A 97,505-nucleotide genomic window follows, 5' to 3' on the forward strand; every position below is an offset into this window, starting at 1 on the left:
CGACAGGCAGTTATCGAGCACGCCGATCGCGGCGGCGACCCGCGCCGCCGGGGTCATGGAAGCCTCTCCGCCACCCGCCTCACCCGATCCGGTAGTTCGGGCTCTCGCGTGTGATCTGCACGTCGTGCACGTGGCTTTCCTTGAGGCCGGCGCCGGTGATCTTCACGAAGTTGCAGTTGCCGCGCATCGAGTCGACGGTCGGATGGCCGGTATAGCCCATCGCCGCGCGCAGGCCGCCGACCAACTGATGGATCACCGCTGCTGCCGTGCCCTTGTAGGGCACCTGCCCCTCGATGCCCTCGGGCACCAGCTTGTCGGAGGCCGCGTCCTTCTGGAAGTAGCGGTCGGCCGAGCCACGGGCCATGGCGCCGAGGCTGCCCATGCCACGATAGGATTTGAAGGTCCGGCCCTGGTAGAGGATCACCTCGCCCGGGCTTTCGTCGGTGCCCGCGATCATCGAGCCGACCATGGCGCAGGAGGCGCCCGCGGCGATCGCCTTGGCGAAATCGCCCGAGAACTTGATACCGCCATCGGCGATCACCGGCACGTCGCCGGCGGCCTGCGCGCAATCAATGATCGCAGTTAGCTGCGGCACGCCGACGCCGGCCACCATCCGCGTGGTGCAGATCGAACCCGGCCCGATGCCGACCTTGACCGCGTCCGCGCCAGCGCCGATCAGCGCGCGCGTCGCCTCGCCGGTCGCGACGTTGCCGGCGATCACCTGCACGTCGCCCGCCTCGCGCTTGAGCCGCTCGACCGCCTTGGCAACGCCTTCGGAATGGCCATGCGCGGTATCGATCACCACGATGTCGACGCCGGCATCGACCAGCGCCATGGAGCGCTCGAACCCGGCATCGCCCACGGTCGAGGCGGCGGCGACGCGCAGACGGCCGAGCCGGTCCTTGCAGGCCGAGGGGTTGAGCACCGCCTGCTCGCTGTCCTTGAGCGTCAGGAGACCGGTCAGGCGGCCCTCCTTGTCGGTGACGAGCAGCTTCTCGATCCGCCGCTCCTTCATCAGGTTGCGCGCCACGTCGAGATCGGCGGGCTCGGTCAGCATGGCGAGATTGTCGGCGGTCATCATCGCCTTGACCGGGGTCGCGTCATCGGCGGCGAAGCGCATGTCGCGGTTGGTGACGATGCCGACCACGCGGCCTTCGCCGTCGACCACCGGGAAGCCGGTGATGGAGTATTGCTCCATCAGCTTGCGCGCATCGGCCAGCGTCTGCTCGGGGCGCAGCGTGATCGGGTTGTAGACCGTGCCCGAGACGAAACGCTTGACCTGGCGGATCTGCTCGGCCTGCTCGTCGACGGTGAAGTTGCGGTGCACCACGCCGATGCCGCCCGACTGGGCCATGCAGATCGCCATGCGCGCCTCGGTCACGGTGTCCATCGCGCTCGACAGGAGCGGGATGTTCATCGCGATCTCGCGCGTCACCTTGGTGCGTGTGTCGGCCGTGGACGGCAGGACGCTCGATGCTGCGGGAACCAGCAGGACGTCATCGAAGGTCAGAGCCTCGCGAATCTCCATCGGGACCACTCCTTTGGGATGCTTCGTTTGGCACGTCCCTATCGCACCGATCTTCCCGGGGGGAAAGGGAGAAAGCGGCGCGTCGCTTTGGCGTCGCCACCTGCCGCCCGCGCACCCTTTCCCTCGGGGCGCAATCGCCTATGGTCCGCGCAAACGACCGCCGCCCTCGAAAGGCCCGCCATGACCCAGGACCCGCTCGTCATCTTCACCCCCTCGGGCAAGCGCGGCCGGGTGCCCGCCGGCACCACCGTGCTGACCGCCGCACGCCGCCTCGGCGTCGATCTCGACAGCGTCTGCGGCGGGCGCGGCATCTGCTCCAAGTGCCAAATCAGCCCCGGCAAGGGTCGGTTCGACAAGCATGGCGTGACCGTGGCCGAGGATGCGCTGAGCGGCATCAACGCCGTCGAAGAGCGCTATGACCGGATCCGCGGGCTCAAGCCTGGCCGCCGGCTCGGCTGCCAGGCGCAGATCTGCTCTGACGTGGTGCTCGACGTGCCGCCCGAGAGCCAAGTGCACCGGCAGGTCGTGCGCAAGAACGCCGATGCCCGCCCGATCGAGATGGACCCGGCGACGCGGCGCTATTTCGTCTCGGTGCCCGAGCCTGACATGCACGAGCCGCGCGGCGACTTGGAGCGCCTGATCGAGGCGCTGGCGGGGCAATGGCGGATCGAAGGCGCGACGGCCGCCCCTGCCGTGCTGGCCAAGCTGCAGCAGGCGCTCAGGAAGGGCGAATGGGAGGTGACGCTCGCCGTGCATCAGGGCGCGGAGACGGAGCCGCCGCGCATCGTCGACCTCTGGCCCGGCTTTCGCGACGCGCCGCTCTGGGGTCTCGCCATCGATCTCGGCTCGACCACCATCGCCGCGCATCTGACCTCGCTCGAGGATGGCCATGTCGAGGCCTCGGCCGGAATCATGAATCCGCAGATCCGGTTCGGCGAAGACCTGATGAGCCGGGTCAGCTACTCGATGATGAACGAGGGCGGCGCCGCCGAGATGACCACGGCAGTCCGCGCCGCCATTGACGATCTGGCGCGCGGGCTGGCCGAAGAGGCGGGCATCGAACCGCGCGACATCGTCGAGGCGGTATTCGTCTGCAACCCGGTGATGCACCACCTGCTGCTGGGGATCGACCCGGTCGAACTGGGCCAGGCGCCCTTCGCGCTGGCCACCTCAGACGCGGTCTCCCTGCCTGCCCGCGACCTCGACCTCGGGGCGATCAATGCAGGCGCGCAGGTCTACGCGCTGCCCTGCATCGCGGGCCATGTCGGCGCCGACGCGGCCGCGGTGGCGCTGTCGGAACGGCCGGACCAGTCGGACGATCTGGTGCTGATCGTCGATGTCGGCACCAATGCCGAGCTGTTGCTTGGCGACCGGGCCCGGGTGCTGGCCTGCTCCTCGCCCACCGGTCCGGCCTTCGAGGGCGCGCAGATCTCGAGCGGGCAGCGCGCCGCGCCGGGCGCGATCGAGGCGATCCGCATCGACCCCGAGACCAAGGCGCCGCGCTTCCGCGTGATCGGCTGCGACAAGTGGTCGGACGAGGACGGCTTCTGGGAGGCGGTCGGACCGGGCGGCGTCACCGGCATCTGCGGCTCGGGGATCATCGAGGCGGTGGCCGAGATGCGCATCGCGGGTCTCGTCGACGCGCGCGGCCTGATCGGCTCGGCCGAGCAGACCGGCACCAACCGGATGATCGCCGAAGGCCGGACCCATGCCTATCTGATCCATGACGGCGCGGAGGCCGGCGGGCCGCGCATCACCGTGACCCAAGGCGACATCCGCGCGATTCAGCTCGCCAAGTCGGCGCTTTATGCGGGCGCGCGGTTGCTGATGGACGAGCGCGGCGTCGAGGCAGTCGACCGGGTGGTGCTGGCCGGGGCCTTCGGCGCGCATATCAGCCCCAAGCACGCCCTCGTTCTGGGGATGATTCCCGACGTGCCGGTCGAGCGCGTGACCAGCGCGGGCAACGCCGCCGGGACCGGGGCGCGGATCGCGCTGTGCTCGCGCGCAGCGCGGCGCGAGGTCGAGGTGCTGGTCCGCGAGATCACCAAGGTCGAGACCGCGATCGAGCCGCGTTTCCAGGAGCATTTCGTCGCCGCCAATGCCATCCCGCATGCCACTGCGCCCTTTGCCGGGCTGCGGGCGACACAGCCCCTGCCGGAGCCTTCCTTCAACGCCAGTGGCGGCGGCGAGGGCGGTGGCGGGCGCCGGCGGCGGCGGGCGCGCGACTGAGCGATCGCCGCTTGACGAGGGCGGTCGGCGCGGCTACCTCGGGGCCAGAGCGCGCGGGTATGGTGAAAAGGTATCACGAAAGCTTCCCAAGCTTCAGTTACGGGTTCGATTCCCGTTACCCGCTCCATCCCCTCCCGCCTGCATATATCCGAGGGGAAACCAGACATGGCCGATATCAAGCGCATCGAATCCAACGCCCGCATGAGCGCGGCGGTTGTCCATAACGGCATCGCCTATCTTGCCGGTCAGATCGGCACGCCGGGCAACGACGCCCGCACCCAGACCCGCGAAATCCTGGCCGAGATCGACCGGCTGCTCGGCCTCGCCGGCACCGACAAGACCAAGCTGCTGACCGCGCAGATCTGGCTCTCCGACATGGCGTTCTTCGCCGACATGAACGCCGAGTGGGAGCCCTGGGTCGCCGAGGGCTGTGCCCCGGCCCGCTGGACCGGCGAAGCCAAGCTCGCCACGCCCGAGCACCTCGTCGAAATCATCGTCACCGCCGCGATCTGACACGTCGCCCGTCCCGCGCCCACCAGCCGGCGCGGGACGGGCTTGGACAGGGCGCTTCGCTTCTGAACGAGAAAGGGGGCGGCACGCTTTGGCGGCCGCCCCTTTTTCGTTGCCTCGCAGGGCGCTCAGGCGCCCTTCTGCGGTCAGGCGCCGTTGGCGCGCAGGAAGCCCACCAGCTGTGCGGTGGAGCCATCCTTGTCGTCGGCGCTCCGCTCGCCATCGACGATCGGCTGCAGCGCGGTCGCGAGCTCCTTGCCCAGCTCCACGCCCCACTGGTCGTAGGAGTTGATGCCAAGTACCACGCCTTCGACGAAGACCCGGTGCTCGTAGAGCGCGATGATCTTGCCCAGCGTCTCGGGATCGAGCTTCGGATAAGCCAGCGTGGTCGAGGGGCGGTTGCCCGGGAACACGCGATGCTTGGCCTGACGCTCCAGCTCGGCGCCTTCGAACTTGCCCGCGACCTTGCTACGCGCCTCGTCGAAATCGCGGCCCTTCATCAGCGCCTCGGACTGCGCGAGGCAGTTGGCGATCAGCAGACGATGCTGGTGCTCCAGCCCCTCCTCGTGCCCCTCGGCGGCGACGAGGAACTCGCAAGGCACGACCCGCGTGCCCTGGTGGATCAGCTGGTAGAAGGCGTGCTGGCCGTTGGTGCCGGGCTCGCCCCAGACCACCGGGCCGCTCTCAAAGCCGAGATCCTCGCCATCCATCGAGACCCGCTTGCCGTTGCTCTCCATCTCGAGTTGCTGGAGATAGGCGGGCAGACGCGCAAGGCGGTTGTCATAGGGCAGCACGGCGCGGGTCGCGTGGCCCAGCACCTGACTGTGCCAGATCCCGACCAGCGCCAGCATCGCCGGCATGTTTTCCTGCCAGGAAGCGGCACGGAAATGCGTGTCCATTGCCTGACCACCGCGCAGGAAGGCGCGGAATGCCTCCGGCCCGATGCCGATCATCAGCGACAGCCCGATCGGGCCCCACATCGAGTAGCGCCCGCCGACCCAGTCGGCAAAGCCGAAGACACGTTCCGGCGCGATGCCGAAATCGGCGGTCTTGTCGGCGGCGGTCGACAGCGCGGCGAATTGCGCGCCGGTATCGGAGACCACCTCGCCCATCCACGCCTTGGCGGTGCGGGCGTTGGTCATCGTCTCGATGGTGGTAAAGGTCTTGGAGGCGACGATCACCAGCGTGGTCGCCGGGTCGCAGGCCGAGAGCGTGTCGTGAATGTCGGCCGGGTCGACATTCGAGACGAAATGCAGCCGCGGCCCGTCGTGATAGGGCCTGAGCGCGATCGCGGCCATGGCCGGCCCGAGATCCGAGCCGCCGATGCCGATGTTGATCACGTCGGTGATCGCGCCGCCCTGCCCTTGGTACTCGCCCGAGCGCACGGCGCGGGCAAAGCCTTCCATGCGCTCCAGCGTGTCGAGCACCTCGGGCATCACGTCCTGCCCCTCCACCGTCACCGCCGCGCCGTCGAGGTTGCGCAGGGCCGTGTGCAGCACGGCGCGGCCTTCGGTCTCGTTGATTGGCGTGCCCGAGAACATCGCCTCGCGGCGGCCCGCCACGTCGCGCGCGTCCAAGAGCGCGATCAGTGCGTCGCGGGTCTCGGCGTCGATGTTGGTCTTGGCGTAGTCGAACAACATGCCCAGCGCGCTGACCGAGAAGTCGCGCGCGCGGTTCGGGTCCTCGAACAGCGTCTCGATCCGGCGCTCGGCAATGGCCGCGCCCCTGCTCTTCAGATCATCCCACATCTCAGCTCTCCGCCCAATGCACGGTCGCGCCCTTGAGGACGGCCGCCACCGGCGCCTCCTCGGGGCTCAGCCCCTGCGCTTTTTCCAACGCGGCGCGCTTCTCGGCGCCGATGATCACGATATGGCGGCGCATCGCGTCGTTCAGCACCTTGGCCGACAGCGTGATGCGCGGCTCGGGCGCGCCGGGTGCGCGCATCGCCACCAGCGTCGCGTCGCCGTTGAGCGCCGCGTCGAGCTGGTCGGCGCCGGGAAAGATCGAGGCGGTGTGCATGTCAGCACCCATGCCGAGCAGCACCACCGACAGCGGCAGATGCGGCGCCAGCGCCTCCTGCAGCGCGTCGAGCTTTTCCTCGGGACGCTCGGCCGGGGCGTAGAGCGGCAGGTAATGCGCGGCCGCGGCGGCGCCGGTGAACAGCCGCCGCTTGAGCAGGCCGGTGTTCGACCGCTCGCTGTCCTCGGGCACCCAACGCTCGTCGGTGAGCATCACGTGCACCTTGTCCCAATCGAGCCCGATCGCCGAGAGCGTGTCGAAGATCGGCCCCGGCGTGGTGCCGCCGGGCACCGCGAGGCTGGCACGTCCATCGGCGGCGATCGCCGCACGCAGCTCGCTCGCCAGCCGGTCGGCGAGGTCGATCATCATCATCTCGGAATCGGCGTATTCGACGAATTCCATCGCGGGTTCCTTTCGGTCTCTCGGGGCCTCAGCCCTTGATCTCGCGCCAGCGGCGGCCGTCGCGATGCATCAGCATCATCGCGTCCTCGGGCCCGGCGCTGCCGGCGTCATAGAGCTTGGGTACGTCGTTGCGCGCCTCCCAGCCCTCGATGATCGGGTCGGTCCAGGCCCAGGCGGCCTCGACCTCGTCGCCGCGCATGAACAGCGTCTGGTTGCCACGGATCACATCCATGATCAGCCGCTCATAGGCGTCGGGCGCGTCCTGGTCGGGGCCCAGCGCGTCGGCAAAGGTCATATCGAGCGGCACGTCGACGAGGCGCATGCCGCCCGGGCCCGGCTCCTTGATCGTCACCTGCAGGTCCATCCCCTCGTTCGGCTGCAGCCGGATCGACAGGATGTTGCGGTGCCGGGCGGTGTCGCCCTCGAAGATGGTATGGCCGAGATCCTTGAAGACCACGGCGATCTCGGAGGAGCGCGCTTTCATGCGCTTGCCGGTGCGGATGTAGAACGGCACCTTGGCCCAGCGCCAGTTGGCGATGTGGCACTTGAGCGCGAGGAAGCTCTCGGTGAAGCTGCGCGGGTTCTCGGCGTCCTCGCGGTAGGAGGGGCCCTCGGCGGACGCCTCGTATTGGCCGCGCACGATCTGGTGCGGCTCGACGGGCTGCAGCGCGCGGATCACCTTGAGCTTCTCGTCGCGGACGGTGTCGGCGTCGTAGATCGAGGGCGGCTCCATCGCGATCAGGCACAGCAGCTGCATCAGGTGGTTCTGCACCATGTCGCGCATCGCGCCCGACTTGTCGTAGTAGCTGCCGCGTCCGGTGACGCCCACGGTCTCGGCCACGGTGATCTGGATGTGGTCGATGTAATGCGAGTTCCAGAGCGGCTCGAACAGCACGTTGCCAAAGCGCACGGCCATCAGGTTCTGAACCGTTTCCTTGCCGAGATAATGGTCGATCCGGTAGATCTGGCTCTCGTCGAAATGCTCGGCCAGCGTCGCGTTGAGCGCCTTGGCGGAGGCGAGGTCGCGGCCGAAGGGCTTTTCGACCACGATCCGGCTCGAGGCGTCGGCGATGCCGTGCTGGTGCAGCCGCTCGGCCAGCGCGCCGAAGAGCGAGGGCGCGACCGAGAAGTAGAAGGCCCGGATCACGCCGTCGCGCATCAGATCGCGCAGCTGGTGCCAGCCGCCCTCGCCTGTGGCGTCGATCGCGACGTAGTGCAGCCGCTCGACGAAGGCGTCGATGCCCGCCGTGTCCTGCTTTTCCTCGGAGCCGAACTCGGCGATCGCCTCGCGGATCATCTGCCGGTAGCCCGCATCGTCCATCTCGGAACGCGCGGCGCCGATGATGCGCGCCTCGGCCGGCATCTGGCCGGAGCGGAAGCGGCGGAATAGGCCCGGCAGGATCTTGCGCCGGGCAAGGTCGCCGGTGCCGCCGAAAATGACGAGGTCGAAGCTGTCGACCGGGATGACGCGCGATACCATGGCTGTCTCCGTCTGGGCGGCCGCTGGGGCCGTGCAGTTAGCGCTAACGCCGCCCTCTTAACGGCGGCTTCGCGCGCAGTCTAGGCATCGGCGTCGACACCGCAACCCGATCGACCCTTCGGCGGGTTCAGGCTTCGAGTTCGGCATCCCAGTAGAGGTAGTCGACCCAGCTCGCATGGAGATGGTTCGGGGGGAAGCGGCGTCCGCTGTCGCGCAGCTCCTCCGCACCCGGGCGGCGCGGCGGCCGCTTGAGGCTCAGCCCCGACTGGCGCAGGCTCTTGGATCCCTTGCGCAAATTGCAGCGCGCGCAGGCGGCGACGACGTTTTCCCAACTCGTCACCCCGCCCCGCGCCCGCGGGATCACGTGGTCGAAGGTCAGGTCCCCGCGCGCGCCGCAGTACTGGCAGCAGAAACCGTCCCTCAAAAAAAGATTGAAGCGCGTGAATGCCACGCGCTTCTGGGGTTTGACGAAATCTCTGAGGACCACGACCGAGGGTATTCGGATCACCGTGGAGGGCGAATGCACCACCGCGTCGTATTCGGCGACGATATCGACCCGGTCGAGGAACACGGCCTTGATCGCTTCCTGCCAAGGCCACAACGACAGCGGGTAGTAGGAGAGCGGCCGGAAATCCGCGTTGAGCACCAGCGCCGGATGCTGCCGGAGTGCAACGGGATCGCGCACGAACTCGGTTCTGAAATCGCCTTGCATGATGAGTCCGTCCTCACTCTCGCAGCCCGTGCCGGACGACCAGAGCGGGAGCCCCGCTCCTGCCGTATCTCGACTATATATGGCGGCTCGAGTCTGACAAGTCTCAAGGTCGTGGTGCCGCCGCGATCAGCATGACCGCGCCGGGTGACAGCGATATGACGAAGACGGGGCGCGGACGCCCGGTTTTCAGGCGATGCCGAGACGTTCGCGCATGAAGGCCAGCGCCACTTCGAGCCCGTCAGGGGCGATTCCATGGGCCGTGCCCTTCATCACATGCGCGTATAGATCGGTCCAACCGGCTTCCTGCAGCGCCTGCGCGGCCTCGGGCAGCGATTGCGGCGGCACCACCTCGTCCATGTCGCCATGCACCAGTAGGATCGGCAGCCGATTCTGCACCTCGTCGGCCAGAAGCTCGGGCTCGAGCAGCCGCCCCGAGAAGGCCACCAGACCGGCGATCGGATCCTCGCGGCGCGGCAGCACGTGCAGCGCCATCATCGTGCCTTGGGAGAAGCCCACGACCATCACCTGTTCAGGCAGCAGGTCCTCGTCGACCATGACGCCATCGAGAAAGGCGTTGAGATCCTCGGCGGCGCGCTGGAGGCCCTGGCGGCTCTCCTCCTCGCTCGATCCGTCGATCCACGGGATCGGGAACCACTGGAAGCCCATCGGCGCGCCGATGCAGGCCTCAGGCGCATCGGGCGCGAGGAACAGCGTGTCCGGCATGTGCTCGGCCAGCGGCTCGGCCAGCCCCAGTAGGTCGGCACCGTTGGCGCCGTAACCATGCAGGAAAATCACCGCCGAGCGCATCTCGCCGCTGAGCGGCTCCACCCGGCCCGATTGCAATGCGCGCGTCATAGGATTCCTTCCCTGCCCTTAACGTGGTGGTAGTATTCCCACAGCCCCCGCGCCGCAACCGCGCGCCAGGGCGACCATTGCAGGGCGATCTCGCGCAGCGCACGCTCCTTGGGGCGCTCCTCTAGACCCAGCAGATGCCGCGCCCCCTCCTGCAGCGCCAGATCGCCCGGCGCGAAGACATCCGCCCTCCCCAGCGCGAACATGGCATAGATCTCGGCGGTCCAGACACCGACGCCGGTGACGGCGGTGAGGGTCGAGACAACCTCTTGCGTCGGCGCGCGCCGCAATCCGTCGAAATCGATTCCCGACGCCGCCAAGGCCCGCAGGTAGCGCATCTTCTGGCGGGACAGTCCGCAAGCTCGCAGCGCCTCGTCCTCGGCAGTGGCGATGGTTTCCGGCCGCATCAGGTCGGCCGCCTCCAGCCGCCCACGGATCGCGCGGGCCGAGGCGGTCGAAACCTGCTGGCTGACGATCGCCGAGGCGAGCTGCGAAAAGCCGTCGGGCGTGCGGCGCAGCGGCAGCGGCCCGGTGATCTCCAGAAGCCGCCCGAAATGATCGGTGTTGGCCGCGAGCCAGGCCGCGCCCTCGGCCACGTCCTCCTCATGCGTGATGATCCGTTCCGTCACAGCCCCTCCGCCCATTGCAATGCCGCCTCCACCGTCTCGACCACGCGCGCCCCTTCGGGCGGCGGCGGCCGGTCGAGCAGCACGACCTTCACGCCCAGCGCCCGCGCCGCGTCGAGCTTGGCGCGGCCGTCCTCGCCGCCCGAATCCTTGGTCGCCAGCACGTCCACCCCCATCAGCGACAGCAGCGCCGTCTCGTCCGCGAGGGTAAAGGGTGGGCGCGAGACCACCCATTGCCCCTGCTCGAAGGGGAACGGCCCCGGCGCCGGATCGATCCTGCGACACAGCACCCGCCGCCCATCGAGCCCGGCGAAGGCCGCGAGCCGTTGCGGTCCCGTGGCAAGAAAGACGGTTGCGCCGCGCGGCACATGCTGCGCCAGTTCCGCCTCGCGCGCGATCCGGGTCCAGTCGTCGCCGGGACCCGGCGTCCAGCCGGGCCGCAGCACGAGCAGATACGGCACGCCGTCCTCGCGGCAAATCCGGGCGGTGCGCGCCGTGATGTGCTCGGCGAAGGGATGCGTGGCATCGATCACGGCGGTGATGCCATGGTCGCGCAGCGCCGCGCGGAACCCCTCCTCACCGCCGAAGCCACCCGTCCGCACCGGCACGCCCGGATCGAGCGGCCGCCGCGTGCGGCCTGCCAGCGAGGCCAGGACCGGCAGGCGCCGCGCGGCGAGACCGGCCGCGATCTCGCGCCCTTCGCGCGTGCCGGCGAGCACGAGCAGCGTCACGAGGCGCGACCCAATATCGCGCCCGCCCGGTCGATCACCACTACGTCGAAGCGGATCCGGCTGCCGTCATGGGCCGTGCCGAACCGCTCGGTCACCCGCGCCAGCGCCGTCTCGGCGACGCGCTGGCCGAGCTCGGGCGCGAGTCGCGATGCCTCCAGCGCGGTGTTGGCCGCCGCGATGCCCGGCACCCCCGCCAGCTCGGCCAGCGCCGCGAAATCGACCTGACTGCGCGAAGAATGCAGGTCCACCGCGCCTTGCGCGAGCTTGGTGATCTTGCCGATCCCGCCGCCGACGGTGACGCGGGGCACCGGGTGCTTGGCCAGGTATTTCAGCATCCCCCCCGCGAAATCCCCCATGTCGAGCATCGCGTGATCGGGCAGGCCGTGCAGCGACTGGACGACCTTTTCGGAGGTCGCACCGGTGCAGCCCGCCACATGGCCGAGCCCCGCGGCCCGCGCGACATCGACGCCGCGCTGGATCGAAGCGATCCAGGCCGCGCAGGAAAATGGGCGGACGATGCCGGTGGTGCCGAGGATCGACAGCCCGCCGGTAATGCCCAGGCGCGGGTTCCATGTCCGCGCCGCCAGTTCCGCGCCGCCGGGCACGGAGATGGTGATCTCGATATCCGGCGCGCGGGCCTGTTCGGCGGCCAGCTCGGCCACGACCTCCTCCATCATCGCGCGCGGCACCGGATTGATCGCAGGCTCGCCCGGCGGGATCGGCAGGCCGGGCCTCGTTACCATTCCCACGCCCTCGCCCGCTTGGAAGGTCACGCCGCCCGGCGCGCCGCGCACCCGCGCGACGATCAGCGCGCCATGGGTCACGTCCGGGTCGTCCCCGGCATCCTTGACGATGCCCGCCTCGGCCCAGCCCTCGCCCTCGGCGCGATGGGTCACGGCGAAGACGGGGGTTTCGCCGCGTGGAAGCGTAATCGAGACCTGCTCCGGCCAATCGCCGCCCCATAGCCGGATCAGCGCCGCACGCGTGGCGGCGGCGGCGCAGGCACCGGTGGTCCAGCCGCGTCGAAGGGGGGCGGTCTCGCTCATGACGGCGACATTAGGCGGGCGCGATGGGGGTGGAAAGCGCATCCGGGGTTTCCACGCGCCCGGCGCGCGGCAATAACGATCCCATGACCGACTCGATCTCCCTCCCCGATCACCAGTGGCCCACTCTCGAACCAGGCTGGGTCTGGCTTTGCGGCGCGGGACCTGGCGATCCGGGCCTGCTGACCCTGCACGCGCTCAACGCGCTGCGTCAGGCCGACGCCATCGTCTATGACGCACTGGTGGATGAGCGCATCCTCGACTGGGCTCCCAAGGCCGAGAAGATCTATGCCGGCAAGCGCGGCGGCAAGCCGTCGGCCAAGCAGCGCGACATTTCGCTGCGCCTGGTCGAACTGGCCCAAGCCGGGCGCCGGGTGCTGCGGCTCAAGGGCGGCGATCCCTTCGTCTTCGGCCGCGGCGGCGAAGAGGCGCAGACGCTGGTGCAGCACGGGGTGCGGCTGCGGATCATCCCCGGCATCAGCGCCGGTATCGGCGGGCTCGCCTATGCCGGCATCCCGGTCACCCATCGCGACGTGAACCAGTCGGTCACCTTCGTCACCGGCCACGACCAGTCCGGCGCCACCCCTTCCTCGCTTGACTGGGCGGCGATCTCGCGCGGCAGCCAGGTGATTGTGATCTACATGGGAATGAAGCATGCCGGCGCGATCGCAGGCGCCCTGCTCGCCGCGGGTCGCGATCCGGAGGAGCCGGTGGCGGTGGTCGCCGGCGCCACGACACCCGCGCAGCAGGTCCTCGAGACCCGCCTCGACCGCATGGCCGCGGACATCGCCGACAGCCGGCTGGAGCCGCCTGCGATCATCTGCATCGGCCGCGCCGCCCTGATGCGGCAGGTGCTCGACTGGCAGGATCAGCTCGCGGGCGCGGCGCCGCGCGATCTCGACCCGCTGCGGCGCGGATGGCCCGCCGAGCAGGGCTGATGCCCGGCCTGCTGATCGCCGCGCCCAGTTCGGGCGCGGGCAAGACCACGGTGACGCTTGGCCTGCTGCGGGCGCTATCGCGGCGGGGTCTGGCGATCAGGGGAGCGAAATCCGGACCCGACTATATCGATCCGCGATTTCACGCCGCCGCCTGCGGGGCGGAATGCATCAACCTCGACGCCTGGGCGATGCACGAGGACCGGCTGCATGCGCTGGCTGCCGGGCCGGAGACGCTGGTGGTCGAAGGGGCGATGGGCCTGTTCGACGGCGCCCCGCCCGACGGGCGGGGCGCCTGTGCCGATCTCGCGCGGCTGCTGGGGCTGCCGGTGCTGCTCGTCGTGGATGCCGCGCGGATGGCGCAGTCGGTCGCGCCGCTTGTAGCAGGTTTCGCCCGGTTCGACCCGGAAGTTCGAATCGGCGGTGTGGTCCTGAACCGCGTGGGCTCGCCCCGGCACGAGACGATGCTGTGCCGGGCACTCGATGCGATCGGCATGCCGGTCCTCGGCGCCCTCCCGCGCGCCGAAGGCATCGCGCATCCCTCGCGGCATCTGGGGCTGGTGCAAGCCGAAGAGCGGCAGGATCTCGAGGCATTCCTCGACCGCGCTGCCGATCTGGTCTCGGCGCATATCGACCTCGATGCGGTTCTGGCCCTGGCCGACCGCGCAGCACCCCGCCCATCGGCCTCGGGCCCGCGCACACCGCCTCCGGCACAGCGCATTGCCCTCGCGCGCGATGCCGCCTTCGCCTTCGCCTATCCGCATCTGCTCAAGGATTGGCGAGCGCAGGGGGCGGAGATCACGACCTTCTCACCGCTTGCCGACGAGGCGGTCCCGGAGGCCGATCTGGTGCTTCTGCCGGGGGGGTACCCGGAGCTGCATACCGGACGGCTGGCAGCGGCGCAGATCTTCATGCAGAGCCTTCGAAAAGCATCCTATACATCTGATATATATGGAGAATGTGGGGGCTATATGACCCTCGGTGAAACCCTGACGGATGCCGATGGGCACGTGCACCGGATGGCCGGCCTGCTCGAACTCGCGACCTCGTTCGAGCGGCGGCGACTGCATCTGGGGTACCGCAGGGTGGAGACCAGCCACGGTCCTTTCGCCGGCCGCTGGGCGGCGCATGAGTTCCACTATGCCACCACCCTCTCAGCCAAGGGGACCCCGCTCTTCGAGGCGGTCGATGCCGAGGGCGCGGCTTTGCAGCCGATGGGGCTTCGTCGCGGCCGGGTCTGCGGCTCCTTCGCGCATCTGATCGACCGGGCGTGACAGCGGCGCGCCGGGAAGTTACCGGTATTACATGACATCAGCACCCATCACCGACGACCGTCGCGCCCGCCGCAACACCGCGATCCTCGCCGCCGCACAGGCGATCCTGGGGGCGCAGATGCCGATCCTGTTCGTGATCGGCGGGCTGGTCGGCGCCGAGCTGTCGCCCAACTCCTGCCTCGCCACCCTGCCGATCTCGCTCATCGTGTTCGGGTCGATGACCACGGCGCCCTGGCTCTCGCCCCTGATGCAGCGGCGGGGACGGCGCGCGGGCTTCGTCATCGGCGGGCTTGCAGGCGCGCTGGGCGCGGCGCTCGCCATGGCCGGGCTTCTCGCGGGCTCCTTCGCGCTGCTGCTGCTCGGCTCCTATGTCACCGGCATCTACATGTCGGCGCAGGGCTTCTACCGTTTCGCGGCCGCCGACAGCGCCTCGGACGCGTTCCGGCCCAAGGCGATCTCCTGGGTGATGGCTGGCGGTCTCGGCGCGGCGATCATCGGGCCGCAGCTCAACAAGGTCGTGCTCGACGCCCTCGCGCTGCCCTTCCTCGGCAGCTACCTCGCGGTGATGCTGCTCAATCTCGGCGGGCTGCTGCTGTTTCTCGGCCTCGATCTGCCGACGGGCAGCCCGACCGACCCACAGGTGGCGCCGACTCTGGCCCGCTCCCGCCGGACGCTGCTGCGCGAGCCCGAGATCCTGGTGGCCATGCTGTGCGGCATGGTCGCCTTTGGCATGATGAACCTCGTGATGACCTCGACCCCGCTCGCGGTGGTCGGCATGGGTCACGGCCGCGATCATGCCAACGACATCGTCTCGGCGCATGTGCTGGCGATGTATCTGCCATCCTTCTTCACCGGCCACCTGATCGCGCGGTTCGGCGCCTCGAACGTCGTCGCCGCCGGGTTGGCGCTGCTGGGCTTCGCGGCGCTCACCGGACTGACGGGAACCGGCCTGCCGATGTTCTACGGCGATCTCGTCCTGCTCGGACTGGGCTGGAACTTCGGCTTCATCGGCGCCACCGCGATGCTGACGGCCGCGCATCGGGCCGAGGAGCGCGGGCTGGTCCAGGGGCTCAACGACATGGCGGTATTCGGCTTCGTCACGCTCGCCTCGCTGTCCTCGGGCGGGCTGATGAACTGCTCGGGCGGGCTGCCTGCGCAGGGCTGGATCTCGGTCAACACGGCGGTCTTCCCGGCGCTGGCGCTGGCCGGCGGGGCGCTGTTCTGGCTGCGGCTGCGCCGTCGCCGGCTCGCTACCAACGCCCCGTAGCTGCCTTCAATGCCAGACCGGCACTGGCCGCCGCCGGTCCCGGGGCCAGCCGCCCCTCGGCCACGCGGCGCGGCTCGGCCACTGCGCGTTTCAGCACCGCCTCAGACTGCCAGGCAGCCCGCAGTGCGGGGATCGCCGTGCCGGTGATCCGGGTACCCCGCGCCTGCTTGAGCGCATCGAGGCCGCGCCGCGCGAAGTCGCGCACCGCCTCCGGCCGCCCGTCGACGAGAGGCCGCTTGTTGCGCTCCTCGAAGCCCGGGATCGCCATCAGCCACAGCGCCACGCCATGTCCGAATCCGATCTGCCTGATCGCGGCCTCCTCGGCGTCTTGCGCGCCGAGTGCCTTGGCCGAAAGCCACATCAGCCCGCCCGCCGTGGCATCGAGATGGGCATCGAGCGCAGCCTGATCCTCAAAGGGGTCGGCATAGATGTCCCAACGCCGCGCCGCGACCAGCGCGTCGAGTGCGGCCTCGGGCAGATCCGCTTCGCGTGCGACCTGCGCAAGCGGCGTCGCCACTTCGTGGGCCCGTACCGGCCCGCCGCCCGCGATCTGCTCGACCACGTCGCGCCACCATTGCAGCCGCATCTCGGCGATCATCGGCTCCTTGGTGACGAAGGGCGCGCGCGCCACCTCGAGGTTGAAGGCATAGAGCGGGAACAGCCTGGACCGCGCCGCCACGGGCGCGGCCATGGCGGCGCGAAAGCGATCCGGATCGCCGCGCTGAACCAGCCCGGCGCAGGCCTCGACGCTCATGCGCGCCCCTCCGTCATCATTGCGAAACCTCGCATGCCGCGCCTTAGCCCCGCGCGACCGGCTTGGCGCCATCGCGCACCAGCTTCCAGCGGATCGCGTCGACCAGCGCGTCGAAGCTCGCATCGACGATGTTGGCCGAGACCCCGACCGTCGACCACCTTTCGCCCTGCCCGTCCTCGCTGTCGATGATGACCCGGGTGACGGCCTCGGTGCCGCCATCGGTGATCCGCACCTTGAAGTCGACCAGATGCATGTCGTCGATGATCGATTGATACGGGCCGAGATCCTTGCCCAGCGCGCGGGACAGCGCGTTGACCGGGCCGCGGTCCGAGCCGTCCGGCCCGGCGCTCTCGGAGACGCTCATCACCTTTTCGCCGCCGATCTTCACCACGACGACCGCTTCGGAGAGCGAGACCATCTTGCCCCGCTTGTTGCGGCGGCGCTCGACCGTGACGCGGTAGCGTTTGACCTCGAAGAAGTCCGGCAGGCGGCCCAGCTCGTCGAGCGCCAGAAGCTCGAAGCTGGCTTGCGCCGTGTCATAGGAATAGCCGCGCGATTCCTGCTCCTTGATGCGATCGAGGATGCGGGTCAGCGCCGGATCGCCCTTTTCCACCTCGATTCCGGCGCGGGACAGGCGCTCGCGCAGGTTCGACTGCCCGGCCTGGTTCGACATCGGCACGATGCGGCTGTTGCCGACGAGGGCGGGCTCGATGTGCTCGTAGGTGGAGGGATTCTTGACGATGGCGGAGGCGTGCAGCCCGGCCTTGTGCGCGAAGGCCGAGGCGCCGACATAGGGCGCCTGCTTCATCGGCACGCGGTTGAGGATGTCATCCAGGAGACGCGAGGCACGGCGCAGCCCCTTGAGCGCATCGAGCGTCACGCCGGTTTCGTAGCGCGAGGCGAAAGGCTCCTTGAGCAGCAGCGTCGGGATGAGCGTGGTCAGATTGGCATTGCCGCAGCGCTCGCCAAGCCCGTTCAGCGTGCCCTGTATCTGGCGCGCCCCGGCCTCGACCGCGGCGAGCGAACACGCGACCGCCTGCCCGGTATCGTCGTGGCAATGGATGCCCAGATGATCGCCCGGGATGCCGGCGGCGATCACGTCGCGGGTGATGGCCGCGATCTCATCGGGCATGGAGCCGCCATTGGTGTCACACAGCACGACCCAGCGCGCGCCGGCGTCATAGGCGGCGCGAATGGCGGCGAGGGTGTAGTCCGGGTTGGCCTTCCAGCCGTCGAAGAAATGCTCGGCATCGAACAGCGCCTCGCGGCCCTGCGCCACGATATGCGCGATCGACTCGCGGATGTTGTCGAGGTTCTCCTCCAGCGTGATGCCCAGCGCCGTGGTGACGTGGAAATCATGTGTCTTGCCGACGATGCAGACCGAGGGCGTTCCCGCGTTCAGAACCGCTGCCAGCACCTCGTCATTGGCGGCCGAGCGCCCGGCGCGCTTGGTCATGCCGAAGGCGGTGATCGGGGCGCGGGTGTCGGGCACCACCTCGAAGAACTCGCTGTCGGTGGGATTGGCGCCCGGCCACCCCCCCTCGATCTGATCGATGCCGAGCGCGTCGAGCGCCTGCGCGATCTGGATCTTCTCGCGGGTCGAGAACTGCACGCCTTGCGTCTGCTGCCCGTCACGCAGGGTGGTGTCGTAGAGATAGAGCCGGTCGGTCATGCCGTGCCCTCCAGCTTGTCGGCATCGAAATCCGGCCCGGGCTGCCAGCTCGCCTGACCGCCCATGTCGGTCACCTGCACGCCGGCGGCGTTGAGAATGTCGCGGATCCGGTCGGCCTCGGCCCAGTCCTTGGCGGCGCGCGCCTCGGCGCGGCGGGTCAGCAAGGCGGTGACCTTGGCGTCGATCTCGGGTGCGATCTCGGGCGCGGCTTCGGCCCCGGCGAGATCGGCCAGCGCATCCCAATCCTCGATCAGCCCCATCAGTTCGAGCGCGGCAGCAAAGGGCACCAGCTTGGCCGGGGTGCGGGCCTGGGCCAGCACGTGCATCCGCGCGATCGCGCCGGGGGTGTTGAGGTCATTGGCCAGCACGCCGAGGAACTCGGCATCCATCGCCCAGTCACCCGCCGCCTTGAGGTCGGCCACCATCTTGGCGGTGAAGCCATGCGCATGCAGCACGCCATACCACTTGGCGAGCGTGGCCTCGGCCTCGAGACGCTTCTCCTCGGTCCAATCCATCGGCTTGCGATAATGGGTGCCGAGCATGACGAAGCGGATCACCTCGCCGGCGACGCCCCGGTCGAGCAGATCGCGCACGGTGAAGAAGTTGCCCAAGCTCTTGGACATCTTCTTGCCTTCGACCTGCAGCATCTCGTTATGCATCCAGATGCGGGCGAAATCGCCGCCCGGATGGGCGCAGGCCGATTGCGCGATCTCGTTCTCATGGTGCGGAAACTGCAGGTCGATGCCGCCGCCATGGATGTCGAAGCTCTCGCCGAAGAGCTGGTAGGCCATGGCCGAGCATTCGATGTGCCAGCCCGGACGGCCGCGCCCGACGCTCTTGCCGGCGATCACCGGGCCGTCCCAGCCGGGTTCGTCGCCGGACGAGGGCTTCCAGAGCACGAAATCCATCGGATCGCGCTTGTAGGGCGCGACCTCGACGCGGGCGCCGGCAATCATGTCCTCGACCGCGCGGCCCGACAGCGCGCCATAGGCCTCGTAGCTCGCCACCGAGAACATCACGTGCCCCTCGGCGGCATAGGCATGACCCGAAAGCGCGAGGCGCTCGATCATCGCGACCATCTGGCCCACGTAGTCGGTGGCCCGCGGCTCGTGATCGGGGCGCAGCGCGCCCAGGCTGTCCATGTCCTGATGATACCACAGGATCGTCTCGTCGGTGATCTCGCGGATCGGCCGCCCGGTGGCGGCCGCGCGGGCGTTGATCTTGTCATCGACGTCGGTGAAGTTGCGGGCATAGGTCACGCGCTCGCGCCCATGGACCTCGCGCAACAGCCGGTAGAGCAGATCGAAGACCAGAACCGGGCGCGCATTGCCCAGATGCGCCCGGTCATAGACCGTCGGCCCGCAGACATAGAGCCGGACATTCTCCGGTTCGATCGGCGTGAACTCCACCTTGCGGCGGGTTTTGGTGTCGTGCAGGCGGATCGTCGTCATGTGGGCCTCGCAGGCGGTGACGCCGGCGGGCTGATCCTGTGTTCCATGGGGAAACGTGAGAGCGGCCCGCGTGACGCAAGTCAGCAGGAAATGATGCAGCCGATGATGTTGCTCGTGCTCGTCATGGCCAGCGATCTAGCAGCCGCACCCCGCCCCGTCCAGCGTTTCGCGCGATTGACAGCGGCGCGGCCCTGCGGCCTGTTGCGCTGCATGACGCTTTCGCATCGCATCACCCGCATCACCGGCGGCGGCCCCGACGGCTGGGACCTGTTCCGCAAGGCCCGACGCATGATCGCCGAGGGCCGGCCCGTCGTCGAGCTGACCATCGGGGAACACGACATCCGCACCGACTCGCGCATCCTCGACGCGATGGATGCGGCGGCGCGGGACGGGCATACCGGCTACGCCGCGGTGCCCGGTATCCCCGAGCTGCGCGCCGAGATCGCCCACCGCGTCACTGCCCAGAGCGGCATCGCCACCGCACCCGAGGAGGTGCTGGTCGTTCCCGGCGGTCAGGCGGCGCTGTTCATGGCGCATCATGCAAGCTGCGATCCGGGCGACGGTGCGCTCTATATCGATCCCTATTACGCCACATATCCCGGCACGATCCGGGGCGCAGGCGCCGTGCCGCTCGCCGTCGAAGCGAGGGCACGGGACGGCTTCGTGCCCCGCGCCGAGGCGATCGAGGCCGTGATCGACGCCTTCGAGGGCCACGCGCGATCGCTGCTGATCAACACGCCCAACAACCCGACCGGTGCGGTCTACGGGCGCCCGGCGCTTGAGGAGATCGGCGCGCTGTGTGGGCGCCGCGATCTCTGGCTGATCTCGGACGAAGTCTATGAAAGCCAGGTCTGGGAAGGGGAACATCTCAGCCCGCGCGCCTTGCCCGGTCTGGCCGAACGCACGCTCGTGGTGGGATCTCTTTCCAAGGGTCATGCCATGACCGGCAGCCGAGTCGGCTGGATCGTCGGACCGCGTGCCGCGATCGCCGCGCTGGAGGATCTGGCGACCCACATGACCTACGGCATTCCGGGCTTCGTGCAAGACGCCGCGCTGCACGCGCTCCGCATGGGGCCGGCCTTCGAAGCCGAGGTGGCCGCGCCGTTCCGGCGGCGGCGCGACATCGTCGCGCGGCTCCTTGCGACGCAGGAAGTGGTGCGGGCGGTGCCGATGCAGGGCGCGATGTATGCCTTTCTCGACGTCCGGGCGACCGGTCTCGAGGGTGAGGCCTTCGCCCTCGCGCTGCTCAAAGAAGAGGCGATCGCGGTGATGCCGGGGGAAAGCTTCGGCCGTGCGGCGGCGGGGCATGTGCGCGTGGCCCTGACCGTGGCCGATGACCGCTTCGAGGACGCCTTGCGCCGTCTGCTCGGCTTCGCGGCGGAGCAGGCACGAAAAAGGGGGCCGTGACCGACCCCCTTGCGGGCCGCCATGGCGGCCCTTGTCCCGATCGAACCGGCCCGGCGGAAACGCCGGGCCGGTGTGCGATCAGAACTGGTAGGACACGCGCAGCGCGGCGGTGGTCGCGTCGAGATCGACGTCGCTGTCGCCTAGGTCCTCGAACTCGTGCTGCAGCACTTCGCCGCCCACGATGATGTTCTCGCTGACCTTGTAGTCGACACCGGCGCCGTAGACGTAGCCGTCGAACTGGTCGTCACCTTGGAATTCGTCAGCAGTGTAGGCGCTGGCGTAACCGGCGGTCACGTAGGGCAGGAAGGCGCCGGCGTCGTAGCCCGCGCGCAGCTTGGCGGTGGCCACGCCGTCGATCTCGGCGCCCGCATCCTCGTCACCGATCTCGGTGCCGACATAGGCGATCTCGCCGCCCATCACGAAACGGCCGAAGTCGTAGTTGTAGCCGAGCTGGGCACCGTAGGTAGCGCCTTCCTCGTCAAAATCACCATCATCGGTCCCGGCTTGGCCATAGCCGAGCTGGCCACCGACATAGAGGCCGGTCCAGTCGGCGCTGGGCGCCACGGCGACGGGGGCCACGGCGACCGGGGCCGCGGGGGCCACCGGGTCGGCGACCGGCATGGAGAGGCCGCCAGCAAAGGCGGGGGCGGCAACAACGCCGAGGGCGAGTGCAATGGAGGAGGTCGTGAACTTCATGGTAGCTCCTGTTCTTCAAAGCCCGGCCGCCGGAAAATTCAGGGAGGCGACGACCGGAACGGACGGACCGGCTGTTCCAGCCCGTCCGCGCCCACAACACATGACGCCAAATGAAGTTCAATGCAGTTCCGCAAAACCGCACAACCCTGTCGCGGCAGCGGGCAAGCCCCTGCCGTCAATAGGCTAAATCACGCCGAAGTAGCGTGGTTGCTATCCCGCAACACCTGCAGCACCGCCTCGGCCGGCACATCAGCGGTGACGAAGGCCTGCCCGATGCCGCGTGCCAGGACAAAGCGCAGGCGCCCGTCGCGGACCTTCTTGTCCTGCCCCATCAGACCCAGGAGCGCTTCGGCCGGCGGCAGCGTGCCGGGGATGTGGCTCAGATCCGAGCGCATGCCCATCGCCGAGAGATGCGCGCGCAGCCGCGAAGGGTCTTCCTGCGGACACAGGCCGAGCCGGGCCGACAGGTCGAAGGCCAGCGCGCAGCCGATCGCGACCCCCTCGCCGTGACGGAGCCGGTCGGAATAACCGGTGGCCGCCTCCAGCGCGTGGCAGAAGGTATGGCCGAGATTGAGCAGCGCGCGGTCGCCCTGTTCGGTCTCGTCGCGCATCACGATCTCGGCCTTCATCTCGCAGGATCTCCGGACCGCCTCGAGCCGGGCGGCGCGGTCGCCGTCGCGCAGCGCCGGGCCTTGGGCCTCAAGCCATTCGAAGAACGCCGCATCGCCCAGGAGCCCGTACTTCACCACCTCGCCATAGCCCGAGAGGAACTCGCGCGCAGGCAGCGTCTCCAGAAGCCCGATATCGGCCAGCACCATCACCGGCTGGTGGAACGCCCCGGCGAGATTCTTGCCCTGCGCGGTGTTGATCCCGGTCTTGCCGCCGACCGAGCTGTCGACCTGCGCCAGCAGCGTGGTCGGGATCTGCACGAAGCGGATGCCGCGCAGCGCGATGGCGGCGGCAAAGCCCGCCAGGTCGCCGATCACGCCGCCGCCGAACGCGATCACCAGATCACCACGCTCGACCCGGTTCTCGATCAGCCACTCGGTCGCGCGCGACAGGCCCTCCCAGGATTTCGTCGCCTCGCCCGGGGGCAGCGCCAGGCTGATCGAATCGATCCCCTCGACTGCCAGCCCGGCCTCGAGCGCGTCGAGATGGGCCGCGGCCACCGTCTCGTCGGTCAGGATCGCCACCCGGCGACGGCCCATCAGCGGCTTGAGCCACTGACCGGTGCGCGCCAGGATGCCCGTGCCGATATGGATGTCGTAGGCGCGGCCGGGCAGATCGACCCGGACCGTGGCGGGGGCGGTGGCGGTCATCTTCAGCTCTCCAGTATGTCGGGCCGCGTGGCGAGCAGCGCCAGCACCCGGTCGGTGGTGGTGTCGATCGAATCGCCGGGCCGCGCGATCAGCCGCAGCGGCGCCTGCGCATAGATCGGGCGACGCTCCTCGAGCAGCCGCGCCAGCGTGCCGCGCGGGTCGGGCGTCCGCAGCAAGGGGCGTGTCGACTTGTGCCGCACGCGCTCCCAGAGCAGGTCGAGATCGGCATCGAGCCACAACGCCACGCCGCGTTCGGCGATGGCTTCGCGGTTGCGGGGCGCGAGGAAGGCCCCGCCCCCGGTCGAGACGACGCGCGGCCCGGCGTCAAGCAGCCGCGACAGGACCTCGCTCTCGCGTGCGCGGAAGAATTTCTCGCCATCGCGGGCGAAGATCTCGGCGATCGAGCATTTCGCCGCCTCCTCGATGGCCGCGTCGCTGTCGACGAAACCGCAGCCGAGCCGGGCAGCGAGTGCCTTGCCGATGGCGGTCTTGCCCGACCCCATCATGCCAACCAGCACCACCGGCCGGCCGAGCCGCGCCGCTCGCGTCCGCCCCGTCCTGTGCGCCCTATCCGCCCCCATTGCTCCCCCGATCGCGACCCGACCGGCGGGCCCGTGCAAATTCATGCCCTGAATGACGTGATCTCGCTCGAAAGACCAGTTATGAATCGCTCGAAAGAGGCGGCGCGCGGCCGCCCGTGGAACCGGGGCAAGAGGACGAGCGGGATGTTGAGACGATTGATCTGGGCGCTGGTGAAAGCGGCGCTGATCCTCGTGGTGCTGGCGGCGCTGGGGCTTCTGGCCTACGCCTATGTGGGGCCGATGCTGTTCCCCGCGGATTTCGCTGCCCCCGCCACGGAGGTGGTGAAGCCCATCACCCTCGAGATCGGGCAGTGAGCCGGGCGGGGCTGGCCGTCGCGCTGCTGCTGCTGGGTCAGAGCGTCGCGGCGCAGGAACAGCCGGAGGACGGTGCGCCGCTCTCGGCGATCGACTGGCTGTCGCGCTCGGTGGCACCGCTGCCCGAGACGCCCGGCGCCGGCACGACCGAGCCGCCCGTCGCCGACAGCGCCGCCGCTCCGCAGGTTTCCGTGCAGCCGCTCGACGCCAACCCGCCCGACGCGGTGGGTCTGGTGGCGCCGCGAATCTCGGGGCTGCCGCGCGGGCTGTGGTCGCAGAGCGAGCAGGACCAGCTTGCCGCGCTGATCGCGGCGCAGAAGCTCGACTCGCTGCCCGCGGTCGAGCAGTTGCTACGGCTGCTGATGATCGCCGAGACCGACCCGCCACGCGACGCCGATGCCCGAGGCACGCTGTTTCTCGCCCGGATCGACCGGTTGCTGGAGATGGGGGCGCTGGAGCCTGCCGCCGAGATGCTGGCCGAGGCCGGCCCGGACGAACCCGAGCGATTCCGCCGCTGGTTCGACACCGCCCTGCTCACCGGCGAGGAGAACCGCGCCTGTCGCGCCATGCGCAACAAGCCGACGATCGCGCCGACCATGCTCGCGCGGATCTTCTGCCTCGCACGCGAGGGCGACTGGCAGGCGGCGGCGCTGACGCTGAACTCCGCCCGGGCGCTGGGTGAGATCACCGATCTCGAGGATGCGATGCTCTCGCGGTTCCTCGATCCCGACCTCTACGAGGGCGAGCCACCGCTCGAAGCTCCGGAGCGGGTCACGCCGCTGGTCTACCGGCTGCTCGAAGCGGTGGGCGAGGCGATGCCCGCCTCCGCCCTGCCCCGGGCCTTCAGCCAGGCCGACCTGCGTCCGACCAAGGCATGGCGGGCGCAGCTCGAGGCGGCCGAACGGCTGGCCCGCCACGGCGCGATCGAACCGGCGCGGCTGATCGGCATCTATACCGATCGCGTGCCGGCTGCCTCCGGCGGCGTCTGGGACCGGGCCAAGGCTGTCCAGGCGCTCGATACCGCGCTGCGCGACAATGCGGCCGACAAGGTGGCCGCCGCCCTGCCCGAGGCTTGGGAGGCGATGCGCGAGGCGCGGCTCGAGGTACCCTTCGCGCAGCATTACGGCACCGATCTCGCGGCGCTCGACCTCGAAGATGACGCCGCCGATCTGGTCTTCGAGATCGGCCTGCTCGGCCCGGATTACGAGGCGGCCGCCCAGGCGCGCACGCCGCGCGATCCGCGCGAAGAGCTGCTGGTGGCGCTGGCGCGCGGTGTGCCGGATGACGCCCGGCCCGAGACCGACCCCGAGGAGCCCATCGCCCTTGCGGTGCTGAGCGGCTTCACCGAGGCCGAGCCGTCTCAGCCCCTGCTCGACATGATCGACGAGGGTCGCGTCGGCGAGGTGATCCTGCGTGCGATCTCCTTGATCGACGAGGGCCAGGCCGGGGATACCGGCGCCCTGGCCGAGGGGCTCGCCACGCTGCGCATGGTCGGGCTAGAGGATCAGGCCCGGCGCATCGCGCTGCAATCGCTGCTGTTGGGGCGCCACGGGTGAGCGTCACGCGCCCCATGGGGCACTGGATCTCGGCCTTTCTCGAAGCGCAGGCGGCCGAGCTCGACGCGGCGCGCAACACGCTTCTGGCCTATGGGCGCGACCTCAACGATTTCGCAGGCTGGCTGGCGCGGCGCGAGGCACATTTTGCCACCGCCACTCAGGGCCAGGTCGAGGACTACCTGGTAGCCTGCGAGGCCGAGGGTCTGTCGAGCGCCACACGGGCCCGGCGGCTTTCTTCGATCCGGCAGCTCTACCGCTTTGCCTTCGAAGAAGGCTGGCGCGAGGACAATCCCGCGATCCGGCTCAAAGGGCCGGGCCGGACCCGGCGCCTGCCCGGTACGCTTACCCGCGAACAGGTCGAGGCACTGCTCGCCGCGGCCCGCAGCCATCCACGCGATCCGCTGCGCGCCACCTGCCTGATGGAACTGCTCTATGCCACCGGCCTGCGGGTGTCGGAACTGGTTAGCCTGCCGGTCGCATCGCTCAGGGGCGATCCGGAGATGCTTCTGGTGCGCGGCAAGGGCGGGCGCGAGCGGATGGTGCCGCTGTCGCGCCCGGCCCGCGCCGCCGTGGCGGCGTGGCTCGAGCGCCGCGACGCGCGCGAGGCCGAGGTGACGGCGTCGGGCCAGCCCGCGTCGCGCTTCCTGTTCCCGGCGCGCGGTCGCGACGGGCACCTGACCCGGCAGAGCTTCTTCGTGATGATCAAGGAGCTGGCCGCCGCCGCGGGCCTGTCCCCCGACCAGGTGACACCGCATGTGCTGCGCCATGCCTTTGCCAGCCATCTGCTTGCCGGTGGGGCCGATCTGCGGGCGATCCAGGCGCTCCTCGGGCATGCCGATCTCTCGACTACCGAGATCTATACCCATGTCCAGGGCGAGCGATTGAGCGCGCTGGTGCACGAACATCACCCCCTCGCACGGCCACTTCGGCGCGGCGAGGGTTGAACCTGCGGCCCCACGGTCCATAAATCAGGGGACCATCCAACCGCGAAGGACCCCATGGACACCGCCCTAGACGCCGCCTTCTGGATCACAGCAACCGCGATCCTTCTCCTGCTGGTGGCTTCGGCCTTCTTCTCGGGTTCCGAGACCGCACTCACCGCCGCCTCGCGCGGCAAGCTGCGCGCTGCCGCCGATCGCGGTCACCGCGGCGCGGCGCAGGCGCTGCACGTCACCGAGGACAACGAGCGGCTGATCGGCTCGGTGCTGCTCGGCAACAACGTCGTCAACATCCTCGCCACCTCGCTGGCCACCGCCCTGCTCACCCGCGTCTTCGGCGATAGCGGCGTGGCGGCGGCGACGCTGGTGATGACGCTTCTGGTGCTGATCTTCGCCGAGGTGCTGCCCAAGACCTATGCCATCACCAACGCCGAAACGATGGCCAGTCGGGTGGCGCGGCCCATCGGCTGGGTCATCCTGATCTTCGCGCCCGTCGTCTCGGCCGTGCAGGTGCTGGTGCGGGCCCTGCTGCGCATGTTCGGCGTGCGCACAGACCCCGATACCAACGTGCTCGCGGTGCGCGAGGAGATCGCCGGCGCGCTGAGCCTTGGCCACGAGGAAGGCGTGGTCGACCGCGAGGACCGCGACCGCATTCTCGGCGCGCTCGACCTCGGCGACCGCACGGTCGAAGAGGTGATGCTGCACCGCTCCAACATTGCGATGATCGATGCGAGCCTGCCCGCGACCGAGATCCTCAAGCTCTGCCTCGACAGCCCGCATACGCGACTGCCGCTCTATCGCGACGAGCCCGAGAACATCGTCGGCATCCTGCACGCCAAGGATCTGCTGCGCGCGATGCACAAGATGATGGGCGACGGCGCGGTCGAGACCGCGGAACTCGAGAATTTCGACATCATGGATGTCGCGATGACGCCCTATTTCATTCCCGAGACCACCACGCTCGACGACCAGATGCGCCAGTTCCTGCGGCGCCACACGCATTTCGCGCTGGTGGTGGACGAATACGGCGCGCTGCGTGGCCTGATCACGCTCGAGGACATCCTCGAAGAGATCGTCGGCGAGATCTCGGACGAGTTCGACGCCGAGCGCGAAGAGCCGATCGCGATGACCGAGGACGGCGCCTACATCATCGACGGCTCGATGACGATCCGCGACCTGAACCGGCGCCAGGACTGGAACCTGCCCGACGAGGAAGCCAACACCATCGCCGGCCTGGTGATCCACGAGGCGCAGATGATCCCCACCGAAGGTCAGGTGTTCAGCTTCCACGGCTTCCGCTTCGAAGTGGTCGCCAAGGAAGAGAACCGCCTCGCGACGCTGAAGATCAGGCCGCTCGATCCGAGCTGATCCGAGTACTGATCTGAACCGCCATGCAAAAAGCCGGTCCGCAATGCGGGCCGGCTTTTTCCCTGGGCTGGTTGGTTGCGAGGCGCCTATGCGGCGCCGAGCCGGGCTGCATTGCGATCGGGACGACGCAGGATCGCGACTTTTGACGCTGGATCCTGGATCGGCTCGCGCTCATGCGACAGCCGCAGCCAGCGGCCGTCATCGTCGAGATAGGTGGACGCGCAACGGGCGCGCAGCGGCGCCGAGCAGCAGTCGCGCCATGCGACGACACGGTAGCTGAGAAGCACGGTGTCGCCTTTTCGGGTCACGTTCTGATCGTACAATTCGATCGCCTCCCATTGGCGGGCGGGTTTGAGACCCTCCAGCGCATCGGCACGGTCCTGCAGCCCAGCGGGATATGGGATGACCATGGCAGCGCCCGGAGCCAATTCCCGCTCGTAGAAGGACGCGCCATCGAACCAGTGCTGTTTTTCCTGCGACCAGAGTTCCTCGGTCTTCGAATCCATGCTGTTCCTCCCCTGCATGATATTCTTCGCTCCCGTGGCACGAACGTTACACCAATGTTTCCGTTCCGTCAGCAACGTTAAACCGTGGGTTATGTCTAAAATCGTACACTCACTTCAATGGTGTCCATTCGCCGCCAATAGTCCTTGGCTTGCAGCCAGTTGGCCTCGGCGACACAGATTTGGCCGGAATTCGTGAACGGCGCGATTGAAGCAATCTCCTGTTAGCGGTTTCGTGATATGTTGATCCTGCCGGGCATGGCGCCCGGCGTCCTCCCTGTCAGACTTGCCGCGCCCTCGGGCGCGGTTTTTTTGCCGCATGTCCCGGCACTTGGCCCCGCTGCTTAGCGGTTGACGCGACGCTCGGCATTGCGTAGCTTGCGGCCAATTAGTCGGCCAAGTCCGACAGGGAGAACCGGGAAAGGGGTCGCTCGCGCGGTCCCTTTTTCGATTCGGCGGATCGCCGCGGCGTATTCTCATTCCCGCCTGACAGGGCCCGGGCCGCGTGTTAAGCCGCTGTCGAAACAGACAAACGGGACCGCTACATGTCGAACCGACTGACCCTTCTGGCCAGCGCCGCGCTGCTGGCCCTCGCCGCCCCGCTGACCGCGCAGGAGGCCGCGACGCCGGCCCCCACCGAGCAGAGCGACGCCCCCGCCGACGCCGCCCCCGCAGAGACCCCGGCGGCGCCTGAGGCGCCCACGGAGGCCGAAGCGCCTGCCGATGCCGAAACCCCGGCAGAGGCCGACGTGCCCTCCGAGACCGAAGCACCGGCAGCCGAAGCACCGACAGCCGAGGCGCCTGCTGCCGAGGCACCCGCCGCCCCCGAGGGTGAGCGCCCGGGCCAGCCCTACGTCGCCGAGACCCATGGCGATTGGTCGCTGCGCTGCATGCGCGTCCCCGAGGGCGAGGCCGAGCCGTGCCAGCTCTACCAGCTGCTCGAAGATGGTGAGGGCAACGCCGTGGCCGAGGTCACCGTGCTGCCGCTGAACGCCGAGTCGCAGGCCGCGGCCGGCGTCACCGTGGTCGCGCCGCTCGAGACCCTGCTGACCGAACAGCTGAGCGTCTCGATCGATGGCGGCCAGGCGGCCCGTTATCCCTTCGGCTTCTGCAACCGGGCTGGCTGCGTGGCGCGCTTCGGCCTGTCGCAGCCGCAGCTCGATGCCTTCAAGCGCGGTGCCAAGGGCACGCTGCGGATCGTGCCCGCCGCCGCGCCCGATCAGGAGGTCCTGCTCGACATGTCGCTCTCGGGCTTCACCGCAGGCTTCGCAGCAGTTTCCGAACGCGCGCAGTAATACGGCCCATTGGGCTATCGACGGCGCGGTCCCGAGTGGGCCGCGCCGTTTTCATGTCCGGTTGCCAATGCTTGATCAGGCTGCCTTCAGGGCCAGAACCGCGTTCATGCCGCCGAAGGCAAACGCGTTGGACAGCACCGCCTCGACCCGCGCCTCGCGCGCCTCGTTGGGCACCACGTCGAGCGGGCACTCCGGATCGGGCGCCTCGTATCCGATGGTCGGCGCGATCACGCCCTCGCGCAGCGCCATGATGCAGGCGAGCAGCTCGACCGCGCCGGTGGCGCCGATCAGGTGGCCATGCATCGACTTGGTCGAGGAGATCATCAACTGCTCGGCGGCGGGGCCAAAGACCTGCGCCACGGCGGCACATTCGCTGCGATCATTGGCGGTCGTGCCCGTACCGTGCGCGTTGACATAGCCTACCGCCTCCGGCGTGAGGCCCGCATCGGTCAGCGCGGCCCGCATCCCACGGACGGCCCCTTCGGTCGAGGGCATGACGATATCCGCCGCATCCGCCGTCATGCCGAAGCCGGAGACCTCGGCCAGAATCTCGGCGCCGCGGGCACGGGCATGCTCGTATTCCTCGAACACGAACACCGCCGCCCCCTCGCCCTGAACCATGCCGTTGCGGGTGGCGCTGAACGGGCGGCAGCCATCCTTGGACATCACCCGCAGCCCTTCCCAGGCCTTGATCCCGCCAAAGCACAGCATCGCCTCCGAGCCGCCGGTGAGCATGGCCCGGCACATGCCGGAGCGGATCATCTGGAAAGCCAGCCCCATCGCGTGGTTCGAACTGGCGCAGGCGGTGGCGACGGTAAAGCTCGGGCCGCGCAGCCCGTAGGTCATGCTGACATGGCTCGCGGCGGCGTTGTTCATCAGCTTCGGGACGACGAAGGGATGAACGCGGTTCTTCCCCTCCTCATAGACGGCGCGGTAGCTGTCATCCGAGGTGCCAAGGCCCCCGCCGGCGGTGCCCAGCACCACGCCCGACATCTCGCCCGCCTCGCCGTCGAAGGTGATCCCCGACTGCGCCATTGCCTCGGCCGCGGCGATGAGCGCGAACTGGGTGAAACGATCGTAGAGCACGATCCGCTGGCGGTCGAAATGCGCCTGCGGGTCGAAATCCCGAACCTGCCCGCCGATGCGCACCGAGAGGCGCTCGGCGTCGCGCAGGTCGAGCGGGCCGATGCCGCAGCGTCCCTCGCGCATCGCGGCCAGCGTCGTGGGCACGTCGTGGCCGAGGCTGTTGATCGTGCCCGAGCCGGTGATGACGACGCGACGCGCGCCGGTCATGCGGCGGCGTGCCGGTCCTGGACCAGCCGCTCGACCGCGGCGACGATCGCCCCGACCGAGGAGATGTCGAAGCCGCTCTCCTCGGGGGCGTTGGCGTTGAACGGCACCGAGATGTCGAACGCCTCCTCGATCGCGAAGATGCTCTCGACAAGACCGAGACTGTCGATTCCGAGATCGGCCGGGCTCTGCTCCGGCATGACGTCCGCCGGCTCGAGCATCGCCTGATCGGCGATGATAGCAATCACCTTTTCACGCAAATCCATCCGCCCCGCATCCCCTGCAGCTGCTTGTCCTGCCCCTGATCTAATCGCTGCGACGCCGCATTGGAACCATGAATGGCCGCTTTCAGCCCTTGCGGGATGCCGCTAGGTCACGCATCAGCCGCGGCAGCCGGCGCAGGGCCTTGTAGCTCTCGACCTGGGTGTCGATCTTGGTTGCCGGATAGCCCATCATCACCCGCCCTGCAGGCACGTTCGAAAGCACGATCGAACCGCCGGTCAGCACGACATCGGCACCGATGACGAGGTTGTCGGACACCCCGACCTTGCCGCCCAGCACGGAACGATCACCGATCGTCACCGAACCGGCGAGGCCGACATGGCCGCAAAGCAGGCAGTGATCGCCGATGACGCAGTTGTGGCCGACCTGCACGAGGTTGTCGATCTTGCTGCCATTGCCGATCCGCGTCGGGCGGATCGTCCCGGCGTCGATCGTGGCGCAGGCACCGATCTCGACATCGTCCCCGAGCGACACCGCGCCGAGGCTGTGGATCCGGTGCCAAGTCGGGTCGGCATCCGCGCTGACGCTGCCCTGCCCCAGCTCGGCCCGCGCGCTCTCGACATGGCTCTCGGCCTCGGTGACGAAGGAGAAGCCGTCGCCGCCGATCACCGCGTTGGGCTGGACGATCAGGCGCGCGCCCGCGACGACGTTGCGACCCAGCCGCGCCCCGGAATGGATCAGCGCGCCCTCACCGAGCCGCACGCCCGGCCCGATCGACGCCTGCGCCTCGATCCGGCTGCCGGCGCCGATCACCGCGCCCGCGCCGATCACGGCGAGTGGGCCGACATGAACGTCGGCGCCGATCTCGGCCGAAGGATCGATGACGGCCGAGGGGTGGATGCCGGGATCCGCGGGCATGGGGTCGAGGAGCTGGGTCAGCCGTGCCATGGCGAGACGGCCGCGCGGCGCGATCACTGCGCCGGCCAGACCCATCGCCTGCCAGTCGGCATCGGGCCAGACCAGCGCCGCCCGCGCGCTCCCCTGCTGCAGCGCCTCCGCGTAGCGCGGCGACATCGCGAGGGCGAGATCGTCGGCGCCCGCCATGCCCGGCTCGGCCGCGCCGGTGATGCGCAGGCTGCCATCGCCCTTCCATTCGGCGCCAAGCGCCTCGGCGATCTGTTGCAACGTGTAGTTCATGCGCGGTCCCCTTGGCTTCGGGGCTGCGATCTAGCTCGCCGGGCCGAGGATCGCCACCCCCTCGCGCGCCAGGGCCGCCCAGATCGCCGCGTCGCGGCCATAGACGTCACGGCGAAACTCCAGCCGACCCTCCGGGTCGGTGAACGCGGTTCGGTAGATCAGATGCACCGGCACCGGCGTCTCGAGCGAGACGCGCGTTTCACGGCCGGAATTCAGCCGCGCGCGGAAAAACCCTTCGGGATCATCCTCCTGCGCCGCCAGCAGCGCATGCGCGAACTCGAACGGGTCGTTGAGGCGGACGCAGCCATGGCTGAAGGCGCGCACCTCGCGGCCGAACAGCGACTTGGCCGGGGTGTCGTGCAGATAGATGTTCCAGCGGTTCGGGAACATGAATTTCACCAGCCCGAGCGCGTTCGAGTTCGACGGCGGCTGGCGCATCGAGAATGGAAAGCTGCGCGCGTCGTAGCGCGAGAAATCGATGGCGTTGCGGCTGATCTCGCGGCCGGACCGATCGGTGATCAGGATCTGGCTGGCGGCGTTACGGTTGCGCTTCAACTGCGGCAGGTACTCGTTCACCACGATCGAGCGCGGCACGTACCAGCTCGGATTGATGACCATGTGCTCCATGACGTCCGAGAATTCGGGCGTCTGCCGGTCCGGCATCTCGGCACCGATGACCGAGCGGGTCCGGAAGGTCTCGACCTCGTCGTCGACGATGGTGGCGCTGAAATCCGTCAGGTTGACCAGCACGTGCCGACGGCCGCGCTCCATGTTGGTCCAGCGCTCGCGCTCCATCGCGACCAGCACCGATTGCAGCCGCTCCTCCACCGGGCGATTCAGCTCCGCCCGCGTGCCGGGACCGACCACGCCATCCACCGCGAGGCCGTGCCGCGTCTGAAAGTCGCGCACCGCCGCGACCATCGCCTCGTCCATCACCGCGACGGTGGTCGGCGCGAGATAGCCCATCGCGATCAGCCGGTCGCGCAGCGCCACGACGGCCGGGCCGCTATCGCCCTGGGAAATCTTCGTCTCTGGAAGCCGCGGCCCCCAGCCACCGGTATCGAGCGCGTGCTGCAGCTCGGCCCGGGCCCGCATCAGCCGGCCATATTCGGGGTTCGACGGGGCGAGATCGCGCAGGAAGACAACCGGATCTGCGTCGAGAAACGCGACCAGCGTCTCGGCCGGATCGCGCAGCGGCACCTCGCGTCGGATCAGCGGCACGACCCGGCCAGGCTCAAGCATGCCGGTCTGCACGTCGCGGGCGTAGCGCAGGAAGGCCCGCGTCAGCGCCACGTCCATCTCGGCCCGCTCCTGCACGGTCTGTGCATCGCGCATCCGCGCCATCAGCCCCTCGGGGTCGTAGCGCGACCGCGGCAGGCCATGCGCATCTGCCCCGGCCAGCGTTGAGAGAAGCGCGTTGCGCCGCGCCACCGCGGCCGCGTCGGTGCCGGTCCAGATGCCTGCGAAGCCATGCGCGCGGTAGCCCGCGGCCAGCTCCGTCTGCCCGGCCACCGTTTCGGCGAGGGCCTGACGGAAGGGGCTGACCTGCGCCTGACCCGCGACCGGCATCGCCAGCGCGGCGATCAGCCCGGCCGGAAGACACAGACGGCGCAGCTTGGGAAGGAGGGAGGGGATGGGGACAACAGACATGCGGCACCGGCTTCGAAACGGACCTCGGGGATCTCGATCAGGACATAGGCCCGGCCACGCGGCCCGGCCATCGGCTCGTTTCCCACTGACGCGCAACGTGGCAAATGCGCAGCAATCGGGTCGCTCCAGAGACCCAATGCGGGCGCGTTGCGCAAGTTCCCGCCGATTTGGCCTTTCTTCACCCTGTTATCGGATAACCACCCTTGGTCGAGTCGTCCTCCCATGCGATAGAGGGTCTGCATCTGGGGATGGATGGCAAAAAACGCCCGTGAAACTGCGGGCCCACAGGTAAGCGACGGGACAGGCGCTCACATGATGAACACTCTTCGCACGGCGGGCATGACCCGCCGCGGTCTCCTTGGCGCGTTCGCGGCCACGGCAGTCACCGCAGCACCCACCTACTCGAATGCAGCAGGATTCCTTCGGCGCGCGGGCGACGTGCGCAGGCTTTCCATGTACTCCGAAAGGACCGGCGAGAAGATCGACACGATCTACTGGATCGAGGGGCAGTACATTGCCGAGGCGATCCGCGAGATCAACGTCTTCATGCGCGACTGGCGCAACAACCAGATGATGGACATCGACACCCGCACCGTCGACATCATGGCCGCCAGCCACGCCCTGCTCGAAGTCAACGAACCCTTCATGCTGCTGTCGGGCTACCGCTCGCCGGCGACCAACGCGATGCTGCGCAGCCGTTCCTCCGGCGTCGCCAAGAATTCCCTGCACCTCAAGGGCCAGGCCGCCGACCTCCGGCTCGCCTCGCGCTCGGTGGGCCAGATGGCCCGCGCCGCCAAGGCCTGCAATGCGGGCGGTGTCGGCACCTATTCCGGCTCGAACTTCGTCCACATGGATTGCGGCCCGGTCCGCAGCTGGGGCAGCTGAGCCAAAACCAAAAGACTGGACCTGCTGCACAGGTCGAGAGGGCGCTCCCGCAAGGGGCGCCCTTTTCTCTTGGGGCTCAGCTTTCGGCGAGCCGCGCCGCCACCTTCTTCACCAGCTCGGCGATGCGGACGGCCCGCGCTGGCATCTCGCGACCGCGCCGCTGCAACAGGTACAGATCGCGATGCCGCGGATGCGCCAGCTCCGCCACCTTCAGTCGATCGCGATCGGCGAACGCCTCGAAACCGCTGCGCGGCAGCACCGTATAGCCGACACCATCCGCCACCGGCGCCGGGATCTGGCCGATCTGGTTGACGAAGGCCCGTACGGCGAGGTGTTCGGCACCTCGGAACTCGCCCGGGAAGTTGAGGGCGAACAGCTCCTCGGCATAGAGCCAGCCATCGGGATGCGCGATGAACCCCAGCGCCTCCAGCGCGGCAAAGCGCGTATCCTCCATTCCGGCCGGCAACAGCAGGCACAGCGCCTCGCGGCCGATCCGCTCCGTCGCGAGGCGGGGATCCGACGGGGCGTGATCCACGATGCCGAGGTCGAAGCGCGCTTCGGCCACCCCGTCGATCACCCCGCGCTGCGGTACGGCCTCAAGCCGCAGCCTGAGTCTGGGCGCCTCGCGCAGCACTGGCCAGAAGGCCGGCTGGAGGGCCATGGCAAAGCTTCCCGAACATGCGACCGAGACTTCCCCGGCCTCGGGATCGTCGGAGCGGATCGCCTCGCGCAGCTGTCGCTCCTCGTCGCGCCGGTTCCGGGCCAGTGCGAGGACGGCTTCCCCCGCCGGGGTAAGCGTGAATCCCTTGCCCTGCCGGCTCAGCAGCGGTCGCCCGACCTGTGTCTCGAGCTTGCGCAGATGCTGGGACACGCCGGGCTGGGTCATGTTCAGCCGCTCGGCCGCACGGGTGAAATGCCCGGTCTCGACCAGCGTAGCGAAGCTTTCGAGCCACAAGGCATTCAGCATCAGAGATCACGAACCGTTATCAAAATCATGCCACATGATAATTTCACGTTCGGATCGCGCAAGCATAGCTCTCCCTCTGTCAGCGATGGAGAGACCCATGACCCCCTATCCCAGAAGCTTTTCGCATATCGGCCTGTCGGTGCCCGACCTCGACGCCGCCGTGGCCTTCTACCGCGACGTCCTCGGGCTTTACGTCATCATGACGCCGACCGAGGTGGTGGAGGATGACAGCGACATAGGCCGCATGTGCACCGACGTGTTCGGGCTCGGCTGGAAGCGGCTGCGGATCGCGCATCTGGCCACGGCGGACCGGATCGGGATCGAACTGTTCGAGATGGACTGCAACCGCCCGCCCGAGGACAATCTCGATTTCCGCCGGCACGGCACCTTCCACTTCGCGGTCCAGGACCCGGACATCGAAGGGCTGGTCGCGCGGATCGTCGCCGCGGGCGGCAAGCAGCGGATGCCGATCCGCGAATACTTCCCCGGCGAGAAGCCGTATCGCATGTGCTATGTCGAGGACCCGTTCGGCATCGTCTTCGAGATCTACAGCCACGGCTACGAGCTGACCTATTCGGCCGGCGCCTACGACTGAGCCTAGCAGCTCTCCCGGAACAGTCCCCGAAACGACAAGGGCCGCCCCGAAGGGCGGCCCTTGTACGTTAGGAAGCGAGAGAGGCTCAGGCCTCGTCGTCGAGCGCCTCGACGGCCTTCTGGAGATCTTCCTTGGAGACCTCCTTCTCTTCGACCTTGGCCTGCTCGAAGATGTGGTCGATGACCTTGTCTTCGAAGATCGGGGCCTGGATCTGCTGGCGCATCTGCGGGTTCTGCTGGACGAACTCGAAGAACTGACGCTCCTGGCCGCGATACTGACGCGCCTGGTTGAGGATCGCCTGGGTCAGCTCCTGGTCGGTGACCTTGACGTCGGCCTTCTGGCCGATCTCTGCCAGCAGGAGGCCCAGCTTCACGCGACGCTCGGCGAGCTTCACGTGCTCCTCGGTCGGCTCGATCTTGCCGTGGTCGTGGCCGTGATCCTCGGGATGCTCCTCGTGGTAGAGCTGGTGCGCGATCTGGTTCGCCTCGGCCTCGACGAGGCTCGGCGGCAGGTCGAAGGACACCTTCTCGTCGAGGATGTCGAGCAGCTTGCGCTTGGCGACCGCGCGCGAAGCACCGGAATACTCGGCCTCGAGACGCTCGGCGATCTGCGCCTTCAGGGAGGCGAGATCCTCGGCGCCGAACTTCTTCGCCAGCTCGTCGTCGATCTCGGCCTTCTGCGGGGCCTTCACCGCCTTGACCTTGCACTCGAACACGGCGGCTTTGCCGGCAAGGTTCTTGGCCTGGTAGTCCTCGGGGAAGTTGACCTCGACGTTCTTGTCGTCGCCGGCCTTCACGCCCTTCAGGCCATCCTCGAAGCCGGGGATGAAGGAGTTGGAGCCGAGCACCAGCGGGTAGTCCTCGGCGGCGCCGCCTTCAAAGGCCTCGCCGTCGATCTTGCCCACGAAGTCAATGACGACCTGATCGCCCTCTTCGGCGGCGCCGTCCTTGTCTTCGAAGTTCTGCGCGGTCTCGGCAAGGTTGCCCAGCGCTTCGTCGATCGCGGCGTCGTCGGCCGAGACCTTCAGACGCTCGATCGAGATGTCCGAGAAATCGGTCTCGGGAATCTCGGGGAGCTTCTCGTAGGAGACGGTGACTTCGACGTCGTCGCCTTCCTTCCAGTCGTCATTGGCCATCTTCACCTCGGGCTGCATCGCCGGGCGATCGCCGCTTTCCTCGAGGTGGTTCGACAGCGCGCCGTCGATGCTTTCCTGCATGGCTTCGCCCAGCACGCGCGGGCCGAACTGCTTCTTGAGCAGCGACAGCGGCACCTTGCCCTTGCGGAAGCCCTTCATGGCGACCTCGGGCTGCGCCTCGACCAGCTTTTCCTGCACCTTGGCGTCCAGTTCGGCGGCGGGCAGCGTGATCTTGTAGCCGCGCTTGAGGCCGTCGTTGAGGGTCTCGGTGACCTGCATCTGTCGTCCTTTTCCTTCGTGTCTCATGGTGCGGGTGAAGGGACTCGAACCCCCACGCCTTGCGGCGCCAGAACCTAAATCTGGTGCGTCTACCAGTTCCGCCACACCCGCATGTCTCTGTTGGGGGCGGAACGGCCCCCGAAATCTCGGCGCTGTCTAGCAAAGCCCGAAGCCGCGCGCCACGGGAAAAAGCGACGACCTTGCGGCGGGGCTAGAGACCCAATTCGCGCAGCAGGCCGGGCAGCTGCTCGGGGAGATCCTCGGCGATGAGCCCCGGCCCGAAACGCCGCGCCGCGGCACTATGGAGCCAAGCCGCCGTAGAGGCCGCGTCGAAACCGTCGCGCCCGCGCGCCATCAGCCCCGCCGCGATCCCCGCGAGCACGTCGCCCGCCCCCGCCGTAGCGAGCCACGGCGCCGCCCGGTCGTAGACGCTGGCATTGACGCGAGCGCGGCCGTCCGGGGCTGCGATCACCGTGTCCGGCCCCTTGAGAAGCAGCGTGCAGCCCAGCCGCGCGGCAGCCTCGCGCGCGGCGTCGAGCCGCGAAAAGGCCGGGCCGCTGGTGGTCGGACCGGTCATCCGATCGGCCAGATCCGTGCAGAGCCGCGCGAACTCGCCCTCATGCGGGGTGAGCAGGCAGCCCGGATGCAACGCGCCGCGCAGCCCGTCGTCATTCGCCACCAGCGTCAGCGCATCGGCATCGAGCACGGTGGCTCGACCGGCCGACAGCGCCTGCGCGACCAAATCGCGCTCGCGCGCCCCGGTGCCAAGGCCCGGCCCGAGCAGCAGCGCGTTGAGCCGGGCGTCTTCGAGCAACCCGGCCAGCGCCTCTTCGTCGCGCACAGGCCGCAGCATGATCGCGTCGAGCCGGGCCGCGTTTTCCTGCAGCGCAGCCGCCGGGCAGCCCAGCGTCACCAGCCCTGCCCCGATCCTGAGCGCCGCCCGCGCCGCCATCCGCGCCGCACCGCCCCGCCCGACCTCGCCCGAGAGCACCAGCGCATGGCCGTAGCCGTATTTGTGGCCCGCCCGCTTCGCGAGATCTGCCGGCACGCCGGTCAAGGCGATCTCCCCGCCCACGGCATCGAGGCCGATGTCGCGCAGATCGAGCCGCCCGCAGCGGGCCGGCCCCTCGGCCAGCACATGGCCGCGCTTGGGCGCGTGGAACGTCACCGTGAAATCCGCGTCGAGGCAGGCCTCGCCGATCACCCGGCCGCTCTCGGAACACAGCCCCGATGGCAGGTCGATCGCCAGACGCCGCGGCGCCCTTACCTCGCGCAGCGCCGCGATTTCGGCGCCGAGCGGACGGCTCAGCCCGATCCCGAACAGGGCGTCGATCACCAGATCCGCGCTGGCAGCGGAGTTGGTCGCCCCGTCCCAACCACCGATCTCCCCCATCTCCCGCCACAGCGTGGCCTGCCCCACCGCGTCAGGGTGGCTCGCCGGGGCCAGAGCGTGCAGCGCCACCCGCATGCCACGCGCCGCCAGCATCCGCGCGACCGCGTAGCCGTCACCCCCATTGCCGCCCGGGCCGCACAGCACGCAGATCCGGGCGCCGGGCTGCAGTTCGGGCCACTGCGCATCGATCGCCGCGACGACGCTGGCCGCGGCGCGTTCCATCAGAACCGCCCCGGGCGTGCCGGCGGCGATGGCCCGGGCCTCGGCCGCGCGCATTTCGGTAGCACTCAGCAGCCACGCCCCGTCGAGACTGCCCACGGAACGGGCGTCCATCTGATCATGGAGCGGCCGAGAATTCCCAAATTGCATCAATAACCACCATCATGCACAATTTTTAATCACGCCCTGGCTTTTTTCGGTGGCCGCCCGGGGGCGCCCCGGAGCCGATGATTGAGGTCGCATTACCGGCATGGTTTCACCCCTCAGAACGCGGATGCAAGGGAGTCGCGCGACATGAAGAAGATCGAGGCGATCATCAAGCCCTTCAAGCTCGACGAGGTGAAGGAAGCGCTGCAGGAAGCGGGCGTCCAGGGCCTCTCGGTGGTCGAGGTGAAGGGCTTTGGCCGTCAGAAGGGCCATACCGAGCTCTATCGCGGCGCCGAATACGTCGTCGACTTCCTGCCCAAGGTGAAGATCGAGGTGGTCCTGCCGGACGACCAGGTGGAGCGCGCCATCGCCGCCATCGTCGACGCCGCCAAGACCGACAAGATCGGCGACGGCAAGATCTTCGTCAGCCCGGTCGAACAGGCGATCCGCATCCGCACCGGCGAATTCGGCGACGACGCGATCTGATCGCGGCGGCGCAGGGGCTCCGGCCCCTCATTCGAACACGAACCAACAAGGAAAGCATTCAGATGGACAGCTCCAAGCTTCTGAAAATGATCAAGGACGAGGAAGTCGAATACGTCGACATCCGCTTCACCGACCCCAAGGGCAAGCTGCAGCACGTCACCGTGGTCGCCGACCTCGTCGACGAAGACTTCCTCGAGGAAGGCTTCATGTTCGACGGCTCCTCGATCGCCGGCTGGAAGTCGATCGACCAGTCCGACATGAAGCTGATGCCCGACAACGACAGCGCCTATGTCGACCCGTTCTACGCCGAGAAGACGCTGTGCATCCATTGCACCGTGGTCGAGCCCGACACCGGCGAGCCCTATGACCGCGACCCGCGCGGCACCGCGCTGAAGGCCGAGGCCTACCTCAAGTCCTCCGGCATCGGCGACACTGCCTATATGGGTCCCGAGGCCGAGTTCTTCATCTTCGACGACGTCCGCTTTGCCGTGACCTCGAACAAGGTCTCCTTCTCGGTCGACGCGATCGACGGCGCCTGGAACACCGACACCGAGTACGAGGTCGGCAACACCGGCCACCGTCCGGGCGTCAAGGGCGGCTACTTCCCGGTCAACCCGATCGACGACGCGCAGGACATGCGTGGCGAGATGCTCTCGACCATGAAGCGCATGGGCATGAAGGTCGACAAGCACCACCACGAGGTGGCGTCGTGCCAGCACGAGCTGGGTCTGATCTTCGGCACGCTGACCAAGCAGGCCGACGAGATCCAGAAGTACAAGTACGTGATCCACAACGTGGCCCAGGCCTACGGCAAGTCGGCGACCTTCATGCCGAAGCCGATCTCGGGCGACAACGGCTCGGGCATGCACGTCAACATGTCGATCTGGAAGGACGGCAAGCCGCTCTTCGCCGGCGACAAGTATGCCGACCTGTCCCAGGAGGCGCTCTACTTCATCGGCGGTATCCTGAAGCACGCCAAGGCGCTTAACGCGATCACCAACCCGACCACCAACAGCTACAAGCGCCTGATCCCGGGCTTCGAAGCCCCGGTGCTGCGCGCCTACTCGGCTCGCAACCGCTCGGGCTGCGTCCGGATCCCGTGGTCGGAAAGCCCGAAGGCCAAGCGCGTCGAAGCCCGTTTCCCGGACCCGGCCGCCAACCCCTACCTCGCCTTCTCGGCGCTGCTGATGGCCGGCCTTGACGGCATCAAGAACAAGATCGACCCGGGCTCGGCCTCGGACAAGGATCTCTACGACCTGCCCCCCGAGGAGCTGGCCGAGATCCCGACCGTCTGCGGCTCGCTGCGCGAGGCGCTCGAGGCGCTCGAGGCCGATCACGAGTTCCTGCTCGCCGGCGACGTGTTCACCAAGAGCCAGCTCGAGGGCTACATGGCGCTCAAGTGGGAAGAGGTCTACGCCTACGAGCACACCCCCCACCCGGTCGAATACAAGCTGTACTACAGCTGCTAAGACCCGGTCATCGGTCAGATCACGGTCACGCGGGGCGCCCATCGGCGCCCCGTTTTCGTTGCGTCACATCCGAATGAACCGCTTCGCACAACCAAAGGCGGTGCCGCAACGCGGCGAAAATGCGGCGCCGGCGGGGCGGAACGCCATGTGCGACCTTGCTAATTCCCCCATTCGCGCTCAGCGCGAACACATTTCTTAATCAAGGATGAAGGAACACCTCACGCGGCCTTCGTGCCAGCCCATTCGGAGACCGGTCATGTCAGATCCGATCACCAGCACGATCGCCCAGCTGCTGTTCCGCAGCGGGCCCGATCTCGACTTCCCCGCCCTCGTCGACGACCTGCGCACCGCGCTGCATGACTGCCCGCCACGCGAATGCGGGCTGCGCTGGGATCACGAGGACACCGCGGTGTTCGAGCTCGACAACGCCCGGATCATCCTCGCCTACACCTCCGACCTGCATGGCCGCTACGCGGCCTGCCTGACCATCGCGGTCGGGGCCGATGACAGCGGCGACTGCCAGATCGGCATCGCCAGCCACCAGGGCACGATCACCCGCCTGCTCGCCGACCGCATCAACGCACGGTTCCAGTCGGACCGGATGCTGTGGAAGACCAGCAGCCGCAGCGCCAGCGTCGAGATGATCGACGAGGCGATCGAGCAGCTGCCCGGGCTCGATCCGACCCGTGCCGGTCCGCATGCCGGCGAGGCCGAGATCGACCGCATGCTCGCCCGCTACGACGCGGAGACCGCCGAGCAGGTCTCCGAGCTCGCCCCCGAGGTACCGACCTCCCGGCCGCGCCGGCCGCGCCGCCCCCAGCGCCCGGTCTATCAGACCGAGCGGCCGAAGCCGGTCCGCCGCAAGACGGTCGCACCGCTGCCCGCCAACGACATGCCGGCCGCGTCCCACCCGATGATTCATGAGATGCGGCTGATCCGCGAGGCGCTCGAGCCGAGCGAGGAAGAGGCCCGCGCCGAACAGCCGCGCAGCCTGCTCGGGCTGGCGCTGTCCAAGCTGCGCCACCGCTCGGCCGTCGCCGCGGCAACCGGGCTTCTCGCGGCGCTGGTGCTGCAGCACGGGGCCGCCATGGCGCAGGCCTTCCCGCCGCTCTGAGGCCACCTCCGGCCCGCCCGCATCGGCCCGCCCTGCCCCGGCGTCATCCCGCGACCTTGTGCGGGCGCCGCCCAGCCCCTATGACCCCGGCGAACCCTCCCCGAACGAGAGAGCGCCGATGATCCCCCGCTATTCCCGCCCCGAGATGACCGCCATCTGGGAGCCCGCCACCAAGTTCCGCATCTGGTACGAGATCGAGGCCCATGCCGGCGACGCGATGGCCGATCTGGGCGTGATCCCGCGCGAGAACGCCGACGCGGTGTGGAAGGCCAAGGATGTCGAGTTCGACGTCGCCCGCATCGACGAGATCGAGGCCGTCACCAAGCACGACGTGATCGCCTTCCTCACCCATCTGGCCGAGCATGTGGGTTCGGATCAGGCGCGCTTCGTGCATCAGGGCATGACCTCGTCGGACGTGCTCGACACCACCTTCAACGTGCAGCTCACCCGCGCCGCCGACCTGCTGATCGCCGACATGGAGCGGGTTCTGGCCGCGCTCAAGGCGCGCGCGATCGAGCACAAGGACACGGTCCGCATTGGCCGCAGCCACGGCATCCATGCCGAGCCGACCACCATGGGCCTGACCTTCGCCCGTTTCTATGCCGAGATGGATCGCGGTCTCGCCCGGCTCCGGAACGCCCGCGACGAGATCGCCACCGGCGCCATCTCGGGCGCGGTCGGCACCTTCGCCAACGTCGATCCGCGCGTCGAGGAGCATGTCTGCGCCAAGATGGGCCTCAAGCCCGAGCCGATCTCGACCCAGGTGATCCCGCGCGACCGTCACGCCATGTTCTTCGCCACGCTGGGCGTGATCGCCTCGTCGATGGAGAATATCGCCACCGAGATCCGTCACATGCAGCGCACCGAGGTGCTCGAGGCGGAGGAGTTCTTCTCTAAGGGCCAGAAGGGCTCCTCGGCGATGCCGCACAAGCGCAACCCGGTGCTGACCGAGAACCTGACCGGCCTCGCCCGGCTGGTGCGCATGTCGGTTGTGCCGGCGATGGAAAACGTCACGCTCTGGCACGAGCGCGACATCTCGCATTCCTCGGTCGAGCGGGCGATCGGCCCCGACACCACGGTGACGCTCGACTTCGCGCTCAACCGGCTCGCCGGCGTGATCGAGAAGCTGGTGATCTACCCCGAGACCATGCTCAACAACATGAACAAGTTCCGCGGTCTGGTGATGAGCCAGCGCGTGCTGCTGGCGCTGACCCAGGCCGGGGTGAGCCGCGAGGACGCCTACCGGCTCGTGCAGCGCAACGCGATGAAGGTCTGGGAGCAGGGCGCCGACTTCAAGACCGAGCTGCTCGCCGACACGGACGTGACCGCGGCGCTCAGCCCGGCCGAGATCGAGGAAAAGTTCGACCTCGGCTACCACACCAAGCATGTCGACACGATCTTCGCCCGCGTGTTCGGCTGAGGCATCGCGGCGGGCTGCGGCCCGCCGCCCCCCTCAGATCAGGCCGAATCCGGAGGCGAGCGTCGCCGCTTGGGTCGCGGTGTTGGCGCCGAGCTTGGTGCGGGCGTTCTTTAGCCGCTGCTTGATCGCCCCCTCGGTCACGCCGAGCGCATGGGCGATCTGCTTGAGACGGTAGCCGTCCTTGACCATGCGCAGCACCTCGATCTCGGCCTGCGTGAGGTTGCTCGGCGGCGCGGCACCGGCATGCAGCGTCACCAGGATCTCGTGCAAGAGGCCGAGTTCGCGGTCGCTGAATTCGCGATCGACCCGCGCGAACAGACCGATCGACCGTAGCCCCGTTCCCTCATCGGCATGCGCCGCCACCGCGCCGTAGCGCAGCCCGTGCTTCCAGGCCTCGGCGAAGACACCCTTCGGATCCTCGAGCGCGCTCCAGCGCGTCACGCCGCGGTTCGCATGCCCCCAGCGCATCGCCGGATCGTCCGGGAGCATTCGCTCCACGGTATAAAGGTCGATCCAATTTTTCGGCAGATGATTGTATTCCTCGAGCGGGAATGCGAAGCCGATCCGCAGCGCGATGTAATGACCGGCCGGCGAAAGGCGCTCCAGAAGGTCGGTGTCGATACGACCCGTCATCCGCCGAAGCCGGCGCGTTCCGGGGCGGGACGAATGCGTTCGACTGTCGCGCCGGTAACGATTTCACGCCTCCCTTGGGACATAGGTCCACGGGGGCACGGCATTGCGAACACGAAGGTAGACGACACAAATGACCTTGCCCAATACGGTCATTATCAGTCAGGCGCTCTCGCATCTCAAGCATATTGCACCGACGGGATACGCGGTTGGCCTGCATATCCGCTTCACGACGCCACGTATAATGTTCGTGACCTATCCGGAGGTATGGCTGACCCTCTACGGGCGCGAAGGCCTTCTGATGAAGGACCCGACCGTGCGTTGGGGCATGTCACGGCCCGGCGTGCTCGATTGGAGCCAGATCGACGAGGCCATGGATCCGGACGGGGTCATGTCGCGGGCGGCGGATCACGGCCTCAGATACGGCTTCAGCTGCGCCCGGCAGGACCCGGAGCCGAGCCTCGCCGGGTTCGCCCGGTCCGACCGGCCCTTCACGGAGAGCGAGATCTCGGAGGCGGTCGAGCTGTTCGAGCGGTTGCACGAGTTGACCCGCGAGGAGTCGGCGTTCGACTCGGCAGAGCTGGCGGAGCTGCAGGCGCATGCAGAGGCGCTTCCGACGCGCTAGGCACCGGTTGTTTACCCTGAATGTCTAACCTGCGCCGGACGAGACCCGAGCAGGAGGCCGCCCCTTGTCCGTACCGCAACCGATCGATGCCGCCGACGCCCGTCCGGTCGACCCCGCCCTCAGCCGCCGCCGCAAGGCCGCGATGGTGGTGCAGCTGATGATCTCCGAGGGGCGCAGCCTCGATCTCGCGGCGCTGCCGGAAGAGGTGCAGGTCAGCCTGACGCGCGAGCTCGGCGCGCTGCGGCTGGTCGACCGGGCGACGCTCAGGGCCGTCGCGACCGAGTTCGCCGACGGCATCGAGGGGCTGGGCCTTGCCGTGCCGGGCGGCATGGACGGGGCGCTCGCGGCGCTCGACGGGCGGATCAGCCCGGCCACCGCGGCCCGGCTGCGGGCCGAGGCCGGCCCGCCCCGCGGCGACGACAGCTGGGCGCGGCTCACCGCGCTGCCCTGCCCAGAGCTGGTGCCGCTGATGACCGGGGAATGCGCCGAGATCGCCGCCGTGGCCCTGTCCAAGCTGCCGGTGGCCAAGGCGGCCGAACTGCTCGGCTTGCTGCCGGGAGAGCGCGCCCGCCGGATCACCCATGCGATGTCGCAGACCTCGACCATCGGCCCCGACGCGGTCGAACGGATCGGCGCCGCGCTCGCCGCCGAGCACTGCCGCCCGGTGAACCACGCCTTCGAGCATCCGGCCCCCAACCGGCTAGGCGAAATCCTGAACTCCAGCGGCAGCGTCACCCGCGACGCCGTGCTCGACGGGTTGGAGGCCGACGATCCCGATTTCGCGCAGCATGTCCGCAAGGCGATCTTCACCTTCCCCGACATCCCCGCCCGGCTCGCCGCCAGCGACGCACCCGCCGTGCTGCGCCGGATCGATCAGCCGATGCTCATCACCGCGCTGGCAGCGGCGCAGGCGCTCGGCGAAGGCTTCGCGGCGGCGGCGGCGCATCTGCTCGACAACATTTCCCAGCGGATGGCGCAGGGGCTGCGCGACGAGATCGCGGAGCGCGGCACGGTCCGCAAAGTCGAGGGCGAAACCGCGATGAGCGAGGTTGTGGCCGCGATCCGTGCCGCCGCCGACGAGGGCGACATCACTCTCGTTGTGGCCGAGGACGACGGCGAGGAATAGCGCGCCCCGCTTGGCAACGCGCCCTCGCCGCCCTATCCCCGGCACATCCGGACGCAGACGGCGGTGAGGCGATGACACAGAACGGAACGCGACGGCCCTCGGGGCGCGGACCGGGAGACAGGATCGTCGATCTGGCCCTGCGCGGTGCGATCAACACGGCGCTGGCGCTGCCCTATGAGCGACGCGTGGCGGCGATGGGCGCGCTCACGGCGCGGGCGATAGGCCCCCTCGCCGGCTACCGGCGCCGGGCGCGCGCCAATCTGGCGCTGATCCGGCCCGACCTGCCCGCGGCCGAGCGGGAGCGGATCGCGACCGCCGTGTGCGACAATCTCGGCCGGACCCTGATCGAGAACTATTCCGGCGCGGATTTCGCCGCGCGGCTGCCGCCCCAACCGCAGCAGGGGGACGGGCTCGACGCCTTGGCCGCCGCGCGGGCGGAAGGGCGGCCGGTGATCTTCGTCACCGGGCATTTCGGCAATCACGAGGCGCCGCGGCGAGTGCTGACCCGCATGGGCTACGAGATCGGCGGCTTCTATCGCGAGATGTCGAACCGCTTCGTCAACGACCACTACGCCGCCACCATGCAGGGCGTGTCGGGGCCGGTCTTTCCCAAGGGGCGGCGCGGCCTCACCGGCTTCCTGCGCCATCTCAAGGCGGGCGGCATGGCGACCATCCTGTTCGACCTGCACGACCGCAATGGTGCCGAGATCCCGTTTCTCGGTCGCCCGGCGCGCACCGCGCTCACCGCGGCCGAGCTGGCGCTGCGATTCGACGCGCTGCTGGTGCCCTATTTCGGCATTCGTCGGCCGGACGGGCTGAGCTTCGAGATCGCGGTCGAGGCGCCGATTCCCGCCGCCGCGCCGCTCGACATGATGCGCGAGGCCACGCGCCGTCTCGAGGCGCGCATCACGCGCGACCCGGGGCAATGGTTCTGGGTGCACAATCGCTGGAAAGAGCCGCGCAAGCGGCGCTAGGCGTGCGGCTCAGGGCAGCCGCGCTGCCGCGAGGATGGCGCCGGGGCCCTCCTCCTGCAGGATCACCGCGCCAGGCAGGTCGCCGTCGAGCGGCGCCGAAAGCGCCAGATCCTCGGCGCCGGTCCAGCGTCCCAAGAGCGTCCAGGAGGTCACGACATTGGCATAATCGAGCTGGTGGCCGGCATTCTCGCCGCTTTCGATCACGACGCTGGACGAGGGGCGGTAGCGGACCAGCTGGACCAGGATCGGCGCGGTTTCGCCGGTGGCCCGACGGGCGCTGACGAGCAGCGCCCCTGCCTCGCGGCCCAGCTCGACCTCGATCCGGGGCGGCGCTTCGGAGAGATCCATCACCGCCTGCATCACTTCCATCGGCTTGGCACCGACGATGCGCTCGCCGCCGCCGACGACGAATTGCGGGGTATAGACCATGCGCTCGCCCGCCGCGGCGGCATAGCTCTTCTGCCGCTTGGTGAAGCCCGGCTGCGCGAAACTGTCGGCCCAGCCGATATAGTCCCAGTAATCGACATGCAGACCCAGCGCGATCACGTCGTCGCGGCGCGCCAGCTCGCTCAGGATATGATCGGCCGGCGGGCAGGAGGAGCAGCCCTGCGAGGTGAACAGCTCGACCACCACGGGCGACTCGGCCGAGGCCGCACCGATGGCAAGCCAACCCGCCATGCCCATTGCTGCCCAGAAATTCCGCATTCCGTCGCTCTCCGCCGTTCCGTCCTACCGGTCTAAGCCGTCAACGGCTGCAATGCCAATCAAGCCGCCGCGAGAGCCTCGTGCGCGGCCGGACGGCATCGGCGATACTTGCCATTTGTGTGCCGTTGTATACATAGGCGGCGACGGCCTTGATCGCCTGCTGCCCTTGCGGCAGAACCGGGGCCAGACCCACAGCTCGCAGCCAGAAGGGACACTTCATGCCGATTCAAGTTGGCCAGGACAGCGCCAAGACCCGCCGGAAGCTCACGGTCGGGTCGCAGAGCCTGTCGTATTACTCGATTCCCGCCGCCACCGAGGCCGGTCTGGGTGATTTCGGTCGCCTGCCCGCCGCGCTCAAGGTCGTGCTGGAGAACCTGCTGCGCTTCGAAGATGGCGGCTTCTCCGTCTCCACCGACGACATCAAGGCCTTCGCCGAATGGGGCGCGAATGGCGGCAAGAACCCCCGCGAGATCGCCTATCGCCCGGCCCGCGTGCTGATGCAGGACTTCACCGGCGTGCCCGCCGTGGTCGACCTCGCGGCGATGCGCGACGGCATCAAGGCGCTGGGCGGCGACGCACAGCTGATCAACCCGCTGAACCCGGTCGATCTCGTCATCGACCACTCGGTGATGATCGACGAGTTCGGCAACCCGCGCGCGTTCCAGATGAACGTCGACCGCGAATACGAGCGCAACATCGAGCGTTACCAGTTCCTGAAGTGGGGCCAGAAGGCGTTCCAGAACTTCCGGGTCGTGCCGCCGGGCACCGGCATCTGCCACCAGGTGAACCTCGAATACCTCGCGCAGGTGGTCTGGACCGACAAGGACCAGAACGGTGAGGAAGTCGCCTACCCCGACACCCTCGTCGGCACCGACAGCCACACCACCATGGTCAACGGCGCGGCCGTTCTCGGCTGGGGCGTGGGCGGCATCGAGGCCGAGGCCGCGATGCTGGGTCAGCCGATCTCGATGCTGATCCCCGAGGTCGTGGGCTTCAAGCTGACCGGCAAGATGGTCGAGGGCACCACCGCCACCGACCTCGTGCTGCGCGTCGTGCAGATGCTCCGTGAAAAGGGCGTGGTCGGCAAGTTCGTCGAGTTCTACGGCGACGGTCTCGACAACGTGCCGCTGGCCGACCGCGCCACGATCGGCAACATGGCCCCCGAATACGGCGCCACCTGCGGCTTCTTCCCGATCGACGCCGAGACGCTGCGCTACATGGAGCAGACCGGCCGCGACAAGGACCGCATCGCGCTGGTCGAAGCCTATGCCAAGGAAAACGGCCTGTGGCGCGACCCCGGCTACGAGCCGGTCTACACCGACACGCTCGAACTCGACATGGGCACCGTCGTTCCCGCCATCTCAGGCCCCAAGCGCCCGCAGGACCACATCGCGCTCGACGCGGCCGCCAAGGCGTTCGGCGAGTACGTGAAGGGTCAGCGCAAGGGCGAAGACACCTCGGCAAACTCCGAGATCCGCTGGGAAGGCGAAGGCGGCCAGCCCGAGCCGATCGACATCCCCGGCGACGAAGGCCACCACAAGCGCGGCTTTGTGGAGACCGAGGACGGCCATTACCAGCTGCATGACGGCTCGATCGTGATCGCCTCGATCACGTCCTGCACCAACACCTCGAACCCCTACGTGATGATCGGCGCCGGCCTCGTCGCCCGCAAGGCGCGCGAGCTTGGCCTGAACCGCAAGCCCTGGGTGAAGACCTCGCTGGCGCCGGGATCGCAGGTCGTGTCGCACTACCTCGAGGCCGCCGGCCTGCAGGAGGATCTCGACGCGATCGGCTTCAACCTCGTGGGCTACGGCTGCACCACCTGCATCGGCAACTCGGGCCCGCTCGAAGCCGACATCTCGAAGGCGATCAACGAGAACGATCTGATCGCGACCTCGGTGCTCTCGGGCAACCGCAACTTCGAGGGCCGGATCTCGCCGGACGTGCGCGCCAACTATCTCGCCTCGCCGCCGCTCGTGGTAGCTTATGCGCTGGTCGGCGACATGAATGTCGACATCACCCGCGAACCCCTGGGCCAGGACAAGAACGGCAACGACGTCTATCTCAAGGACATCTGGCCGTCGCAGTCCGAGATCGCCGAGCTGGTCGAGAAGACCGTCACCCGCGAGGCGTTCCAGTCGAAATATGCCGACGTCTTCAAGGGCGACGAGAAGTGGCAGGCGGTCGAGACCGTCGACAGCGAGACCTACAACTGGCCGCCGCAGTCGACCTATGTCCAGAACCCGCCCTACTTCCAGAACATGTCCAAGGAGCCGGGTGAGATCCACGACATCGAGGATGCCCGTGTTCTGGCGATCCTCGGCGACATGGTGACCACCGACCACATCTCGCCCGCCGGCTCCTTCAAGGAGACCACGCCGGCCGGCAAGTATCTGGTCGAGCGTCAGGTGCCGGTGCGCGAATTCAACTCGTATGGTAGCCGTCGCGGCAACCACGAGGTGATGATGCGCGGCACCTTCGCCAACATCCGCATCCGCAACGAAATGCTGGACGGCGTCGAGGGTGGCTACACCAAGGGCCCCGATGGCAGCCAAATGGCGATCTACGACGCCGCCATGGCCTGGCAGGAGCAGGGCAAACCGCTCGTCATCTTCGGCGGCGAGCAGTACGGCGCCGGCTCCTCGCGCGACTGGGCCGCGAAGGGCACCGCCCTTCTGGGCGTGAAGGCCGTCATCGCCGAGAACTTCGAGCGCATCCACCGCTCGAACCTGGTCGGCATGGGCGTGATCCCGTTCGAGTTCACCGGCGGCGACACCCGCAAGTCGCTGGGCCTTACCGGCGAGGAGAGCGTGTCGATCAAGGGCCTCAGCGACGTGAAGCCGCTGCAGGAGGTGAAGGCGACGATCACCATGGCCGACGGCTCGACCAAGGAGATCACGCTGCGCTGCCGGATCGATACGGCGGTGGAGATCGACTACATCAAGAACGGCGGCGTGCTGCACTACGTGCTGCGCAACCTCGCCCAGTCGGCCGCCTGATCTCCGCATCCGACGTCTGAAAAAGAACCGCCCCGGCCGATGGCCGGGGCGGTTTTTCGTTGCAGGCACCCGAACGGAAGGAGAGGTGCATTCTCGTTCCGTCACTCCATCCCGGCGCCGTCGGGCAACGCAGGCAGCTGCCGCAGATAGGCGATGATCGCCGAGACATCCTCCTCGGTCATCTTCGCGTAGCTGCCAAAGGGCATCGGCGGCGACATCGCCTCGCCATCGGGCCGGACCCCTTGGGTGATCATCGCTCTGAGCTCGTCGTCGCTGTATTCCGCGATCCCGTCCTCGCCGGAGGTGATGTTGGGCGCGATCACCGTCCCCCAAGGCCCGTGGAACTCGAAGCCGCCCGCCCCGGTATGGCTGTCGGTCATCGGCCCCTGCGGTCCCATCGGGCTGTGGCACTCGATGCAATGCGCGACGGGTCCGGCGAGATAGGCGCCGTATTCGGCGGTCGGCCCGCGCTCGGGCGCGCTGACATTCTCCACCGGCGGCCCATAGCTCGGCGGCAGCGAGATGTCGTAACGGCTCTCGCCCGGATCGTTCTCGACCGGAGGAACTTGACGCAGATAGAGCACCATGCTCATCACGTCGTCATCCGACAGGCCGCGATAGAGGGTGATCGGCATCGGCGGGCCGATGATCGAGCCGTCCGGCCGGACGCCCTCGCGGATCGCGCGCGCCAGCTCCTCGTCCGACCACTCCGCCACCCGGCTCGCTGGGGTGATGTTGGGCGCGATGGCGGTGAAGTCGGGCGTCTCCTCGACCAGACGGCCGGACAGGTGCATGTCGGGCACGGGCCCTTCCGGACCCATCGGGCTGTGACAATTGCCACAGGCGGCGGGCCCTTCCACCAGATAGGTGCCCCGTTCGAGCGACGGCTCGGCGGTTGCACCGACCGCGATCAGGGCCAGTGCGGAACTCAATAACGGTGTGTACTTCATGAAAACCTCCCCATGAATGCGGGGAGAATTACCATGAGCGTCCAAGCTTACCTAGAGGCAGCTTCGTCCAGTGCGGGCTGCAACCTTTGGGTAATGGCGCGCTGAGTCACCGGCCCGGCCATGCGCGCCACGATCCGGCCTTCGCCGTCGACGACGAAGGTCTCCGGCACGCCATAGACGCCCCAATCCCGGGCCGCCGGCCCGTCATCGGTGCCAACCGCGGTATAGAAATCGCCCAGCTCCGCGAGGAAGTCCGTCGCGTTCTCCGCGTCGTCCTTGTAGTTGATGCCGTAGATCGGCAGCCCCTCATCGGCGAGCGCGGCGAGGTTGGGATGCTCGACCCGGCAGGGCGCGCACCAGCTGGCCCAGAAGTTCACAAGCTTGACCTCGCCATCCGCGAGGTTCGCGGGATCGAAGGCCGGCTTGCCCGGAAGCGTCCCGAGCGCGGTGGTCGGCGCCTCCTGCCCGATCAGCGCCGAGGGCAGCTCTTCAGGGTTGTCGCGCAGCATGCCCGCGGCAAAGAGCCCCGCCAGCGCGGCGAAGATCGCCGGGGGCAGGATCATCAGTGGCGAAATCCTAGCCATGGTCGCGTTCGGTCCTCTCGAGTTCGGCCCGCACCCGGCGGTCCCGCCTGACGCTCCACCAGACGAGCCCGGCCAGCGCCGCGAGGCTGATCCCCCAGGCCGAGATCACCTCGGCAGCGTATTTGCCCAGATCCATCATGCCCGCACCGCCCCGGTCCGGCGGGCCCGGTTGCGCAGCGCCTCGATCCGGCGGGCGCGGATCTCGGTGCCGGTGCGCAGCAGCACCAGCGCCAGGAACAGCAGCACGAAGCCCGCCATGCAGACCAGCAGCGGTATCCAGAACACGTCGGCCACGTTCTCCTGCTTGTCGAGGGAAAGCGAGGCGCCCTGGTGCAGGCCCTGGTTCCAGAAGTTCACCGCATAGCGCGACAGGATCGCGAAGACCGAGCCGACGAGGCAGAGCACCGAGGTCAGGTCGGCGGCGCCGTCCGGATCGGGGATCGCGGCCCAGAGCGCGATGTAGCCGAGATAGAACAGGAACAGGATGAGAAAGGAGGTCAGCCGCGGGTCCCAGGCCCACCAGGTGCCCCACATCGGCTGGCCCCAGATCGCCCCGGTGATCAGCGCGATCAGCGTCATCACCATGCCCACCGGCGCCGCGGCCCGCGCGGCCAGCGCCGAGACGTGATGACGGCGGATCAGCCAGATCAGCGAGGCCACCAGCATCATCAGCCAGGCGTTGATCGCCATCAGCGCCGAGGGGACATGCAGGTAGATGATCTTCACCGACGAGCCGAAGCGCTCCGCCTCGGGCGTGAAGAAGAAGCCCCAGACGAGCCCCACGGCCAGCACGAGGGCCGAGAGCCACATGAGCCATGGCACCCAAGGGGCGGTGGTATCGAGGAACTTCCTCGGATTGGCGTAGGACCAGATCGACATGGCTTTTCCTATCCTTCCCCGGCCCACGGCTCAATGCTCATGCGTCTCAACGCAGCGTGACCCTGAGCGCCGCGGCCGTGGCGAAGGGCAGCAGCGCCACGCAGCCCAGCCCGATGCCCGCGAGCAGCAGCAGCGGCGTCGTGGCAGGCAGCCCCTCGGCTCCGCGCCGCGCGGCCTCCGCCCCGAAGATCAGCACCGGCACGTAGAGCGGTAGCACGATCAAGGACAAAAGCAGCCCGCCGCGCCGCAGGCCCACCGTGAGCGCGGCGCCGAAGGTGCCGATGAGCGACAGCGCCGGGGTCCCGATCGCCAGCGACAACAGCAGCCACGGCATGGCCTGTCCCGGCAGGTGCAGCAGCACGCCCAGCACCGGCGCCGCAACGACCAGCGGCAGTCCGGTGGTGATCCAATGCGCCAGCGCCTTGGCCAGGGCCAGCATCTCCATTGGTAGCGGCGCGGTCGCCAGAAGCGGCAGCGAGCCGTCCTCGTGATCGAGTGCGAAGATCCGGTCCAGCGACAGCAGCGCAGCCAACAGTGCCGCGACCCACAGGATCCCGGGCGCGATCCGGGCGAGAATCGCGGCCTCCGGCCCGACCCCGAAGGGCACCAGCACGACCACGATCAGGAAGAAGGCGAGGCCGAGGCCGAAACCACCGCCGGCGCGCACCGCAAGCCGCAGATCCCGCCCCAGAAGAGCCTTCACAGGAAGGCCTCGTCCGAGCCGCCTTGCGCCTCGGGTGCGGCGCGGTGGGGCTCCAGCTCCAGCTCCGGCAGATCGAGGCCGAGGTCGATATGGGTGGCGATCACGGCAATGCCGCCGCGCCCGAGGTGATGCTCGCGCAGGAAGGTCGCGAAGCGCTTGACCGAGAAGGCGTCGAGCGAAACGGTCGGCTCGTCCAGAAGCAGAACCTCCCGGCCGATCACGGCGAGCCGGGCGAGGCCCAGCCTGCGTCCCTGCCCGGCCGACAGCGTGCCGGCGGGGCGGTCGCGCAGATCGGCGAGATCGAACAGCTCGAACACGTCCTCGGGAAGATCGGTCCGGTAGAGGTCGGCCCAGAAGCGTAGGGTTTCGGCGACGGTCAGCGCAGGCTTGATACCGTCGGCATGGCTCGCATAGCCGGCCCGTTCGCCCGCCCCCTCGATACGGCCCGAGAGCGCCGGCTGCAGCCCGGCGATGGTGCGCAGCAGGGTCGTCTTGCCCAGCCCGTTGGCGCCGCGCAGCACCAGCCCCTGCCCGGGCGAGAGCCGGAACGACACGCCGGTGAGCACCGGCCTGCCACCGCGCTCGACCGCGAGATCGGTGACGACGAGGTCGCTCAGACCGGCAACAGCGCGACCGCGACGCGCCGCCCTTCCGACAGGAGCACGTTGTAGGTGCGGCAGGCCGCCGGCGTCGCCATCGTCTCGACGCCCAGACCCTCGGCCTCCAGCCGCTCGCGGAAGGCGCGCGGCGCATGGGCGATCTCGGTGCCGGTGCCCACGAAGAGCACGTCGACCCGGCCCACCAAGGCCAGGATAGCGTCGAGATCCTCGTAGCCGCCCCAACTCTTGAGCCCGGTCGGGGCGAGCGTCACCGCCCCTTCGACCACCTTCCCGCCGATCCGGAAAAAGCCCGGCCCGTAGCCGTCGATCGGCATCGAGTCGTCGTAGTCGATCTCGGTCATCCGCATGGCGCCCTCTCCTTCACCAGCTCCCGGCCGTGCCGATCCGGCATGGCCGCAAGATCACGCGTCGATATTGGCGAACTGCGTCCCCGCTTTGGGGTCGTCCTTCTTGTCCCAATCCCGCTTCACGCCGAGCATCAGCACGATGTTCTTGGCAACGTAGATCGAGGAATAGGTGCCGACGATCACGCCCCAGAAGATCGCGAAGACGAAGCCGCGGATCACGTCGCCGCCCAGCACCAGCAGCGCCAGAAGCGCCAGGAGCGTGGTGCCCGAGGTCATCACGGTCCGGCTCAGCGTCTCGTTGGCCGAGAGATTGAGCAGGGCGCGCAGCGGCATGGTCTTGTACTTGCGCAGGTTCTCGCGCGCCCGGTCGAAGACGACGACGGTGTCGTTGATCGAGTAACCGACGATGGTCAGCAGCGCGGCGATGATCGCGAGGTCGAACTTGATCTGGAAGGCGGCGAAGATGCCGATGGTCAGCGTCACGTCATGGACCAGCGCCGCGATGGCGCCGACCGCGAACTGCCATTCGAAGCGCAGCCAGATGTAGAACAGGATCGCCGCGAGCGAACCGAGCACCGCGAAGATCGCGGACTGGATCAGCTCGCCCGAGACCTTGGGCCCGACGCTTTCGACGCTCGGGAAGCTGACGGTCGGATCGACGCCCTGCAGCGCCGCCTCGACGGCGGCGATCGTCTCGGCTGAGACGCTCTCGGCGCCGTCCTGAGCCTGGATGCGGACCGAGGCCACGTTCTTGTCGTCACCGAAGGAGGGGTCGAACACCTCGGTGATGATGACGTCGCCGAGGCCGAGTGGCGCGATGGCGTTGCGGTACTCACCGACATCGACGGCGCTCTCGCTTTCGGTGCGGATGGTCGTACCGCCCTGGAAGTCGATGCCGAAGTTGAGGCCCAGCGCCAGCGCGGCGATGATGCTGACGACCATCGCCAGCACCGAGGCGCCGAAGGTGATCTTGGCAGCCCGGAAGAAGTCGATCTTGGTGTCGTCGGGTACGATGCGCAGCCGCATGTCAGACCTCGATGGTTTTGGGGCGGCGGCGTTCGAACCACATCACGATCAGCAGCCGCGTCACGAAGATCGCGGTGAAGACCGAGGTGAGGATGCCGAGGCCGAGGGTGACGGCGAAGCCGCGCACCGGGCCGGAGCCCACGAGAAACAGGATAAGCGCGGTGATCAGCGTGGTCACGTTGCCGTCGAGGATGGCCGAAAGCGCCTTTTCATAGCCCAGATCGATGGCACGGGCTGGCCCGCGCGCGGTCTTGAGCTCTTCGCGGATGCGCTCGTAGACAAGCACGTTGGCGTCGACCGCCATGCCCATGGTGAGCACGATCCCGGCGATGCCCGGCAGCGTCAGCGTGGCGCCGAGGATCGACAGCACCGCGAAGATCAGGATCATGTTGATGGTCAGCGCCACGGTGGCGAAGACGCCGAACAGCCCATAGGTCAGGATCATGAAGACGATGACGGCGAGCGCGCCGACCATCGCAGCGAGCTTGCCTGCCTCGATGCTGTCCGCGCCGAGCTCCGGCCCGATCGTCCGCTCCTCGAGGAACTCGAGCCCTGCCGGCAGCGCGCCGGCACGCAGCAGAACGGCGAGCTGGGTCGATTCCTCGACGGTGAAGTTGCCGGTGATGATGCCCGAGCCGCCGGGAATGTGGCTCTGGATGACGGGGGCGGAGATCACCTCCTCGTCGAGCACGATGGCGAAGGGCGAGCCGATGTTCTCGGCGGTGTAGTCGCCGAAGGCGCGCGCACCGGTCGGGTTGAAGCGGAAATTCACCGCCGGGCGACCGTTCTGGTCGAAGGCGGGCTGGGCGTCGACCAGCTCCTCGCCGGTGACGACCGGGTTGCGCTCAAGGATGTAATACACCCCCTGCTCGTCGAGCGAGGGCAGGATCTCGTTGTTGGGGCCGGGGTTCTCGTTGGCATCGGAGGTGCGCGACACGACCGGCTGGAAGGTCAGCTGCGCGGTGGTGCCGATGATCTCCTTGACCTCTTCGGCCGAGCCCACGCCCGGAACTTCGATCAGGATGCGGTCTTCACCCTGACGCTGGATGGTGGGCTCGCGGGTGCCGACCTCGTCGATCCGGCGGCGCACGATCTCGAGCGCCTGGCGGATGGTGCGGTCGTCGGTGGCGGCGCGCTCGGCCTCGCTCAGCGTGACGATGATCTCGGGCCCTTCGGCGCGCACGTCGATGTCGTTGGCGCCGCCGCCGGTCAGGCTCGCCACCGGGGTGGCGAGGCCGCGCACGATCTCGAGCGCGGTCGCGGCCTCGGAGGCCTCAGAGATGCGCACGCGCAACTCCGAGGGATCGCCGCCCTCTTCGCGGGTGACGAAGCCCACCTTGTCGCGCTGCGCGGCCAGCGCATCGCGGACTTCGGGCCACATCGCTTCCATGCGCGCGGCGTAGACCTCTTCGACCTGCACCTCGGCCAGGAGATGCGCGCCGCCGCGCAGGTCGAGGCCGAGATTGACCAGTCCGGAGGGCAGCCATTCGGGCCAGAGTCCGGCCTCGGCCTGCAATTCGGCGTCGGACAGGCCCGTTTCGATCACGGCGCGGGCGTCGTTCGACCGCTCGACTCTGTCATAGAACAGGTTCGGCAGGGCGAAGAGAAGCCCGCCCAGGCAGACCAGCCAGATCAGGGCCCTGCGCCAGGTGGGGATATGCATCATGGTCGTCGTCCTCTGGCGCGGGGCCGGATCAAAGGGATCAGGCCTTGGCCGGTTCGGTCTTGGAGGTCACGGTGGCGATGGTCGAGCGGACCACGCGGACGGTCACGCCTTGGGCGATCTCGACCTCGATCTCGTTGCTTTCGTCGCGGACCTTCACGACCTTGCCGATCAGACCGCCCTGGGTGACCACCTGGTCGCCCCGGCGCAGCGCCGCGACCATGGCTTGATGCTCCTTCAGCTTCTTCTGCTGCGGGCGGATCAGGAAGAACCACATGATCGCGAAGATCAGGATCAGCGGGATAAAAGATTCGAGGCCTTGCATGGCGGTCCTTTGTGTCGGTCCGGGGGCGCGTTCGGCCCCCTCCTTTGAAGTCGCGGCACCCTAATGCCGGCATGGTGGGTTGTCCACCGCGCGGCGCGGGCGGCCGTCGGACCGGTTTGGCGGTTCACAACGGCGTCGCTTCGGGTGCATATGGGGGCGGGCCACGGCCCCTACAAACCCAATCCGAAACGGACGAAATCATGCACGACATCCGCGCCATCCGCGACAATCCCGACGCCTTCGACGCCGCCCTGGCCCGCCGCGGCCTGTCCGGCGTCTCGTCGCGGATCCTGGCGCTCGATGACGCCCGCCGGGCCAAGATCCACGCCGCCGAGACCGCCAAGGCCGAGCAGAACCGCGCCTCCAAGGAAGTCGGCGCGGCCAAGGGTCGCGGGGACGAGGCCGAATTCGAACGGCTGCGCGCGCTGGTCGCGGAGAAGAAAGCCGAGATCGCCCGGCTGAACGAGGAGGCGCAGGCCGAGGACGCAGCACTGCGCGACCTGCTGCTGACGATCCCCAACCTGCCCGCCGACGACGTGCCCGCCGGCGCCGACGAGGACGACAATGTCGAGGTGAAACGTCACGGCACGCCGCGCCAGTTCAACTATGCGCCCAAGGAGCATTACGAGCTTCCCGCGGTGCAGCGCGGCATGGATTTCGAAGTGGCGGCGAAGCTGTCTGGCTCGCGCTTCGTGGTGCTGTCGGGCGGCGTCGCGCGGGTCCACCGGGCGCTGGCGCAGTTCATGCTCGACACCCATGTCGACGAGCATGGCCTGACCGAGACCATGACCCCCGTGCTGGTGCGCGAGGAGGCGATGATCGGTACCGGCCAGCTGCCGAAATTCGGCGAGGACAGCTACCAGACCACGACCGGCTGGTGGCTGATCCCCACCGCCGAGGTGACGCTGACCAACCTCGTGGCCGACTGCATGGTCGAGGAGAGCTACCTGCCCCGCCGCTACGTGGCCGACACGCAGTGCTTCCGCTCGGAGGCAGGCAGCGCAGGGCGCGACACCTCCGGCATGCTTCGGCAGCACCAGTTCGAGAAGGTCGAGATGGTCTCCGTCACGCGTCCCGACGAGTCGGATGCCGAGCAGAAGCGGATGCTGGGCTGCGCCGAGGCGATCCTCGAGAAGCTCGGCCTGCCCTATCGCACCATGCTGCTCTGCGCGGGCGACATGGGCGCAGGCGCGCGCCGGACCTACGATATCGAGGTCTGGCTGCCCGGGCAGGACCGCTACCGCGAGATCAGCTCGGTCTCGACCTGCGGTGACTACCAGGCGCGGCGCATGAATGCCCGCTTCCGCCCCGAGGGCGGCGGCAAGCCCGAGTTCCTGCATACGCTCAACGGCTCGGGCCTTGCCGTGGGCCGCACCCTGATCGCGGTGCTGGAGAATGGCCAGGAGGAGGATGGCTCGGTCACCCTTCCCGAGGTGCTCCACCCCTATCTGGGCGGCCGCGGTCGGCTCACCGCCGAGGGCGAGCTGAGCCGCGACTGAACGTCGCGCGCGACGAATGCCGCGCCGCCCGGTTGAACCGCCGGACGGCGCGGGGCGTAGTAGGGTCATGAAAACCCTCATCGCCTGGGCCGTGCTCGCCCTGTCACTGGCCTTCGCGGCCGCGCCGCTGGTCACCTCGCCCTTCACCGGCTTCACCGCCGACCAGCTTCCCATCCCGCAGATCGACCCGCCGGTGCAGCCCGCCGGCTGGGCCTTCGCGATCTGGGGGCTGATCTATCTGTGGCTCATCGTCTCCGCCGCCTATGGGGTCTGGAAGCGTGCCGACGCCGATGACTGGCATCGCGCGCGACTGCCGCTCCTCGTCGCGCTCGGCGTCGGCACGCCATGGCTCGCCATCGCCAATACCAGCGCGATCTGGGCCACGATCACGATATTCCTCATGGCGGCGGGCGCGATCGGTGCCTTTCTCGCCGCACCCCGCCGCGACGTCTGGCTCGCCCGGGTGCCATTCGGGATCTTCGCGGGCTGGCTGTCGGCGGCGAGCTTCGTCAGCCTCGGCTCGATGGCGGCGGGATACGGGCTGGCCATGGGCCAGACCGGCTGGGCGATCCTGTGCGTGATCTTCGCCACCCTGCTGGCGCTCCTCGTGCAGTCGCGTCGGCCGCAGGCGGCGGAATACGGGCTGACGGTGGCTTGGGCGCTTGTGGCGATCGTCGCGGCCAATGGCCTGACAGTGCCGGGACTCGTCGCGCTCGCGAGCCTCGCCGCCGTGATCGGTGGCTTGGCACTAGCTCGAATCCACAAATGAAAAGAGCGCCTTGCGGCGCTCTCTTCGATCAATCCTTGAGGTGCTTGCGCAGGCGCGAAGGCTGCGCCTTCTTGCGGCCCTTGTAGGGGTTCGCCTTGCCCTGATCGCGCAAATAGAGCCGGATCGGCGTGCCCGGCATGTCGAAATCTGCCCGCAAACCATTGACGAGATAGCGCGAATAGCTCTCAGGCACGGCATCGGGATGCGAGGTCATGATCACGAAGGCCGGCGGACGCGTCTTGACCTGCGTGGCGTAGCGCATCTTGATCCGGCGGCCGCCCGGGGCCGGCGGCGGGTGCTGTTCCAGCATGCCGACGAGCCAACGGTTCAGCTGCGCGGTCGAAACGCGGCGGTTCCAGACCTCGTGCGCGCGCAGGATCGCGTCGTGCAGCCGCTCGAGGCCGCGTCCGGTCTTGGCCGACACCGTCACCAGCGGCGCACCGCGCAGCTGCGGCAGCAGCCGCTCGAAGCTTTCCTTGAGTTCGCGCAGCTTGTCCTGCTTCTCGTCCTCGAGGTCCCACTTGTTGACGGCGATGACCACGGCACGGCCCTCGCGTTCGGCGAGGTCGGCGATGCGCAGGTCCTGCTGCTCGAACGGGATCTCCACGTCAAGCAGCACCACCACGACCTCGGCGAACTTGACGGCCCGGAGGCCGTCGGAGACCGACATCTTCTCGAGCTTTTCCTGCACCCGCGCCTTCTTGCGCATGCCGGCGGTGTCGAAGATCCGGAACGGCGTGCCGTTCCAGTCGATCGCGAGCGAGATCGCGTCGCGGGTGATGCCGGCTTCGGGCCCGGTCAGCAGACGCTCCTCGCCGAGGATCTTGTTGATCAGCGTGGATTTGCCGGCATTTGGCCGACCCACCACCGCGACCTGGAGCGGCCGCTCGGGGGTCGGCGCGAAGGGGGCGTCCCCGTCGGTCTCGCCCTCTTCGTCGACGTCGATATCCATGACCGGCGCGCTTTCCTCGGCGCGGGCCTCGAACTCGCCCGCCAGCGGCTGAAGCTGCGCGAGCAGGTCGCTCATGCCTTCGCCATGCTCGGCGGACAGGCCGATCGGCTCGCCCAGACCCAGCGCATAGGCCTCGATCAGGCCGCCCGCGCCCGCGCGCCCCTCGGCCTTGTTGGCGGCGAGGATGACGTGCTTGGCCCGCTTGCGCAGGATATCGGCGAAGATCTCGTCGGCGGGCAGAACGCCCGCGCGCGCGTCGATCATGAACAGGCAGACATCGGCCATGTCGACGGCGCGCTCGGTCAGCCGCCGCATCCGGCCCTGCAGGCTTTCGTCGGTGGCGACCTCGAGGCCGGCGGTATCGATCACCGTGAACCGCAGCGGTCCAAGCTTCGCAGGCCCCTCGCGTAGGTCGCGGGTGACGCCGGGCTGGTCGTCCACCAACGCCAGCTTGCGCCCGACAAGGCGGTTGAACAGCGTGGACTTGCCGACATTGGGCCGTCCGACGATGGCGAGGGTGAAGCTCATCTCAGGGTCTTTCGCGTGCGGAAGACGGCCCCATACACCGAACCGGCGTCAACGGAAAGCGGCAACCGCCCCGTCGGAGGTCGTCACGTAGAGAACGCCGCCGGCAACCACCGGGGCCGCCGCCGCGCCGCCGGCCAACGGCACCGAGGCGAGCAGCTGCCCCGAGACCGGATCGAACTGCCGCAGCGCGCCGTCCGAGCCGGCCACGATCAGGCGGCCGCCAGCCAGCAGCGGTCCGTAATGGGCAAAGCGCGTGCCGCGACGCAGCAGGCCGCCGGGCTCGCCCTCGGGCAGGTCGACCCGCCAGATAGCGGCGCCGGTCGCGGCATCCGCCCGGACCAGCTGATTCACGTCGTTGAGGAAAAACAGCGCTCCGCCAGCCGGCACGACCGGGCCGATCGCGCCGTCGGTAACGCTCCAGATCGTCTCGCCGGTGAAATCGTCGAGCGCCGAGAGACGTCCAGAGGCGTTGCCGGCATAGACGCGGCCATCCTCGATCACCGGATCGCCCGAAATCCCGCTCGCCGCCCGCGCGGCTGCCGTGCCGGGCCTGCGGCCCGCGACGACCGCCGACCAGCGCTGCCGACCGCCTTCGGGGAAGACGCCGACCACTTCACCGGAGGTGAAGGGGAACACGGCGAGATCACCGCTGACGGAGGGACCGGCGCCACCATCGTAGCGCGCCACGTCCTCGACGCCGCTCAGGCGCCACTTCACCTTGCCGCTCTGCCCGTCGATCGCGAGACCGGTACCGTTGCGGGCCACTACATAGACCGTGTCGCCGGAGATCGCCGGGGCGCCGGCGCCCGGTGCGCCCAGATCCTGGGTCCAGAGCCGCGCACCGGTCGCCGCGTCGAGCGCGACCAGCTCGCCAAAGCCGGTGACCGCATAGAGCCGTGCGCCATCTGTGGCGAGGCCGCCGCCCGAGGCCTGACCGGGACGGTCGGCGGCGGGCACGAGATCGCGGTGCCACAGCGGCGCGCCACCTGTGGTGAGTGCCGTCACGCCGGCTTCGGCGTCCATGGCAAACACCCGGCCGCCGGCCACGACCGGCTCGGCGGTGATGCGGATGCGACGGGTTTCGGCAGCACCGATGGGGGTGCGGAACAGCGGGGTCAGTGTGCCCGACAGCGCCGGGTGGGCGATGTCGCGATCGGCCTCGCCGCCGCGTTGCGGCCAGGCCGCGTTGACGACCGGTGCCGCGAGCGCCAGCGGCGTGGCGCTGCCGCCCGCCTGCTGTGCAGCACCCGGAAGGGCGACGCCGATGCGGGCGCCGGGCAGGATCTCGTCGGGCTGGCTGCAACCCGCGAGAAGCGCGAGCGCTCCCACCTTGATGACTCCGCTGCGACGCATGGCTGCCCCTCGCCTCTGTTGTTTATGCTGCGCGACCTGTCCCGGCCGCTTGTCGTTCATTCGCTCGGGGCCACCGGACGGGCCGCCGTCTCGGGCGTCACGCCCAGCGCGACCATCAGGCTTGTGGCGCGGTCGCGCAAGTCTCCAGTTGCCTCGGCATCCTCGACGATCGCGCGCAATTGTTCGATGGCGGCCTCGGTGTCGCCCTGCTCCAGCCGGACCAGCGCGATCTGCTCGAGCGCCAGCATGCGCAGCGGCGCGCCGGGCGATGCCAGCGCCTCGAGCGCCATCAGCCGGTCCTCGGCGGTGCGCTCGGAGTCGATCAGCAGCGACTTCAGCGCCGCGATGTCGCGGTAGATCTCTGGCGTCTCGCCATGGCCCGCCAGCGCGTCGAGCGTCGCGACGGCGGCCGCGCTTTCGCCGGCTGCCTGCTGCTCGGCGGCCAGCGCCAGCGCCGCCACAGGGGCGCCCGGCTCGGCCTGGGCCACCGGCTCGAGCGCCGCGACGCGGGCCGCGGCGTCCGGCTCGGCCAGCGCCGCGCGCAGCGCATCGCCGCGGGCCTGCGCCTGCGCCTCGATCTGCGAGCGGCGCCATTCCCAAGCGGCGGCGCCGCCGACGATCAGCAGCACGATGACGAGGCCGATCCAGCCATAGCGGCGCAGATATCCGAACAGCCGGTCGCGCCGGACCTCTTCGCTGACTTCGTCGATGAAGCTGTCGGGATTGCTCACGCCTGGTTCCCCTCGGGTTGCGCCGTGGCGCTGTGTCCTTCGTACGAACGCCCATGGCGCCGCGGCTGCTCTCGTTCCGGCCCGTCTTATCGCAAGCCCGACCGGGGCGACAAGACCCGCCGGCCGGTTCCCGTGGCGCCATGTCGCGGGTCAAGCTTGACGATTGAGCGAAAGCGGATGTCGGCCTATTCTGAACCGGGCGGTTCAGCCTCGTGATCGCCCGCGACGGCCGCCCGACCGCCGGGCGGGCTTTCCCGGAAGGACGAGAGATGAAACTGATCCCCGCCCTCACCGCGCTGCTGGTGGCCGGCTTTCTATACCTGCTGATCGTCGACCGGGATCGGCTGCTGGCGATCGCGCAGATCGCGCCGGGTGGGGCAGAGGACGAAGGCATGGCCGCCGATGCGCCGCCGCCGGGCATCGGCGTGGTGGCGCTGCGCAGCACCGCGCACGAGATCGACGGCGCGCTGGTGTTGCGCGGCCGCTCAGAGGCGGCCCGCGAGGTGGAGGTGCGCGCCGAGACCTCCGGTCGGGTGACGTCGGAGCCCCTGCGCAAGGGCGCGATGGTCGAGGCCGGCGATCTATTGTGCGAGCTCGACCCCGGCACCCGCGAGATCGAACTGGCGGAGGCGCAGGCGCGTCTTGCCGAGGCCCAGAGCCGGGTACCCAGCGCCGAGGCGGCCAAGGCCGAGGCCGGGGCCCGGCTGCGCGAGGCGGAGATCAACCTCGCCAATGCCCGGCGGCTGAACCAGGGCGGCTACCAGAGCGAGACCGCCGTGATCAGCGCCGAGGCCGCGCTGGAGGCGGCGACGGCGCAAGTGCAGGCGGCCGAGTCGAGCATGGTCTCGGCCCGCGCCGGGATCGAGGCCGCGCAGGCCGGGGTGGCCTCGGCCCAGCGCGGCATCGAGCAGCTGTCGATCCGCGCGCCTTTCAATGGGCTTCTGGAGACCGACACCGCCGAGCTGGGCCTGCTGATGCAGCCCGGCTCGCCCTGCGCCACCATCGTCCAGCTCGACCCGGTGAAGCTGGTGGGCTTCGTGCCCGAGGTCGACGTCGACAAGATCCGGGTCGGCGCCGCCGCCAGGGGGGTGCTGGCCTCGGGTCAGGAGCTGACTGGCGAGGTACGCTTCGTGTCCCGCTCGGCCGACGAAACCACCCGCACCTTCCGCGTCGAGGTCGAGGTGCCCAACCCAGAGCTGCGCATCCGCGACGGCCAGACCGCCGAGATCCTGGTCGAAAGCGAGGGCGGCCTGGCGCATCTGCTGCCGCAATCGGCGCTGACGCTCGATGATTCCGGGCGGCTTGGTGTGCGGACGGTCGAGGGCGAGGAGGCGCCGGTGGCCCGCTTCGTTCCGGTCGAGCTGGTGCGCGACACGCCCGAAGGGGTGCTGGTCGCCGGGCTCGCGCCGCAGGCGGAGGTGATCGTGGTCGGGCAGGAATATGTCACCGACGGCGTCCCCGTCGCCCCGAGCTTCCGGGAGACGTCGCGATGACCGGCATCGTCGACTGGGCCGCATCGCGGGCAAGGATGATCCTCGCCTTCATCGTGCTGAGCCTGGTCGCCGGTGGCGCCGCCTATGTCGGCCTGCCCAAGGAGGGCGAGCCCGACATCGAGATCCCGGCGCTGTTCGTCTCGGTCCCCTTCCCCGGCATTTCGGCCGAGGACGCCGAGCAGCTCCTGGTGCGGCCGATGGAAACGCGGCTCGCCGATCTCGACGGGCTCGAAAGCATGACCGCGACCGCCGCCGAGGGCTATGCCGGCGTGGCGCTTGAATTCGAGTTCGGCTGGGACAAGACCAAGATCATGGCCGATGTGCGCGACGCGATGAACGCTGCGGAGGCCGAGTTTCCCGACGGGGCCGAAAGCTGGTCGGTCAACGAGATCAACTTCTCGGAATTCCCGATCATCATCGTCAACCTGACCGGCCCGCTGCCCGAGCGGACGCTGATCCGCGTCGCCAAGGACCTGCAGGACAGGCTCGAGGCGCTCGACCCGGTGCTTTCGGCCGGGCTGGTGGGCCAGCGCGACGAGATGCTCGAGGTCGAGATCGACCCGCTCCGGCTCGAGGCCTACAACGTCACCGCCGCCGAGCTGCTGCAGGTCGTCACCCAAAACAACCTGTTGATCGCGGCCGGCGAGGTCGAAACCGCGCAGGGCTCCTTCGCGGTCAAGATCCCGTCGAGCTTCGACGATCCGGGCGATGTCTACGACCTGCCGATCAAGACGAATGGCGACCGGGTGGTGACGCTGGGCGATCTGTCGACGATCCGGCTCACCTTCGAGGACCGTGCCTCGACCGCGCGTTTCGACGGCCGAACCACGGTGGCGCTGCAGGTGGTCAAGCGGCGCGGGTTCAACCTGATCGACACCGCCGCGCTGGTCCGGGAAACGGTCGCGGCCGAGCGCGCCTCCTGGCCCGAGGAGCTACGCCGCGCCATCGAGGTCGGCACTTCTAACGACCAGAGCCGCAACGTGGCCTCGATGGTCAGCCAGCTCGAAGGCTCGGTGCTGACCGCGATCGCGCTGGTGATGATTGTGGTGCTGGCAGCCTTGGGCCCAAGGCCGGCGCTGCTGGTGGGCTTCGCGATCCCGACCTCCTTCCTTTTGTGCTTCGCGCTGCTGGCGGTGATGAAGATCACCATCTCCAACATCGTGATGTTCGGCCTAATCCTCGCGGTCGGCATGCTGGTCGACGGCGCGATCGTGGTCGTCGAATATGCCGACAAGCGGATTTCCGAGGGCGTCGGCCCGATGCACGCCTATGTCGAGGCCGCCAAGCGGATGTTTTGGCCGGTGGTGTCTTCGACCGCCACGACGCTCTGCGCCTTCCTGCCGATGCTGTTCTGGCCCGGCGTGGCGGGGCAGTTCATGGGGATGCTGCCGGTCACGTTGATCTTCGTGCTCTCGGCCTCGCTGGTAGTGGCGCTGATCTACCTGCCGGTGATGGGCGGCGTGCTGGGCCGGTTGAGCCGCGGCTTCGGGCGGCTGTCGGACCGGCTGCGGCGTCGCCTGCCCTGGGTGGTCCGCGCCGCGCTCGTGCCGCCAGCGGCCGGGCTGATCTTCGTCGGGCTGATGCTGGCGCTCAACGCGGGCTACCTCACCGGCGAGGCCCGCCCTGCCCAGGGGCTCTTCGACGCAGCACCGGGGCTGGCACTCGCGCTGGTCGGGGCGATCGCCACCACGATCTTTGGCGGGGCCGCGCGGATCGTCCGGGCGCCCAAGCGGGTGCGCGCGGGCTATCGCCGCACCCTCTTCGGCCGGGTCATCGCGCTGATCGCCGGAAACCCGGTGATGCCGCTCGTCACCATTGCCGCGGTCGGTATCTTCGTCGCTTCGACCTTCAGCTATTTCGGCACCCACAACAACGGCGTCGAGTTCTTCGTGCCGACCGAGCCAGAGCAGGCGATCATCTACGTCCAGGCGCGTGGCAATCTCAGCCTCGCCGAGAAGGACGCGATCGTCGCCGAGGCCGAACGCGTGGTGGTGGGCTTTCCCGGCATCCGCTCGGTCTTTGCCTTTGCCGGGGATGGCGGGCTGAACTCCAACACCGCGGGCGCCGGCGGGCCGGCCGACGCGGTGGGCCAGCTTCAGATCGAGTTGGTGCCCTGGGACGAGCGCCCCGCCTATGCGCGCGAGAACGAGCTCGACCTCGCCACGCTCGACGGCGACGTGGTACTGGAGCGGCTGCAGGCGGCGCTCAACGCCATTCCCGGCATCCGCATCGAGATCCTCGATCTCGCCATGGGCCCCGGTTCTTCGAAGCCGGTGAACCTGCGCCTCACCGGCGAGGATTTCGAAACGCTGCGCGAAGCCACGGCCCAGCTCCGCACCCGGTTCGAGGCGACGCCGGGGCTGACGCTGATCGAGGACACGCTACCGCTGCCGGGCATCGACTGGCAGATAGACGTCGACATCGAGAAGGCCGGCCGCTTCGGCGCCGACGTGGCCACGGTGGGCGCGATGGTGCAGCTCGTCACCCGGGGCATCCTGCTCGACACGATGCGGGTCGAAAGCTCGGACGAGGAAATCGAGATCCGGGTGCGGCTGCCCGAAAAGGACCGGGTCCTGTCGACGCTCGACAGCCTGCGGGTGCGCACGCCCAACGGTCTGGTGCCGCTGTCGAACTTCGTCACCCGCACCCCGGTCGCCAAGCTCGCGGAGATCAACCGCGTCGACCAGCGCCGCTACTTCGAGGTCAAGGCGGACGTGCTGCCCGGTCTGGTCAAGCTGATCGAGGACGGCGAGAGCCGGGTACTGCGCGACGACGCGATCGACCCGGCGCTGCAGGCACGGATCGACTCGGGCGAGGTGACCCGCGTGCCGGTCAACGCCAACGAGCGCATCGCCGCCCTGACCGAATGGGTCGAGGAGGCGCCCTTTTCGCCGGGGATCGACTGGGAATGGACCGGCGACCAGCAGGACCAGACCGAGAGCCAGGCCTTCCTGCAATCGGCTTTCGCCGGTGCGTTGGGGCTGATGTTCATCATCCTGCTGGCGCAGTTCAACAGCTTCTACAACGCGGTGCTGGTGCTGCTCGCGGTGGTGATGTCGACCGCGGGCGTGCTGATCGGCATGCTGGTGATGGACCAGAGCTTCTCGATCATCATGACCGGCACCGGCATCGTCGCGTTGGCCGGGATCGTGGTGAACAACAACATCGTGCTGATCGACACCTACCAGGATTACGCGCGCTACATGCCGCGAACCGAGGCGGTGATCCGCACCGCCGAGGATCGTATCCGGCCGGTGATCCTCACCACCGTGACCACCATGGCGGGCCTCGCGCCGATGATGTTCGGGCTCAGCCTCGACTTCTTCGGTGGCGGCTACACGATCGACAGCCCGACCGCGCTCTGGTGGAAGCAGCTCGCCACGGCGGTGGTGTTCGGCCTGGGCATCGCCACGGTGCTGACGCTGGTCTTCACCCCGGCGATGCTGTCGCTCCGGATCTGGGCCGCGCGCTATGCCCACTGGATGTCACGCTTGCTGGCGCGGCTCTCGATGGGCCGGGGCAGCAAGGCCGCGCGCGACTGGGCGCTGCGGCGCGAGGCACGGCGGATCAAGGCGCCGGAGATCATCTGGGAGGACGGCGATGGTCCGCTGCCCCGCCCTGCCCCGAAGTTGCGCGCCGCCGAGTAAAGGGGCGCGAGAGCGCTCCACCCCAGCTCAGGCGGCCTGCACCGTGCGTTCCCCTCGGCCCAGCGCCAGCAGCGCGAGGCCCAGCGCCATCACCGCGCAGCCCGCGATCACCGCGACCATCGGCAGGGCGGTGCCATCGAAGAACGGCCCGGTGACCGCCACCATCAGCCCGCCGGTCAGCATCTGCAGCGTGCCGCCCATCGACGAGGCCAGCCCGGCGATCTCGCCATGCGGGTCGAGCGCCATGACCTGGCTCGTCGGGATGACGAGACCGAGGCAAGCATTGCCGCACAGCAGCAGGCCCATCAGGACCGGCAGCGATGCATAGCCAGCCGCCGTCAGGGTCAGCAGCGTCAGACTGAAGAAGGCAAAGCCCGACAGCGCCAGCCGCAGCATCCGCGTCAGGCCGATCCGGCGCCCCAGCGTGGCAGCGAACTGGCTCGCGCCGAAGAAGCCGATCGCGTTGATCGCGAAGGCGAGGCTGAACTGCAGCGGGGTGAGACCATATTGCGCGGTGTAGACGAAGCTGGCGCTCGCGATGAAGACGAAGAAGCTCGCCATACCGAAGCCCGACACGAAGGTCAGCGCCATGAAGGTCGGATCGCGGAACAGCCGCTTGGCCGAGGTCGCGAGGATGCGCGGGCGGACCGGGCGGCGGCGTTCGGCGGGCAGTGTTTCCTTGAGCGCGAAGATGGTGAGCAGCAGCGCCAACCCGGCGACGACCGCCAGCGCGCCGAAGATACCGCGCCAACCGGTGAAGGTCATCATGATCGCCCCGGAGAGCGGGGCCAGCATCGGCGAGACCGAGATCACCAGCATGATCATCGCCACCAGCCGCGTTGCCTCGTGGCCGGTATACATGTCGCGCACCATGGCGCGCGGCACCACCATCAGCGCCGCGCAGCCAAAGCCCTGCAGCGCCCGGAAGGCCACGAGCCAAGGCAGCGTCGGCGCCAGCGCGCAGCCGATGGTGGCGATGAGGAAGACCGAGACCCCGATATAGACGGGCGTCTTGCGGCCGACCGCGTCGGCCATCGGACCATAGAGCAGCTGCGCCAGTCCAAAGGCCAGGAAATAGGCGCTGATCGTCGCCTGCGCTGCGGCCTCATCCACGCCGAGATCGGCGGCGAGACCCGGCAGGCCCGGCAGGTACATGTCGATCGTGAACGGGCCCACGGCAGAGAGCAGGCCCAGCACCAACGCGGTGCGGAACATCGGGGATAACATAGGGCTGTCCTTGAACGCCGCGCACAGGCGCGGAGCGGCAATGGCCCGCACGCGGCGGACGACTCGAGCGAAAGCTAGACCGCTCGGTTCAGTTTGGCAATCACGCGGCCTCGGCTTCCTCGGCCTGCTGGCGCGACCAGAGCTGCGCATACCGCCCCTCGAGCGCCAGAAGATGCTCATGCGTGCCGGATTCCACCACTTTTCCGGCCTCCAGCACGACGATGCGATCGGCATCTGCAATGGTGGACAGGCGATGTGCGATGGTGATCACTGATCGGCCCTGCCCCATCGCCCGCAACTGGCCCTGGATCTCGCGTTCGGTGTCGGTGTCGAGCGCGCTCGTCGCCTCGTCCAGAAGCAGGATCGGCGGATCCTTGAGCAGCGTGCGGGCGATACCCACGCGCTGCTTCTCGCCGCCCGAAAGCTTCAGCCCCCGCTCACCCACGGTGGTGTCGTAGCCCTCCGGCAGCGACATGATGAAATCGTGGATCTGCGCGGCGCGCGCCACCGCCTCGATTTCCTCGCGGGTGGCGCCGTCGCGGCCATAGGCGATGTTGTAGAGGATGGTGTCGTTGAACAGCACCGTGTCCTGCGGCACCACGCCGATCCGGGCGTGCAGGCTGTCCTGCGTGACCTCGCGCAGGTCCTGTCCGTCGATGCGGATCGCGCCACCCGTCACGTCGTAGAAGCGGAACAGAAGCCGGCCGATGGTCGATTTCCCGGCACCGGACGAGCCGACGATGGCGACGGTCTCGCCCGGCTTCACGGTGAAGCTCACGCCCTTGAGGATGCCGCGCGCCGCCTCGTAGCCGAAGGTGACCTCGTCGAAGACGATCTCGCCGCGCGTCACCTCGATCGGCCTGGCGCCCGGCCGATCGGTCACCTCGGGCGGCTGGTTCAGCAGATCGAACATCTCGGCCATGTCGATCAGCGCCTGCCGGATCTCGCGGTAGACGGTGCCCAGGAAGTTGAGCGGCATGGTGATCTGGATCATGTAGGCGTTGACCATGACGAAATCGCCCACCGTCAGATCGCCCCGCTCGACGCCGATGGCCGCCATCACCATGACCACGACGAGCCCGCCGGTGATGATCAGCGACTGGCCGAAATTGAGGAAGGCGAGCGAGTAGTTGGTCCGCACCGCCGCGGCCGCGTATTTCTCCATCGCGGAGTCGTAACGCGCCGCCTCGCGGCCCTCGGCCCCGAAATACTTGACCGTCTCGAAGTTGAGCAGGCTGTCGATCGCCTTCTGGTTGGCGTCGGTATCTTGGTCGTTCATCTGCTTGCGGATCTTCACCCGCCACTCCGTCACCTTGAAGGTGAAGGCGACGTAGAGGACGATCGTGACCAGTACGGCCACGAGGTACCATACGTCGAACAGGAAGAAGAGCACGACCGCGACCAGCAGCAATTCGAGGATCAGCGGTCCGATCGAGAACAGCAGGAAGCGCAGCAGGAACTCGACGCCCTTCACCCCGCGCTCGATGATCCGGCTGAGACCACCGGTCTTGCGGCTGATGTGGTAGCGCAGGCTCATCGCGTGGATGTGCCGGAAGGTGCGCAGGGCGAGCTTGCGCAGCGCCCGCTGGCCTACCGGGGTGAACACCACGTCGCGCAGTTGCTGAAAGCCGACATTGGCGAGCCGGGCGAGACCGTAGATCACCGTCAACCCCGCCGCACCGAGCGCCAGCAGCATCGCCGCGCTCTCGCCCTCGCCCGCCAGCGCGTCGACGGCGGCCTTGTAGAAGATCGGCGTCGCCACGGCGATCAGCTTGGCCACCACGAGCAGCGACACGGCGAGCACCACGCGCCGTTTCACCCAAGCCTCGCCTTCAGGCCACAGATAGGGAATGACCTGCCGGATCGTGTCCCAGCCCTTGACCGGCTGACCGGAGAGATTGGCGTCGGTCTTGGACAGGCGTCGCATCGGCGGGCTCCGGGGCTGGCGGCGGGCGGTTCAACCTAGGCCGGACGTCCGCCGATGGCCAGCGGTCCACCGGCGCTTGAGCCGGGCCGCCCGGCGCTCTACGACGAGAGGGGAGCAATTCCGGAGTTTCGCCATGCCCCTGCCCGTCTTTTCCGCCTCGGTCTGCGTGTTCTGCGGCTCTCGCCCCGGCATCCGACCGGCCTACGAGCTTGCCGCGCGCGAGACCGGCGAGATGCTGGCCCGGCGCGGCTGGCGCCTGGTCTACGGCGCCGGCGATGTGGGGCTCATGGGCACGGTGGCGCGCGCCTCGCAGGGCGCGGGCGGTGCCAGCATGGGGGTGATCCCGCGCCACCTCGTGGAGGCGGAGGTCGGCAAGACCGATCTCGACACCTACGTGGTCACCGAGACCATGCACGAGCGCAAGAAGGTGATGTTCATGAACGCCAATGCGATCGTGATGCTGCCGGGCGGCGCCGGATCGCTCGACGAGTTCTTCGAGGTGCTGACATGGCGCCAGCTCGGCCTGCATGGCAAGCCGATCCTGCTGCTCGACTGCGACGGCTACTGGCAGCCGCTGCGCCAGCTGATCAACCACGTCATCGACGAGGGCTTCGCCGATGACGGGCTGAAGGCGTTCGTTCAATACGTCTCGAGCGTCAAGGCGCTCGAAAAGGTGCTGGCCGAGACGCTGGAGGGCTGAGGGCGGCCGGGGCCGCCTCTCATCTGGTGCAATCAGGCCGTTTCGGCGGCGATTGCCTTCTCGATCTCGGCGACGGGGTGGTTGGTGAGCGTCTTCGGGATCTCGACCACCACCGTGTCGGCCACCTCCTTGTGCCATTCTTCGCGCAGCGCGCCGAGCACCTGTGGGCTGGCCACGACGACCAGCTTCTCGAACCGGCCCTTGTGGACGTGGCGGTAGAGGATGTCCGCGAGGTCGGCGGCGAAGCGGTCCTTGGCCAGTTGGTGGAAATCGGTCTCGGCGAGCGCCGTGCGCTGGCCGGGGCCGTTATCGGCGAGGCGGCCTGCCTTGTCGGTCGCCTGCTCGCGGTCGGGCGGGTTCTCCTGCTCCTCCTTGCGCACCACGCGAAGGTTCGGGTGCTGGTCGTCGGTGACGTTCTCGAGGATCAGGGCCTTCTCGCCATCGGCGACGAGCACCCATGTGCCGTTGTCGATCTTGGCCATCAGTCGTTGTCCTTCTCGTCGCTCTTGCGCACGCGGGTGGCGCCGGGGTCGTCCTGCTCGGCCCGCTTGAGATCGTCGCGGGTGCCGACCTTGCGCGTCAGGTCGCCGCCCTCGCGCCCCGGCTGGTTGCCCGCACCGCCCTTGTCCTCATCGGTCACATAGGCGTCGGTTTCCTTCACGCCGTCCTTGGATCGTGCCCTGTCGGCCATGGGAGCCTCCTTTCGTTGTTCGAGGGAGGAACGAATGGTGCGGGGGGCGGTTCCGGGTCCGGACGGCCCGGCATGCACATCGGCAGGGTTTGCGCCGCCGCCTGCTCCACATGCCGCGAACACCCGGGACCCTTCGCCATGCGAAGGTACCGGCGCCGAAGCGCGCCATCGGATTGGCTGCAAACGAAAAGGCCCCCGCGCCGAAGCGCGAGGGCCGGATAACCTGCAGCGGAAGCTGCCGCCGTCAGCCTTACATGCGCGAGGCGACGTTCTCCCAGTTCACGAGGTTGTCGAGGAAGTTAGAGATGTAGGCCGGGCGCTTGTTGCGGTAGTCGATGTAGTAGGAGTGCTCCCACACATCGAGGCCCAGAAGCGCGGTCTGGCCGAAGCACAGCGGGTTCACGCCGTTCTCGGTCTTGGTGACCTTGAGGCCGCCATCGGCATCCTTGACCAGCCAGGCCCAGCCCGAGCCGAACTGGCCGGCGCCGGCGGCGGCGAAGTCTTCCTTGAACTTGTCGACCGAGCCGAAGCTGTCGGTGATCGCCTTTTCCAGCTCGCCCGGCATCTTGCTGTCGTTCGGGGTCATCATTTCCCAGAACTGGTTGTGGTTCCACAGCTGGGAGATGTTGTTGAAGATGCCGTTCTGGGCCACCGCGTTCTTGTCATAGGTGCCGCGGATGATCTCTTCCATCGACTTGCCGTCCCACTCGGTGCCGGCGATCAGCTTGTTGCCGTTGTCGACATAGGCCTTGTGGTGCAGGTCGTGGTGATACTCGAGCGTCTCCTTGGACATGCCCTTGGAGGCGAGCGCGTCGTGGGCGTAGGGAAGGTCGGGAAGTTCGAAAGCCATGTCGGTCTCGCTTTTCTGCCAGAGGGTGGATTTGCGCCACATAACAGAACCCCTGCGCCCCAAAGGTCAATGGGATGCGCGGCAAAATCGGCCCTTGCGGGCCGCGATCAGAGCCAGCCGAGCTTGTCGCGGAAGGCCTCGCGCTCGGGAAATTCGCGGACATGCCGGTCGCGCAGCGTCAGCGCGGTGTCGCGTCGCCGGAGCGGGCGGCACAGGGTGATCAGCCGTTCCAGCGGATCGGCCCGGCCGGGGGCGAGCGCGGCGGCGCGGGTCAGCACGTCCCAGGCCTCCTCCAGATCCCCCATCCGGCGCGCCGCGGTCGCCTCCAGCATCAGCGCGTCGATGCTGCCGTCGGTGAGCGCGCGATGCTGCGCCGCCAGCGCTCTGAGACCGGCATGATCCTCGAGCCGGGCCAGCATCCGCATCGAGGAGAGCAGCGCCTCGAGCGTCATGCCCGGCGCGGTGCCGCCGACATAGCGGTCCAGCACGTCCGCCATGATGCGCGCCACCAGATCGGGGGAGACATGCCGGTAATCGCCGCGCGACCAGGCAATGGCGGGGTTCGACAGCGTCACGAACTCGTAGGACGGGAAGTAGTCCACCCCGTCACGCCCGGTCACGAATTCCTCGATCGCGGCCCGCTGGACCGATTTCGAATAGGCGTTGGCCACCAGCACGTCCATGTCGCGGAACGTCGCCAGGAGCGGAACCGGCGACACGGTAAGCAGCATCTTGAGCGGCTTCCTGCGGTGCCGCGCCAGCAGCGTCTCCAGCCGCTCCAGCCCGTCGAGCACGTCGGCATGACTCAGCACCCGGAATTCGAAGCGCTCCGGCTCGGCCTTCACCGCCGTCGTCGGCGGGGCGACATTGAGATAGAGGCCGAGCTGCCTGTCGTACCAGGTCTCGACATAGCCCAGCGTGACGATGATGACGTCGGCCTCGACCACCTGCGCCATCGCGTCGAGATAGCGATGCCGGAAATCGAGGATCTCCTCGACCGAGAAGTCGAGCCGGGCCATGCCGAGCTGCGCGTCGCCGAAAGGACCGCCACCAGCCTCGTAGAGGATCGCGGCACCGGGGAACGTGTCGCGCTCCAGCGCCCATTCCAGCTCGTTCAGGACCGAGTGGATCGAATATTTGTTGAAGAAGTTTGCCGCGTCGCCGAGGCTGTCGCCGATCGGACCGAGATCGAATTCGCGGCTGATCACCCGACGCCCGGTCTTCTCCAGCGCTCGCTCGACATTGCGGGCAAAGCAGGATCCGATGGCGAAGATCGTGTCATCCGGGCCGATTTCGAAACCCGGCCGCGCCGTCGGGGAGGCCAAGGGATAAAGCCGCTCGCCACCGCGCTCGGGAGAGGGGTAGCGGCGATACGGGTTGCCGCGGGCCCGCGCGAGGGCCTCGGTGGCAGGAACGCTCTCGATATTGCGGTTCACGCACACTCCCGTCTAGGTTGAGTCAAAGATTAGCCAGCGGGCGGCGGCCAGACAACAGTGCCAAGGATGAAAAGCCGCACCCGTGGCGGATTGGCGCCCGCTTGTCTAGGTAGGCGCGGCCAGCCCGCCGGAGGAGCCTTCATGATCGACGACCTTCCCCCTCCGCCGGACCTGTCGCGGCCGATCCAGGGGCTGACGCGCTGTCTCGACCATGCGCTCGTCGTGCCGCCGCCGATCGGGGCGCCGAACCGTGCGGTCCAGCATTCGGGGGTTCTGACCCAAGCCGGGCAGCCGGTCCCCGAGGCGATCACCTGGCGCGGCGACAGCGCCGTCACCCTGCCCCCACCGCCCCCGTCCCGCCCAGTAGAGACATTGGCAGGGCGATGGTTGTTCCTGGGGCCGCTCTTCGGACATTTCGGTCATTTCTTGGTCGAGAGCATCGCCAGGCTCTGGGCGCTGGAGGGACTGCGTGACGAAATCGACGGGGTGCTCTTCGTGCCCAAGTTCCAGCACCGGGTGCAGCAGGTGGCCGACACCTACCGACCCTTTCTCGCCGCGCTGGGGGTCGACCTGCCGATGCGCAGCCTAGAGCGGCCGACGCGGGTCGAACGGCTGCACGTCCCGGTGCAGGGCTTCGGCATGTTCGGAATGATCGAGGGCGCCGCCGAATTCCGCCGCTTCATGCGCGAGCATGCCGGGAAGGCCGTGGCGCCAGCCGGGGCGGAGCGGATCTACATCTCGCGCAGCGGCCTGCCCGTGGGGCGCGGATCGATCCTGGGCGAAGCGCGGCTCGAAGCCTGGCTCGCGGACCAAGGCTACAGCGTCTTTCACCCGCAGCAGCATGATTTCACCAGCCAGATCGCGGCCTACAAGGCGGCGCGCGAGATCGTGGCGGTCGATTGTTCGCCCCTGCACCTGCTGGCGCTGGTCGGAGACGCAGAGCAGAAAGTGGGGATCATCGCCCGGCGGCCGGGCGGGCTCGCCGAGATCTTCGCGCGGCAGCTGCGTGCCTTCAGCGGCGCCCGAGCGACGGCAATCGACGCGCTGCAGCGCAACTGGATCGAAGAAAAAGCGCAGCGCCCGAACCGGCTGAGCTGGGGCGAGGTCGATTTCGCCGCGATCCAGACCGCCCTCGCGCGCGACGGGCTGGTATCGGCCGCACCGGGATGGAGCGCACTCGGTAACGAGGACGTCGCAGCCCAGATCGACCGCATCGCCACGGCCTCGGGCACCCGCTTCCGTCCCTACGAAGGGTAGGAGCTTCTGCAACGAAACGGGGCCGCGGCACATGGCCCCGGCCCCGAAAACTTGGCGATGCCCCGAGAGGGGCGTGAAGGCGGCGTTACTGAACGACTTCCGCGTCGCCTTCGACCTCGATCACGTCGACGGAATCGCTGGGCGCTTCCTCGATCTCGGCGGCACCTTCCTCGATCTCGGCCTCGACCTCGGCGGCGCCTTCTTCCATCTCCTCGACCACGGCAGCACCGGATTCCTCGATGCTCTCCGCCGCGCCCTCGGCCTCGACGTTGATGTTGGTCTCGGTCGCGCCGAGATCCGCCTCGTTGACATCGTTGCCACCGGCGAAGAGCCAGTAGAGCACGATCACTGCGACGACGAGACCGCCGACGATCAGCGCGATCGAGGTGCCACCCTTCTTCGGCGGCGGGTTGACATTGTTGTTGTTGAAGTTCGGGTCGGACATGCGAGATGCTCCGTCATTGTGTCATTCAACGGCCAACGTCGCCCGTGAGGGGGGGTTCCGCGCCGGGTTCAATTTTTTGCGAACCTGGGGCGTTGCAGCGGAACCGCCACAGTGGCTGCGTCTTCGGGCCGCGCCAAGCGGGGTTTCGGGACGGCGCGCCGACAGGTAGGAACGACGCGTACCGAAAGGAGAAGGCCATGCTGTTCTGGATCCTCGCGCTGGCGCTTTCCGCCGTGGTGGCGATCGCGCTCGCCGCGCCGCTCCGGCGTGGTCCGGCCAGCACCGGCACCGACCCCGACATGGCCTTCTACCGGGCCCAGATCGCCGAGATCGAGACCGACCGCGCCCGGGGGCTGATCGGCGAGGAAGAAGCCGAACGCGCCCGCGCCGAGATCGGCCGCCGCCTGCTCGCCGCCGACAAGGACGTGCGCCAGGCCCCGGCGGCCGGGCGCGGCCCGATGCTACCCGCCTTGCTGTTCGGGGCGCTCGTGGTGATCGGCGGCGCCATGATCCTCTACACCGATCTCGGTGCGCCCGGCCTACCCGACCGGCCGCTGGCAGAACGGCTGGCCGAGGCCCGCGAACTGAGCGCGGCTCGCCCCAGCCAGGCCCAGGCCGAGGCCGTCGCGCCGCCTTTGCCGGTCGATGCGCCCGAAGAATACGTGGAGATGGTCGAGAAACTGCGCGCGGCGGTGCCCGAGCGGCCCGACGATCTGACCGGCTGGCAGCTTCTCGCGCGACACGAGGCGGCGCTGGGCGATTACGCCGCTGCCGCCCGCGCGCAGGAACGGGTGATCGAGATCAAGGGCGCCGATGCAGGTTTCGAGGATCGCATGGCGCTGGTCGACCGTCTGGTGGCGGCGGCGGGCGGAATCGTCACCCCTGAAAGCGAGGCGCTGCTGCGCGAGTTGCGCGCGGCGCGCCCGGACGCGGCCGGACCGCTCTACTATCTGGGCCTGCTGCAAGCCCAGATCGAGCGGCCCGACCTCGCCTTCCGCTTCTGGCGGCGGGCGATCGAGACCGGTGATCCGGCCTCGCCGCATGTTGAGCTAGCCCGCGCCCAGATCGGGCGTGCGGCGCAGTTCGCAGGGGTCGACTATACCCCGCCCGCCGCGTCCGGCCCCACGGCCGAGGAGGTGGCGGCGGCGCAGGACATGGAGCCCGAAGCCCGGCAGGAGATGATCCGCGGCATGGTCGAGAACCTCGCATCCCGGCTTGCGGAGAGCGGCGGTCCTGCGTCCGACTGGGCCCGGCTGATCAGGGCACTCGGCGTGCTGGGCGAGGCCACACGCGCCGAGGCGATCTGGGGCGAGGCGCAGCAAGTCTTCGCCGGGGACCCGGCGCTCGAGGAAATTCGCGCTGCGGCGCAGGCGGCGGGGGTAACGCGATGATCCACGAGACCACCGAGGAGTTCGCCGCCGCCCTGCCCCGTTCCGGCGCACTGGCCGGGCTCGATTTCGGCACCAAGACGATCGGCGTCGCCGTCTCCGACGGGCTGCGCACGGTGGCGACCCCCCTCGAGACGGTAAAGCGCAAGAAGTTCACCGACGACGCGAACCGGCTTCTGGAGATCGCGTCCCATCGTGGCATCGCGGGGTTGGTGCTGGGCCTGCCACGCAACATGGATGGCACGGAGGGCCCTCGGGCGCAGTCGACCCGGGCCTTTGCGCGCAACCTGTCGCGCCTGACGGATCTGCCGATCGGCTTCTGGGACGAGCGTCTTTCGACGGTCGCGGCCGAGCGCGCGCTGCTCGAATCCGATCATTCGCGAAAGCGGCGCGGCGAGCTGATCGACGCGGTGGCCGCGAGCTATATCCTGCAGGGCCTACTCGACCGGCTGAGCTATATGGGCCGGTCGTGAGCGACGCGGTCTGGAAGCGCGGCGAGGTGGAGAGCCCCTGCGTGAAACTCTGCACGATCCATCCCGAGACGCGGCTCTGCCTCGGCTGCGCCCGCTCGATGGACGAGATCGCGGCATGGGGCCGGATGAGCGCGGAGGAGCGCCGCGCGATCATGGACGACCTGCCACATCGCCAGGCGGCTCCGACGGCACGGCGCGGCGGCCGCAAAGCACGGCTCAAGGACTAGATCAGCGCCTTGCGCAGCATGTTGAGCGCAACGAGGATCAGGAACCCGCCGAACACCCGTTTGAGCCGCTTTGGGTCGGTGCGGTGCGCCAGGGCCGCCCCCAGAGGCGCGGTCAGCAGGGTCATCGCGATGACGATCCCGAAGGCCGGCAGGTTTACCGCGCCCAGCGTCATCGGCGGCGCGACGCCCGCGGGCAACGGCGTCAGCAGGAACGCCGCGACCGAGGGCAGCGCGATCAGCAGGCCGAACCCCGCCGCAGTGGCGACGGCGCGATGGATCGCCATGCCATGCAGGGTCATGATCGGCACGCCGAAGCTGCCGCCACCGATCCCCATCAGCACCGACAGGAAGCCCACCAGCGGCGACATCGCGGCGCGGCGCCAGCCGGTCGGCATCGCCGACCCCAGCCGCCAGTGGCTGCGCCCTAGCACCATGTAGAGCGAGACCGTCAGCGCCAGGATTCCGAAGATCAGCTGCAGCGTCACCGTCCGCAGCTGCGCGACCACGAGCACGCCGATCAACGCCCCCACCGCGATCCCCGGCGCCCAGCCGCGCAGCACGCTCCAATCGACCACGCCCTTGCGGTTGTGGCTCGCCACCGAGCGGGCCGAGGTGACGGTGATCGTGGCGAGCGAGGTGGCGAGACAGATCTGCATCAGCTGCGGCGTCTCGTAGCCCAGCGCGGCGAAGGCATAGAAATAGGCGGGGACCAGCACGATGCCGCCGCCGACGCCCAACAGCCCCGCCAGCACGCCGGCGAAGGCGCCGATCGCCATGAGCATGGCGGCCATGGAAAGAAGCAGCGTCGTATCAGGCATCTGGCGCTCCGGCTTGGACACGCGAGCGATGCCCTCTGCGCGGCGCGGCCACAAGGGCCCGCCGGCGCCCCTCAGGCCGCCTGTTGCAGATCCTCGATCCGGCCCAGCCCCTCGCGCACCAGCTCCGGACCGGCGCCGGGGCGCGAGGCGCCCTCGGAGAGCACCCGCCGCCAGCCGCGCGCACCGGGCCGCCCGGCGAAGAGCCCCAGCATGTGTCGCGTCACCTGATGAAGACGGCCGCCGCCCGTAAGATGCGCCTCGATATAGGGCAGCATTTCTCGCACAGCCGCCTCGGGGGCGCTGTCCTCGCCCTCGCCCCAGATCCGCCGATCGGCCGCGCACAGGATGTCGGCCGGCTGGTGATAGGCTGCGCGCCCGATCATCACCCCGTCGAGCCCGGCCGCGAGAAAATCCTCGGCTGCGTCGAGCGTGGCGATGCCGCCATTGACCGAAAGATGCAGCTGCGGGAAGTCGCGCTTCATCTGCATGACCAGATCGTAATCGAGGGGCGGGATGTCGCGGTTTTCCTTGGGGCTCAGCCCTTGCAGCCAGGCCTTGCGGGCATGGATCGTAAAGCGCGTCACCCCGGCCGCGGCGACCGTTTCGAGAAAGCGTGGCAGCACTTCCTCGGGCTCCTGCTCGTCGACGCCGATCCGGCACTTCACCGTGACCTCGACCGGGCTCGCCGCGATCATCTCGGCGCAGCATTCGGCCACCAGCTCTGGCCGGGTCATCAGCACCGCGCCAAAGGCTCCCGACTGGACCCGGTCCGAGGGGCAGCCGCAGTTGAGGTTGATCTCGTCATAGCCGAAATCGGCGCCGACCCGGGTCGCCTCGCGCAGTTCGGCCGGGTCGGACCCGCCCAGCTGCAGCGCCACGGGATGCTCGGACGGTGCGAAACCCAAGAGCCGCTCGCGGTCGCCATGCATCACCGCGGGTGCGGTCACCATCTCGGTATAGAGCAGAGCGCGGCGCGACAGCAGGCGGTGCAGGTGCCGGCAGTGACGGTCGGTCCAATCCATCATCGGCGCGACGGAAAGGCGGGCGGCGGATTGGAGGGCGGTCTGGCCTTGGCTCATGTCTCGATCCGGGCGGTGCGGCAGGAAGCAGGTCGTTTAGCACCGCGTCGTGTCTTGGGCAAATCCTCGTGGGGCGGCGACCCGGCCGACGAAACGGCTGCTCCATTCCGGCAGGTTGCCCGAAGCGCGTCGGGGATCCAGCATCGCGAGGACACGGGGACGGAGAGGAGCATCATGACAGGTGACATGACCAGCGATCCGGAGGACGCCGAGGCTATGGCAAGGACCTTCACGATCTATCATCCCGACGGCACCACGACCCGGATGACCTCGGAAAAAGATGTCGATTTCGACGTGCGGGAAGGCCGTTTGCTGATCCTCTACGACGGCAGGGTCCGCACGATCCTGCCCGAGTCGGATTGGGTGTCGGTCAACCACCGCCCGAGGGCGCGCTGACGCGCCGCTACTGGATGCCCCGGATGGCCGGATAGGACGCGCGGAAGGCGGCGTGACCCTCGGCAAAGGCCGCGAGCAGCGCGGCTTCGGGCTCGATCCGCGCGCCGATCGCGGGCGGGGTCATCACCGTCTCCGGCGCCTCGCCGGTGGCCGCCACCCGGCCCAGCCGCGCAGCGCCCAGCGCCGCGCCGAACTCGCCGTCCTGCGGCAGGTCGAGCGGCACGCCGAGAACCGTCGCGATCAGCCGCAGCCAGTAGCACGACCGCGTGCCGCCGCCGATGGCCATCAGCCGGTCGATCCGGGCGCCGGTGCCGACCAACGCGTCGTAAGAATCGCGCAGCCCGTAGGCCACCCCCTCGAGCACGGCCCGGGTCATGTCGTCGCGGGTGGTGTCGGTGCCGAGCCCGGTAAAGCTGCCACGGATCGCGGCATCGTTGTGCGGCGTACGCTCACCCGAGAGATAGGGTAGAAACCGCACCCGCCCCGGCGCGTTCAGGGCCTCGCCCAATCCAGAGGTGAGCTCGGCCGGGCGGGCCCCGGTGATCGAGGACAGCCAGTTCAGGCTGTCTGTGGCCGAGAGCATCACGCCCATCTGGTACCAGCGCGCCGGCACCGCGTGGCAAAAAGTGTGCAGCGCGGTTTCGGGCGCGGGGTGATACCCGTCGCGCGCCGCCAGCAGCACCCCGGAGGTCCCCAGCGAGACGAAGCCCTGCCCTTCGGACAGCGCGCCCATGCCGCAGGCCGCGGCCGCGTTGTCTCCGGCCCCGCCGGCTACCGCGACCGGACCCGCGATTCCCCAGGCAGTGGCAAGGTCGCGGCGCAGATCGCCCGCCTTCTCGCAGCCCTCGACCAGGCGCGGCATCTGTTCGCGACGCATATGGCCCTCCGCGAGCAGGCGATCCGACCAGCCACGCGCGCCGACATCGAGCCAGGAGGTCCCGGCCGCGTCCGACAGGTCGCAGACATGCTCGCCCGTCAGATAGAGATTGAGATAGGCGGCGGGCAGCAGCACCTTGGCGATGCGGGCATAGTTCTCGGGCTCATGCGCCCGAACCCATTCGAGTTTGGGCGCGGTGAAGCCCGGAAAGACGATGTTGCCCGACAATGCGCGAACATCCTCGACGCCGTCGAGCCGCGCGGCCTCGGCATGGGCGCGGGTGTCGTTCCACAGGATGCAGGGCCGGATCACCCGGTCTGCATCGTCGAGCAGGGTCGCACCGTGCATGTGGCCCGCAACACCGATCCCCCGGAGACCCACGAACTCGGGATGCGCGGCCCGCAGCTCGGCCACGGCACCCTCCAGTGCCGCGATCCAGTCGGAAGGGTCCTGCTCGCTCCAGCCGGGATGGGGATGCCTGGCGCTGTAGTGCCGCTCCACCGCGCCCAGCGGCTTGCCGTCGGCGTCAACCAACAGGGCCCGCAGCCCCGAGGTGCCCAGATCGATTCCAAGATAGCTCATCGCGTCCTCCCCACCGGCATGGGCAAGCATTAGCCCGTGCGCTGGGCGGATGCCAAGGTCGCTCGGGGGTCTTCGATTCGGCGGGTCCCGGGGGTCTACGGACCCGCCCGGCCGCTGCCGAGCGGCATGGGGGCGCGCCGCACCCGCCCCGACCACCCCCTGAGGCATAATGTTGCAGCCTTGAGCGCCGGAAATCGTCACGGATGTCTGGCCGTTGCCGCGCGTCTCCGCAATAGTGCGCGCCATGTCGCTATTCCTCATAGTCCTCCTCCCGTTCCTCGGCGCGCTGCTGCCCGGCCTGATGATCCGGGCCGGTCGCCAGGCCTGCTACACCGCCACCTTGCTGGTCACGGCCACGGCCGCGATCGGGTTGCTCACGCATCTGCCCGCCGTGCTGCGCGGCGAGACGCCCACCGCGCGGCTCGCCTGGTTGCCGGGCCTCGGGCTCGACGTGAACCTGTTCCTCGATCCGCTCGGGTTCATGTTCGCAGGGCTGATCCTCGGGATCGGCCTGCTGATCATCGCCTATGCGCGCCATTACCTGTCGCGCGACGACAATATGGGCGAGTTCTTCAGCTACCTGCTGCTGTTCCAAGGTGCGATGGTCGGCATTGTCCTGTCCGACAACATCCTGCTTCTGCTGATCTTCTGGGAGCTGACCTCGCTGTCCTCCTTTCTGCTGATCGGCTTCTGGAAGCACCTGCCCGAAGGGCGCCAGGGCGCGCGGATGGCACTCGCCGTCACCGGCATGGGCGGGCTGGCGCTGATCGGCGGCATGCTGATGCTGGGCGGGATCGTCGGCAGCTATGATCTGAGCGTCATCCTCGAACAGCGTGACGTGGTGCAGGCCTCGCCGCTCTACGTTCCGGCCTTGCTACTGATTCTGCTGGGCTGCTTCACAAAGTCGGCGCAGTTCCCGTTCCACTTCTGGCTGCCGCACGCGATGGCCGCGCCCACCCCGGTTTCGGCCTACCTGCATTCGGCCACCATGGTGAAAGCGGGGCTGTTTCTGATGGCGCGGCTCTGGCCGGTGCTGGCTGGCACGCCGGAATGGACCTGGCTCGTCGCCAGCGCAGGCCTCGTGACCATGGTGCTCGGCGCCTTCATCGCGATCTTCAAGCACGACCTGAAGGCGCTCTTGGCCTTCTCGACCGTCTCGCATCTCGGCCTGATTACCTTTCTTCTGGGCACCGGCACCGCCTTCGGGGCGATGGCGGCTGTGTTCCACATCCTCAACCATGCCAGCTTCAAGGCCGCGCTCTTCATGAGCGCCGGCATCGTCGATCACGAGGCGCATACCCGCGACATGCGGCGGCTGGGCGGGCTGCGGCGGCTGATGCCGATCACCTTCGCCATCGCCACGCTGGCGGGCCTGTCGATGGCGGGCATCCCGCTGCTGAACGGCTTCCTCTCCAAGGAAATGATGCTCGAGGAGGCCGCCCATACGACCCTGTTCGGCATGCCGATGCTGGTCACGGTGGTAGCGACGCTCGGTGCGCTGTTCTCTGCGGCCTATTCCTTCCGTCTGATTGCCCACACCTTCTTCGGTGCCGAGCGCGACGACTACCCCGCGCATCCGCACGATCCGAAGCCGGGCATGTGGCTGCCGCCCGCGCTGCTCATCATCCCCGTGGTGGTGATCGGCCTGTTCCCGGCCCTGGCCGAGCCCTTCGTCAAGCTCGTCACCGGGGCGGTGATCGGCACCGCCGCCGAACTGCCCGACGCGCATCTCAAGATCTGGCATGGCCTGACCCCGGCGCTGCTGATGTCAGCGATCGCGGTGGTCGGCGGCGCGCTGCTGCTGTCGGTCTTTGCGCCGCTGTCGCGGATCTGGGAAGCCGCGCCGCGCCCGGAGGCCAAGGACATCTTCGACCGGCTCATCGCGGCCTGCGTCGGGCTGGCACGGCCCATCACGCGCGGGCTGCATGACGGCGCCTTCACCCGCTACGCGGCGATCATGGTGCTGACGGTGGTGGCGGTGGGCGCGCATGCCTGGTTCTCGGGCACGACCGGCGCCGAGATCCGGCGGCCGCTGCTGCCCGTTACCCCGGTCGCCATCGCCGCGTGGGCGATGCTGATCGCGGCCACCGGCTTTCTCGTCGCGGCCCATCGCAACCGCCTCGCGGTGCTGATGCTGATGGGCATCATTGGCTTGATGGTCTCGGTCGGCTTCAACCATTTCTCGGCCCCCGACCTCGCGCTCACGCAGATCTCGGTCGAGGTGGTGACGATCATCCTGCTGCTTCTGGCGCTCAACTTCCTGCCCAACACCACGCCCAACGAATCCGGCGCGGCGCGGCGCACCCGCGACGCGATCATCGCCGGCGCGGGCGGTGTCGCGGCGGCAGGGCTGATCTGGAGCATCCTGTCGACCGAATTCCCGATCGCGCCGATCTCGGACTATCACCTCGCCAACTCCTACAAGGGCGGCGGCGGCGACAACGTGGTCAACGTGATCCTCGTCGACTTCCGGGGCTTCGACACATTCGGCGAGATCATCGTGCTCGGCATCGCCGCGCTGGTGATCTACGCGCTGACCGAGACGCTGCTCTCGGGCAAGGTGCGCCGCAAACTGCTGAACCGTGGCCATGAAGAGGCCCGCGCCGGCGACGCGCATCCGCTGATGATGGTGGTGCTGACGCGGGTGATGATGCCGGTGATCCTGATGGTCGGGGTCTACATCTTCCTGCGGGGCCACAACTCGCCCGGCGGCGGCTTCGTCGCGGGCCTCGTCGTGGCGATCGCGGTGGTGACGCAATACATGGCCTCGGGCTTCGCCTGGGCCGCGCGCCGCCAGCGCTACCCCTATCACGGCATCATCGGCGCGGGCGTCCTCGTCGCCGGTCTCACCGGCATCGGCGCCTGGCTCGTGGGTCAGCCCTTCCTGACATCGGCCTTCGGATACTTCCGGATCCCGCCGATGGAGGAGTTCGAGCTGGCCACGGCGATGGGCTTCGATCTCGGCGTGTTCCTCGCCGTGGTCGGCGCGGTGATGCTGTCGCTCGAAAGTTTCTCGCGTCTGGGCTACAGGGCGGGCACGGAAACCTCCGACCACGCGATGGACATCGACCCCTCGCGCGACGAGGAGCTGGCCCCGGCCGCCGGCGGACAAGAGAAGGGTATTTGACATGGAACTCCTGATCGCGTCGGCCGTCGGTGTGCTGACGGCCGCGGGCATCTACATGGTGCTGCGCCTACGGACATTTCCGGTGATCATCGGCACCTCGCTGCTGAGCTACGCCGTCAACGTCTTTCTCTTTGCCTCCGGGCGGCTCGCCATGGACGCGCCGCCGGTGCTGCGCGACGGGGCGGAGCGCTATACCGACCCGCTGCCGCAGGCCTTGGTGCTGACCGCCATCGTCATCTCCTTCGGGATGACCGCGGTGGTGGTGATCATCGCGCTGGGTTCGTGGCTTTCGGCCGATGACGACCTTGTCGACCGGCCCGCAGAACCGCGGGAGACCGCCCAATGAGCCATTGGATCATCACCCCCGTCGTGTTGCCTGCCATGCTGGCGGCGATCCTCGTGCTGATGGTGCGCGAGCACATCGTGGTGCAGCGCGCGCTGTCGATGGCCGGGGCGCTGGCGCTGACGGTGATCTCGGCCGGCCTGTTCTGGCAGGCCTCCGACGGCACGATCACCCTCTACCAGCTCGGCAACTGGCCCGCGCCCTTCGGCATCGTTCTGGTGGCCGACAGGTTGTCGACGCTGATGCTGCTCCTGACCACGGTGCTGGCACCGCTGGTGCTGCTCTATGCGATGGGCTCGGGCTGGGACCTGCGGGGACGGCACTTCCATCCGCTGTTCCAGTTCCAGCTGATGGGCATCCTCGGCGCCTTTCTCACCGGCGACGCCTTCAACCTCTTCGTGTTTTTCGAGGTGCTGCTGATCGCCTCCTATGGCCTGATGATCCATTCGGGCGGGCGTCAGAGGCTCCGGGCGGGCACGCAATACGTGCTCTACAACCTGCTCGGCTCCACGCTCTTCCTGTTCGCGCTGGGCACGATCTATGCCCAGACCGGCACGCTCAACATGGCCGATCTCGCCGGGCGCGTGGCCGAGCTCGACCCGGCCGCGAGCGCCGGGATCCGGGTCGCGGCGGTGCTGCTCCTGATGGTCTTCGCGATCAAGGCCGCGGTACTACCGCTGCATTTCTGGCTGCCCGACAGCTACGCCCACGCCCCCGCCCCCGTGGCCGCGCTCTTCGCGATCATGACCAAGGTCGGCGCCTACGGCATCATCCGGGTCTACACGCTGGTCTTCCCGCCGGATCTCGAGATCACACAGGGGCTGTTCGACGTCTGGCTCATGCCTGCTGCGCTGCTGACGCTCGCGCTCGGCATGATCGGCGTGCTGGGCGCGGCGCGGATCGACCGGCTGGTGGCGTTCTCGGTGATCGGCTCGATGGGCCTGCTGCTGGCCTCGGTTTCGCTTTTCACCCCCGAGGGCATCGCCGCGGCGCTCTACTACGCGATCCATTCGACCCTGGCGACGGCGGCCCTGTTCCTGCTGGTCGACCAGATCCGCGACGGGCGCGGCGCGGCCGGTCCGATGCTGGTGCATGGCCGACCGATCGCCGGTGGCGCGCTGATCGCGGGGATGTTCTTCGTCGCGGCCATCGCCATGACCGGCCTGCCGCCACTCTCGGGCTTTCTTGGCAAGCTGCTGATTCTCGATGCGGCGCTGTCCAGTCCGCTCGTGTGGTGGGTCTGGGCTGTGGTTCTCAGCGGGTCGCTGGTGGCCGTGGTCGGCTTCTCCCGGGCCGGATCGCTGATCTTCTGGAAGGCGCATCAGGAGGGGCCCGACATCGGCGAGGCCGATCCGCAGACCGAACCCGAGGTCGAGGACGAGACCGTCCAGCCCGACAGCACCAAGGGTCCGGTCGCGCCGCGCCCTGTGACGCCGATGGTCGCCATCGGCGGGCTGATCGCGCTGCTCGTCGCGCTCACGGTGCTGGCCGGACCGGTCAACCGCGCGCTGACGGCAACGGCGGCACAGCTCTTTGCGCCCGCGCCTTACATTGAGCTGGTGCTGACCACCCCCGGCAAGAAGATCAAGGACGACACGCATGGCGACGAGGCCTCGTCGCATGACACCGGGGCCGAGGTTGAGGCCGAGACCGGGGAGGACCACTGACATGGCGCTGCAGATGACGCGACGGCTGCTGCCGCACCCGCTCCTGACCACGCTCCTGATCGTGGTCTGGTGCCTCCTGATCAACGACATCACCCTCGGCACGATGGTGTTCGGGGCGATCCTCGGCCTGCTGATCCCGATGGCCACGCGGGCCTACTGGCCGGACCGGCCGCGGATCCGCAACCCGCTGCGGCTGGTCTCCTATCTCGGTCTGGTGATCTGGGACATCATCGTCGCCAACGTGCAGGTGGCGATGATCGTGCTGTTCAAGCGCAACGCCGACATGGCGCCGAACTGGGTGGTGATCCCGCTCGAACTGCGCACCCCCGAGGCGATCACCATGCTCGCGGGCACCATCACCCTCACCCCCGGCACGGTCAGCGCGGATCTCTCCGCCGATGGCCGCGCCCTGCTGGTCCACGCGCTCGACGCGCCCGATCCGGACGCCGTGCGCGACGACATCAAGTCTCGCTACGAGCGTCGGCTGAAGGAGATCTTCGAATGATCGACACCGCTCTCTACATCGCCACGGGCGCGGTCGGGCTGGCGCAGATCCTCGCCATGATCCGGCTGGTGATCGGCCCGCATACAGGCGACCGCATCCTCGCGCTCGACACCATGGTGATCAACGCCATCGGCCTGATCATCCTTCTGGGGTTGATCTGGGGCACCCAGATCTATTTCGAGAGCGCGCTGATCTTCGCCATGTTGGGCTTCGTCTCGACCGTGGCGCTGGCGCGCTTCGTGCTGCGCGGGGACATCATCGAATGACCGATATTCTGTTTCTTGCCGAGATCCTCGTCGCCGTGCTGCTCATCATCGGCGCCGCCTTCACGCTGATCGGCTCCTACGGGCTGCTCAAGCTCGATCAGCCGATGAAGCGGCTGCACGCCCCGACCAAGGCCTCGACTCTCGGGGTGGGCTCGCTCCTCCTAGCCGCGATGATCCACGCCTTCGCGACCGGCGACGGCTCGCTGCACGAGATGCTGGTGATGGCATTCCTCTTCGTGACCGCGCCGATCTCTGGAAATTTCATCGCCAAGGTGCATCTGCATCGTCAGCGCGGCGGTGCCGAGCTGCCCGCCCCGCCCGAGGAAGAAACCTGGGCGACCTACGCCGAGAAGTGAGCCGCCCGGCCTCCGGGCACGAGGAGGCCGACCCTTGACCGAACGTTCCGCATCCCGCCGCGCCGGCCCGATCCTGCACCTGCGCAGCCATGACGCGGCCGGGCTGCGCCTGGCCGCGATCGTCATAAGGCCCGAGGACGAGGCCTGCGGCCCGCTCAGGATCGACGGCAACGACCACCAGCCCCGCCGCATCGCCACGCTCGAAGGTCTCGCGATCTGGCGCTTCGACTTCCGGCTCGCTCCGGGGGCGCCGGGCTATGAGTTCGAGGGCGAAAGCTTCCCGGTCGAGACCGAGCTATCCGGCGATCTGCGCCTCGGCTTCCTGTCGTGCAACGGCGAAGAGATCGGCGACCTCGACCGCGACCCGGCCGAGCGGGACGCGATGTGGGAGCGTATGCGCGCCTTGCACGACGAGCGCCCCTTTGCGGTGCTGATCCAGGGCGGTGACCAGATCTATGCCGACGAGGTGACGCAGGGCCATCCGCTGAGCGATGGCTGGCCCGAGGATCTGCCCCGGCGCGCCCCGACCGAGGAGGATCTCGAGGATCTGGCCGCGCATCTGCGGGCCGGCTTCGTGCGGCGCTACATGCGGGGCCTGTCCTCGGCGGCGGTGGCGGCGCTGATGGGACGGGTGCCGACGCTGGCCGTCTGGGACGACCACGATATCTGCGACGGCTGGGGGTCGTTGCCGGAAAAGGCGACCGACAGCGCCGTCGGTCGGACCCTGTTCCGCGTGGCGCGCGAGATGTACCTGCTGTTCCAGCACGGCGCGGTCGAGACCGAGGTCGCCGAGATCTTCGTCGATCCCACGGGCGGCAATCTCGGCTGGGAGCGGACCCTGCCCGGCGTCACGCTGCGCGCGCCCGACCTGCGCTCGGAGCGGCGACGCAGGCAGGTCATGGGCGAGGCCGGCTGGAGCCTTCTGGAGCGGCCCGCACCCGAGCCGGAGAAGATGTTCCTCGTCTCGTCGGTGCCGCTCCTCGGCCCGCGCCTGTCGCTGGTCGAGGCGGTGATGTGGGTCTGGCCGGGAATGCAGAAATACGAGGACGACCTGCGCGACCAATGGCAAAGCCGGGCCCATCGGGAGGATTGGAAACGTGCGCTGCGTGCCGTGATCGGGCTGCGCGAGGCGGGGCCGGTGACGGCGCTTTCGGGCGAAATCCACCTCGCCACCCGGGCCGAGATGGCCGCCGCCCCCGGCCCGGTCCATCAGCTGGTCGCCTCCGGAATCGCGCACCGTGCCCCACCCAAGGGTTATGCGCGCGGTCTGGGCTGGCTCGGCAGCCTCGGAGAGGGGCCGCTTTCGGGCCATCCGATCCGGATCCTGCCGCTGCCCGGCATGCGGCGGCGCTATGTGGCCGAGCGTAATTTCCTGGTGCTGGAACGCACGGGCGGAGCCTGGTCGGCGGTATGGCAGCTTGAGGAGAGCGGCCCGACACCGCCGCTGGCGATCTAGGCCAGCGGCAGTTCGACCACGGCCCTGAGCCCGCCTTTAGGCCGGTTCGACAGCCGGATCTCGCCGCCATGGGCCCGGATGATGCCGCGCGCGATCGACAGGCCGAGCCCGGCACCGCCGGTGTCGAGGCTGCGGCTCTCCTCGCCCCGCACGAACGGCTCGAACATCTCGGACAGCCGGTCCTCGGGAATGCCGGGGCCGTCATCCTCGACGGTGATCCGCACCATGCCCTGCCCCCGCGCCAGCGTCACCCGCACCGTGTCGCCATAGCGCAGGGCGTTGTCGACGAGGTTGCCGATCGCGCGCGACAGCGCGACGCGCCGGCCGCGCACCTGCAGCGGGCCTTTCCCCTCGCACTGCGCGCCGCGTTCCGCGCAAAGATCGCGCAGCAGCTCGTTCAGGTCGATTTCGGTCGCGGCCTCGGAATCGTGGCCGGAGCGGGCGAAGCTCACCAGCCCCTCGGCCATCACCGCCATCTCGTCGAGGGTCCGGATCATCGGCGCTCCCTCCTCCTCGTCGAGCATCTCGGCGCGGATCCGCAGGCTGGTGATCGGCGTGCGCAGGTCGTGACCGACGGCGGCGAGGGTGCGGGTCCGCTCGGCGTCGAACCGCGCGATCCGGGCCTGCATGTCGTTGAAGGCCACGGCGGCGGCCCGCATCTCGCGCGCGCCGCGCTCGGGCACGCGGGCGCTGCGGTCGCCGCGACCGGCGGCGCGCGCGGCCTCCGCCAGCGCGCCGAGCGGCCGGGTGAGCTGACGTACGAACCACAGCCCCACCGCGAGCACCGCCAGCAGCGACAGGCCCAGCACCAGCAGAAGCACCTCTTCCTGAACCCCGTCGGGCGGGCGCATCGTGGCCGCTGTCACGTTGAGCCAGCCCCCGCCCTCCAGCGCGATCGAGACGGCGGTGACGCCACCCCGCGCCGGTCGCCAGTTCGGCACCGGCGAATGGGCGCCCCGGTCACGCAGGGCCACCCGGGTCTCGCGCCCGTCCAGGGCCTGCCCGAGCCGCGCCTGCAACGCCGCAGCCCGTCCCTCGCGGGCGGGCGTCTCCACCAATGGCTGCGGCGCAACCTCGATCCGGGCCAGCCGGGTCGAGGCCTTGCGCGCGAGTGCGGCGCGCGCCATCGACGGCAGCGCCTCCATCGCCGGGACCAGCGCCACGATCCGCTCGACCTCGCGCGCCGCACCCGCCTCGCGGTCAAGCCGGTTGCGCTCGAAGGAAAGCAGGCCCACCGCCACGAGATTGGCGGCGAGCAGTGCTCCGGCAAGCAGCAGGGCGAAGCGTGCGGCCAGACCTTTCGGCAGCCACCGGACCAATCTCATTCCAGCACCTCGACATCGGCCGCGAGGAGGTACCCGCCGCCCCATTCGGTGACGATCAGCCGCGGCTGCTTGGGGTCGTCCTCGATCTTGCGTCGCAGCCGGCTGACCTGGTTGTCGATGGCGCGGTCATAGGCCTTGGCCTCCCGCCCGGCCATCAGGTCCAGCAGGCGGACCCGGTCGAGCACAGTGCGGGGCGAGTCGAGCAGCAGGCCGAGAAGCTTGCTCTCGCCGGTGGTGAGATCGGCCATCCGTCCGTCCTCGTGGCTGAGCTTCCGGGTCGTGGGGTCGTGGGTCCAGCCGGCGAAACGGCGCCGCGTGGCGTCGAGCACGGGCGCGGCGGCCGGTGTGCGGCGCAGCACGGCGCGCACCCGTGCCAGCAATTCGCGCGGGTTGAACGGCTTGGTCACGTAGTCGTCCGCGCCGAGTTCCAGCCCGACGATGCGATCGGTCTCGTCGGCCATGGCGGTGAGCAGGATCACCGGCGGCCCGCCATGCGCCACCAGCCAGCGGCACAGGCTCAGCCCATCCTCGCCCGGCATCATCACGTCGAGCACCACGAGCGAGATCCGTGCCGTCTCGACGATGCCGCGCGCCTCGGCCGCCGAGGCAGCGAGCCGCACCCGGTAGCCCTGCTTCTTGAGGTACTGGCCCAGCGGCTCGCGGATATCACGCGCGTCATCGACGACGAGGATCTGCTCGGCGGTGTCGGTCATGGCGATCTCCTGCGGCTCGATCGCCCTTGTAGCGGCGGCTGTGGTCCGGTTTCCAGCCTCGGGGCGAGGAAGTTTTGTCGCCAGATGTATTCGGGCCGAGGCCGCTTGCCACGCCGCGCCGCTCTGGCTACACCGGCCGCGGGGCCGGCATAGCTCAGCTGGTAGAGCGTCTGATTTGTAATCAGGGGGTCGGGGGTTCGAGTCCCTCTGCCGGCACCACTAGATCCTCCAACGCATTGATGCGCCTCGGCTTTTGCTCGGATCAAGCCAAGGCGTAGTACATGCCGGAGTACAATTCTGCCCCTCACTGCTTCCTCAAGGATGGCATCTTCTACTTCCAGCGTCGGGTGCCGACGGAACTGAGGCGCCACTACACGTCATCGAAGATCTCGTATTCGCTTCGAACGAGGTCAGCACGAGTGGCGGCTGCACGGGCCGTACGAGCAGCGAGCCAACTCGATGAATATTGGTACCACTTGCGCAGCCAGGATGCGGACCTTCCGGGGAAGCACATGCTGCGTCTGGGTGTGGCTGGTCCTGCGCGGCGGGCTTTCGAAGGTGGCAGTGTCAACATCGACTGTATGAGCCTCTCTGAGGCTCTGGTGACATACCTGCGTCTCAAGGGCTGCGAAAAGGGGATCACCTTCCACCGGGCAGCTGAACGGGCCTGTGGCTATGTCATCGACACCTGCGGGGACAAGCCGCTCACTAGCTATACGAAGGCGGACGCCAACTCCTTCCGTGATGCGTTGATCGCTCGTGGGATGGCCGGGAGCAGCATCACCCGAGTCTTCGGCTCGGTGCGGTCGATCATCAATTTCGCCGCCAACGAAGAAGGGATCGAACTCACGAACCCCTTCGGCAAGGTTTACTATGACCGATCTGCAGGCGTGTCGGATCGCCAGCCTATTCCGGTCGAAGCCGTCCGAACCGTGCAAGCCGAGTGCTATCGGCTGGACGACGAGATGCGCTGGCTCGTGGCCTTGGTCGCGGATACGGGGATGCGGCTAGCAGAGGCGGCTGGGCTGCTCTGCGAGGACATCGTGCATGACGATGAGGGCAACTACACAGCACAGATCACTCCGCAACCTTGGCGTAGGCTCAAGACGGCTGGCAGCACGAGAGAGGTCCCTCTCGTTGGCTCTGCTCGGTGGGCTGCTGAACGACTACGGACCGCGCATGGAGGCTCGGGCTTCGCATTCCCGCGCTACAACAAGACCGATACGACGAACGCTAACGCTGCCAGCGCGGGCCTCAACAAGTGGCTTAAGGCCTACGTGCCGGAAGGGGCAACCATGCATAGCTTCAGGCACTCGATGCGTGACCGCCTTCGTGCCGTGGAATGCCCGTCAGATATCGTAGACCAAATCGGCGGCTGGCAGACCGAGGGCGTGGGTCACGGCTATGGTCATGGCTACCCTCTAGCCGTCCTGCGGAAATGGCTTCAGCTTGCAACTGCCGATGAGTCGTGCAGCCTCACCCTTGTTCAATGATCGAGCTTGCCCGGCCACTGGATTGGTGTCCCACGGTATGCAGTTCGTCCAGTTCCATGGCACTGTTTTCCTGCGATGAACGCAGGCTCGAAAAAGCCTCACCCCACCGCGACTTCTGCCCTGATCGACTAGCAGTGCTTGTGGGCATGTCACGAGGGAGGACTTCTGAATGACAATCTCCACTATCAGCCAGCCGCTCGATCCGCTCTGGCAAGCCGCGCAGAATGCCGCATCGACCACCACGACCACGACCACGACCACGACCACGACCACTACTAATGAACCGACGACATCCAGTGGGACGCAAACCTCCCCGGCGATCATCGTGGACATTTCTGGTGACACGAGCAGCAGCTCCACCAACACGACAACGATGACGAAAGCCGAGCAGGACGCGGCAAAGGCGGCATTGCAGGCTCAGGAGGACGCCGCTGAGGCGCAGGCCAAGGCTGAGCAGGAGGCCCTCGAAGCCGCCGAGAAAGCCGCCAAGGAGGCTGCCGAGGCGGCTGAGGATGCCGCCAGGGCAGAGGCCAAGGCAGCAGAGGAAGAAGCCGAAGCGCAAGCCAAGGCCGAGCAAGAGGCACTCGAAGCCGCTGAGAAGGCCGCGAAGGAAGCCGCCGAGGCTGCTGAGGATGCTGCGAAGGCTCAGGCCAAGGCCGAGGAGGAGGCCCTCGAAGCTGCCGAGAAGGCCGCCAAGGAGGCCGCTGAGGAAGCCGAGGATCTCGCGAAGGCTCAGGCCAAGGCCGAGGAAGAAGCCCTTGAGGCTGCAGAGAAGGCAGCTCAAGACAATCCCGAGAGCCAAGACAATGCCGTTGCCGGAGCCACTGGGGCGGCCACCGCGCAGGGGGCGAATGGAAGCGACGCCAACGACGACACCGTCGCAGCTTTCGGCAGAGCCTCTGAGAATTCGATGGCCTCGGAGCGTGCTGGGAAAAAGGACGTGAAAGAGGCTGGCCTGACCGCGTCCATACTGCCTGAGGAAGCCGAAGAGGTTTCCGATATCGCCGCTTCGCGTGTAGCCGCCGAACGGGTTCAGGCCAAGATGATGCAGGAGTCGCTCATCTCCTTGATTGGCAGCACCGACAAGGTTGGCATCACGCTCAAGCCTATCGAGAACGCCTCGACGGAACGTGCTAGTGGCTCCTACGCTGCCGCCGCGCCTGAGCAAGATGCAGCAGAGGCCAAGCAGCGGGTTTCGGTAGCTGCTTGATAACATGAGGGCCGGAATGCCAGCGTTTCGGCCCGGCTCCCCCTGTCCAGTCTCCAAGCCAAGAGTGAGCAACGGCTAGTCATTTGCCATGTGGAAGGCCATCGCTGTGAGCTGCCTTGCAACAATACTTGGCCACATACCCGTACTAAACCTGCCAAAATCGGCCGCTACCCTAGGGTCATATCTGGTAGTGAGTATTTCAGTCATGATGGATGATGACTTCCGCCCTCGCCGGTCGGTAGAGAACGGCTCTTGGCTCCCATTTCTAGGAACGATGGGAGGCGTCCTCCTCGCATTTCCCGCCGCTCAGCGCCTCCACGCGGGAAGCTGGGATGTCATACCAGTTCAGTTCTACGTACTGCACATTGCCGGCGATTTCCGCGAGTTCGCGCTTTCAGGCGCAGGGGTGACCCTTCTTGGCGCCATTTTCACCTTTGGCGCTGCGGGCTGGCTAATGGGCCAACGTCTCGCCGGAGGATAGCTTCGCGGCCAGCGAACTGCCGAGCCACGTCGCTCAGCTTGTTTACTCGCTTTGCGAAGAGATCGGAGCGGCCAAGTCTTGCCTACGTCGTACTGGATGTTTCGCAGTTCAAAGTTGCTGCGCATGCATCCCAAGCATTTGTTCAGGGTGCAGCTGTGCGGAAGATCCCGGCGGGACGTCGCCACGGCTCGCTGGGGTGATGCTCCGCCACCTCTGTGCGGGTGGACGCTGCGCCAAAGCGGGGGACCATGGAGTCTCCGCAGGCTACCAGCGACGTCAGGAGAAAAAGGGCGAGTAATGTTCGAAGTAGCGACATCGGAAACCTCGTATCCATTGACTACTCCGATGAGCATGCCGAGGCTAACGGCAGGCGTCCTTGACGCACATCAAGACAAAGTTCCTGGAGGGGATGGGTCACGGCGTCGAACGGGGCTGTCGTTCGCCTGCGCTGCCCAAGCGACTACAGCCATAGCGGATCCGCGCCGCGACCCCCCGCTTAACAAGGCGAAACTCGTTAAATCACCACTCCAAATTACCAGAGACTGCCGCGTTCCGCAGGGTAAAGTCTGTAATGCAGGGGATCTGTACGGAATCTGACGTTTGGCGTTGTCGCAGCGGTTTCCCGGCATGTACTACGCCTTGGCTTGATCCGAGCAAAAGCCGAGGCGCATCAATGCGTTGGAGGATCTAGTGGTGCCGGCAGAGGGAGTTTTGTTCCCGTTGCAGGCACTTCCATCGCTGTACGCCTCAGCAAAACAAGGGGTATCCGTACTCGCGCTGGGCGGTCAACAGGCACGGTCTGTACTACGGTTTGTACTACGGCTGGCCGGTGGCCGGGCTACGGCTGACGGTGGCTCGGGGATGGTCTGCTAGTGCCGGGGGCGGGAATGATCGCCAGACCTCGTCAGGAGTCCTGAGAGGGCCGTGGAGAGTCATCTCGTGGTTCGGCATCCCTACCTGCTGCAAGAGCCAAGGCGGCGCTGTACGAGTCGCTGAGAGGCTCTCCGCGGCTGCGCTGGACGGGAGGGGGCGAGTACCACCCCGGGGGGTATGGGATGTCGTATACAGCTCCGACCGGCGAAGAAGGCTGGAGGTCGTCAACCTGCTTAACCGTGGCTCGCCTTCGTTCGA

91 protein-coding genes and 3 tRNA genes (1 of these 94 only partly in view) are annotated in these 97,505 nt (G+C 68.4%); 42 read left to right on the forward strand and 52 right to left on the reverse strand.

Annotation, left to right across the window (positions count from 1 at the left end; genetic code table 11):
• Both FHS00_RS02500 and guaB read right to left on the reverse strand, forming a co-directional pair.
• On the reverse strand, positions 1 to 57 hold the start of the coding sequence (locus FHS00_RS02500) for an RsmB/NOP family class I SAM-dependent RNA methyltransferase (RefSeq protein WP_183469531.1). The gene continues 1,107 nt to the left of window position 1, outside the view; the window shows 57 of its 1,164 coding nt (coding positions 1-57); its start codon is at positions 55 to 57; its stop codon lies beyond the left edge, outside the window.
• A gap of 22 nt (positions 58 to 79) precedes the next feature.
• The gene (gene guaB / locus FHS00_RS02505) at positions 80 to 1,528 is read right to left on the reverse strand and encodes an IMP dehydrogenase (protein ID WP_183469533.1); all 1,449 of its coding nucleotides are present in this window, start codon (positions 1,526 to 1,528) and stop codon (positions 80 to 82) included.
• A gap of 180 nt (positions 1,529 to 1,708) precedes the next feature.
• Here guaB and FHS00_RS02510 point away from each other — a divergent pair, with 180 nt between their 5' ends.
• The 3 genes from FHS00_RS02510 (at position 1,709) to FHS00_RS02520 (ending at position 4,270) form a co-directional block, all read left to right on the forward strand.
• Positions 1,709 to 3,757 carry an ASKHA domain-containing protein gene (locus FHS00_RS02510; RefSeq protein ID WP_183469535.1) on the forward strand — a complete coding sequence of 683 codons (2,049 nt, stop codon included), beginning with the start codon at positions 1,709 to 1,711 and terminating at the stop codon, positions 3,755 to 3,757.
• 53 nt (positions 3,758 to 3,810) lie between these two features.
• Positions 3,811 to 3,884: transfer RNA gene (locus tag FHS00_RS02515), tRNA-Gly, on the forward strand.
• 38 nt (positions 3,885 to 3,922) lie between these two features.
• Positions 3,923 to 4,270, forward strand: a complete 348-nt coding sequence (locus tag FHS00_RS02520; protein ID WP_183469537.1) for a RidA family protein — start codon at positions 3,923 to 3,925, stop codon at positions 4,268 to 4,270.
• A 143-nt stretch (positions 4,271 to 4,413) separates the two neighbouring features.
• Here the strand turns inward: FHS00_RS02520 and pgi are convergent, their stop codons facing one another.
• The 8 genes from pgi to FHS00_RS02560 all read right to left on the reverse strand — a co-directional run bounded on the left by pgi (position 4,414) and on the right by FHS00_RS02560 (position 12,135).
• Positions 4,414 to 6,015 (reverse strand): glucose-6-phosphate isomerase, encoded by a 1,602-nt coding sequence (gene pgi / locus FHS00_RS02525; RefSeq protein WP_183469539.1) that lies wholly within the window; start codon positions 6,013 to 6,015, stop codon positions 4,414 to 4,416.
• A gap of 1 nt (position 6,016) precedes the next feature.
• Complete coding sequence (pgl, locus tag FHS00_RS02530; RefSeq protein WP_183469541.1) at positions 6,017 to 6,688, reverse strand: 6-phosphogluconolactonase; 672 nt, start codon at positions 6,686 to 6,688, stop codon at positions 6,017 to 6,019.
• Positions 6,689 to 6,716: 28 nt separating this feature from the next.
• Complete coding sequence (zwf, locus tag FHS00_RS02535) at positions 6,717 to 8,168, reverse strand: glucose-6-phosphate dehydrogenase (RefSeq protein ID WP_183469543.1); 1,452 nt, start codon at positions 8,166 to 8,168, stop codon at positions 6,717 to 6,719.
• Positions 8,169 to 8,295: 127 nt separating this feature from the next.
• Positions 8,296 to 8,880, reverse strand: coding sequence for an HNH endonuclease (locus FHS00_RS02540; protein WP_183469546.1), 585 nt, complete (start codon positions 8,878 to 8,880; stop codon positions 8,296 to 8,298).
• A 186-nt stretch (positions 8,881 to 9,066) separates the two neighbouring features.
• A complete protein-coding gene (locus FHS00_RS02545) occupies positions 9,067 to 9,735 on the reverse strand; it encodes an alpha/beta hydrolase (RefSeq protein WP_183469548.1) in 669 nt (222 codons plus the stop codon).
• The gene (locus FHS00_RS02550; protein WP_183469549.1) at positions 9,732 to 10,376 is read right to left on the reverse strand and encodes a DNA-3-methyladenine glycosylase family protein; all 645 of its coding nucleotides are present in this window, start codon (positions 10,374 to 10,376) and stop codon (positions 9,732 to 9,734) included. Before FHS00_RS02550 ends, FHS00_RS02545 begins: the two co-directional genes overlap by 4 nt.
• Positions 10,358 to 11,089: a cobalt-precorrin-6A reductase gene (locus tag FHS00_RS02555; protein WP_183469551.1), complete on the reverse strand. Its 732-nt coding sequence runs from the start codon at positions 11,087 to 11,089 to the stop codon at positions 10,358 to 10,360. The genes FHS00_RS02550 and FHS00_RS02555 overlap by 19 nt, the downstream gene beginning before the upstream one ends.
• Positions 11,086 to 12,135, reverse strand: coding sequence for a cobalt-precorrin-5B (C(1))-methyltransferase (locus FHS00_RS02560; protein WP_183469553.1), 1,050 nt, complete (start codon positions 12,133 to 12,135; stop codon positions 11,086 to 11,088). Before FHS00_RS02560 ends, FHS00_RS02555 begins: the two co-directional genes overlap by 4 nt.
• An 83-nt stretch (positions 12,136 to 12,218) precedes the next feature.
• On the opposite strand from FHS00_RS02560, the gene cobA reads away from it, so the two are divergent.
• Genes cobA through FHS00_RS02575 form a run of 3 tightly spaced genes read left to right on the forward strand, consistent with a single transcriptional unit; the run spans position 12,219 to position 15,608 of the window.
• A complete protein-coding gene (gene cobA, locus FHS00_RS02565; RefSeq protein ID WP_183469555.1) occupies positions 12,219 to 13,070 on the forward strand; it encodes a uroporphyrinogen-III C-methyltransferase in 852 nt (283 codons plus the stop codon).
• The gene (locus FHS00_RS02570; RefSeq protein ID WP_183469557.1) at positions 13,070 to 14,341 is read left to right on the forward strand and encodes a cobyrinic acid a,c-diamide synthase CobB; all 1,272 of its coding nucleotides are present in this window, start codon (positions 13,070 to 13,072) and stop codon (positions 14,339 to 14,341) included. The genes cobA and FHS00_RS02570 overlap by 1 nt, the downstream gene beginning before the upstream one ends.
• 31 nt (positions 14,342 to 14,372) lie before the next feature.
• Positions 14,373 to 15,608, forward strand: a complete 1,236-nt coding sequence (locus FHS00_RS02575; RefSeq protein ID WP_183469559.1) for an MFS transporter — start codon at positions 14,373 to 14,375, stop codon at positions 15,606 to 15,608.
• Here FHS00_RS02575 and FHS00_RS02580 read toward each other — a convergent pair.
• From FHS00_RS02580 to cysS, 3 genes are read right to left on the reverse strand one after another with little or no spacing between them, the layout of a single operon-like run.
• Positions 15,592 to 16,362, reverse strand: coding sequence for a squalene/phytoene synthase family protein (locus tag FHS00_RS02580; protein ID WP_183469561.1), 771 nt, complete (start codon positions 16,360 to 16,362; stop codon positions 15,592 to 15,594). The genes FHS00_RS02575 and FHS00_RS02580 overlap by 17 nt on opposite strands.
• A 43-nt stretch (positions 16,363 to 16,405) precedes the next feature.
• The gene (gene cimA / locus FHS00_RS02585; RefSeq protein ID WP_183469563.1) at positions 16,406 to 18,034 is read right to left on the reverse strand and encodes a citramalate synthase; all 1,629 of its coding nucleotides are present in this window, start codon (positions 18,032 to 18,034) and stop codon (positions 16,406 to 16,408) included.
• Entirely contained in the window at positions 18,031 to 19,485 is a 1,455-nt protein-coding gene (cysS, locus tag FHS00_RS02590; RefSeq protein WP_183469565.1) for a cysteine--tRNA ligase, read from the reverse strand. Before cysS ends, cimA begins: the two co-directional genes overlap by 4 nt.
• Positions 19,486 to 19,695: 210 nt before the next feature.
• Between cysS and FHS00_RS02595 the strand changes: the two genes are divergently transcribed.
• Positions 19,696 to 20,892, forward strand: a complete 1,197-nt coding sequence (locus FHS00_RS02595) for a pyridoxal phosphate-dependent aminotransferase (RefSeq protein WP_183469755.1) — start codon at positions 19,696 to 19,698, stop codon at positions 20,890 to 20,892.
• A 78-nt stretch (positions 20,893 to 20,970) separates the two neighbouring features.
• Here the strand turns inward: FHS00_RS02595 and FHS00_RS02600 are convergent, their stop codons facing one another.
• The 3 genes from FHS00_RS02600 to FHS00_RS02610 form a co-directional block, all read right to left on the reverse strand.
• Complete coding sequence (locus FHS00_RS02600) at positions 20,971 to 21,588, reverse strand: outer membrane protein (RefSeq protein ID WP_183469568.1); 618 nt, start codon at positions 21,586 to 21,588, stop codon at positions 20,971 to 20,973.
• Between the two features lie 188 nt (positions 21,589 to 21,776).
• A complete protein-coding gene (aroB, locus tag FHS00_RS02605) occupies positions 21,777 to 22,907 on the reverse strand; it encodes a 3-dehydroquinate synthase (protein WP_183469570.1) in 1,131 nt (376 codons plus the stop codon).
• Between the two features lie 2 nt (positions 22,908 to 22,909).
• Positions 22,910 to 23,488, reverse strand: a complete 579-nt coding sequence (locus tag FHS00_RS02610) for a shikimate kinase (protein ID WP_183469572.1) — start codon at positions 23,486 to 23,488, stop codon at positions 22,910 to 22,912.
• Positions 23,489 to 23,632: 144 nt separating this feature from the next.
• Between FHS00_RS02610 and FHS00_RS02615 the strand changes: the two genes are divergently transcribed.
• Genes FHS00_RS02615 through FHS00_RS02630 form a run of 4 tightly spaced genes read left to right on the forward strand, consistent with a single transcriptional unit; the run spans position 23,633 to position 27,665 of the window.
• Positions 23,633 to 23,803 carry a hypothetical protein gene (locus FHS00_RS02615; RefSeq protein ID WP_183469772.1) on the forward strand — a complete coding sequence of 57 codons (171 nt, stop codon included), beginning with the start codon at positions 23,633 to 23,635 and terminating at the stop codon, positions 23,801 to 23,803.
• On the forward strand, positions 23,800 to 25,359 hold the full coding sequence (locus FHS00_RS02620) for a hypothetical protein (protein ID WP_183469574.1): 1,560 nt from the start codon (positions 23,800 to 23,802) through the stop codon (positions 25,357 to 25,359). The genes FHS00_RS02615 and FHS00_RS02620 overlap by 4 nt, the downstream gene beginning before the upstream one ends.
• Before the next feature lie 14 nt (positions 25,360 to 25,373).
• Positions 25,374 to 26,303 (forward strand): site-specific tyrosine recombinase XerD, encoded by a 930-nt coding sequence (locus tag FHS00_RS02625; protein ID WP_183469757.1) that lies wholly within the window; start codon positions 25,374 to 25,376, stop codon positions 26,301 to 26,303.
• 54 nt (positions 26,304 to 26,357) lie between these two features.
• On the forward strand, positions 26,358 to 27,665 hold the full coding sequence (locus tag FHS00_RS02630; protein ID WP_183469576.1) for an HlyC/CorC family transporter: 1,308 nt from the start codon (positions 26,358 to 26,360) through the stop codon (positions 27,663 to 27,665).
• Between the two features lie 86 nt (positions 27,666 to 27,751).
• On the opposite strand, the gene FHS00_RS02635 is transcribed toward FHS00_RS02630, so the two are convergent.
• Complete coding sequence (locus FHS00_RS02635; RefSeq protein ID WP_183469578.1) at positions 27,752 to 28,171, reverse strand: DUF4440 domain-containing protein; 420 nt, start codon at positions 28,169 to 28,171, stop codon at positions 27,752 to 27,754.
• A gap of 542 nt (positions 28,172 to 28,713) precedes the next feature.
• Between FHS00_RS02635 and FHS00_RS02640 the strand changes: the two genes are divergently transcribed.
• Complete coding sequence (locus FHS00_RS02640; RefSeq protein WP_183469580.1) at positions 28,714 to 29,463, forward strand: invasion associated locus B family protein; 750 nt, start codon at positions 28,714 to 28,716, stop codon at positions 29,461 to 29,463.
• Between the two features lie 75 nt (positions 29,464 to 29,538).
• Here FHS00_RS02640 and FHS00_RS02645 read toward each other — a convergent pair whose 3' ends face one another.
• The 4 genes from FHS00_RS02645 to FHS00_RS02660 form a co-directional block, all read right to left on the reverse strand.
• On the reverse strand, positions 29,539 to 30,756 hold the full coding sequence (locus FHS00_RS02645; protein WP_183469582.1) for a beta-ketoacyl-[acyl-carrier-protein] synthase family protein: 1,218 nt from the start codon (positions 30,754 to 30,756) through the stop codon (positions 29,539 to 29,541).
• Positions 30,753 to 31,019: an acyl carrier protein gene (locus FHS00_RS02650; protein WP_183469584.1), complete on the reverse strand. Its 267-nt coding sequence runs from the start codon at positions 31,017 to 31,019 to the stop codon at positions 30,753 to 30,755. Before FHS00_RS02650 ends, FHS00_RS02645 begins: the two co-directional genes overlap by 4 nt.
• 82 nt (positions 31,020 to 31,101) lie before the next feature.
• Positions 31,102 to 32,172: a UDP-3-O-(3-hydroxymyristoyl)glucosamine N-acyltransferase gene (locus tag FHS00_RS02655; RefSeq protein WP_183469586.1), complete on the reverse strand. Its 1,071-nt coding sequence runs from the start codon at positions 32,170 to 32,172 to the stop codon at positions 31,102 to 31,104.
• 30 nt (positions 32,173 to 32,202) lie between these two features.
• Positions 32,203 to 33,822 carry a L,D-transpeptidase family protein gene (locus FHS00_RS02660; protein WP_246390948.1) on the reverse strand — a complete coding sequence of 540 codons (1,620 nt, stop codon included), beginning with the start codon at positions 33,820 to 33,822 and terminating at the stop codon, positions 32,203 to 32,205.
• A 312-nt stretch (positions 33,823 to 34,134) separates the two neighbouring features.
• Here FHS00_RS02660 and mepK point away from each other — a divergent pair, with 312 nt between their 5' ends.
• Complete coding sequence (gene mepK, locus FHS00_RS02665; protein ID WP_407660114.1) at positions 34,135 to 34,707, forward strand: peptidoglycan L,D-endopeptidase MepK; 573 nt, start codon at positions 34,135 to 34,137, stop codon at positions 34,705 to 34,707.
• 76 nt (positions 34,708 to 34,783) lie between these two features.
• On the opposite strand, the gene FHS00_RS02670 is transcribed toward mepK, so the two are convergent.
• Complete coding sequence (locus FHS00_RS02670) at positions 34,784 to 35,674, reverse strand: LysR family transcriptional regulator (RefSeq protein WP_183469588.1); 891 nt, start codon at positions 35,672 to 35,674, stop codon at positions 34,784 to 34,786.
• 97 nt (positions 35,675 to 35,771) lie between these two features.
• Here FHS00_RS02670 and FHS00_RS02675 point away from each other — a divergent pair, with 97 nt between their 5' ends.
• Complete coding sequence (locus FHS00_RS02675; RefSeq protein ID WP_183469590.1) at positions 35,772 to 36,269, forward strand: lactoylglutathione lyase family protein; 498 nt, start codon at positions 35,772 to 35,774, stop codon at positions 36,267 to 36,269.
• An 85-nt stretch (positions 36,270 to 36,354) separates the two neighbouring features.
• Here the strand turns inward: FHS00_RS02675 and tig are convergent, their stop codons facing one another.
• The 3 genes from tig to FHS00_RS02690 form a co-directional block, all read right to left on the reverse strand.
• Complete coding sequence (gene tig / locus FHS00_RS02680; RefSeq protein WP_183469592.1) at positions 36,355 to 37,683, reverse strand: trigger factor; 1,329 nt, start codon at positions 37,681 to 37,683, stop codon at positions 36,355 to 36,357.
• A gap of 26 nt (positions 37,684 to 37,709) precedes the next feature.
• Positions 37,710 to 37,794, reverse strand: a tRNA-Leu gene (locus FHS00_RS02685).
• A gap of 100 nt (positions 37,795 to 37,894) precedes the next feature.
• Complete coding sequence (locus tag FHS00_RS02690) at positions 37,895 to 39,409, reverse strand: NAD(P)H-hydrate dehydratase (RefSeq protein ID WP_246390950.1); 1,515 nt, start codon at positions 39,407 to 39,409, stop codon at positions 37,895 to 37,897.
• 180 nt (positions 39,410 to 39,589) lie between these two features.
• On the opposite strand from FHS00_RS02690, the gene FHS00_RS02695 reads away from it, so the two are divergent.
• The 4 genes from FHS00_RS02695 to purB all read left to right on the forward strand — a co-directional run bounded on the left by FHS00_RS02695 (position 39,590) and on the right by purB (position 43,931).
• On the forward strand, positions 39,590 to 39,928 hold the full coding sequence (locus tag FHS00_RS02695; RefSeq protein WP_021693083.1) for a P-II family nitrogen regulator: 339 nt from the start codon (positions 39,590 to 39,592) through the stop codon (positions 39,926 to 39,928).
• 62 nt (positions 39,929 to 39,990) lie between these two features.
• A complete protein-coding gene (gene glnA / locus FHS00_RS02700; RefSeq protein WP_183469594.1) occupies positions 39,991 to 41,397 on the forward strand; it encodes a type I glutamate--ammonia ligase in 1,407 nt (468 codons plus the stop codon).
• A gap of 256 nt (positions 41,398 to 41,653) precedes the next feature.
• Positions 41,654 to 42,511, forward strand: a complete 858-nt coding sequence (locus FHS00_RS02705; RefSeq protein ID WP_183469596.1) for a hypothetical protein — start codon at positions 41,654 to 41,656, stop codon at positions 42,509 to 42,511.
• 118 nt (positions 42,512 to 42,629) lie between these two features.
• On the forward strand, positions 42,630 to 43,931 hold the full coding sequence (gene purB, locus FHS00_RS02710; protein ID WP_183469598.1) for an adenylosuccinate lyase: 1,302 nt from the start codon (positions 42,630 to 42,632) through the stop codon (positions 43,929 to 43,931).
• 33 nt (positions 43,932 to 43,964) lie between these two features.
• Here the strand turns inward: purB and FHS00_RS02715 are convergent, their stop codons facing one another.
• Positions 43,965 to 44,564 (reverse strand): helix-turn-helix transcriptional regulator, encoded by a 600-nt coding sequence (locus tag FHS00_RS02715; protein ID WP_183469601.1) that lies wholly within the window; start codon positions 44,562 to 44,564, stop codon positions 43,965 to 43,967.
• 130 nt (positions 44,565 to 44,694) lie between these two features.
• On the opposite strand from FHS00_RS02715, the gene FHS00_RS02720 reads away from it, so the two are divergent.
• From FHS00_RS02720 to FHS00_RS02730, 3 genes are all read left to right on the forward strand, one after another.
• Positions 44,695 to 45,186: an autoinducer binding domain-containing protein gene (locus FHS00_RS02720; protein WP_183469603.1), complete on the forward strand. Its 492-nt coding sequence runs from the start codon at positions 44,695 to 44,697 to the stop codon at positions 45,184 to 45,186.
• A 64-nt stretch (positions 45,187 to 45,250) separates the two neighbouring features.
• Positions 45,251 to 46,312, forward strand: a complete 1,062-nt coding sequence (locus tag FHS00_RS02725) for a FliG C-terminal domain-containing protein (protein ID WP_183469605.1) — start codon at positions 45,251 to 45,253, stop codon at positions 46,310 to 46,312.
• A gap of 71 nt (positions 46,313 to 46,383) precedes the next feature.
• Positions 46,384 to 47,286: a lysophospholipid acyltransferase family protein gene (locus FHS00_RS02730; RefSeq protein ID WP_183469607.1), complete on the forward strand. Its 903-nt coding sequence runs from the start codon at positions 46,384 to 46,386 to the stop codon at positions 47,284 to 47,286.
• 9 nt (positions 47,287 to 47,295) lie between these two features.
• Here the strand turns inward: FHS00_RS02730 and FHS00_RS02735 are convergent, their stop codons facing one another.
• Positions 47,296 to 47,991 (reverse strand): DUF1223 domain-containing protein, encoded by a 696-nt coding sequence (locus tag FHS00_RS02735; RefSeq protein WP_183469609.1) that lies wholly within the window; start codon positions 47,989 to 47,991, stop codon positions 47,296 to 47,298.
• A 218-nt stretch (positions 47,992 to 48,209) separates the two neighbouring features.
• On the opposite strand from FHS00_RS02735, the gene acnA reads away from it, so the two are divergent.
• Positions 48,210 to 50,990: an aconitate hydratase AcnA gene (acnA, locus tag FHS00_RS02740; protein ID WP_183469611.1), complete on the forward strand. Its 2,781-nt coding sequence runs from the start codon at positions 48,210 to 48,212 to the stop codon at positions 50,988 to 50,990.
• Positions 50,991 to 51,091: 101 nt separating this feature from the next.
• Here the strand turns inward: acnA and FHS00_RS02745 are convergent, their stop codons facing one another.
• From FHS00_RS02745 to yajC, 10 genes are read right to left on the reverse strand one after another with little or no spacing between them, the layout of a single operon-like run.
• Entirely contained in the window at positions 51,092 to 51,940 is an 849-nt protein-coding gene (locus FHS00_RS02745) for a c-type cytochrome (RefSeq protein WP_183469613.1), read from the reverse strand.
• Between the two features lie 47 nt (positions 51,941 to 51,987).
• Positions 51,988 to 52,524, reverse strand: a complete 537-nt coding sequence (locus FHS00_RS02750) for a DsbE family thiol:disulfide interchange protein (protein WP_183469615.1) — start codon at positions 52,522 to 52,524, stop codon at positions 51,988 to 51,990.
• Complete coding sequence (ccmD, locus tag FHS00_RS02755; protein ID WP_322337086.1) at positions 52,517 to 52,663, reverse strand: heme exporter protein CcmD; 147 nt, start codon at positions 52,661 to 52,663, stop codon at positions 52,517 to 52,519. Before ccmD ends, FHS00_RS02750 begins: the two co-directional genes overlap by 8 nt.
• Entirely contained in the window at positions 52,660 to 53,403 is a 744-nt protein-coding gene (locus tag FHS00_RS02760) for a heme ABC transporter permease (RefSeq protein ID WP_183469617.1), read from the reverse strand. The genes ccmD and FHS00_RS02760 overlap by 4 nt, the downstream gene beginning before the upstream one ends.
• Before the next feature lie 46 nt (positions 53,404 to 53,449).
• Positions 53,450 to 54,106, reverse strand: coding sequence for a heme exporter protein CcmB (gene ccmB / locus FHS00_RS02765; protein WP_183469619.1), 657 nt, complete (start codon positions 54,104 to 54,106; stop codon positions 53,450 to 53,452).
• Positions 54,103 to 54,723 (reverse strand): heme ABC exporter ATP-binding protein CcmA, encoded by a 621-nt coding sequence (gene ccmA / locus FHS00_RS02770; protein WP_183469767.1) that lies wholly within the window; start codon positions 54,721 to 54,723, stop codon positions 54,103 to 54,105. The genes ccmB and ccmA overlap by 4 nt, the downstream gene beginning before the upstream one ends.
• On the reverse strand, positions 54,720 to 55,073 hold the full coding sequence (locus tag FHS00_RS02775; protein ID WP_183469621.1) for an Mth938-like domain-containing protein: 354 nt from the start codon (positions 55,071 to 55,073) through the stop codon (positions 54,720 to 54,722). Before FHS00_RS02775 ends, ccmA begins: the two co-directional genes overlap by 4 nt.
• Positions 55,074 to 55,127: 54 nt before the next feature.
• Positions 55,128 to 56,099, reverse strand: coding sequence for a protein translocase subunit SecF (gene secF, locus FHS00_RS02780; protein ID WP_183469623.1), 972 nt, complete (start codon positions 56,097 to 56,099; stop codon positions 55,128 to 55,130).
• A 1-nt stretch (position 56,100) separates the two neighbouring features.
• Complete coding sequence (secD, locus tag FHS00_RS02785; RefSeq protein ID WP_183469626.1) at positions 56,101 to 57,765, reverse strand: protein translocase subunit SecD; 1,665 nt, start codon at positions 57,763 to 57,765, stop codon at positions 56,101 to 56,103.
• Between the two features lie 37 nt (positions 57,766 to 57,802).
• Positions 57,803 to 58,087, reverse strand: a complete 285-nt coding sequence (gene yajC / locus FHS00_RS02790) for a preprotein translocase subunit YajC (protein WP_183469628.1) — start codon at positions 58,085 to 58,087, stop codon at positions 57,803 to 57,805.
• A 200-nt stretch (positions 58,088 to 58,287) separates the two neighbouring features.
• Here yajC and serS point away from each other — a divergent pair, with 200 nt between their 5' ends.
• Positions 58,288 to 59,586 carry a serine--tRNA ligase gene (gene serS / locus FHS00_RS02795; protein ID WP_183469630.1) on the forward strand — a complete coding sequence of 433 codons (1,299 nt, stop codon included), beginning with the start codon at positions 58,288 to 58,290 and terminating at the stop codon, positions 59,584 to 59,586.
• Positions 59,587 to 59,653: 67 nt separating this feature from the next.
• Positions 59,654 to 60,355: a tryptophan-rich sensory protein gene (locus FHS00_RS02800; RefSeq protein ID WP_183469632.1), complete on the forward strand. Its 702-nt coding sequence runs from the start codon at positions 59,654 to 59,656 to the stop codon at positions 60,353 to 60,355.
• Positions 60,356 to 60,383: 28 nt separating this feature from the next.
• Here FHS00_RS02800 and der read toward each other — a convergent pair whose 3' ends face one another.
• Genes der through FHS00_RS02815 form a run of 3 tightly spaced genes read right to left on the reverse strand, consistent with a single transcriptional unit; the run spans position 60,384 to position 63,919 of the window.
• Entirely contained in the window at positions 60,384 to 61,835 is a 1,452-nt protein-coding gene (gene der, locus FHS00_RS02805) for a ribosome biogenesis GTPase Der (protein ID WP_183469634.1), read from the reverse strand.
• 48 nt (positions 61,836 to 61,883) lie between these two features.
• Positions 61,884 to 63,188, reverse strand: coding sequence for a PQQ-like beta-propeller repeat protein (locus FHS00_RS02810; protein WP_183469636.1), 1,305 nt, complete (start codon positions 63,186 to 63,188; stop codon positions 61,884 to 61,886).
• Positions 63,189 to 63,244: 56 nt separating this feature from the next.
• Positions 63,245 to 63,919, reverse strand: coding sequence for a tetratricopeptide repeat protein (locus FHS00_RS02815; protein WP_183469638.1), 675 nt, complete (start codon positions 63,917 to 63,919; stop codon positions 63,245 to 63,247).
• Between the two features lie 269 nt (positions 63,920 to 64,188).
• Here FHS00_RS02815 and FHS00_RS02820 point away from each other — a divergent pair, with 269 nt between their 5' ends.
• Both FHS00_RS02820 and FHS00_RS02825 read left to right on the forward strand, forming a co-directional pair.
• A complete protein-coding gene (locus FHS00_RS02820) occupies positions 64,189 to 65,412 on the forward strand; it encodes an efflux RND transporter periplasmic adaptor subunit (RefSeq protein WP_183469640.1) in 1,224 nt (407 codons plus the stop codon).
• The gene (locus FHS00_RS02825; RefSeq protein ID WP_183469642.1) at positions 65,409 to 69,059 is read left to right on the forward strand and encodes an efflux RND transporter permease subunit; all 3,651 of its coding nucleotides are present in this window, start codon (positions 65,409 to 65,411) and stop codon (positions 69,057 to 69,059) included. Before FHS00_RS02820 ends, FHS00_RS02825 begins: the two co-directional genes overlap by 4 nt.
• Before the next feature lie 27 nt (positions 69,060 to 69,086).
• On the opposite strand, the gene FHS00_RS02830 is transcribed toward FHS00_RS02825, so the two are convergent.
• Entirely contained in the window at positions 69,087 to 70,286 is a 1,200-nt protein-coding gene (locus FHS00_RS02830; RefSeq protein ID WP_246390952.1) for a multidrug effflux MFS transporter, read from the reverse strand.
• 100 nt (positions 70,287 to 70,386) lie between these two features.
• On the reverse strand, positions 70,387 to 72,213 hold the full coding sequence (locus tag FHS00_RS02835) for an ABCB family ABC transporter ATP-binding protein/permease (protein WP_183469644.1): 1,827 nt from the start codon (positions 72,211 to 72,213) through the stop codon (positions 70,387 to 70,389).
• A gap of 133 nt (positions 72,214 to 72,346) precedes the next feature.
• Between FHS00_RS02835 and FHS00_RS02840 the strand changes: the two genes are divergently transcribed.
• Entirely contained in the window at positions 72,347 to 72,913 is a 567-nt protein-coding gene (locus tag FHS00_RS02840; RefSeq protein WP_183469646.1) for an LOG family protein, read from the forward strand.
• A 32-nt stretch (positions 72,914 to 72,945) separates the two neighbouring features.
• Here the strand turns inward: FHS00_RS02840 and FHS00_RS02845 are convergent, their stop codons facing one another.
• The 4 genes from FHS00_RS02845 to FHS00_RS02860 form a co-directional block, all read right to left on the reverse strand.
• Positions 72,946 to 73,395 (reverse strand): host attachment family protein, encoded by a 450-nt coding sequence (locus FHS00_RS02845; RefSeq protein ID WP_183469648.1) that lies wholly within the window; start codon positions 73,393 to 73,395, stop codon positions 72,946 to 72,948.
• Complete coding sequence (locus FHS00_RS02850; protein WP_183469650.1) at positions 73,395 to 73,604, reverse strand: hypothetical protein; 210 nt, start codon at positions 73,602 to 73,604, stop codon at positions 73,395 to 73,397. The genes FHS00_RS02845 and FHS00_RS02850 overlap by 1 nt, the downstream gene beginning before the upstream one ends.
• A gap of 250 nt (positions 73,605 to 73,854) precedes the next feature.
• Entirely contained in the window at positions 73,855 to 74,454 is a 600-nt protein-coding gene (locus FHS00_RS02855; RefSeq protein ID WP_183469652.1) for a superoxide dismutase, read from the reverse strand.
• A 107-nt stretch (positions 74,455 to 74,561) separates the two neighbouring features.
• Positions 74,562 to 75,890 carry a GSCFA domain-containing protein gene (locus tag FHS00_RS02860; RefSeq protein ID WP_183469654.1) on the reverse strand — a complete coding sequence of 443 codons (1,329 nt, stop codon included), beginning with the start codon at positions 75,888 to 75,890 and terminating at the stop codon, positions 74,562 to 74,564.
• Between the two features lie 141 nt (positions 75,891 to 76,031).
• Between FHS00_RS02860 and FHS00_RS02865 the strand changes: the two genes are divergently transcribed.
• The gene (locus FHS00_RS02865) at positions 76,032 to 77,147 is read left to right on the forward strand and encodes a glycosyltransferase family 61 protein (RefSeq protein ID WP_183469656.1); all 1,116 of its coding nucleotides are present in this window, start codon (positions 76,032 to 76,034) and stop codon (positions 77,145 to 77,147) included.
• An 85-nt stretch (positions 77,148 to 77,232) separates the two neighbouring features.
• Here FHS00_RS02865 and FHS00_RS02870 read toward each other — a convergent pair whose 3' ends face one another.
• Positions 77,233 to 77,592: a hypothetical protein gene (locus tag FHS00_RS02870; RefSeq protein WP_183469658.1), complete on the reverse strand. Its 360-nt coding sequence runs from the start codon at positions 77,590 to 77,592 to the stop codon at positions 77,233 to 77,235.
• A 197-nt stretch (positions 77,593 to 77,789) separates the two neighbouring features.
• Between FHS00_RS02870 and ccmI the strand changes: the two genes are divergently transcribed.
• From ccmI to FHS00_RS02885, 3 genes are read left to right on the forward strand one after another with little or no spacing between them, the layout of a single operon-like run.
• Positions 77,790 to 78,983 (forward strand): c-type cytochrome biogenesis protein CcmI, encoded by a 1,194-nt coding sequence (ccmI, locus tag FHS00_RS02875; protein WP_183469660.1) that lies wholly within the window; start codon positions 77,790 to 77,792, stop codon positions 78,981 to 78,983.
• Entirely contained in the window at positions 78,980 to 79,453 is a 474-nt protein-coding gene (gene ruvX, locus FHS00_RS02880; protein ID WP_183469662.1) for a Holliday junction resolvase RuvX, read from the forward strand. The genes ccmI and ruvX overlap by 4 nt, the downstream gene beginning before the upstream one ends.
• Positions 79,450 to 79,680: a DUF1289 domain-containing protein gene (locus FHS00_RS02885; RefSeq protein ID WP_183469664.1), complete on the forward strand. Its 231-nt coding sequence runs from the start codon at positions 79,450 to 79,452 to the stop codon at positions 79,678 to 79,680. The genes ruvX and FHS00_RS02885 overlap by 4 nt, the downstream gene beginning before the upstream one ends.
• Here the strand turns inward: FHS00_RS02885 and FHS00_RS02890 are convergent.
• Positions 79,677 to 80,498, reverse strand: coding sequence for a sulfite exporter TauE/SafE family protein (locus FHS00_RS02890; protein WP_183469666.1), 822 nt, complete (start codon positions 80,496 to 80,498; stop codon positions 79,677 to 79,679). The two genes, FHS00_RS02885 and FHS00_RS02890, sit on opposite strands and share 4 nt — an antisense overlap.
• 71 nt (positions 80,499 to 80,569) lie before the next feature.
• Positions 80,570 to 81,577 carry a tRNA dihydrouridine(20/20a) synthase DusA gene (dusA, locus tag FHS00_RS02895; RefSeq protein ID WP_183469668.1) on the reverse strand — a complete coding sequence of 336 codons (1,008 nt, stop codon included), beginning with the start codon at positions 81,575 to 81,577 and terminating at the stop codon, positions 80,570 to 80,572.
• A gap of 174 nt (positions 81,578 to 81,751) precedes the next feature.
• Between dusA and FHS00_RS02900 the strand changes: the two genes are divergently transcribed.
• Positions 81,752 to 81,973 carry a hypothetical protein gene (locus FHS00_RS02900; protein ID WP_183469670.1) on the forward strand — a complete coding sequence of 74 codons (222 nt, stop codon included), beginning with the start codon at positions 81,752 to 81,754 and terminating at the stop codon, positions 81,971 to 81,973.
• Positions 81,974 to 81,980: 7 nt separating this feature from the next.
• On the opposite strand, the gene xylB is transcribed toward FHS00_RS02900, so the two are convergent.
• Positions 81,981 to 83,432, reverse strand: a complete 1,452-nt coding sequence (xylB, locus tag FHS00_RS02905; RefSeq protein WP_183469672.1) for a xylulokinase — start codon at positions 83,430 to 83,432, stop codon at positions 81,981 to 81,983.
• A 244-nt stretch (positions 83,433 to 83,676) separates the two neighbouring features.
• Here xylB and FHS00_RS02910 point away from each other — a divergent pair, with 244 nt between their 5' ends.
• From FHS00_RS02910 to FHS00_RS02940, 7 genes are read left to right on the forward strand one after another with little or no spacing between them, the layout of a single operon-like run.
• Positions 83,677 to 86,559 (forward strand): monovalent cation/H+ antiporter subunit A, encoded by a 2,883-nt coding sequence (locus FHS00_RS02910; protein WP_183469674.1) that lies wholly within the window; start codon positions 83,677 to 83,679, stop codon positions 86,557 to 86,559.
• 1 nt (position 86,560) lies between these two features.
• Positions 86,561 to 86,905, forward strand: a complete 345-nt coding sequence (locus tag FHS00_RS02915) for a Na+/H+ antiporter subunit C (protein ID WP_183469676.1) — start codon at positions 86,561 to 86,563, stop codon at positions 86,903 to 86,905.
• Positions 86,902 to 88,569 (forward strand): monovalent cation/H+ antiporter subunit D, encoded by a 1,668-nt coding sequence (locus FHS00_RS02920; RefSeq protein WP_183469678.1) that lies wholly within the window; start codon positions 86,902 to 86,904, stop codon positions 88,567 to 88,569. Before FHS00_RS02915 ends, FHS00_RS02920 begins: the two co-directional genes overlap by 4 nt.
• Before the next feature lie 13 nt (positions 88,570 to 88,582).
• The gene (locus tag FHS00_RS02925; protein ID WP_183469770.1) at positions 88,583 to 89,074 is read left to right on the forward strand and encodes a Na+/H+ antiporter subunit E; all 492 of its coding nucleotides are present in this window, start codon (positions 88,583 to 88,585) and stop codon (positions 89,072 to 89,074) included.
• Positions 89,071 to 89,340: a K+/H+ antiporter subunit F gene (locus tag FHS00_RS02930; protein WP_183469680.1), complete on the forward strand. Its 270-nt coding sequence runs from the start codon at positions 89,071 to 89,073 to the stop codon at positions 89,338 to 89,340. Before FHS00_RS02925 ends, FHS00_RS02930 begins: the two co-directional genes overlap by 4 nt.
• On the forward strand, positions 89,337 to 89,696 hold the full coding sequence (locus tag FHS00_RS02935) for a Na+/H+ antiporter subunit G (protein WP_183469682.1): 360 nt from the start codon (positions 89,337 to 89,339) through the stop codon (positions 89,694 to 89,696). The genes FHS00_RS02930 and FHS00_RS02935 overlap by 4 nt, the downstream gene beginning before the upstream one ends.
• A gap of 34 nt (positions 89,697 to 89,730) precedes the next feature.
• Positions 89,731 to 91,152: an alkaline phosphatase D family protein gene (locus tag FHS00_RS02940; RefSeq protein WP_183469685.1), complete on the forward strand. Its 1,422-nt coding sequence runs from the start codon at positions 89,731 to 89,733 to the stop codon at positions 91,150 to 91,152.
• On the opposite strand, the gene FHS00_RS02945 is transcribed toward FHS00_RS02940, so the two are convergent.
• The gene (locus FHS00_RS02945; RefSeq protein WP_183469687.1) at positions 91,149 to 92,477 is read right to left on the reverse strand and encodes an ATP-binding protein; all 1,329 of its coding nucleotides are present in this window, start codon (positions 92,475 to 92,477) and stop codon (positions 91,149 to 91,151) included. The genes FHS00_RS02940 and FHS00_RS02945 overlap by 4 nt on opposite strands.
• Positions 92,474 to 93,190: a response regulator gene (locus FHS00_RS02950; protein WP_183469689.1), complete on the reverse strand. Its 717-nt coding sequence runs from the start codon at positions 93,188 to 93,190 to the stop codon at positions 92,474 to 92,476. Before FHS00_RS02950 ends, FHS00_RS02945 begins: the two co-directional genes overlap by 4 nt.
• A 143-nt stretch (positions 93,191 to 93,333) precedes the next feature.
• Here FHS00_RS02950 and FHS00_RS02955 point away from each other — a divergent pair.
• The 3 genes from FHS00_RS02955 (at position 93,334) to FHS00_RS02965 (ending at position 95,893) form a co-directional block, all read left to right on the forward strand.
• Positions 93,334 to 93,409: transfer RNA gene (locus FHS00_RS02955), tRNA-Thr, on the forward strand.
• 62 nt (positions 93,410 to 93,471) lie between these two features.
• On the forward strand, positions 93,472 to 94,683 hold the full coding sequence (locus tag FHS00_RS02960) for a DUF6538 domain-containing protein (RefSeq protein WP_183469691.1): 1,212 nt from the start codon (positions 93,472 to 93,474) through the stop codon (positions 94,681 to 94,683).
• Between the two features lie 169 nt (positions 94,684 to 94,852).
• Positions 94,853 to 95,893, forward strand: coding sequence for a hypothetical protein (locus FHS00_RS02965; protein WP_183469693.1), 1,041 nt, complete (start codon positions 94,853 to 94,855; stop codon positions 95,891 to 95,893).
• Positions 95,894 to 97,505: the final 1,612 nt, after the last annotated feature.

This window comes from Limimaricola variabilis (assembly GCF_014195545.1).
Classification (GTDB): Bacteria; Pseudomonadota; Alphaproteobacteria; order Rhodobacterales; family Rhodobacteraceae; genus Limimaricola; species Limimaricola variabilis.

Bases quoted from the DNA above. Each gene is read 5' to 3' on its own strand.
- guaB (WP_183469533.1), bottom strand. From the start codon at position 1,528: ATGGAGATTCGCGAGGCTCTGACCTTCGATGACGTCCTGCTGGTTCCC.
- FHS00_RS02510 (WP_183469535.1), top strand. From the start codon at position 1,709: ATGACCCAGGACCCGCTCGTCATCTTCACCCCCTCGGGCAAGCGCGGC.
- FHS00_RS02520 (WP_183469537.1), top strand. From the start codon at position 3,923: ATGGCCGATATCAAGCGCATCGAATCCAACGCCCGCATGAGCGCGGCG.
- pgi (WP_183469539.1), bottom strand. From the start codon at position 6,015: ATGTGGGATGATCTGAAGAGCAGGGGCGCGGCCATTGCCGAGCGCCGG.
- pgl (WP_183469541.1), bottom strand. From the start codon at position 6,688: ATGGAATTCGTCGAATACGCCGATTCCGAGATGATGATGATCGACCTC.
- zwf (WP_183469543.1), bottom strand. From the start codon at position 8,168: ATGGTATCGCGCGTCATCCCGGTCGACAGCTTCGACCTCGTCATTTTC.
- FHS00_RS02540 (WP_183469546.1), bottom strand. From the start codon at position 8,880: ATGCAAGGCGATTTCAGAACCGAGTTCGTGCGCGATCCCGTTGCACTC.
- FHS00_RS02545 (WP_183469548.1), bottom strand. From the start codon at position 9,735: ATGACGCGCGCATTGCAATCGGGCCGGGTGGAGCCGCTCAGCGGCGAG.
- FHS00_RS02550 (WP_183469549.1), bottom strand. From the start codon at position 10,376: ATGGGCGGAGGGGCTGTGACGGAACGGATCATCACGCATGAGGAGGAC.
- FHS00_RS02560 (WP_183469553.1), bottom strand. From the start codon at position 12,135: ATGAGCGAGACCGCCCCCCTTCGACGCGGCTGGACCACCGGTGCCTGC.
- cobA (WP_183469555.1), top strand. From the start codon at position 12,219: ATGACCGACTCGATCTCCCTCCCCGATCACCAGTGGCCCACTCTCGAA.
- FHS00_RS02570 (WP_183469557.1), top strand. From the start codon at position 13,070: ATGCCCGGCCTGCTGATCGCCGCGCCCAGTTCGGGCGCGGGCAAGACC.
- FHS00_RS02575 (WP_183469559.1), top strand. From the start codon at position 14,373: ATGACATCAGCACCCATCACCGACGACCGTCGCGCCCGCCGCAACACC.
- FHS00_RS02580 (WP_183469561.1), bottom strand. From the start codon at position 16,362: ATGAGCGTCGAGGCCTGCGCCGGGCTGGTTCAGCGCGGCGATCCGGAT.
- cimA (WP_183469563.1), bottom strand. From the start codon at position 18,034: ATGACCGACCGGCTCTATCTCTACGACACCACCCTGCGTGACGGGCAG.
- cysS (WP_183469565.1), bottom strand. From the start codon at position 19,485: ATGACGACGATCCGCCTGCACGACACCAAAACCCGCCGCAAGGTGGAG.
- FHS00_RS02595 (WP_183469755.1), top strand. From the start codon at position 19,696: ATGACGCTTTCGCATCGCATCACCCGCATCACCGGCGGCGGCCCCGAC.
- FHS00_RS02600 (WP_183469568.1), bottom strand. From the start codon at position 21,588: ATGAAGTTCACGACCTCCTCCATTGCACTCGCCCTCGGCGTTGTTGCC.
- aroB (WP_183469570.1), bottom strand. From the start codon at position 22,907: ATGACCGCCACCGCCCCCGCCACGGTCCGGGTCGATCTGCCCGGCCGC.
- FHS00_RS02610 (WP_183469572.1), bottom strand. From the start codon at position 23,488: ATGGGGGCGGATAGGGCGCACAGGACGGGGCGGACGCGAGCGGCGCGG.
- FHS00_RS02615 (WP_183469772.1), top strand. From the start codon at position 23,633: ATGTTGAGACGATTGATCTGGGCGCTGGTGAAAGCGGCGCTGATCCTC.
- FHS00_RS02625 (WP_183469757.1), top strand. From the start codon at position 25,374: ATGGGGCACTGGATCTCGGCCTTTCTCGAAGCGCAGGCGGCCGAGCTC.
- FHS00_RS02630 (WP_183469576.1), top strand. From the start codon at position 26,358: ATGGACACCGCCCTAGACGCCGCCTTCTGGATCACAGCAACCGCGATC.
- FHS00_RS02635 (WP_183469578.1), bottom strand. From the start codon at position 28,171: ATGGATTCGAAGACCGAGGAACTCTGGTCGCAGGAAAAACAGCACTGG.
- FHS00_RS02640 (WP_183469580.1), top strand. From the start codon at position 28,714: ATGTCGAACCGACTGACCCTTCTGGCCAGCGCCGCGCTGCTGGCCCTC.
- FHS00_RS02645 (WP_183469582.1), bottom strand. From the start codon at position 30,756: ATGACCGGCGCGCGTCGCGTCGTCATCACCGGCTCGGGCACGATCAAC.
- FHS00_RS02650 (WP_183469584.1), bottom strand. From the start codon at position 31,019: ATGGATTTGCGTGAAAAGGTGATTGCTATCATCGCCGATCAGGCGATG.
- FHS00_RS02655 (WP_183469586.1), bottom strand. From the start codon at position 32,172: ATGAACTACACGTTGCAACAGATCGCCGAGGCGCTTGGCGCCGAATGG.
- FHS00_RS02660 (WP_246390948.1), bottom strand. From the start codon at position 33,822: ATGTCTGTTGTCCCCATCCCCTCCCTCCTTCCCAAGCTGCGCCGTCTG.
- mepK (WP_407660114.1), top strand. From the start codon at position 34,135: ATGATGAACACTCTTCGCACGGCGGGCATGACCCGCCGCGGTCTCCTT.
- FHS00_RS02670 (WP_183469588.1), bottom strand. From the start codon at position 35,674: ATGCTGAATGCCTTGTGGCTCGAAAGCTTCGCTACGCTGGTCGAGACC.
- FHS00_RS02675 (WP_183469590.1), top strand. From the start codon at position 35,772: ATGACCCCCTATCCCAGAAGCTTTTCGCATATCGGCCTGTCGGTGCCC.
- tig (WP_183469592.1), bottom strand. From the start codon at position 37,683: ATGCAGGTCACCGAGACCCTCAACGACGGCCTCAAGCGCGGCTACAAG.
- FHS00_RS02690 (WP_246390950.1), bottom strand. From the start codon at position 39,409: ATGGACGCCCGTTCCGTGGGCAGTCTCGACGGGGCGTGGCTGCTGAGT.
- FHS00_RS02695 (WP_021693083.1), top strand. From the start codon at position 39,590: ATGAAGAAGATCGAGGCGATCATCAAGCCCTTCAAGCTCGACGAGGTG.
- glnA (WP_183469594.1), top strand. From the start codon at position 39,991: ATGGACAGCTCCAAGCTTCTGAAAATGATCAAGGACGAGGAAGTCGAA.
- FHS00_RS02705 (WP_183469596.1), top strand. From the start codon at position 41,654: ATGTCAGATCCGATCACCAGCACGATCGCCCAGCTGCTGTTCCGCAGC.
- purB (WP_183469598.1), top strand. From the start codon at position 42,630: ATGATCCCCCGCTATTCCCGCCCCGAGATGACCGCCATCTGGGAGCCC.
- FHS00_RS02715 (WP_183469601.1), bottom strand. From the start codon at position 44,564: ATGACGGGTCGTATCGACACCGACCTTCTGGAGCGCCTTTCGCCGGCC.
- FHS00_RS02720 (WP_183469603.1), top strand. From the start codon at position 44,695: ATGACCTTGCCCAATACGGTCATTATCAGTCAGGCGCTCTCGCATCTC.
- FHS00_RS02730 (WP_183469607.1), top strand. From the start codon at position 46,384: ATGACACAGAACGGAACGCGACGGCCCTCGGGGCGCGGACCGGGAGAC.
- FHS00_RS02735 (WP_183469609.1), bottom strand. From the start codon at position 47,991: ATGCGGAATTTCTGGGCAGCAATGGGCATGGCGGGTTGGCTTGCCATC.
- acnA (WP_183469611.1), top strand. From the start codon at position 48,210: ATGCCGATTCAAGTTGGCCAGGACAGCGCCAAGACCCGCCGGAAGCTC.
- FHS00_RS02745 (WP_183469613.1), bottom strand. From the start codon at position 51,940: ATGAAGTACACACCGTTATTGAGTTCCGCACTGGCCCTGATCGCGGTC.
- FHS00_RS02750 (WP_183469615.1), bottom strand. From the start codon at position 52,524: ATGGCTAGGATTTCGCCACTGATGATCCTGCCCCCGGCGATCTTCGCC.
- ccmD (WP_322337086.1), bottom strand. From the start codon at position 52,663: ATGATGGATCTGGGCAAATACGCTGCCGAGGTGATCTCGGCCTGGGGG.
- FHS00_RS02760 (WP_183469617.1), bottom strand. From the start codon at position 53,403: ATGTCGATCTGGTCCTACGCCAATCCGAGGAAGTTCCTCGATACCACC.
- FHS00_RS02775 (WP_183469621.1), bottom strand. From the start codon at position 55,073: ATGCGGATGACCGAGATCGACTACGACGACTCGATGCCGATCGACGGC.
- secF (WP_183469623.1), bottom strand. From the start codon at position 56,099: ATGCGGCTGCGCATCGTACCCGACGACACCAAGATCGACTTCTTCCGG.
- secD (WP_183469626.1), bottom strand. From the start codon at position 57,765: ATGATGCATATCCCCACCTGGCGCAGGGCCCTGATCTGGCTGGTCTGC.
- yajC (WP_183469628.1), bottom strand. From the start codon at position 58,087: ATGCAAGGCCTCGAATCTTTTATCCCGCTGATCCTGATCTTCGCGATC.
- serS (WP_183469630.1), top strand. From the start codon at position 58,288: ATGCACGACATCCGCGCCATCCGCGACAATCCCGACGCCTTCGACGCC.
- FHS00_RS02800 (WP_183469632.1), top strand. From the start codon at position 59,654: ATGAAAACCCTCATCGCCTGGGCCGTGCTCGCCCTGTCACTGGCCTTC.
- der (WP_183469634.1), bottom strand. From the start codon at position 61,835: ATGAGCTTCACCCTCGCCATCGTCGGACGGCCCAATGTCGGCAAGTCC.
- FHS00_RS02810 (WP_183469636.1), bottom strand. From the start codon at position 63,188: ATGCGTCGCAGCGGAGTCATCAAGGTGGGAGCGCTCGCGCTTCTCGCG.
- FHS00_RS02820 (WP_183469640.1), top strand. From the start codon at position 64,189: ATGAAACTGATCCCCGCCCTCACCGCGCTGCTGGTGGCCGGCTTTCTA.
- FHS00_RS02825 (WP_183469642.1), top strand. From the start codon at position 65,409: ATGACCGGCATCGTCGACTGGGCCGCATCGCGGGCAAGGATGATCCTC.
- FHS00_RS02830 (WP_246390952.1), bottom strand. From the start codon at position 70,286: ATGTTATCCCCGATGTTCCGCACCGCGTTGGTGCTGGGCCTGCTCTCT.
- FHS00_RS02835 (WP_183469644.1), bottom strand. From the start codon at position 72,213: ATGCGACGCCTGTCCAAGACCGACGCCAATCTCTCCGGTCAGCCGGTC.
- FHS00_RS02840 (WP_183469646.1), top strand. From the start codon at position 72,347: ATGCCCCTGCCCGTCTTTTCCGCCTCGGTCTGCGTGTTCTGCGGCTCT.
- FHS00_RS02845 (WP_183469648.1), bottom strand. From the start codon at position 73,395: ATGGCCAAGATCGACAACGGCACATGGGTGCTCGTCGCCGATGGCGAG.
- FHS00_RS02850 (WP_183469650.1), bottom strand. From the start codon at position 73,604: ATGGCCGACAGGGCACGATCCAAGGACGGCGTGAAGGAAACCGACGCC.
- FHS00_RS02855 (WP_183469652.1), bottom strand. From the start codon at position 74,454: ATGGCTTTCGAACTTCCCGACCTTCCCTACGCCCACGACGCGCTCGCC.
- FHS00_RS02865 (WP_183469656.1), top strand. From the start codon at position 76,032: ATGATCGACGACCTTCCCCCTCCGCCGGACCTGTCGCGGCCGATCCAG.
- FHS00_RS02870 (WP_183469658.1), bottom strand. From the start codon at position 77,592: ATGTCCGACCCGAACTTCAACAACAACAATGTCAACCCGCCGCCGAAG.
- ccmI (WP_183469660.1), top strand. From the start codon at position 77,790: ATGCTGTTCTGGATCCTCGCGCTGGCGCTTTCCGCCGTGGTGGCGATC.
- ruvX (WP_183469662.1), top strand. From the start codon at position 78,980: ATGATCCACGAGACCACCGAGGAGTTCGCCGCCGCCCTGCCCCGTTCC.
- FHS00_RS02890 (WP_183469666.1), bottom strand. From the start codon at position 80,498: ATGCCTGATACGACGCTGCTTCTTTCCATGGCCGCCATGCTCATGGCG.
- dusA (WP_183469668.1), bottom strand. From the start codon at position 81,577: ATGAGCCAAGGCCAGACCGCCCTCCAATCCGCCGCCCGCCTTTCCGTC.
- FHS00_RS02900 (WP_183469670.1), top strand. From the start codon at position 81,752: ATGACAGGTGACATGACCAGCGATCCGGAGGACGCCGAGGCTATGGCA.
- xylB (WP_183469672.1), bottom strand. From the start codon at position 83,432: ATGAGCTATCTTGGAATCGATCTGGGCACCTCGGGGCTGCGGGCCCTG.
- FHS00_RS02910 (WP_183469674.1), top strand. From the start codon at position 83,677: ATGTCGCTATTCCTCATAGTCCTCCTCCCGTTCCTCGGCGCGCTGCTG.
- FHS00_RS02915 (WP_183469676.1), top strand. From the start codon at position 86,561: ATGGAACTCCTGATCGCGTCGGCCGTCGGTGTGCTGACGGCCGCGGGC.
- FHS00_RS02920 (WP_183469678.1), top strand. From the start codon at position 86,902: ATGAGCCATTGGATCATCACCCCCGTCGTGTTGCCTGCCATGCTGGCG.
- FHS00_RS02925 (WP_183469770.1), top strand. From the start codon at position 88,583: ATGACGCGACGGCTGCTGCCGCACCCGCTCCTGACCACGCTCCTGATC.
- FHS00_RS02930 (WP_183469680.1), top strand. From the start codon at position 89,071: ATGATCGACACCGCTCTCTACATCGCCACGGGCGCGGTCGGGCTGGCG.
- FHS00_RS02935 (WP_183469682.1), top strand. From the start codon at position 89,337: ATGACCGATATTCTGTTTCTTGCCGAGATCCTCGTCGCCGTGCTGCTC.
- FHS00_RS02945 (WP_183469687.1), bottom strand. From the start codon at position 92,477: ATGAGATTGGTCCGGTGGCTGCCGAAAGGTCTGGCCGCACGCTTCGCC.
- FHS00_RS02950 (WP_183469689.1), bottom strand. From the start codon at position 93,190: ATGACCGACACCGCCGAGCAGATCCTCGTCGTCGATGACGCGCGTGAT.
- FHS00_RS02960 (WP_183469691.1), top strand. From the start codon at position 93,472: ATGCCGGAGTACAATTCTGCCCCTCACTGCTTCCTCAAGGATGGCATC.
- FHS00_RS02965 (WP_183469693.1), top strand. From the start codon at position 94,853: ATGACAATCTCCACTATCAGCCAGCCGCTCGATCCGCTCTGGCAAGCC.